This window comes from Marinoscillum sp. (assembly GCF_040222955.1).
In the GTDB taxonomy this organism is placed as follows: Bacteria; Bacteroidota; Bacteroidia; order Cytophagales; family Cyclobacteriaceae; genus Marinoscillum.
The window spans coordinates 57,672-173,014 of sequence record NZ_JAVKCA010000021.1 but is presented as its reverse complement, the minus strand read 5'-3'; the positions used below and the strand labels follow the sequence as shown (position 1 = coordinate 173,014).

The 115,343-nt window shown below is 46.7% G+C and carries 82 protein-coding genes and 1 riboswitch (1 of these 83 only partly in view); of the genes, 48 read left to right on the top strand and 34 right to left on the bottom strand.

Annotated features, from left to right (window positions below; genetic code table 11):
* Positions 1-40: 40 nt before the first annotated feature.
* The 3 genes from RIH33_RS18450 (at position 41) to RIH33_RS18440 (ending at position 3,600) form a co-directional block, all read left to right on the top strand.
* Complete coding sequence (locus tag RIH33_RS18450) at positions 41-1,681, top strand: amidase (protein WP_406652776.1); 1,641 nt, start codon at positions 41-43, stop codon at positions 1,679-1,681.
* On the top strand, positions 1,678-2,766 hold the full coding sequence (locus RIH33_RS18445) for an AI-2E family transporter (protein WP_406652774.1): 1,089 nt from the start codon (positions 1,678-1,680) through the stop codon (positions 2,764-2,766). Before RIH33_RS18450 ends, RIH33_RS18445 begins: the two co-directional genes overlap by 4 nt.
* Positions 2,767-2,844: 78 nt before the next feature.
* Positions 2,845-3,600, top strand: coding sequence for a hypothetical protein (locus RIH33_RS18440; RefSeq protein WP_406652773.1), 756 nt, complete (start codon positions 2,845-2,847; stop codon positions 3,598-3,600).
* A gap of 64 nt (positions 3,601-3,664) precedes the next feature.
* On the opposite strand, the gene trxA is transcribed toward RIH33_RS18440, so the two are convergent.
* From trxA to RIH33_RS18420, 4 genes are all read right to left on the bottom strand, one after another.
* Entirely contained in the window at positions 3,665-3,988 is a 324-nt protein-coding gene (trxA, locus tag RIH33_RS18435) for a thioredoxin (protein WP_159581329.1), read from the bottom strand.
* Between the two features lie 115 nt (positions 3,989-4,103).
* Positions 4,104-8,333, bottom strand: coding sequence for a DNA polymerase III subunit alpha (gene dnaE, locus RIH33_RS18430; RefSeq protein ID WP_406652772.1), 4,230 nt, complete (start codon positions 8,331-8,333; stop codon positions 4,104-4,106).
* A gap of 184 nt (positions 8,334-8,517) precedes the next feature.
* Entirely contained in the window at positions 8,518-9,210 is a 693-nt protein-coding gene (locus RIH33_RS18425) for a hypothetical protein (RefSeq protein ID WP_406652771.1), read from the bottom strand.
* Positions 9,211-10,440: a M20/M25/M40 family metallo-hydrolase gene (locus RIH33_RS18420; RefSeq protein WP_406652769.1), complete on the bottom strand. Its 1,230-nt coding sequence runs from the start codon at positions 10,438-10,440 to the stop codon at positions 9,211-9,213.
* Between the two features lie 46 nt (positions 10,441-10,486).
* Between RIH33_RS18420 and RIH33_RS18415 the strand changes: the two genes are divergently transcribed.
* Positions 10,487-11,578, top strand: coding sequence for a TolB family protein (locus RIH33_RS18415; RefSeq protein WP_406652767.1), 1,092 nt, complete (start codon positions 10,487-10,489; stop codon positions 11,576-11,578).
* Between the two features lie 94 nt (positions 11,579-11,672).
* Here the strand turns inward: RIH33_RS18415 and RIH33_RS18410 are convergent, their stop codons facing one another.
* Together RIH33_RS18410 and RIH33_RS18405 are read right to left on the bottom strand one after the other, a co-directional pair.
* A complete protein-coding gene (locus RIH33_RS18410; protein ID WP_406652765.1) occupies positions 11,673-12,461 on the bottom strand; it encodes a phosphopeptide-binding protein in 789 nt (262 codons plus the stop codon).
* A gap of 66 nt (positions 12,462-12,527) precedes the next feature.
* Positions 12,528-13,595, bottom strand: coding sequence for an AI-2E family transporter (locus RIH33_RS18405; RefSeq protein ID WP_406652764.1), 1,068 nt, complete (start codon positions 13,593-13,595; stop codon positions 12,528-12,530).
* A 303-nt stretch (positions 13,596-13,898) separates the two neighbouring features.
* On the opposite strand from RIH33_RS18405, the gene RIH33_RS18400 reads away from it, so the two are divergent.
* Genes RIH33_RS18400 through RIH33_RS18390 form a run of 3 tightly spaced genes read left to right on the top strand, consistent with a single transcriptional unit; the run spans position 13,899 to position 23,454 of the window.
* Positions 13,899-14,573 carry a hypothetical protein gene (locus RIH33_RS18400; protein WP_406652763.1) on the top strand — a complete coding sequence of 225 codons (675 nt, stop codon included), beginning with the start codon at positions 13,899-13,901 and terminating at the stop codon, positions 14,571-14,573.
* Positions 14,574-14,590: 17 nt separating this feature from the next.
* Positions 14,591-23,041: a T9SS type A sorting domain-containing protein gene (locus RIH33_RS18395; protein ID WP_406652762.1), complete on the top strand. Its 8,451-nt coding sequence runs from the start codon at positions 14,591-14,593 to the stop codon at positions 23,039-23,041.
* 5 nt (positions 23,042-23,046) lie between these two features.
* Positions 23,047-23,454 (top strand): hypothetical protein, encoded by a 408-nt coding sequence (locus RIH33_RS18390; protein WP_406652761.1) that lies wholly within the window; start codon positions 23,047-23,049, stop codon positions 23,452-23,454.
* Between the two features lie 115 nt (positions 23,455-23,569).
* Here RIH33_RS18390 and acnA read toward each other — a convergent pair whose 3' ends face one another.
* Positions 23,570-26,305, bottom strand: coding sequence for an aconitate hydratase AcnA (gene acnA / locus RIH33_RS18385; protein ID WP_406652759.1), 2,736 nt, complete (start codon positions 26,303-26,305; stop codon positions 23,570-23,572).
* Positions 26,306-26,523: 218 nt separating this feature from the next.
* On the opposite strand from acnA, the gene RIH33_RS18380 reads away from it, so the two are divergent.
* The gene (locus RIH33_RS18380; protein WP_406652757.1) at positions 26,524-28,791 is read left to right on the top strand and encodes an aconitate hydratase; all 2,268 of its coding nucleotides are present in this window, start codon (positions 26,524-26,526) and stop codon (positions 28,789-28,791) included.
* A gap of 164 nt (positions 28,792-28,955) precedes the next feature.
* Positions 28,956-29,756 carry a pseudouridylate synthase gene (locus RIH33_RS18375; RefSeq protein WP_406652756.1) on the top strand — a complete coding sequence of 267 codons (801 nt, stop codon included), beginning with the start codon at positions 28,956-28,958 and terminating at the stop codon, positions 29,754-29,756.
* Between the two features lie 8 nt (positions 29,757-29,764).
* Here the strand turns inward: RIH33_RS18375 and RIH33_RS18370 are convergent, their stop codons facing one another.
* Positions 29,765-30,763 carry an acyl-CoA reductase gene (locus RIH33_RS18370; RefSeq protein WP_406652754.1) on the bottom strand — a complete coding sequence of 333 codons (999 nt, stop codon included), beginning with the start codon at positions 30,761-30,763 and terminating at the stop codon, positions 29,765-29,767.
* Between the two features lie 82 nt (positions 30,764-30,845).
* Between RIH33_RS18370 and RIH33_RS18365 the strand changes: the two genes are divergently transcribed.
* A complete protein-coding gene (locus tag RIH33_RS18365) occupies positions 30,846-31,190 on the top strand; it encodes a 4Fe-4S dicluster domain-containing protein (RefSeq protein ID WP_159581301.1) in 345 nt (114 codons plus the stop codon).
* Positions 31,191-31,362: 172 nt separating this feature from the next.
* Here the strand turns inward: RIH33_RS18365 and RIH33_RS18360 are convergent, their stop codons facing one another.
* Complete coding sequence (locus RIH33_RS18360) at positions 31,363-32,307, bottom strand: LysR family transcriptional regulator (RefSeq protein WP_406652753.1); 945 nt, start codon at positions 32,305-32,307, stop codon at positions 31,363-31,365.
* A gap of 129 nt (positions 32,308-32,436) precedes the next feature.
* Here RIH33_RS18360 and RIH33_RS18355 point away from each other — a divergent pair, with 129 nt between their 5' ends.
* Positions 32,437-33,045, top strand: a complete 609-nt coding sequence (locus RIH33_RS18355; RefSeq protein WP_406652751.1) for an HPP family protein — start codon at positions 32,437-32,439, stop codon at positions 33,043-33,045.
* Between the two features lie 18 nt (positions 33,046-33,063).
* Here the strand turns inward: RIH33_RS18355 and RIH33_RS18350 are convergent, their stop codons facing one another.
* Positions 33,064-33,966 carry a DUF58 domain-containing protein gene (locus tag RIH33_RS18350; protein WP_406652750.1) on the bottom strand — a complete coding sequence of 301 codons (903 nt, stop codon included), beginning with the start codon at positions 33,964-33,966 and terminating at the stop codon, positions 33,064-33,066.
* A gap of 173 nt (positions 33,967-34,139) precedes the next feature.
* On the opposite strand from RIH33_RS18350, the gene RIH33_RS18345 reads away from it, so the two are divergent.
* From RIH33_RS18345 to cas6, 4 genes are all read left to right on the top strand, one after another.
* Positions 34,140-34,493 carry a DUF3276 family protein gene (locus tag RIH33_RS18345; RefSeq protein ID WP_406652748.1) on the top strand — a complete coding sequence of 118 codons (354 nt, stop codon included), beginning with the start codon at positions 34,140-34,142 and terminating at the stop codon, positions 34,491-34,493.
* Positions 34,494-34,554: 61 nt separating this feature from the next.
* Positions 34,555-35,646, top strand: a complete 1,092-nt coding sequence (locus tag RIH33_RS18340; RefSeq protein ID WP_406652746.1) for an AI-2E family transporter — start codon at positions 34,555-34,557, stop codon at positions 35,644-35,646.
* Between the two features lie 3 nt (positions 35,647-35,649).
* The gene (gene ychF, locus RIH33_RS18335; RefSeq protein ID WP_406652745.1) at positions 35,650-36,747 is read left to right on the top strand and encodes a redox-regulated ATPase YchF; all 1,098 of its coding nucleotides are present in this window, start codon (positions 35,650-35,652) and stop codon (positions 36,745-36,747) included.
* A gap of 82 nt (positions 36,748-36,829) precedes the next feature.
* Positions 36,830-37,636, top strand: coding sequence for a CRISPR-associated endoribonuclease Cas6 (gene cas6 / locus RIH33_RS18330; RefSeq protein WP_406652743.1), 807 nt, complete (start codon positions 36,830-36,832; stop codon positions 37,634-37,636).
* On the opposite strand, the gene RIH33_RS18325 is transcribed toward cas6, so the two are convergent.
* Positions 37,622-38,902 (bottom strand): DUF5103 domain-containing protein, encoded by a 1,281-nt coding sequence (locus RIH33_RS18325; protein ID WP_406652741.1) that lies wholly within the window; start codon positions 38,900-38,902, stop codon positions 37,622-37,624. The genes cas6 and RIH33_RS18325 overlap by 15 nt on opposite strands.
* 66 nt (positions 38,903-38,968) lie before the next feature.
* Between RIH33_RS18325 and RIH33_RS18320 the strand changes: the two genes are divergently transcribed.
* The 3 genes from RIH33_RS18320 (at position 38,969) to RIH33_RS18310 (ending at position 43,815) form a co-directional block, all read left to right on the top strand.
* Entirely contained in the window at positions 38,969-39,529 is a 561-nt protein-coding gene (locus RIH33_RS18320; protein ID WP_406652740.1) for an RNA polymerase sigma factor, read from the top strand.
* Complete coding sequence (locus RIH33_RS18315) at positions 39,507-40,856, top strand: hypothetical protein (protein ID WP_406652738.1); 1,350 nt, start codon at positions 39,507-39,509, stop codon at positions 40,854-40,856. The genes RIH33_RS18320 and RIH33_RS18315 overlap by 23 nt, the downstream gene beginning before the upstream one ends.
* A gap of 325 nt (positions 40,857-41,181) precedes the next feature.
* Positions 41,182-43,815, top strand: coding sequence for a DUF5916 domain-containing protein (locus RIH33_RS18310; RefSeq protein ID WP_406652737.1), 2,634 nt, complete (start codon positions 41,182-41,184; stop codon positions 43,813-43,815).
* Position 43,816: 1 nt separating this feature from the next.
* Here the strand turns inward: RIH33_RS18310 and RIH33_RS18305 are convergent, their stop codons facing one another.
* Positions 43,817-44,965: a glycoside hydrolase family 88 protein gene (locus RIH33_RS18305; RefSeq protein ID WP_406652735.1), complete on the bottom strand. Its 1,149-nt coding sequence runs from the start codon at positions 44,963-44,965 to the stop codon at positions 43,817-43,819.
* 292 nt (positions 44,966-45,257) lie between these two features.
* Here RIH33_RS18305 and RIH33_RS18300 point away from each other — a divergent pair, with 292 nt between their 5' ends.
* Entirely contained in the window at positions 45,258-47,423 is a 2,166-nt protein-coding gene (locus RIH33_RS18300; RefSeq protein WP_406652734.1) for a glycoside hydrolase family 3 C-terminal domain-containing protein, read from the top strand.
* A gap of 208 nt (positions 47,424-47,631) precedes the next feature.
* Complete coding sequence (locus RIH33_RS18295) at positions 47,632-48,606, top strand: deoxyhypusine synthase family protein (RefSeq protein WP_406652733.1); 975 nt, start codon at positions 47,632-47,634, stop codon at positions 48,604-48,606.
* On the opposite strand, the gene RIH33_RS18290 is transcribed toward RIH33_RS18295, so the two are convergent.
* Positions 48,607-49,185 (bottom strand): hypothetical protein, encoded by a 579-nt coding sequence (locus RIH33_RS18290; RefSeq protein ID WP_406652731.1) that lies wholly within the window; start codon positions 49,183-49,185, stop codon positions 48,607-48,609. It abuts the gene before it with no gap.
* A gap of 134 nt (positions 49,186-49,319) precedes the next feature.
* On the opposite strand from RIH33_RS18290, the gene hppD reads away from it, so the two are divergent.
* The 4 genes from hppD to RIH33_RS18270 are packed head-to-tail and all read left to right on the top strand — an operon-like array spanning position 49,320 to position 51,805.
* Complete coding sequence (gene hppD / locus RIH33_RS18285; protein WP_406652729.1) at positions 49,320-50,450, top strand: 4-hydroxyphenylpyruvate dioxygenase; 1,131 nt, start codon at positions 49,320-49,322, stop codon at positions 50,448-50,450.
* Positions 50,451-50,499: 49 nt separating this feature from the next.
* Positions 50,500-50,868 (top strand): hypothetical protein, encoded by a 369-nt coding sequence (locus RIH33_RS18280; RefSeq protein ID WP_406652727.1) that lies wholly within the window; start codon positions 50,500-50,502, stop codon positions 50,866-50,868.
* 12 nt (positions 50,869-50,880) lie between these two features.
* Positions 50,881-51,531: a deoxyribose-phosphate aldolase gene (gene deoC, locus RIH33_RS18275; RefSeq protein ID WP_406652725.1), complete on the top strand. Its 651-nt coding sequence runs from the start codon at positions 50,881-50,883 to the stop codon at positions 51,529-51,531.
* A gap of 4 nt (positions 51,532-51,535) precedes the next feature.
* Positions 51,536-51,805 carry an acylphosphatase gene (locus tag RIH33_RS18270; RefSeq protein WP_406652724.1) on the top strand — a complete coding sequence of 90 codons (270 nt, stop codon included), beginning with the start codon at positions 51,536-51,538 and terminating at the stop codon, positions 51,803-51,805.
* A gap of 2 nt (positions 51,806-51,807) precedes the next feature.
* Here the strand turns inward: RIH33_RS18270 and RIH33_RS18265 are convergent, their stop codons facing one another.
* The 7 genes from RIH33_RS18265 to RIH33_RS18235 form a co-directional block, all read right to left on the bottom strand.
* Complete coding sequence (locus RIH33_RS18265) at positions 51,808-52,305, bottom strand: hypothetical protein (protein WP_406652723.1); 498 nt, start codon at positions 52,303-52,305, stop codon at positions 51,808-51,810.
* A gap of 54 nt (positions 52,306-52,359) precedes the next feature.
* Complete coding sequence (locus RIH33_RS18260) at positions 52,360-52,845, bottom strand: hypothetical protein (protein WP_406652722.1); 486 nt, start codon at positions 52,843-52,845, stop codon at positions 52,360-52,362.
* 152 nt (positions 52,846-52,997) lie between these two features.
* Entirely contained in the window at positions 52,998-53,594 is a 597-nt protein-coding gene (locus RIH33_RS18255; RefSeq protein WP_406652720.1) for an ATP-binding cassette domain-containing protein, read from the bottom strand.
* Between the two features lie 3 nt (positions 53,595-53,597).
* Positions 53,598-54,380, bottom strand: coding sequence for an acyl-ACP--UDP-N-acetylglucosamine O-acyltransferase (gene lpxA / locus RIH33_RS18250; protein WP_406652718.1), 783 nt, complete (start codon positions 54,378-54,380; stop codon positions 53,598-53,600).
* Positions 54,377-55,771, bottom strand: a complete 1,395-nt coding sequence (locus RIH33_RS18245; RefSeq protein ID WP_406652717.1) for a bifunctional UDP-3-O-[3-hydroxymyristoyl] N-acetylglucosamine deacetylase/3-hydroxyacyl-ACP dehydratase — start codon at positions 55,769-55,771, stop codon at positions 54,377-54,379. Before RIH33_RS18245 ends, lpxA begins: the two co-directional genes overlap by 4 nt.
* Positions 55,768-56,814, bottom strand: a complete 1,047-nt coding sequence (lpxD, locus tag RIH33_RS18240; protein ID WP_406652715.1) for a UDP-3-O-(3-hydroxymyristoyl)glucosamine N-acyltransferase — start codon at positions 56,812-56,814, stop codon at positions 55,768-55,770. Before lpxD ends, RIH33_RS18245 begins: the two co-directional genes overlap by 4 nt.
* A gap of 23 nt (positions 56,815-56,837) precedes the next feature.
* Positions 56,838-58,070, bottom strand: coding sequence for an HD domain-containing protein (locus RIH33_RS18235; protein ID WP_406652714.1), 1,233 nt, complete (start codon positions 58,068-58,070; stop codon positions 56,838-56,840).
* 48 nt (positions 58,071-58,118) lie between these two features.
* Between RIH33_RS18235 and RIH33_RS18230 the strand changes: the two genes are divergently transcribed.
* Genes RIH33_RS18230 through RIH33_RS18220 form a run of 3 tightly spaced genes read left to right on the top strand, consistent with a single transcriptional unit; the run spans position 58,119 to position 61,313 of the window.
* Entirely contained in the window at positions 58,119-59,672 is a 1,554-nt protein-coding gene (locus tag RIH33_RS18230) for a PglZ domain-containing protein (RefSeq protein ID WP_406652713.1), read from the top strand.
* A complete protein-coding gene (gene tsaE, locus RIH33_RS18225; protein ID WP_406652712.1) occupies positions 59,669-60,097 on the top strand; it encodes a tRNA (adenosine(37)-N6)-threonylcarbamoyltransferase complex ATPase subunit type 1 TsaE in 429 nt (142 codons plus the stop codon). Before RIH33_RS18230 ends, tsaE begins: the two co-directional genes overlap by 4 nt.
* The gene (locus RIH33_RS18220; protein WP_406652710.1) at positions 60,087-61,313 is read left to right on the top strand and encodes an alanine dehydrogenase; all 1,227 of its coding nucleotides are present in this window, start codon (positions 60,087-60,089) and stop codon (positions 61,311-61,313) included. The genes tsaE and RIH33_RS18220 overlap by 11 nt, the downstream gene beginning before the upstream one ends.
* 1 nt (position 61,314) lies before the next feature.
* Here RIH33_RS18220 and RIH33_RS18215 read toward each other — a convergent pair whose 3' ends face one another.
* The 3 genes from RIH33_RS18215 to RIH33_RS18205 form a co-directional block, all read right to left on the bottom strand.
* On the bottom strand, positions 61,315-66,060 hold the full coding sequence (locus RIH33_RS18215; RefSeq protein ID WP_406652708.1) for a T9SS type A sorting domain-containing protein: 4,746 nt from the start codon (positions 66,058-66,060) through the stop codon (positions 61,315-61,317).
* A 116-nt stretch (positions 66,061-66,176) separates the two neighbouring features.
* Positions 66,177-68,336 carry an ATP-binding protein gene (locus RIH33_RS18210; RefSeq protein WP_406652706.1) on the bottom strand — a complete coding sequence of 720 codons (2,160 nt, stop codon included), beginning with the start codon at positions 68,334-68,336 and terminating at the stop codon, positions 66,177-66,179.
* A gap of 132 nt (positions 68,337-68,468) precedes the next feature.
* Positions 68,469-71,150 (bottom strand): valine--tRNA ligase, encoded by a 2,682-nt coding sequence (locus tag RIH33_RS18205; RefSeq protein ID WP_406652705.1) that lies wholly within the window; start codon positions 71,148-71,150, stop codon positions 68,469-68,471.
* Positions 71,151-71,347: 197 nt separating this feature from the next.
* On the opposite strand from RIH33_RS18205, the gene RIH33_RS18200 reads away from it, so the two are divergent.
* The 5 genes from RIH33_RS18200 to RIH33_RS18180 all read left to right on the top strand — a co-directional run bounded on the left by RIH33_RS18200 (position 71,348) and on the right by RIH33_RS18180 (position 81,986).
* The gene (locus RIH33_RS18200) at positions 71,348-72,484 is read left to right on the top strand and encodes an MFS transporter (protein WP_406652703.1); all 1,137 of its coding nucleotides are present in this window, start codon (positions 71,348-71,350) and stop codon (positions 72,482-72,484) included.
* Between the two features lie 72 nt (positions 72,485-72,556).
* On the top strand, positions 72,557-73,828 hold the full coding sequence (fahA, locus tag RIH33_RS18195) for a fumarylacetoacetase (RefSeq protein ID WP_406652701.1): 1,272 nt from the start codon (positions 72,557-72,559) through the stop codon (positions 73,826-73,828).
* A 4-nt stretch (positions 73,829-73,832) separates the two neighbouring features.
* On the top strand, positions 73,833-74,723 hold the full coding sequence (locus tag RIH33_RS18190) for a flavin reductase family protein (RefSeq protein WP_406652700.1): 891 nt from the start codon (positions 73,833-73,835) through the stop codon (positions 74,721-74,723).
* A gap of 236 nt (positions 74,724-74,959) precedes the next feature.
* Complete coding sequence (locus RIH33_RS18185) at positions 74,960-75,973, top strand: PorP/SprF family type IX secretion system membrane protein (RefSeq protein WP_406652698.1); 1,014 nt, start codon at positions 74,960-74,962, stop codon at positions 75,971-75,973.
* A 10-nt stretch (positions 75,974-75,983) separates the two neighbouring features.
* Positions 75,984-81,986, top strand: a complete 6,003-nt coding sequence (locus RIH33_RS18180) for a gliding motility-associated C-terminal domain-containing protein (protein ID WP_406652696.1) — start codon at positions 75,984-75,986, stop codon at positions 81,984-81,986.
* Between the two features lie 183 nt (positions 81,987-82,169).
* Here RIH33_RS18180 and RIH33_RS18175 read toward each other — a convergent pair whose 3' ends face one another.
* The 3 genes from RIH33_RS18175 to RIH33_RS18165 all read right to left on the bottom strand — a co-directional run bounded on the left by RIH33_RS18175 (position 82,170) and on the right by RIH33_RS18165 (position 85,372).
* Positions 82,170-82,415: a hypothetical protein gene (locus RIH33_RS18175; RefSeq protein ID WP_406652695.1), complete on the bottom strand. Its 246-nt coding sequence runs from the start codon at positions 82,413-82,415 to the stop codon at positions 82,170-82,172.
* 87 nt (positions 82,416-82,502) lie between these two features.
* The gene (locus RIH33_RS18170; protein WP_406652693.1) at positions 82,503-82,964 is read right to left on the bottom strand and encodes a hypothetical protein; all 462 of its coding nucleotides are present in this window, start codon (positions 82,962-82,964) and stop codon (positions 82,503-82,505) included.
* Between the two features lie 281 nt (positions 82,965-83,245).
* Positions 83,246-85,372, bottom strand: coding sequence for a prolyl oligopeptidase family serine peptidase (locus RIH33_RS18165; RefSeq protein ID WP_406652691.1), 2,127 nt, complete (start codon positions 85,370-85,372; stop codon positions 83,246-83,248).
* Between the two features lie 222 nt (positions 85,373-85,594).
* On the opposite strand from RIH33_RS18165, the gene RIH33_RS18160 reads away from it, so the two are divergent.
* The 3 genes from RIH33_RS18160 to RIH33_RS18150 all read left to right on the top strand — a co-directional run bounded on the left by RIH33_RS18160 (position 85,595) and on the right by RIH33_RS18150 (position 86,495).
* The gene (locus tag RIH33_RS18160) at positions 85,595-85,792 is read left to right on the top strand and encodes a hypothetical protein (RefSeq protein WP_406652690.1); all 198 of its coding nucleotides are present in this window, start codon (positions 85,595-85,597) and stop codon (positions 85,790-85,792) included.
* Entirely contained in the window at positions 85,792-86,058 is a 267-nt protein-coding gene (locus tag RIH33_RS18155; protein WP_406652689.1) for a type II toxin-antitoxin system RelE family toxin, read from the top strand. Before RIH33_RS18160 ends, RIH33_RS18155 begins: the two co-directional genes overlap by 1 nt.
* Before the next feature lie 200 nt (positions 86,059-86,258).
* Entirely contained in the window at positions 86,259-86,495 is a 237-nt protein-coding gene (locus RIH33_RS18150; protein WP_406652688.1) for a hypothetical protein, read from the top strand.
* Positions 86,496-86,526: 31 nt separating this feature from the next.
* Here RIH33_RS18150 and RIH33_RS18145 read toward each other — a convergent pair whose 3' ends face one another.
* The 3 genes from RIH33_RS18145 to RIH33_RS18135 all read right to left on the bottom strand — a co-directional run bounded on the left by RIH33_RS18145 (position 86,527) and on the right by RIH33_RS18135 (position 92,426).
* The gene (locus tag RIH33_RS18145) at positions 86,527-87,324 is read right to left on the bottom strand and encodes a GIY-YIG nuclease family protein (protein WP_406652687.1); all 798 of its coding nucleotides are present in this window, start codon (positions 87,322-87,324) and stop codon (positions 86,527-86,529) included.
* 211 nt (positions 87,325-87,535) lie between these two features.
* Complete coding sequence (locus tag RIH33_RS18140) at positions 87,536-90,400, bottom strand: M16 family metallopeptidase (RefSeq protein WP_406652685.1); 2,865 nt, start codon at positions 90,398-90,400, stop codon at positions 87,536-87,538.
* A gap of 172 nt (positions 90,401-90,572) precedes the next feature.
* Complete coding sequence (locus tag RIH33_RS18135) at positions 90,573-92,426, bottom strand: M14 family metallopeptidase (protein WP_406652683.1); 1,854 nt, start codon at positions 92,424-92,426, stop codon at positions 90,573-90,575.
* A gap of 278 nt (positions 92,427-92,704) precedes the next feature.
* On the opposite strand from RIH33_RS18135, the gene RIH33_RS18130 reads away from it, so the two are divergent.
* The 9 genes from RIH33_RS18130 to RIH33_RS18090 all read left to right on the top strand — a co-directional run bounded on the left by RIH33_RS18130 (position 92,705) and on the right by RIH33_RS18090 (position 107,034).
* A complete protein-coding gene (locus RIH33_RS18130) occupies positions 92,705-93,121 on the top strand; it encodes a hypothetical protein (RefSeq protein ID WP_406652682.1) in 417 nt (138 codons plus the stop codon).
* 148 nt (positions 93,122-93,269) lie between these two features.
* Positions 93,270-94,352 (top strand): efflux RND transporter periplasmic adaptor subunit, encoded by a 1,083-nt coding sequence (locus RIH33_RS18125; RefSeq protein ID WP_406652680.1) that lies wholly within the window; start codon positions 93,270-93,272, stop codon positions 94,350-94,352.
* A gap of 23 nt (positions 94,353-94,375) precedes the next feature.
* Entirely contained in the window at positions 94,376-97,561 is a 3,186-nt protein-coding gene (locus RIH33_RS18120; protein WP_406652678.1) for an efflux RND transporter permease subunit, read from the top strand.
* Positions 97,545-98,990 carry a TolC family protein gene (locus RIH33_RS18115; RefSeq protein WP_406652676.1) on the top strand — a complete coding sequence of 482 codons (1,446 nt, stop codon included), beginning with the start codon at positions 97,545-97,547 and terminating at the stop codon, positions 98,988-98,990. Before RIH33_RS18120 ends, RIH33_RS18115 begins: the two co-directional genes overlap by 17 nt.
* A 226-nt stretch (positions 98,991-99,216) precedes the next feature.
* Positions 99,217-102,666, top strand: a complete 3,450-nt coding sequence (locus RIH33_RS18110) for a pyruvate carboxylase (protein ID WP_406652675.1) — start codon at positions 99,217-99,219, stop codon at positions 102,664-102,666.
* A 215-nt stretch (positions 102,667-102,881) separates the two neighbouring features.
* Positions 102,882-103,802, top strand: a complete 921-nt coding sequence (locus RIH33_RS18105) for a glutaminase (RefSeq protein ID WP_406652673.1) — start codon at positions 102,882-102,884, stop codon at positions 103,800-103,802.
* Between the two features lie 158 nt (positions 103,803-103,960).
* The gene (locus RIH33_RS18100) at positions 103,961-105,910 is read left to right on the top strand and encodes a formylglycine-generating enzyme family protein (protein ID WP_406652671.1); all 1,950 of its coding nucleotides are present in this window, start codon (positions 103,961-103,963) and stop codon (positions 105,908-105,910) included.
* Positions 105,852-106,505, top strand: coding sequence for an RNA polymerase sigma factor (locus tag RIH33_RS18095; protein WP_406652670.1), 654 nt, complete (start codon positions 105,852-105,854; stop codon positions 106,503-106,505). Before RIH33_RS18100 ends, RIH33_RS18095 begins: the two co-directional genes overlap by 59 nt.
* Positions 106,486-107,034, top strand: coding sequence for a hypothetical protein (locus RIH33_RS18090; protein ID WP_406652668.1), 549 nt, complete (start codon positions 106,486-106,488; stop codon positions 107,032-107,034). Before RIH33_RS18095 ends, RIH33_RS18090 begins: the two co-directional genes overlap by 20 nt.
* Before the next feature lie 70 nt (positions 107,035-107,104).
* Here RIH33_RS18090 and RIH33_RS18085 read toward each other — a convergent pair whose 3' ends face one another.
* A complete protein-coding gene (locus RIH33_RS18085) occupies positions 107,105-107,500 on the bottom strand; it encodes an FG-GAP repeat domain-containing protein (RefSeq protein ID WP_406652667.1) in 396 nt (131 codons plus the stop codon).
* Positions 107,501-107,842: 342 nt separating this feature from the next.
* Here RIH33_RS18085 and katG point away from each other — a divergent pair, with 342 nt between their 5' ends.
* On the top strand, positions 107,843-110,062 hold the full coding sequence (katG, locus tag RIH33_RS18080) for a catalase/peroxidase HPI (RefSeq protein ID WP_406652665.1): 2,220 nt from the start codon (positions 107,843-107,845) through the stop codon (positions 110,060-110,062).
* A gap of 118 nt (positions 110,063-110,180) precedes the next feature.
* Here the strand turns inward: katG and RIH33_RS18075 are convergent, their stop codons facing one another.
* The 4 genes from RIH33_RS18075 to RIH33_RS18060 form a co-directional block, all read right to left on the bottom strand.
* A complete protein-coding gene (locus tag RIH33_RS18075) occupies positions 110,181-110,597 on the bottom strand; it encodes a hypothetical protein (protein WP_406652664.1) in 417 nt (138 codons plus the stop codon).
* Between the two features lie 124 nt (positions 110,598-110,721).
* Positions 110,722-111,462, bottom strand: a complete 741-nt coding sequence (locus RIH33_RS18070; protein WP_406652663.1) for an NYN domain-containing protein — start codon at positions 111,460-111,462, stop codon at positions 110,722-110,724.
* Between the two features lie 17 nt (positions 111,463-111,479).
* Entirely contained in the window at positions 111,480-111,722 is a 243-nt protein-coding gene (locus RIH33_RS18065; RefSeq protein ID WP_159578603.1) for a hypothetical protein, read from the bottom strand.
* Positions 111,723-111,763: 41 nt separating this feature from the next.
* Positions 111,764-112,669 (bottom strand): Ppx/GppA phosphatase family protein, encoded by a 906-nt coding sequence (locus RIH33_RS18060; RefSeq protein ID WP_406652662.1) that lies wholly within the window; start codon positions 112,667-112,669, stop codon positions 111,764-111,766.
* Between the two features lie 85 nt (positions 112,670-112,754).
* Positions 112,755-112,874, top strand: a riboswitch (SAM riboswitch).
* A gap of 49 nt (positions 112,875-112,923) precedes the next feature.
* On the opposite strand from RIH33_RS18060, the gene RIH33_RS18055 reads away from it, so the two are divergent.
* From RIH33_RS18055 to metH, 3 genes are all read left to right on the top strand, one after another.
* Positions 112,924-113,937, top strand: coding sequence for a homocysteine S-methyltransferase family protein (locus tag RIH33_RS18055; protein ID WP_406652660.1), 1,014 nt, complete (start codon positions 112,924-112,926; stop codon positions 113,935-113,937).
* A gap of 73 nt (positions 113,938-114,010) precedes the next feature.
* Entirely contained in the window at positions 114,011-114,364 is a 354-nt protein-coding gene (locus RIH33_RS18050; RefSeq protein WP_406652659.1) for a four helix bundle protein, read from the top strand.
* Between the two features lie 2 nt (positions 114,365-114,366).
* Positions 114,367-115,343: the start of a methionine synthase gene (metH, locus tag RIH33_RS18045; protein ID WP_406652657.1), read on the top strand. 1,735 nt of this gene lie beyond the right edge of the window; only the first 977 of its 2,712 coding nucleotides appear in the window; it begins with the start codon at positions 114,367-114,369; its stop codon lies off the right edge, out of view.

Sequence of the window (115,343 nt, the reverse complement as noted above, 5' to 3'; positions counted from 1 at the left end):
TTTGGAGGATGTCTGCCTGAAATCCTTCAATGACGCAATCATGAAAAAACTCATTTTCACAGCTGTAATCTGCCTGAGTGCACTGGTCGTTCACGGCCAGCAGGACTCCGTTTTTCAGACCATGAAGCTTTTTGGACTGGATTTTACTCAGGAAGAAGTGGACTCCCTGCGCGGAGGGCTGGAGGAGAATCTTTCGGATTTCCGAAAAATCCGTACGCAATCTCTGCCCAACGAACTCCCATACTCGCTGGTGTTTGTACCCCCGGTAAATTCTGACCATATTCCCTCTGAGCAACTGGAGGTGGATTTTCAACTCCCCGGCCAGGTAGAGATGCCAGCCAAAATGGAAGAGTTGGCGTTTTACTCAGTAGCCGAACTCTCGGTTCTCCTCCGAACACGAAAAGTGACTTCACTGGAACTGACCCTGATGTATCTGAACAGACTGAAGAGGTTCGGAGATACCCTGCAGTGCGTGGTTACGCTGACGGAGCAACTGGCCTTGGATCAAGCGAGCCGGGCGGATAAAGAAATAGCGGCTGGTATTTATAGAGGCCCATTGCATGGTATTCCCTATGGAGTGAAGGATTTGCTGGCGGTGAAAGGCTATAAAACCACATGGGGAGCGATGCCCTACAAAGACCAGGAAATCAACTATACCGCTACGGTAGTGGAGAAATTGGAGGCCGCAGGCGCTGTGCTGGTGGCTAAGCTGACATTGGGTGCCCTCGCCTGGGGCGATGTATGGTATGGAGGTGTCACCAAGAACCCATGGAACCTTGAGCAGGGCAGTAGTGGCTCGTCAGCGGGTCCGGCCTCAGCGGTAGCGGCGGGTTTGGTGCCTTTTGCTATCGGTAGTGAAACGTGGGGGTCTATCGTATCTCCATCCAACAGATGCGGGATCATGGGGTTGCGGCCTACCTTTGGTCGGGTGAGCAAATATGGAGCCATGGCCCTGAGCTGGAGTATGGATAAGTTGGGGCCAATGTGCAGAGATGCAACAGATCTGGCGTTGGTATTTGAGGCCATCAGAGGATCCGATGGCAAAGACCTGGAAGTATTGAAGGACTATCCCTTCAATTATGAGTATGATGTGTACAAGTTGAAAAACCTGAGAGTGGGCTATTTGAAGGGGCTTTTTGAATCTTCTGAGTACAACAGATCCAACGACAGCATTGCTTTGGCATTGCTACAGGATCAAGGTGTGAAATTGATCGAAAAGGAGTTGCCTTCTGAGATTCCGACTAGTGCGCTTGGGTTTATTCTTTCTGCAGAGGCTGCGGCGGCGTTTGATGAGCTCACCCGAAGCAATCAGGATGATGAACTGACCCGGCAGATTGTCAATGCCTGGCCGAACGTCTTCAGAACCGCCAGATTTATCCCTGCCGTGGAGTACATACAGGCGAATAGGCTGCGGTATTTACTTGTGCAGCAGTTCAATGAAATGATGGCCGATATCGATGTGCTGATAGCTCCGAGTTTTGGTGGGGATCAGCTGCTGATGACTAACCTCACGGGGCATCCATGTGTGGTATTGCCCAACGGATCTTACAAGGCTGGAACCCCTGGAACAATTACTTTGATAGGAAATCACTTTGATGAGGCTACTATCCTTTCTTTTGCCAGATATTTGCAGGCACTTACACCTTTCGAAGACGAACACCCACAAATGTTTACTCCATGAACGAACAATCTGATGATATGGCCCGATCACTGCGTGTGATCAAGAATATTTTAGTGGTTTTTTTGGCCATTGTGATCCTTTATTTACTCAAAATGCTGAGTAATTTGTTTGTGCCGCTGGCTTTTGCTTTGTTTTTTGCCATCCTGCAGCAGCCATTGGTGAGTCTTTTCAGGAGGAAGTTCTCTTTGAATGTAAGCGTGGTGCTGACCACCATATTTTCAGTCATTGCTTTTTTACTTATTGGATTTCTGTTTTATAATGCGGTGAGTGCATTCATTAGTAACAGGGATGATATCCTTGCAGGAGTCACCGCCGAACTTAAACCTATGATCGATCGGGTAACCTCGCTTGTGGGGAGCGAGCTCCAGGAAGATGAACTGAAGGAGTATATATCACGTGTGGTACCTACGGATCAGGTGTTATCACTTTCTGGGTCTTTTCTGAATACCCTCAGTGGATTTGCAACAGAACTCCTAATGACGATTTTGTATTTTGCCGGCTTGCTGGGAGCCATCGCACAATACGAAAAGGTGATCAACTACATTATGGGTAAAAATGGAGCAGGGGAGGATTCATCAGCGTCAGAGACCTTCCGCAGGGTGAAGGATTCCATTAGTATTTACATCAAAGTGAAAACCATCGTGAGTCTGATGACCGGACTGGGTATCGGGCTCATTAGCTGGGCGTTTGGGATACAGTATGCCTTACTCTGGGGCATTTTAGGCTTTGTGCTGAACTATATTCCCTATGTAGGCTCGCTCATTGCCATAGTGCCGCCTCTGATCATCGGGGGGCTGACGGCCAGCAGTGTTTCGGAGGTGGTTTTTCTGTTTTTGGCACTGGAGGGTGTGCAACTCACCATGGGTAGTATTGTAGAGCCCAAAATGACCGGGGACTCCCTCTCCATTAATACAGTAACCATTTTATTCAGCCTGGTCTTTTGGGCTTTTATGTGGGGTACTGCGGGTATGTTACTATCTGTGCCGCTGACATTCCTGATCAAAGTAATGCTGGAGCATGTGGCGGATGCAGGTTTTTTGGTGAGGTTAATGGAAAAGAAAACCGGAGCGCAACTTGGGAATTAACGTTTTTTAGCAATAGGGGTAACGGTCTGGTATATTCTTTGCAGGGTTTGGTTTTTCACCTCTAAAAAAACCTGACATATGAGCTCCTCACAAGCCAAAAAGACTGTTGCTGCTTTTGTTCTTACTTTTTCATGCATCCTCACTTACTCTCAAAGCTCCCTTGAAATGGGGAATCGGATTTTGGGAGGGGGTATATCCATCACCCTATCAGAAACAGAAACAGAAATGGATGATGATTGGGTGATGAATAGTGCATACTGGGGAAATGAATTTTCAAACCAGACCAACCATTTCTCTGTTTCACCCTATTATGGTCGTTTTTTTAAGGATTATGTCATGATAGGTATTGACATGGAACTGCGAACCGCAAACCATGATCAGCAAATACAATATAGATCCGGAAATGGTGAAGTTAATAACCGTAGCGTGAGTTTTGGTTTTGGGACTTTTCTGAAATATTATTTTCCGATTCATGGTGATTTTGGTGCTTATGTGCAGCCGGGTATGGGCTATTTGAGGACGCTTGAGAGAAATTCCCATCACAGCTTTGATACCCTGAGTGAGGAATCTTATGACCGCTGGGAGCATGAGGTCCGTACCAATGCCATTCACATGGATATGAAGATGGGCTTGTATTATTTCATCTTTGATCAGCTCACTATTGAAACCAATCTGGCTCAGGTGGTCATGAGTGCCAGCCAGGGGAAAAGGAGGGAAGAGGATCAGGAAAATGGAGAAGTATCAAAAGGGGAACAACGAAGCAGCGCACTCAATCTGAGGTGGGCCAACAAAATATCCTTTGACCAGCTTTTTACCCTTAATTACTACTTTTAAAGGGGGAAAGGGCACAAAAAAACCGGCCTGGGCCGGTTTTTTTATACTTTCTAACGAGGTAGGATTAAGCCAGTTGCTTATCCAACTTTTCGCTCAATGCAGTCTTCGGAACTGCTCCGATTTGTTTGTCTACAATCTCACCGTTTTTGAATACCAAAAGGGTAGGGATGGAGCGAATGCCAAATTTTGCAGAAATCTCAGGGTTTGAGTCTACATCTACTTTGCCAATCACGGCTTTGCCTTCATAGTCAGCAGCCAACTCTTCCACTACAGGGGCGATCATTTTACAGGGTCCGCACCATTCCGCCCAGAAATCCACAAGTACGGGTTTATCGGTATTGATTATTTCTTCGAAATTTTGATCAGTTAATTCTAATGGATGTGCCATTTTTATATCAGTTAATAAATTATAATTCAAGTTGATAACGGCAAAGATATGCTTTTTGTTGATCCACTTTTTATTTAAGTATTCATTTGTTGTCTCTCTGACAATAGGGAAAAGATCAGCTAGTCAGCACCCGGTAACTGATGTCCTCCAGTCGGTCGAGTTCCTTGATAAGATCGTCATTGATGTCCACGGATATTTTCCGGCTCATCATCTCCAGATTGATCATCCGCTCCTCAAAAGCACCCATGATATTGAGCTTGAATACGTTATTTCCCGGGTACTTTTGACCGTAGCGCTCCAGCTCTCCAATGAGCGCCGGGCTCACATCGGATAAACGCATTTGCAGTTCTATGCCTTTAGCCATGCGCTCCCTGATATCACTCAGTGGCTCCATACTGGTGATTTTGAATTCCAGGTCTGTGCCGCTCCATCTGTTTTGTACGATTCCCGTCATGTAGATGAACCAGCCTTTCTCCAGATAGGCCTTGAAGTCCAGGTAGCTGGGTGAGAACAGAAAAAACTCGTGACTGTCCGAATATCCCGTGATTTTGAAACGTCCATATGGCTTACCTTTTTTGGTGGTAAGGTGTGCCACTTCGGTGATCATTCCACCTAATTTGATCTCTTTGCCCTGGAGCTTTTCCAGGTCCACCAGGTCACTCAGTTTGGTGTTGGTGAAGTACTTCATCTCAAACTTGTACTGATCCAGTGGGTGTCCGGAGATGTAGAGGCCCACCATTTCCTGCTCTATGTTGAGCTTTTCTATTTCACCATAGGGCTCTATTTTTCCGATCCGTGGCCTCATCACCACATTGGACTCACTGCCGCCACCAAACAGAGAGGCCTGCGCACTATCTTCTTCCTGCTGAAGCTTGTTGGCGTAGCGGATGGCCTTTTCGATCAGGCTGGCACCCTCTTCATCAGGCTCCACATACTGTCTTCTGTGAAACTCATCGAAGCAGTCAAAACCACCGGCTTTGGCCAGGCTTTCAAATGATTTTTTATTGACCGCTCTGAGGTTCACCCGGGAAGCAAAATCAAAAAGATCGTTGAACGGTCCATTTTCATCTCGTTCTTCAATAATCGCCAGTACCGCAGACTCACCAGTGCCTTTGATGGCTCCAAGTCCAAAACGGATCTCGCCAGCCGCGTTTACTTCAAAGTTGAGACCTGATTCATTCACGTGTGGACCCAACACTTTGATCCCCTGATTGCGGCATTCTTCCATGAAAAAGCTCACTTTTTCAATGTTGCTCTGGTTATGCGTGAGCACTGAGGCCATGTATTCGGCCGGATAGTTGGCTTTCAGGTAGCCGGTTTGATAAGCTACCACCGAGTAGCACGTACTGTGCGATTTGTTGAAGGCGTAGGCTGCAAAAGCTTCCCAGTCTTTCCAGATCTTCTCCAACTTGTCTTCCGGGTGTCCTTTTTCTTTGGCTTGCCCGATGAACTGAGGCTTCATTTTGTCCAGTACCTGCTTTTGCTTCTTACCCATCGCTTTACGCAAAACGTCCGCCTCGCCTTTGGTGAAGCCGGCCAGTTTTTGCGAGAGTAGCATCACTTGCTCCTGATAGACCGTGATGCCGTAGGTTTCGGCCAGGTATTCCTCCATGTCCGGCACGTCATACTGAATTTTGGACCGACCATGCTTACGGTCGATGAACTCCGGAATGTACTCCATTGGTCCTGGTCGGTACAGGGCATTCATGGCGATGAGGTCTTCCAGTTTATCTGGTTTGAGTGCCCGGAGGTGCTTCTGCATTCCCGGAGACTCAAACTGGAAGGTTCCATTGGTTTCGCCCTTCTGATAGAGTTCGTAGGTTTTAGGGTCGTCCAGCGGAATTTCATCTATGTCGATGACAATGCCGTGTCGTTTTTTCACATTTTCTATTGCGGTTTTAATGATAGAAAGTGTCTTCAGACCCAAAAAGTCCATTTTCAGCATTCCGGCAGATTCTACCACGCTGTTGTCAAACTGTGTGACCAGCAGGCTGGAGTCCTTGGACTTGGCGAGTGGCACAAAGTTCGTCATATCATCAGGAGTGATGATAATACCACAGGCATGGACACCGGTGTTTCTAAGTGATCCTTCCAGAATCACCGCCTGGTTCAGTACCTGAGAGGGGAGGTCTTTGCCTCGGCGCATCCGCTCCAGCTCGGGCACCTCGCCCCATATTTTGGAGAATTTGGCCCCTGGTTTTTCAGGCACCAGCTTGGCAATGGAGTCTGTTTCAGGCAACGGAAGTTCCATAACCCTTCCGGCATCCCGGATGGCCGACTTAGGGGCCATGGTACCATAAGTAATGATCTGAGCCACCTGGGTGAAGCCATATTTTTTCACCACATAGTCGATGACTTTTTCCCGTCCTTCATTGTCAAAGTCAATATCAATATCGGGAAGTGATACCCTGTCAGGATTCAGGAAACGCTCAAACAGGAGATCGTAAGCAATGGGGTCTACATTAGTGATCCCGATGCAATAGGCCACTGCAGATCCCGCGGCAGAACCCCTGCCGGGACCCACTGCCACTCCCATTTCACGGGCTTTGCTGGTGAAATCCTGAACAATCAGAAAGTAACCGGGATAGCCGGTGTTTTCGATGGTGGCCAGCTCAAAATCCAACCTTTCCTTAATCTCCTCGGTGATTTCCTTGTAGCGTTTTTTTGCGCCAATGTAAGTAAGATGTCTCAGGTAGGCATTTTCCCCACGCTTGCCACCATCAAGGTCGTCTTCAGGGTTTTTAAATTCCTCAGGGATATCAAAGGCGGGCAGGAGCACGTCACGTTCCAGCTTGAACTCCTCCACCTTGTCGATGAGCTCCGCGATGTTTTCAATGGCCTCTGGCAGATCTGTAAATGCCGCCTTCATTTCGTCCTGACCTTTGAAGTAGTACTTTGAATTTTTCAGACCGGGACGAAACCCTCTTCCACGCCCAATGGGCGTGCTCTGCTTTTCGTTTTCTTTAATACAAATAAGTACATCGTGGGCTTTAGAGTCCTCTTCGTCCAGGTAGAAGAGCTCGTTGGCAGCGATCATCTTTACGTTGTACTTCCTGGCAAAACCTATCAGTACATCATTGAGGTGATTTTCCTCGTCCAGTCCGTGGCGGTTGATTTCCAGATAGAAATCCTCACCAAAGAGGTCCAGCCACCACTGCAACGCTTCTTCTGCCTGGTGCTCACCTACATTCAGGATCAGATGTGGGATTTCTCCGTAGAGCCCGCCACTTGTGGCGATTACCCCCTCACGATACTTTTTGATCAGTTCCTTGTCTATTCTTGGATAGAGTCCATAAAGCCCTTCTATGTAGGCATAGGAACTCAACTTCACCAGGTTCTCGTAACCTTTTTTGTTTTTGGCCATCAGAACCTGCTGAAACCGTCGGTCCGGATTGTCTTTGGTGAATTGAAGCTTTAATCGCTCTTCGGCCACAAAAAACTCACAACCCACAATGGGTTTAATGCCTGCGTTGAGTGCCGATCTCACAAATTTGAAAGCCCCGAACATGTTCCCAAGATCAGTAATGGCTACTGCTGGCATGTCAAAAGCTTTGGCTTTAGCCACAATGGACTCCACGTTGGGGGTGGCCTGAAGCACAGAAAACTGAGAGTGAACATGAAGGTGACAGAAGGGGCCTTTGATGTCTTCTACAGCTACTTCCTCATTGCTGGCCCGTCCGGTACGTTTTTCACGCGCCCAGGAAAAATTGGCTGCCTCCAGGTCTGGAGCTTCATAGGTAATTTTGGAAGGATCAGTATCATCAAATGTTTTGATGATTTTTCTTCTGAGACATTCAAAAAATGCCCTGGCTGTGGCATCCACATCGTAAGCCGCATCGTGTGCATCATCGAAAGGCTTCCCAAAAAGTTTGGTGTAAAGCTCTATAAGCTTTGGCTGCTTGAGCCTGCCACCGATACCACCCTGAAGCTGACAAAACTCCACCGTGTCTGTGGAGGTATCAATGTTCGGGTAGTCCTCCAGAAGGTTCTCCTGATCCGTCCGGAGGTATTCTGCGCCAATGATTTTATTGTCAAATTCAATGTTGTGTCCCACCAGCACTTTAGCACGCTTGACGTCTGCGGAGAATTTGTCCAGCACATCCCCAAGGTCTTCGCCCACTTCAAGTGCGCGCTCAGTGGAGATGCCGTGTACTTTTTGAGCATTGAAGGGAATGGTAAAACCTTCGGGTTTTACCACGTGGTTACCTTGAGAAACTAATTTTCCCTCTGCGTCGTGTAGCTGCCAGGCTAGTTGTACCAGTCTGGGCCAGTTGTCAAAGTCGGTAAGGGGTGCCGTTTTGTTTCTGGGAAGACCGGTGGTTTCCGTATCAAAAATTAAGTACATGAAGTGTGGTGGTTTGCTTATTGCAACAAAAAACAAAATAAGAAAATCCCACGGCCAATTGGGTCATGTACCTCGGGTATTTCTTAGCTGTGGAAAACTTGTGGATATGTTTATAGTTTTTCAGGAGCGTATTCATCCCACCCAGTTGGAGGTGCCAGGAAGGGTCATGATACAGGGATCAGACTCAGGGTTTTTCGAAGGTTATTTTTTCGATTTCCTCAGTTGAGAAATCTACATATTCATACTCAAAAGAGTAGGTTTCGGATCCCTGAAGGATGGTAAGTTGCTCGAAGATCACCGGGGTATTTTTCTTGTTCCACTTTTCGAAATGCACCTGAATAATTTCTCCCTTTTTATAGGGATTGACCTGTGAGATCCCCGCCATCAGCCGTGATTTTTTATCAAAATACAGCCGAACAGGAAGTCCCAAATGGTCACTTGCAATGAGTTGATGGCACTTTTGATCAAAGAAAGTAGTGTCTTCCAATAGACGCATTCTGAAGTATCGGCGCTCCGGTTGAAGCATGACCTCATGAAACTCATGGGCTTTCAAAACAGCGATAACGGGTTTGGAAAGTGGTCCCTGCACCACTAAGTTTTCATCGAGTCCATAACCCTCTTCTTTATCCAAAATCAGCGCATAGAAGGGGTTTGGTTTGTAGTCGTAATCCTGCTGAAAAAGCACATAGTCATCTGTGAAAGAAGAAGATGTATAGGTGGTGTAGTTGCCTTCCGGGCCCACACAATTGGATAAAGTGGACAGCGACCTGATCTCGGAGGTGTTACCCACAGTTTCCCGGTGACGGTCCAGAATCATCTGTGCGGGTTCGGAGGTCTGGCAAGCGCAGAGCAGGAGTAAGGGAATGAGTTTTTTCATTTAAAACTGAATATCATACACCTGCTTCTCGCCATTTCTATCCACAGTCACCTCGGTGGTGTCTCCGGCTTTGAAGGAAGACAATGCGCGCATATAGCTCATCATATCAGTGACAGTACTATCTCCCAGCTGGATCACCACATCGCCCTTTTCTAATCCGGCCTTTTGAGCTGGTTTATCCTCACTGATGCCGTCAATGCGCATGCCTTTTCCATCATAAAGATAATCAGGCACCACGCCTAGTGACACCGTGAAGCGGGGGCCCTGTCTGGATTCGTCTTTGGTTTTCTGAAAAGAGAGCTTTGGCTGGGTATCGAGATGAGTAATGATGTTGGTAATGTGGTTAGCAATGCGCACGATCCCTTCATAATTGATGAGTTCAGCATCATCGGTAGGTTTATGATAGTCCGCATGCTGACCGGTGAAGAAATGAAGCACGGGGATATCCTGGAGATAAAAGGAAGTATGGTCTGAGGGGCCTACGCCAGATTCCTTTTTGATTACTTTCAAGTTGACCGTATTGGTGGTGTCGATGACCTGTGACCACTCAGGAGCGGTACCAGTACCATGTATGGCCATTCCTTTTGCAGAATCTAGTCTGCCCACCATATCCATATTGATCATAAAATCAACCTTCTTTAAATCAACCGTAGGATTTTTCACAAAGAAATTGGAGCCCCAGAGTCCTTTTTCCTCTCCCGAAAAAGCAATGAAAAGGACATCTCTTTGTAGTTTCTTTTGTTGCAGCATTTCGGCGATCAAAAACATGGCAGTGATGCCGCTGGCATTGTCATCGGCACCATTGTGGACGGCAGAGTCTCCCCTGTGGAGGGATGAGAAACCGCCATAACCCAGATGATCAAAATGAGCACCTACCACGACCACTTCCTCTCCGGGATTGTCCATCAAAGCGAGGACATTTTTACCTGAGGTTCCTGCGAGGGAATCTTCAGCAGAGAACACTGCTTTTTCGTGTGGGTTTTGAGATTCTTTCACAAAAAAAGGTTGATACCACCCCTCTGTTCCTGCCGGGCTTAGGCCCAATGCTCCAAATCTTCTTGAAATGTAGGCTGCAGCCAGTGTTTCTCCTTTGGTGCCTACCTCACGACCCTCCAGAGAATCACTCGCCAGGATGGATATATCTCGTTGGGCCTGACTGAGGTAGTCGGGGGATGGCTGAGTACAGCTGTAGAGTATGAGAGGAATGAAAATGAAAAGAGGTGCCCGCATGATCATCAAGATATGTGTTAGTTTCGCGTGGACTAAGATAAACCTGATGAAACACTTATTTTACATACTTGGAATTGTTTTCGTAGCCTCCTGTCAAACCACCCCAAAAGAGGCTTCTTCTGATGGGGAAGATTATGCGGATACTTTGAGATATGCACAAGAGGTTCACCTTAAAAATGTGAGACAGCTCACGTGGGGTGGCAATAATGCCGAAGCGTACTGGTCTTTTGGCGGAGATCAATTGATCTTTCAATCTGATTTTGATGAATGGGATGTAGCCTGCGATCAGATCTTCAGGCTGGATATTGCCGATGCAAGGCCTGGGTATCAGCCTCCGATGCTGAGTACAGGACTCGGGAGGACAACCTGTGCTTATTTTCTTCCCGGAGACAGCTCTATTGTGTATGGCTCCACCCATTTGGGAGATTCCCTTTGCCCGGAAAGTCCGGTCAGGTCTGCCAGAGGCAAATATGTGTGGCCAATTTATGCTGACTATGATATTTTCACGGCAGATCTCAATGGGAATATTCTGAATCAGCTTACTCAGACAGCTGGTTACGACGCTGAGGCCACGGTATCACCAAAAGGTGATAGAATGGTGTTCACCTCCATGCGTTCGGGAGATTTGGAACTCTATACGATGGATATGGATGGGGGTAATGTAATTCAGATCACGGATGAGCTGGGCTATGATGGGGGTGCGTTTTTCTCGCCTGATGGAGAAAAGTTGATTTTCAGGGCCTCCAGACCAAAGACCGAAGAAGAAATGGCGACGTATAAAGCGCTTTTGGCGGAAGGGCTGGTACAGCCTACTGAAATGGAGCTGTTTGTATGCAATACGGATGGAAGTGACCTTAGGCAAATTACCAGCCTGGGCAATGCCAACTGGGCACCATTTTTTCACCCCTCTGGCGAGAAGGTGATTTTTTCATCTAACCACGAAGCAGAACGCGGATTTCCATTCAACTTGTACATGATTAATCTGGATGGTACAGGCCTGGAGCGTGTAACCTTTGATTCAGTTTTTGACTCATTCGCCATGTTTAGTCCGGATGGTAAGTACCTCGTGTGGGCTTCTAATCGATTCAATGGCGGGAACAGAGACACCAACCTTTTTATGGCTGAGTGGGTGGATTAAACCAGCCTTGTCAGCTTGATAATAGATGGCATAAAAAAATCCCAATGAGCTAAATAAACGCATTGGGATTTTTTTTGGTAGATCATCTGAAGGCTTACTCCAGAATGACTTTTCTTTCCACGCTGTTAAATGGACCCGGGATCAGGTTTCCATCTTTGTCTAAAAGCTCCAGCTTTACATTAACCTCTCCTTTTTCCAATCCTTCTATATAATAGGGAGCCCATTCTGTGAGGTAGTTTTCCTCCCCGTTGATGGTGGCTCTTACTTTGTTGCCCTCAGGAGAAATCTCCGTATTGAACAGGAAGAAATCCAGCATCAATTTTTCGGTATCAGCACCGCTATAGGTTCCCTTGGGACGGCTATAGAATAGATGCTGTGCAGTTTCATCAAAATTTCCCGTTGCTTCAGGTTCGCCAACGGTGATTTCTTTCAGCACATAAGCCATCCCATTTTTTACGGACTCATGATATGATCTTGATAAGAAAGCGAGGACAACGTGATTCCCTTCAGAAAGATTTTTAGTGAAAGAAGACTCATAGTGAGCAGAGTAGGGATCATTATTCAGAATAAAGTGAATGTGTTGCCCCTTTCCTGAGTTGGCGATTCCTCGGGTCTCCGCATCAGGAGTCTGAACGGCCAGCTCATAGTTGGTCACCGCAAATTCGAAGGTAACATCCCCCGTATCCAGATCGTCTGATGAAGAAATCAACTCTAAACCAGCTTCAGGATAGTCGTATGAAGGTGGGGCCTTGGTCAGTGTGTATTTCTTTGAGGGAGTGGATTCCGTGCTTTCAGCCGTTTCTGATTTTTTGGATGGTCCACATGAATACATTACAACTAAGGATAAGAAAACCGTGGTGGTTTGCAGATTCAATCTTTTCATGGTTGATTCGTTTTTTTATTTTTGGTAACATCAAAGGTACCGATAAGTTCGTGGAAACCTTGATTATTAGTCTTCTTCCAGTGCGTTCAGCTCGCCCTTTTCAGAGAGCATCACTGCAATAAACCTGAGACTCGGGATTTCTTCGAAGACCACTATCATCATCACTGTAATGGGCACACTTAGTATCATGCCCATCACACCCCAGATAGCACCCCAGATAGTCAGAGAGAGGATAACCACCAAAGAACTGATGTTGAGTGAGTTGCCCATGACCTTCGGTTCGATCACATTACCAACGATAATTTGAATGGCCCCTACAGAAATAAGGATGTAAACAAACGGAGCCAGCTCACCGAATTGCAATATGGCGAAGCATGCCGGAAACAAGGTGGCGATGAGTGAGCCAATAGTAGGAATATAGTTAAGTACAAAAATCAGGAGCGCCCAGAAAATCGGCGCATCTATGCCGAAAGCAATCAGCACAAAGTAGCTGAGTAGTCCGGTTAGCAAACTCACGAGGGTTTTCAGTGTCAGGTATCGGCTGATGTTATGATCCATTTTATTAAACAACCTGACGGTCTTGCGCTGCTGTTTGTCCGAAGGGTATAGTCGCTTAAGTTTTTCGGGAAAAATACTTTCCTCAATCAACAGAAAAAGGACATAGAGTAGGATGAGGAATGCATCACCCAATAAAGCGGTCACATAGTCAGCGAGGCTGGACGCCAGCTCCGTCAGGTCCACTTTTTCCAGATAACTATACAGATGAGAGGTTACATCCATTCCAGCCAGGGCGTTTACTTCCAGTAGGGTCTTGTCCAGGTTGGATTCGTATAACTCCAGAGAGCTCATCAGATTAGACATACTATACATTAGCAGCTCTATGATGATGAGTATGACAATGTTGATCACCATAAAAGCAATGGCACTTTGGAGCCACATCGGACAATTTCTTCTCATCCATGGAATTTGTTGGATATTCTCCCGGAGTTCATGAATAATGAACCAAACGATGAGCGCAATGATGAAAGGTACAATGTAGTCTTCCGAGTAAACAAGGATAATCACAGTGCTAACAAGCGCTAACAGGAAGTACGCGATTTTGGAGATGTCAAAGGTTTTGTGTTCGGCGGTCATGGATTTAATCGTAGATAAAAGATGATTGAAGGGTAAAAGTCAGGGTTTAGTCGAATACGCAGGTTTAACAAAGAGATAACATAGATCAAGTAAAATATATTGAAAATATTACATCTCAGGTGTATTGAGGTCGAGTATACATAAAGTAATCATAAAAAAAGAAGTCGTTTCTTTAATTTTTATTAATCGAAAAATCGGCAATTACCCGAAAATGGGTATAGATAAGTCCTTTTATTTTTCTTAAGTTTACTTCGGTTAATTAAAATAGCCGCTGTAAATATTATTCACCTAACCAATATGTTTATGAAAAAACTACTAATGGTTTTAACGGCAATTCTCATTTCCGGGAGTTTCCTCTATGCGCAGGATGATCTTGATGATGCATCGGCGGGAGGGACTTTCGATCCTGGGGATTTGCTAATCGAAATCACGGGGACGCCCTTTTCGGGTAGCTCTCTTTTGGATTTTGGATCTTTCCGGGCACGATATGCTGTGACAGATGTCATAGTTCCCCGGTTGGGATTCGGAATGACCCTCAACACAACTCAAACAACCCCCGACGTGGTGACTAACCTCAATGAATTTGAGGTACGACCAGGTTGTGAGTATCACCTGAGAGTAGACGGTTCATTCAGATCCTATGCAGCACTGGATGTGATTCTTGGAGGGCGGGTAGCCAGCCGTGAGTCTACAACCGGTTCAACTGTGAGTGGAAGCACTCAGATTCCATCAGGTACGAACTATTCCTTTAGTGATGCTTATAGAGGTCATTTCAGGTATGGTGTGTCTGTAGGCGCGGGTGCTGAGTATCATTTATCTTCTAAGTTCTATATCGGTGCTGAAATTGGCTTCCAGTTTTACAACGATAAGAAAAACGAAGTTTTAGTGGATGGCGAGGTATATCAGGAAACTGTTACCAATAGCCATGCAAGTGTGAATACACAAAACACGATCAGGATAGGATTTAAATTATTCTAATTAAAATCACCGTAAACATGAAAAAAACATTAACGAAATTATTTAGGCACAACCTAAAGGCATTGATGCTGGTCATGATGACGAGCTTTTTTGCGTTTAGTGCCACGGGGCAAGGAACGACGGTCAATTCAAGTACCGATGGCCCGTATTATCCCTATCAGGGATTTGGTGCGGATTATGAAGCCGCGGGTTTTCCTGCAGGTACAACTTATTATTTGTACGTGGATATCAACGGTAATAATATGGTAGACAATGAGGATGTAGTATTGGCGCAAAGCACCGATGCTATTGACTCAATAGGAGGTATGCTTCCTAATTCATTAACCGATGATTCATGGGATATAGAGATCGCAGGAACAAACGGTGAAGATTTACCTTCTCCAGATGCGCTGAGTTCAGATAATTTGGCACCTGGTGATTTTATCACTCAAAATGGAACAAGCGGTTCTTTGGTTTTCGATCAGGATGGCCCCAGAAATGCCATCACTGCAATGATTGATCTGGATTACGACTTTGTCTATTTTGGGGTTTATGTGGATGCAGATACTATTTCTGCCCCCAATGAAATCGTCTTTTCATATAGCATGGATGGTGGCGACAACTATGTAGATCTTGAGGACATCGGCGGACTCGCTTCTTTAGCAGATACCGCAGGTTACTTCTACTATCAGTTGCCTCAGGCTGCTCTTACAGATACTACTATTTTAAGAATTAGTCAAAATTCAAGCGGTACATTGGTAGGTGATCTGCAGGCGTTTCAAATCTCAGGGTTGGATGTATATATATCTGATACTGAGTCTATCCAATTTGGAAATGATAACGTGGACAATATATATGTAGATTCACCAACCTTCAGTTTTGACAACATAGTAGAAGCGGATACTGTAGGTGAGGATTTCGGTACAGATTATGAGGCGTTTGGCTTCACGACTGGCGCCACCTTCTATATGTACACCACTCAGAATTTGATTTTTATTGATGATGAAGATTACCCTATCCTTAATGGTAAGATCTATGACATGAGCACCGCAGCCAGCGGTACTTTTGAGGGAACATTTCCTTTGGAAGAAGCAGATAATTACCAGGTGCGCGTAGCTGGAGTTTATGGAAATCTGGAGACTCCATTCGTTGAGTTTGAGGATGATGAGGTCACTGTATTAGGATCAGGTGATGATGGGTTTGACTTTTATTTTGATCAGAATGGAGTAAGAAGTCTTCGTACCAACGCGGTAGACCTATCCGCAGAGACGGTGGGCGTTCTTTATATCGATTTTGATGAAGACGGCTCGAGCTACCTCGAAGAGGATGAAATGCTGAGAATTCAGTACAGCATCAATAACGGATCTACTTGGGTGAACATAGACTCTATATACGATGAGACCCCTGACGGTCTTTACAACTTTGACATCCCGGCAGCAGCATTCACTAGTGCAGTCCAGTTTAGAGTCAGACAGGTATCTATAGATAACGGTGAAGGTAATAACTGGGAGGTTGACGAAATATATATTCAGCAGTTTGAGGTGGCCGCCGATGAGGAGGTTGATTACTTTGAGCTTAATAACTGGGCATTGGTCCTCAATGATGTCCTTAATGATGAAGGTGGCTCTATTGGTAATTATGGCACTTTGAATCCGGGAGATTCCATTACACTCGAATTGCAGGCGTACGGATTCGATCCGGCAGATTCAGCATTTGTAGTTTATTTTGATGGAGATGAAACTGATGGTAAATACCTTCTGGATGGTCAGGAAGTGACCGTAGAGGATGATATGATTACCATTGCCGGATTTGTGCCTAAGGACATAGAGTACAATGATGATGACGGTTTGGAATTGATCGTTAGAATGTATGATGCGGGCGCCTCAGAAGTGTCTTTCGGAAGTGAATATGATTTGTATTACTATCTTGGTAACGATGATTTCGACGAAGAGGATTTCACACTTGTAGGTGGAGCATATGACGGAAGTGACATTGAGTTCGAAGCAGCGGGGGATCGATCATTCACTACCCCAGCTATTGCGGTGTCCTCTCTGGATGGACTTACTCTTGATTTTTATCTGGAGCGCTTGAATAATGTTAGAAGTTCTGCAGGTACAGAAGTGGTCTTCGAATACTCTACGGATGGCTCTACATATACCATCATTGAAACATACAGTTTGAATGAGTTTGGTACGGATGGTGAAACTTATGAGTTTTATGGAACGGATCTGCCTGCAGGTATAGTCAGTGCATCTACTTCATTTAGATGGAGACAGTTGAGCAATAGCGGCTCAGGATTGGATACCTGGTACTTGTACGAACCAACGATCGAATGGGACAACAATATTGTTGATCTGGATTATCTGGATTATCCGGATAATTATGATGAGGAAGTATATATGTATATCAACACGCCTTCACTGAGTATCGGGGAGGTAGTAGATGGCGGCGCTGACCTTTACCCTGGTACTGAATTTACTGTCGATTTTGAGATCGAAGGTGGTGAGTTCCCTGATGGAACAGAGGTTACTTTGTATCTGTATCGTGAAGGCTTCCCAATTATTCTTGACACTCAGGATGCAGCTGCTACGGGTACATTTACAGCGGAAGTACCATCTATTATTCCCGATGTTTATACCCTATGGGCCAGCACAAGCTACGGCGATGTGGACACAGGCGAAGGCGGTTCTTTACTGGCTGTGATCGGTGTACAGATCAATGAAGTTGACATCACCTCAGCTGATGCTGTGCAGGATGGTGAAGATGAAGTGATCTACCCTGGCGCTACGGTTGATATTTCCTACAATGTGGTAGGAGCTATCAGTAGTGAGGTGACTGCAACGCTGTTGGTCTGGGATAACGATGAGGAGGAGTATGTGGTGCTGATCAGTGGCGAAGATGCTGACGGTACCATCTCTGCTGAGTTGCCTTTGGGGATCAACTATGGCGGAGATAACAATGTGGAATTCCAGCTTCAGTTAGTCAATGGAAACCTTGAAAGTGTAGTTGAAGTATTCGCATCGGATGAGTGGGACGATTACTATGACGATTATGATGGAATCACTGATGATTATGGTTCCTATGCACGATTCAATGAATACTTAAATTACACCGAGTCATATTTCATAACCAATTCCTGGGACCTTTCTGAATTACATAGTGCCAGCATTCTATTTAATTTTGAAGTATCTGATTACCATAGTGGCGATGTCCCTGTATTAGTTCAATACACTCTTGATGAGGGTGAGACCTGGGTGACGATCGCTGAACAACTGTTGGATAGTGATGCTTATGAGAATGGTCTTCTTGATGAGTTTACTGAAATCCCTGAAGAGGCTATGACAGAGGAGACTCAGTTTCGTTGGATCTTCAATGAAGGTGGTGAATTCAATGAATATTATGCCGCAATTGATTTCTATGGATTCGAACTTCGGGCTATTGAACTTGAGCCTATTTCTGAGGCAGAGTTTGACCTGAACGACTTTGATATTTATATGATTCCTCTTACCATCAGCATGGCCAACCTCGAAGAGGCTGAGTACCAGTTGGGTGAGGAGTTCTCGGTTACCTACAATGCAGATGGTCCATTCGCTTCGAATGTTACTTACGCGGTGGTTTTGAGCCAGGAGACGTATACTTTGGTACCGAGTGAAGGAATTTCTGAATCGGATGAGTACGTTGTACTCGGTGAAGCAGATGCAAGCGGAATTCAAAACCTAACGGTTAATTTCCCTTCTTATATCTTCGGTGATCCGGAAGAGTCATATGAGATTAGCATTGAGCCTTACATTAAGGCCTTTGATGATGACGTCTTCAGACCGTTTGCTTTTGAGACCGATTTGGATCCTGCAGAGGATTTCGAATTCGAAGGTGGTTATATACTGGAGATCGACGATCAGTACATGGAATTCAAAGAAGTGGGGGAACGCTATGCCTTGACTAGGGCTCTTGATTTAACTGCAACGGATACCGCGACACTTGAATTTTCATTTGAGTATTTCGGTTCTGAGCCTTCCACCAATTTGAGCTTGCCAATATTGCAGGTGTCTATAGATGGTGGCGCGACATTTGAAACAATAGATGTTGAGGGATCTGATTTTGCTCCTTTAGGTTACCTTTATTGGTCAGATGATTATTATGTAGGTATTCCTTCCGAGTACTTGACTGAAGCTACTCATTTCAGATGGTATCAGGCCTTGAATAGAGGGTACGATCAAAATAAGTGGAAAGTAGGTTCTATCTCTATCACTGAGGGAACTGGCAATGCCCTTTCCAGCAGCCTTTACGATAGAGGACCCTTCAACCCACAGACTGTTTATGCTTTAATTCCTGATTTGGATGATTTCGTATGGGAGCAATCCGATCCGAATGATGCGGTATTTAATGGTGGAAACTTTGAGTACCTATGGACAATCGATTCTACTGTATTGGAGTCAACTACTTTTCCTGAAGGCACTGAGTTTATTTTCACCCTTTCTGGTGTAACTGATCCATCCACAGATGAAGATCTCGTTATTGCTACTACAAGTGAATACGGTGTGGGTGAGGCAACTATCCCTTACTATGTAGAGAATGACAACTACAGTGTAGAAGTGACTGCCTATGTGATGATTGATGATGAGCCATACTACTTCTTCGAAGAAGAGGGGGTAGGATCTCTTGACATCTTCAATAGAGCCATTCAGTTAACTTCCGATGCGGATCAGGGTACGATCCTCTATGCAGGAAGCACGGTAACCTTCGGTATTGAAGTGGAAAATGAGACTTCTGCGCTCGATACTGAAAACCTGTATGCCAACCTGATTTGGGATGGCTGGTTGCTTACTTCTCAGCAGGGTCTTGGTGATATCACCATTGATCTTCCATCCTTTATCTCAGGGGACAATGTCACTTTCGAAATTGAGGTTACAGAAGGTGGCCCACTTGGTGAAGATTTGACTGAGTTGGAGGATAATGAGCTGGACGATTTGGAAGAAGATGAAGATAACTTCATCAACAAGTCTTATGTTAGTTTTGGGCACGGGATTAGTTTCAATGATGTCAATGGTTTGAGGGTATTAACCACTAGAGACTTTGTTGAAGGTGAGTTGGAAAATACCACGTTATTGTCATTTGACCTTAACTTCAGTTTTGATGAGTTACTTGAAGTTCAGAACCTGATTTTTGAGTATTCTATTGATGGTGGAGCTACCTACACCACCTTGGAAACATTCGCTGACAACAGTGAGGATGAAGAGGGGCCTGGGTACAATGATACCTTTAACTATGTGGTTTCAGACGAGATGAAGGAAAATACAACTCGTTTCAGATGGAGACAAGATGAAAGCGAAGGAGATATCAATATTGATAATATCAGTTTGAACTATGCTGAAGCACTTCCTTTTGACTATGCGAGCGCTTCTCTTAAAATTAAGAAGCAGGCTTTGATCATCACATCGGTTGATCAGACTGAATCATGCTATGATGGTGATATCACTATCAATTATGAAATCAGAGGTCGTTTCGGTGCTGACAACATGGTGTATGTCGCTTGGAATGATGAAAGTGATACAGTTACCCTTGAGGGATTTGAGTTCGCGATCACCGAGGGCACTGGTAGTGTTGTAGTGCAGGTGGCAGGTGATTTGATTGATGACGATCAGTTTGATGCTTCGGCTAAAAACAACATGGACTTTGCTTTCTGGTTACAGGCAGGAGATTCTACCTATTATGATGACCTGGAGCAGGGCTTTGAGGTTTGGAGTGTGGTGTCAGAGGATGTTGAAGTTGTAGCTCCTATCACTAAGAATGGTGATCTTGGATTCTCGACCAGCGATGTGACTGAATGTGAAGCTACGAATGGGGCATTTGCCACTATTAGTAAGCCTCAGAATTACTTCTTGTATGAGATCATCAATACTGCTGATGGCACTGTGATGGGCTCATTGGAGTATGATCCTGATGAAGGAAATGCCGAAGTGGAGTTGGGTGTGCTTACAGCGGATGTTAATGTGCAGTTGAGAGTGACTTCTAGAACGTCTACCGGAACTACCTGTAATGTCTATACTTTCGATGGTGATAAAGATGTAAAGGTTCTGCCTAACTACTCACTCTTTAGGGATAGATACACTACAACTGGAACAATAGAGGTTGCCACTGGTGAGACTAAGACAATCTGTGAGGGTGACCTGAATACAATTGGTCTGAGTCTACGCAGAGGTGATGGAAGCTCATTGAATGCCAATGACGCCAGCGTAGAATGGTTTAGAGACAATTTTGACAATTCTGTAAAAGCGACTGGTACTTACTTCGGAGATACTGATGGAGAGATCACTGTATCCGGTTCATATTTTGCCAGAATCACCGACGGTGACTGTTCTTATCTTACCGAGTCTTTAGTAGTGACGGTTCTTGAGCAGGCTGAGCAGCCTGAAATCACGATCGTAAGTAATGACCTGAGTTGTGGAGAAGGTACCGCTGTACTGTCTGCACCTGAGGGATATGCTTATTATAAGTGGAGCAATGGTATGACTTCTCAAATGATTACTTTGGAAGAAGGTGGATCCTTCTCTGTTCAGGTATCTAATTACCCGTTTGGAACAGAAGGTTCTTGCGGGAGCCCGGCTTCTGAGACAGTAGTTATTGAAGTAGGACAGTTTGTGGAAATCATGTCAGACTATGAGCATGACATTGAAGTAACCGCCTGTGGTTCGTGGGAGTTCGAAGTGTATGCAGATGGCGATTTCGATGGTGTTCTTACCTTGTACAAGGATGGAGCTGAGTATGAGAAACTGGATAGTGATGATGATGATCATACTTTCGAGATCACTGAAAGTGGTGTGTACTATGCTACCTGGAGTTCTTGGGAGATAGATAACACCTGTACATCTATGACTTCCGAGATCACAGTGACCATTAACGAGGAAATCGAGGAAACTCCTGTAATCACCGCTTCTGGTGACATCAGCTTCTGCGAAGGTGGATCTGTTACTTTGTCTGCCCCGGCGGGTTATCCATTCTACAGATGGTTCAATGATGGTACAGTAGTAGGTAGTGGTGAGACACTTGAAGTTGCTGAGGATGGTGAATATGAAGTGAGGGTTTCAAATGTGGCATTCGGAAACGGATGTGGATCCCCCTATTCAGAAGTCGTTGAAGTGACTGTTTATGAAGAGCAGGATCTGATGATTGGTTATGTCAATAACAATAGCGCAAGCTATCAGTACGAAGAAGGTGACGAAATCGAAGTTTGTTCTTCTGATAACTTCACACTTTGGGTGAATAATGAGACTACTTCGGGTGCTACTTATACCTGGTACAGAGACGGGGTTGCCATTCCTAATGCCAACTCTACTTCCAGAAAGGTAACGGCCTCTGGTACTTTCTACGCGGAAGTGACTTATGGTGTGGACGACTTGGAGCTAGCGGCTCCTTGTGTATACACTACCCCTTCTGTAGTGGTGAACTTCAATCAGAAGCCGGCTGCTGTGAGAATTGCAGAGCCAGCGAATGTTGATTTCTGTGCAGGTGAGATTAATCTTACACTTACAGCAGATGCTGGTGCAGCCTTCTACAACTGGTATCATAACGGATCTCTTATGTTCGATGAGCCTAGTACTTCTAACACATTGATGATCAATGATGGTGGTACTTACTCTGTGACTGTTGAGAATGGTGATATCGGATGTGAGAGTGCCCGATCAAACATCATCACGATTGATGAGCGTGCCAAAGCCAATCCGAATATCACTGTTTACACTGATGGATCTGATTGCGCTACAGGAGATGTGACCGTAATCCTGAGCAGTACCAATTCATCTACTGTTTATCAACTGATCAACAGAGAGACGGGTGCCGATATCGGATCGCCGGTTGTAGGTAGTTCGGGTACCAATGTGTACACTACACTTTCAGGATTGACTGAACCTGTAGCACTGCTCGTTGAAGCGAGTTACTCAGATGGTTCTGGATGTTCGGATGTATCTTCTGCTGCCAGAGGAACAGCTACTCCTAATGGAGTAATCCTTGTCCTTGATGGTACGGAGATCACTGCAGAAGTGTCGGCAACAGGTAGTTACGAATTGTCATGGTATCGCAACGGCACCTTGATGAGAAATGCTACTGGCAATACCATCAATGTCGTGGATGCAGCTACTTATTCTGTAGAAGTGACATTTGACGATGGTTGTACGGTTACTTCCAGTACTGTGGATGTTGGTGCCGGTGCACCTGCTGCAGGACGTACTGCAAGCAATGGTCGAATTGTAGCTAATACCTTCCCTAACCCTTCTACTGACTTTGTGAATGTGGAAGTACCAGGCGAGCACTTTGGAGTATATCAGGTTCAGATAATGACCCTTTCTGGTCAGGTAGTGATCTCAGGTGAGTTCACTAAGGAGCAGGAGAGTTATGTAGAGCGAATCGATATTTCCAATCTCGAAAAGGGTATTTACAACATGATGGTTGTGAAAGGAAAACAAGTTGAAAACATTCGAATCGTTAAACAATAAGAATCATGAATAGACTATTAAATTATATAATCATTGCAGGAATGGCCATATTGGCCATCTCCTGCGCTGATCCAGAGGATCCAACCCCGACTCAAATGTCGTACGGAACCTGGACGGTTAGCGAAGTTTATGTGAATGATCAGACGAATCCAAGCAACATTATCAGCAGGTTCACTTTAGAGCGTGATGGTAGTTATGTCTTGGAGGATAACAACGGATTTGCGTCTGTTGGAACGTGGGTAGCTACAGATGTAGCGCTTACACTGACTGGCTCAGATGGTACTGTGACTGATTTTGCAATTGTTTTTCAGAATTACGTGAAAATGCAATTGTTGCAGACCATTGAAAGCCCTTCGGCTGGTACTATTGAAATCAGATATCTGATGAATAAGAGTAGCAGTACGACATATTAGTCCTAAGAATTATTATGTTTTTTTCAAAAAAGGCCGATGGAGCGATCCATCGGTCTTTTTTTATTTATGAGTCTAATAGAGATCAGAGATGCTATTCCTGCTTGACATTGAGAAATCAGGCTTTCAGGAAATTGCGCAGTACATAATTGAGGATGCCACCATGTTTGTAGTACTCCACATCCACACCAGAGTCCAACCTAAGTTTGGCTTTGAATTTTACCACATCGCCTTCCGGGTTTGATGCGGTGATGTCTACAACCTTTCCAGGGGTGAGATCTGTGGAAATCCCTACGATATCAAAGGTTTCATCTCCCTGAAGGCCCAGTGTATGTTGTGTTTCACCCTCCATGAACTGAAGTGGAAGAACGCCCATCCCAACCAGATTGGATCGGTGGATGCGCTCATAGCTTTCGGTAATGACCGCCTTTACCCCCAGTAGGGTAGTCCCTTTTGCTGCCCAGTCCCTGGATGATCCTGAACCATATTCCTTTCCTCCGATTACAATCAGCGGAGTGTTCGCTTCCTGATATTTCATGGCTGCATCAAATACGGTCATTTCCTCACCTGTGGGGTAATACATGGTCCAACCTCCTTCCTTGCTGGCGAGTTTGTTTTTGATACGCACATTGGCAAAGGTGCCACGCATCATGACCTCATGATTTCCTCTTCGTGAGCCGTATGAATTGAAGTCCTTCGGTAAGACGTCATGTTCCGTCAGGTAGATGCCAGCCGCGTGCTCTGGGAGGAATTTACCAGCGGGTGAGATGTGATCTGTGGTGACCATGTCGCCCAGTTGCAGTAAGACCCTTGCACCAGTGATGTTTTGTGGTGAGGGTGGCTCTTCTGAGATGTTCTTGAAGAAAGGAGCTTCCTGTATGTATGTGGATTTTTCGTCCCAATCGTATATATTGCCCTCTGGGGCTTTCAGTTTCATCCAGGCTTCATCGCCATCGAAGATGGTTTCGTACGTTTTTTTGTAGTCTTCGGGTGTCACCACCACATCCATGATTTCATTGATCTCTTGCTGAGAAGGCCAGATGTCTCGCAGATAGACATCCTCCCCGTTCGGATCTGTACCCAGGGGTTCATTGTTCATGTCAAAATCCATCCGTCCGGCAATGGCATAAGCCACCACCAGCATTGGTGATGCCAGGAAGTTCATTTTGATATTGGGGTGAATCCGTGCTTCGAAATTTCGATTTCCGGAAAGGGCTGAGCACACCACCAGATCATGCTCGATGACAGCCTGCTGCACCTGGGGAATCATATCTCCCGAGTTGCCAATACAGGTGGTGCATCCGTAACCCACCGTATGAAATTTTAACCCTTCCAGATATGGCAGGAGCTGTGCTTTGGTGAGGTAGTCGGTGACCACCCGTGATCCAGGTGCCAGGGATGTTTTTACCCAGGGTTTTACGTTTAAGCCTCGTTCAACGGCTTTTTTGGCCACTAAACCTGCACCTATCATCACACTGGGGTTGGAAGTGTTGGTACAAGACGTGATGGCCGCGATTACCACGGCTCCATCTGACAGGTTATAGCTGATGTCATCTTTTTTCATAGGGATGCTACGAATCCCGGATGACAGGGTGACTGGTTCGGCGGTAGTGCCTCCTTCATTGGCCCAGTTGCCAGAGCGCTCCATCACGGGGATATAGGTACGACTATGTGATTCTTTGAGCAGATCAATGATCTGCGTTTTCGCATTTTTTAATAAGATTTTGTCCTGAGGCCTTTTCGGACCCGATATGGTGGGTTCCACAGTACCAAGATCCAGTTCGATCTGATCGGTGTATTGGATGGTGTCCTCAGGTTTTCTCCAGAGCATGTTTTCCTGGGCGTAGGCTTTTACCATATGCACATGTGCCTGGGAGCGGTTGGTCTTCAGCATGTAGGCCAGTGTCTGGTCATCAATGGGCCAGTGTGTATCAGTACAGCCAAACTCGGGGGACATGTTGCTGATAGTGCCTCGGTCAGGTACGGTCAGCTGTTCCAGCCCAGGACCGAAAACCTCTACGATTTTGCCAACGACACCATAATCTCTTAGCAACCGGGTGACGGTGAGTACCAGGTCTGTGGAGGTCGCACCTTCACGCATTTTACCCGTCAGTTTCAGTCCGATCACCTGAGGTAAAATCATATAGATAGGCTGACCGAGCATGGCAGCTTCTGCTTCGATACCGCCAACTCCCCATCCCAGTACACCGATACCGTTGACCATCGGAGTATGGGAGTCGGTGCCCACCAGGGTGTCAGGAAAGAGGTATCCATCCCGCTCGATGACTCCTTTGGCCAGGTATTCCAGATTGACCTGATGGCAAATGCCCATCCCCGGAGGAACCACCCCAAAGTTGGCGAATGCTTTTTGCGCCCATTTCAGAAGCTTGTATCGCTCATCGTTGCGCTCGTATTCCAGGTCTACATTCTTTCTGTAAGAGTTTTGGGTCCCAAAGTACTCCACCATCACCGAGTGATCAATGACCATATCTGCCGGCACTACCGGATTGGTTTTTTGCGTGTCTTTTCCTTTTCGTGCCACTTCTGAGCGAATGGATGCTATATCTACCACGGCCGGGACTCCCGTAAAGTCCTGCATCAGTACCCTGGCAGGTGTGTAGGGAATATCATCCTTACCTGCAGTTTTTTGCCACCCCAGCAGAGATTCCAGGTGTGATTCCGTAATGGCAAAGTTGTCGTAGTTTCTAATGGCATTTTCCAGCAAAATCCGAATGGCATATGGAAGTGATTTTACCTCACTTCTTTTCTGTGAGAGGGCTTTCAGAGAATAGTATTTATGCTTACCAAGGGGTGTGGAGAGCTCTCGTTCAATTCCAAAAAAATCTTGAGACATGGTAGTAGAATTTTAAAGTTGGTTCAAGTCAAATCTTCATAAAAGTGCACGGAGCGTGGAAGCCCCTGCATGATATTAACACTGTTCAAATCAATCTGTTACACGAAATGCAAAATATGTCTACAATGGATGAAATAGATTAAACGAATTGAGCCAAACATTTTAAAAGTTAAATAACTTTGGCTCTATAAAAATTTAAGCAATAAAATCATCATCCTATGGCATTTGATATAGAAATGATCAAAAAGGTCTATGCAAGTATAGGCGAGCGTGTAAATAAGGCAAAAGAAGTAACCGGTAAGCCACTCACACTGGCTGAGAAGATTCTGTATAGCCACTTGTACGAGGGTAATCCTTCTGAATCTTTTAAGCGGGGAGAATCTTACGTCGACTTTGCACCAGATCGAATCGCTTGCCAGGATGCGACCGCTCAGATGGCCTTGCTTCAGTTTATGCAGGCCGGAAAGAGTAAAGTGGCGGTTCCTACTACCGTACATTGTGATCACCTGATACAGGCGAAGATTGGTGCGGCTTCTGATCTTCAGAGTGCACTCAACAGCAGTAACGAGGTGTTTAACTTTCTGGAATCTGTATCAAATAAATACGGAATTGGTTTCTGGAAGCCGGGTGCTGGTATCATCCATCAGGTGGTGTTAGAAAACTATGCGTTTCCGGGGGGAATGATGATCGGTACCGATTCACACACGGTGAATGCAGGAGGCCTGGGTATGGTCGCTGTTGGTGTAGGCGGAGCTGATGCTGTAGATGTGATGGCCGGAATGGCCTGGGAGTTGAAGTTCCCAAAATTGATTGGGGTGAAGTTGACAGGAAAGCTCAATGGATGGGCTTCTCCTAAAGATGTGATTTTGAAGGTGGCAGGTATCCTGACCGTAAAAGGCGGTACTGGTGCTATAGTAGAATATTTTGGTGATGGAGCTAAAAGTATGTCGTGTACTGGCAAGGGCACCATTTGCAACATGGGTGCGGAGATTGGAGCGACGACTTCCACTTTTGGATATGATGAGTCCATGGAGCGCTACCTCAGAGCTACTGGCAGAAGCGAAGTAGCTGATCTGGCCAATGGGGTGAAGGAGCATTTGACGGGGGATGATGAAGTATATGCTCATCCTGAAAAATATTTTGATCAGGTGATCGAGATCAACCTGTCTGAATTGGAGCCACATGTAAATGGTCCATTTACGCCTGATTTGGCGACTCCTATTTCAGAAATGGCCGCCAAGGCTGCGAAAAATGACTGGCCTACGAAAGTAGAATGGGGACTGATCGGCTCATGTACCAATTCTTCTTACGAAGACATTTCCCGGGCTGCATCTATTGCTGAGCAGGCTTTGGCCAAGGGACTGAAGCCGGCTGCCGAGTTTGGAATCAATCCTGGTTCGGAGCAAGTGAGGTTTACCGTGGAGCGGGATGGCTTCCTCAATACATTTGAAAAACTGGGCACAAAGATATTCACCAATGCCTGTGGACCTTGTATCGGCCAGTGGGATCGTGCCGGAGCGGACAAGAAAGAGAAAAACACAATCGTCCATTCGTTCAACAGAAACTTTTCCAAAAGAGCGGACGGTAACCCCAATACGCATGCTTTTGTGACCTCACCAGAGATGGTGGCAGCTATTGCCATTTCGGGTAATCTGGGTTTTAACCCAATAACAGATACCCTGACTAACGACAAAGGAGAGCAGGTGAAGCTTGACCCGCCTACGGGTTGGGAATTGCCAGAAAAAGGATTTGATGTAGAAGATCCGGGTTACCTGGCACCTGCGGAGGATGGTTCGGGTGTTGAAATAAAGGTGAGCCCTGATTCCAAGCGACTGCAATTATTGGAGCCATTTGCTCCCTGGGATGGCAAGAACATCACAGGAGCAAAACTTTTGATCAAAGCAAAAGGAAAATGTACAACTGATCACATTTCTATGGCCGGTCCATGGTTGAGGTTCAGAGGACACCTGGATAACATCGCCAACAATACCCTGACGGGTGCAGTGAATGCATTCAATGATGAGACAGATAAAGTGAAGAGTCAGTTGGATGGTACGTACGCAGGTGTGCCGGACACACAGAGAGCCTATAAGGCAGCGGGTGTACCAACCATCGTGGTGGGTGATCATAACTACGGAGAGGGCTCGTCCAGAGAGCATGCGGCTATGCAGCCAAGGCACCTGGGTGTGAAAGCAGTACTAGTGAAGTCTTTTGCCCGTATTCATGAGACCAACCTGAAAAAACAGGGAATGCTGGCGTTGACCTTCGCCAACGAGGCTGATTATGATAAGATTCAGGAGGCTGATACTTTTGATTTTGTGGACCTGACTGAGTTTGCTCCTGGCAAGCCATTGACCATCGTAGCGAAGCACGAGGATGGATCTTCGGATTCCATCAAGGTCAATCATACTTACAATGCTGGCCAAATAGGTTGGTTCAAAGCAGGGTCGGCACTAAACCTGATCAAGTTGCAAAACAACGCCTGAGTTTATCTTGGGGTTAACTATACAAAAGAGGCTGTTTCGAAAGGGGCAGCCTTTTTGCTTTAGGTGGATCGAGTTTAGATTATCAGATAAATGACTTGTAAGGATTGTTGATTGGTTTTTGATTGATCTACTTTTGCCCCACTTAAGAAATACACTTCTCTTGCGTGACACGACTTACTCCCATTAAAGACCATTTCTTTATTGCTTTCCCAGAAACAGTCGGGCAAGATGAATTACCAAAGCAATTTGCTGATCCCTTTTCTAATGAACCACACCCGCTTTGTGTTTTAGCTTCGAATGAGCTTCAGCAACACCTGATGGAGCAGGATTGGGAGCACAATTTTGGCCTGGAAAGTGAAAGAACTGAAAACGTGATAGGGAAGATGTTTGGTGTGCTGGTTGTTCGCACCCAGGATGGTGATATTGGATATCTGTCAGCTTTTTCAGGAAAAATGGGAGGGAGGAATCACTACCCGGGCTTTGTGCCGCCAGTGTATGACGGCCTCAAGGAGGGTAGTTTTTTGAACCTGGGTATGCAGGAGCTCACCCGCATCAATCGGGAGATTGAGCAGCTGATGGCATCTAAGCCAACTGGTCATACGGAAGAGGTTGATCGGTTGATGAAGTTGAGGCGGAGCAACTCCATGGCCCTTCAGGACAAGGTATTTGATCATTACCATTTTTTCAACAAGGACGGTGAAGAAAAGAGTCTGAGGGATCTTTTTCCAAATAACCCTCCCGGCGGTGCCGGGGAATGTGCCGGTCCGAAGTTGCTACAATATGCCTTTCTTCATGATATGCAGCCGCTGGCCATGGCAGAATTTTGGTGGGGTCAGTCACCCAAGTCCGGGTTCTGGAAGCATCGTCAGTTTTATCCGGCCTGCCGTCAGAAGTGCGAGCCCATCCTGGTACATATGCTTGAGGGAACGAAAATAGTGGGTAAGGGTAGTCAAATCTCCTCTTGAGTACAGGACTAAAGGCCCTTTAAAAAAGCGACCGTATCTACACCATCAGCGTAATCCCAGACTTCAGGGGTTTGGGCCTGCCCAAAAGGTGTATGCCCATTTCCTACAATACATTGTAGCTTGTCTGCATTTGCTTCTAGTTTGGCCTTCAGGGCTTCGTTGCCCTCATACTCCTCTACATAAAGAACGGAAATAGGGGAAACCAGTTCTTCGGAGGGTTGCCACAGCAGAAAGCCATTGTCGAGGTGCTTCACGCCATTGACCAGCAAGATGGACTTATGATAGTCATAATTGTTGCGGTATTTATTGTGGTCAGCCAGGTAGTTCAGTTCTTCATTGGCTTCAAAAAACGCTTTGGGATCATAATTTTTCGGAACAAATACTTTTGAAACGTTTCGGCAGCCAAGGCCAAAATACCAGAAAATGTCTTTGCCGAGGGCTTTGAGCTGAGTTTCTGTTTCACTACCGTCCAGGATGGCAACCGAGGTTCTGTTTTTTCTAATGACCCTGGGGTGATTGCGAAAGTAATACTCAAAATAGCGGGCTGTGTTGTCGCTGCCTGTCGCAATCAGGGCATCTATTGCGGTCAGTCGATCCCGCACCTCCAGATTCTTTTTAAATCGAGGCTCTATCTCCAGTAACCAATCAATCAGCAATTGTACCAGGTAAGTGTCCTGGCTACTCGTTTTGATTGCCGCGAAATGGCCAGTGATAAGGACCGAGAGAAGATCGTGAAAACCAACCATGGGGATATTACCAGCCATGATGATCCCGGTGATTTTCGGCACCTCAGGAGAGAGTGGTTCATAGGGCTCCAGCCACTGCTGTAGTTTGTCCTTTTCCAGCATAAATGCAATGCCTTCAAAGGCCCTCGAAAGATTTTCTTCGGTAAACCACTGGTTATGCAACTGAGCCCTTCGGGCATATTCTTCCATAGAATCGTTGGAAATCGCCCGAATTTTGTCCCCTAATATTGAAAATGCTTCAATTCTTTCCGATAACGTCATTTAATTGTCAGTTACTTTTGTGCGCAAACTTATTGTAGATAATTTTGTTGACTGTTGTTGTACAACATAAATAGTAGATAGAATGGCAATTATGATCACAGACGAATGCATCAATTGTGGTGCATGCGAACCAGAATGCCCTAACACGGCCATCTATGAAGGTGGTGTTGAATGGAAATGGTCTGACGGTACTGATCTGAAAGAGGTAGAAATGGAGGATGGATCTGTCATTGACGGATCTGAGACTCAGGAACCTGTTTCAGACGAGTTTTATTACATCGTTTCAGGAAAGTGTACGGAGTGTACGGGCTTTCATGAAGAACCGCAGTGTGCCGCTGTCTGTCCCGTGGATTGTTGTGTTCCCGATCCTGATTACGAAGAAACAGAAGAAGAGCTGACCGCTAAAAAAGAGTGGTTACACGTTTAAAATACATTCACATTAAGCGGCTCTTCCAGAGCCGCTTTTTTTTTGACATACCTGGTCAGAAGCTGTGATGAGTTCAAGTGGAAATTTGAAATTTGGTTAGCTTTTGGCCGCTGTGCCAGGTCGATCAGGGTATTAGCTGAGTAGGTTGGGCGCTTTTGAACCTCGAGCCTCTTTATTGGTTAAAGCTCATTTCGCGGACGGGCTTTTGCAGCACCTTGTTATCAGGGAATTCCTGACCAATGACCTCTTCAAAATTATTGATGAAGTCTCTGAAATGTTTTTTGGCACAATCTTCATTTCTGGTGACAAGAAAGAGTGATCGTTCCAATCCATTTTTTCCGATAGGTTTGAAAATCAAATCTCTTTGAGGGCTGATGTGTTTTTGTGTCCACTTTGGGATGCAGGTGATTCCCATGTTGGCATTAATCATTTCCAGGCAGACTTCCGTCAGAGGAATAGCGCTGATTTTCCTTGGCAAAACGCCATTGGGTTTGAGGTAGGTTTTATACACAGAGACGGTTTCCAGAGGGAAAGAGTGGATGAACAAATGCTGGTCATGAAAGTCTCTGGCTTCAAGGTGTTGCTGCTGACTTAGCGGATTTTCTCTGTGCATGACTGCAAATAGCTCATCTTGCAAAACTTCAATGCTCGATAGTGATTCCAGTGTTGGCTGGGAGGTCACAATGGCCATATCCACTTCATAAGAATGTAGTTTGGATAGAGGTCTGTGGGTAGCGTCCAATATAAGATCAATTGATACCTGGGGATAAAGTGCTGACATTCTTTGGAGGAAAGTGGGGAAGAGGAGGTAAAATGAATAGCATTCACAGCTCACCCTGATCTTGCCGCCTGCATTTTTGTTTAAGTGTTTGATCTGCCTGAGTTTTTCATCCACTGAATTCAAGACGGATGTGGCCAGGTGATACAGCTCCAGTCCTTCCTCTGTGAGCTCCCATTCTTTCCGGCTTCTGATGAAGATTTTAGCGCCCAGGTTTTCCTCAAGTGCTCGCAATTGATGACTCAAGGCTGATTGTGTGAGAAAAAGTCTCTCTGCTGAATTGGCAATATTACCCTCATCGGCAATCGTCTTTATGAGTCTGAAGTGCTTGAGTTCCATCACCCAAAAGTATGGAATTTGAGGAGGTTTTTGGTTGATTAAATTTCAACTCTGAGTCAAATTTTGTTCAATGATACCTAGGAAGCCCGGAGCAGGAGTCGGATAATTTTGCCGACTCAAGGATGGATCATGGTTAAAAAACGAATTCAACGAAATATCAGAGTGGTTAGGTACGTGATCTACAAAGAGACCCTTGTAGACTGGCACGAGCATGCATGGTCGTTTATAGGTTCGTTTATGGGCATAGGCCTGGTGGCCTGGATTCAGGCCGCACACTTCGAGGGGGTAGACGGGGTATTCCTGATCGGTTCATTCGGAGCTTCCGGCGTGCTCATCTACGGTGCTATCCAGAGTCCCCTGGCACAGCCTAGAAATTTGATCGGAGGACATGTTTTGTCGGCTTGCATAGGGGTAGCTGTGAGTCAGGTTTGTGGCGACTATGTTTCACTAGGAGCACCTTTGGCCGTGGCTTTGTCAATTATCCTTATGCAGATTACCAAAACGATGCATCCTCCTGGAGGAGCCACGGCCTTAATTGCTGTTATCGGGTCTGAGGACATTTTAAATCTGGGTTGGCGTTATATACTCTTCCCTGTTTTGAGTGGCGCACTTATCCTTCTCATTGTAGCGTTTGTTTTTAATAATATTACTTCTAAAAGGCGCTATCCGACCAATTCTCGGTTTACCAGGGTATTCAAGAAAACCATACTGATGCCATTCAAATCCAATTCACTTTAAGCATACCCCAAAAACGGATCATCGCATCCGTTTTCTTTTGATCAGGTATGCACCCAGTATCTTTTCGAAGGGTTCGGAAATATCAGCTTCCACCAGGTCTATTTTGTAGCTTCCGCATCTGATTTTCAGATCCTGGTACAGCTGGCTCATTTGCTGTTTATAGCGATCTTTGATTTCTCTCGGGTTGAGTTTAATCGTCTCGTTGGTTTCCAGATCGATAAACCGGTGTGGTCTGTCATCAAATTCGAATTCCAGCTCGGTCTTATGATCTGAGACGTGGAAGATCAGTACTTCGTGCTTGTTGTGTTTAAGGTGCTGGAGGGCTCCAAATATTTCATCCAGGTCGTTCGATTTTTGGAACATATCACTGAAAAGGATCACCAGAGATCTCTTGTGGATCTTGTCTGCGATTTGATGCAGTACATTAGCCACATTGGTTGTTGCTTTTCCCGGTGTGCCGAGGAGGTCACTAAGCTGCGTGAGAAGCTGATTCAGATGTGTTTTGGTCGATTTAAGAGCTGACTGGTAGAGGATTTCATCTGAGAATGTGGTGAGCCCTACGGCATCACGCTGCGAGGTGAGGAGGTGTGCCAGAGATGCAGCACAAAGTACCGAAAACCTGATTTTATCCAGTCCTGGCTTGGGGTAGTACATGGAATTGGATACATCCAGCAGAATCTGCGCACGCAGATTCGTTTCCTCTTCGAATTGTTTGGTGTACAACCTGTCTGTACGTGCGTAGACTTTCCAGTCTACGTGGCGTGTGCTCTCGCCAAAGTTGTAAAGTTTATGTTCGGCAAATTCTACAGAGAATCCATGATAGGGTGACTTATGGAGGCCGGTGATAAATCCCTCCACGAGTTGTCTGGCCAGAAGGTCCAGGCTTTCGAACTGCTTAATGTCTGCCAGGCGTATGCTCATTAATTTGATTATTAACGGACTTTGATTGTATTTCTCGCATCAAAGAAAGCTTCTTTTTTATTCAAAGAGTAAAATATGCCGTTTGCATTTGTCATTTTTTAAATGCTATATTTAAATGCTATTTCGAGATACTTTGTAGCTAGAACTTAAAAAAACAACAAACTTTAAGAATTGTGGAAGAGAATAAGGAAAAAGGGAGAGACGAAATTTATTCTGAGAGAGTAAGAGCGGGTAAGAGGACTTACTTTTTTGATGTGAAGTCTACTCGATCAAATGACTACTACCTGACCATCACAGAGAGCAAAAGGAGGTTTAAGGACGATGGTTTTTTCTATGAAAAGCACAAGATTTTCCTTTACAAAGAGGATTTCAACAAATTTGTCGCTGCCCTGAACGAGACTGTGGACCATGTGAAAAATGAGTTGCTTCCGGATGTGGATTTCAGTGAGTTTGACAAAGTACATGAAGATGACGAGGAGACCATTGATGTTTCTTCCGAGGATGATTCTGAACTGAAGTGGGATTAATTCCCAAGGACCTTAATATGATGAGCTCTCAATCTATGGGGGCTTTTTTTATGTTTTTGCGATGAACCGTACATTAGTAGCCATTGGAGTATTTGTGGTATTACTGGGTGTAGCCATCTGGTATTTCTCCAATATTTTCATTTATCTCACCATTTCCCTGGTTCTGGCTACGGTCCTGCGGCCCATGACCAGCCAGATTGTCCGGTTTGAGGTGTTTGGGGGTAAGGTGCCACGTTATATTGCCATTTTCGGATCTTACGCCGTGGTTTTGGGGGTACTCGCTTTGTTCCTTGTGTTGTTTATTCCGCTTATTTCAAATCAGCTGGAGGTACTGGCTTCTTTGGATTTCAGTGTGGTTTTTGATTCACTGGTGCAGCCGGTGCGGTGGGTAGAGACTTTTCTGATCAACAACAGACTTTCTGATGGACCAACAGGGTTTATGGTAGACTCGGTACGCAAAGGCGTGGTGGATTTTATTCACACCATGGATTTTACAGAGATTCTGAATCAACTCATTTCCTTTACCGGAAACTTTTTCATTGGAGTACTGGCGGTCGGATTTATCACTTTTTTTCTTCTTTATGAAAACGGCATTCTCAGGCGACAGGTCATTGCAGTGATCCCCAATAAATATTTTGAGGTGTTCATTTCCGCTTTGTACAAGATTGAGCGCCTGCTTTCCAATTTCCTTTTGGGCATTCTCTTTCAGATGATCTCCATCTTTTCAATCGCCTCTGTGGGTCTTTCCATTGTAGGGGTCAATTACGCCCTCACCATTGCTGTATTTGCAGCCATAGCCAATCTGATTCCCTATCTGGGACCATTGCTCGGTGGGATTTTCGGCATTGCGGTGGCGGTGAGTACCTCAGGTGACTTTACTTTCAATAATGACACACTGATTCTTATAGCCAAGGTTTTCTCGGTATTTGCCGTGGTGCAGGCCATTGATAACCTGGTACTACAGCCACTTATTTTCTCTAAAAGTGTAAAAGCACACCCATTAGAAATTTTTGTCATTATTTTTGTGGGCGCAACCATCGCAGGGATTCCGGGCATGATTGGGGCGATACCGGTCTATACCGTTTTAAGGGTCTCATCTACAGAGATTTATGCCGGATTTAATCAATATAGAGTTTTTAAAATCAAGAGTTAGATTATGGGGTTAAGGTGTGGAATTGTTGGGCTTCCGAATGTTGGAAAATCCACTTTATTTAATGCGCTTTCGAATGCAAAGGCCGAAGCGGCCAATTTCCCTTTTTGTACCATCGAGCCCAATGTGGGGGTGATCACCGTGCCGGATGAGCGATTGGATATATTGAAAGGGCTGGTGAGCCCTGAACGTGTGGTGCCTACCGTCATAGAGTTTGTAGACATAGCCGGGTTGGTAAAAGGAGCCAGCAAGGGAGAGGGATTGGGCAATCAGTTTCTGGCCAATATCCGGGAAGTGGATGCCATCATTCATGTGGTGCGCTGCTTTGAAAACGACAATATTATCCATGTGGAAGGCCGTGTAGACCCTGTGGATGACAAAGAAGTAATAGATACTGAGCTGCAGCTCCGTGACCTGGACTCAGTGGATAAGCGTATTGCCAGAGTGGAGAAGATCGCCAAAGGTGGTGATGCCAAGGCTAAGAAGGAGTACGAGGTATTGGTTCAGTTCAAAAAGCACCTGGAATCTGGTCGGAATGCCCGTTCCCTGGAGATGGAAAAGGAGGACCGAGTGTTGGTTAAAGAACTTCAGCTCCTGACAGATAAGCCCATCATTTATGTGGCCAATGTGGAAGAAGAAAACGTGAATTCGGGTAATCAATACAGCCAAAAGCTGGAGGAAAATGTGGCCAATGAAAATGCTGAAGTGGTGAGAGTGTCTGCTGCGCTGGAAGCACAGATCGCTGAGTTTGAGGATGAAGATGATAAGCTGATGTTTTTGGAGGAGTATGGTCTGAAGGAATCAGGGCTTAATCGCCTGATCAAGGCGGCTTATTCATTACTGGACCTGATCACCTACTTTACTGCTGGTGTGCAGGAGGTCAGGGCCTGGACAATCAAGAGAGGGTGGAAGGCACCTCAGGCTGCGGGTGTGATTCACACAGATTTTGAGCGGGGATTCATTAAAGCTGAAGTCATCAAATTGGAGAATTATCAGCAATATGGCTCCGAACAAGCTTGTAAAGAGGCTGGGAAACTCTCTATAGAAGGTAAAGAATATGTGGTGCTGGACGGAGATGTTATGCACTTCCGTTTCAATGTTTAATTTTTTATACCACATTCTAAACAAAAACCACTTTCTGCCTGTTTTCTGATCAGTTAATATAATTTTTTTTAATTGCGATCAGATGCGGGTCAGAATTACGTTTAAGGTCAACAACCGTGGTGGGTTGGTGCCTTTTCATCACCAATATTTAATATCAGAGGTTTTTAGGGATATTCTTCAGCGTGAATCCAGGGAAGAGCTGAAAAACTATCCCTTCTTTAGCTTTTCGGGGATCAAAGGCCAAACGAGGCTGAGTAAAGCAGGCCTTCATTATAACTCACGGAGGGTGACCATTGTCGTTTCTTCACCCAGTGCTGATTTTATAGAACAGCTGGTCGAAGCTGTCTTTAAGAACAATGAAATCCAGCTTGGTGCACTCAACCTCACACCGGAGATGGCCGAGGAGGAGCTGTCCGTTACACTCAATAGAGAAACGAAATTCATCTGTATTTCACCTATTGTGACTAATGATGACTTTCAGGATCCAAACCATAAGGGGTTTATAGAACCTTCCGACAATGACTTTTCGGATCAGCTTTACGACTCTACCATCTCACGAATGACTGAGTTTGGTATAGATACAGATGCCATCTCTGAGGTGCACAAATTCCAGTTGGTGCCAGACGAAGACTACCTCAATAAACTCCGTGCTTCCAACAAGAAATTTTCCAGAATTTACCCGGTGTACCACCAGGGTGAGCAGATGGAAGCCAGGGGTTATACTTTTCCCTTCACACTTTTCGCTGCTCCCGAAATTCAGGATTTCATCTTCACTTGTGGGCTGGGAACCTGCTGTTCCATGGGGTTCGGCATGTTAGACCTGGTTAATTCTGACCCTACGGAGCGCACAGTACCCTACAAATCAGCGGATTCATTAATTTCCACTTGATACCCTGCGGTACCCAATGAGTTCGTCAAAGTTGTTAAATGGATCTCTGTAATAAAACAGAATTTCATAGTCATTGGCCGTTTGGTAATGGCTTCCCTCCAGTTTGTAATGCGGAAGATTGTCTGATTTTAGCCAGTAGAAGTAATCATAGTACCCCTGCTTTAGCCACAGCCATCCCCTGTAACTCTGCGTGGCCTCATCATAGCTCATCATATTTTGTGGTGTGAGGTTCCAGTTGTTGAATCCTCCGGCTATGTATACTTCACCCTCCAGTTTTTCAGACTGTAGTTCAAAATAGACCTGTGCATATTCACTTTGCAATGGCCCGTCATTGGGGTCTTTGTTTTCCAAAAAGAAGCCACCATTCAGGTCGTTGATGAGTTGTGAATAGGCCTGCCCATGTCTGCTTTTATCCAATCCCAGAAAGGCCTGGATCTGATCAGTCTCTTTCCTCACGTTTACCACGTTCATCCCCCGATAGTCAATTGACCTGAGGTCAAAAAACCTGAATTCATTGAGCGCAGGAAAGTTATTTTCACCATTGAAATGCCTGTATTCAAGGTAGTTTTGATCGGCCCGCATGAGGGTGGGCTGCAGCCCGGTGATGGGTGTATGCCAGTTATGGTTTTGCAATAACACTACTTTGAATTCCCGCAGTGGGTTGGGGTTGTCAATCTGCTGATACCTGATCCCAAAGGATAATTGGTGATTGGTATTGCGCTGGGAAACAGTGGCACTGGGTGTAAATTCTATATCAATCTGTGCTCGTTGGTCAAATACAAGAAACCTTCTGGTAAAAAGTACGTTTTTCCGATCATTCTCACGGTATATCACCAGAAGATAATTGCCGGATTTGTCAGGGACTGGTAGGTCAGCCTGGTAATTGACATAGGGTATTCTCGTGTTGGACGAGTAGTTGTATTGGTTGATCGGAAACTCATTGTAGGTGCTTAGAAACTGCAGATCTGTCAACCGCGATGGTGTCCAGTCAGCGTTGCAATGGACGTAGCGGGCATTGAGATAGGAAGTATTCTGTTCGAGCAAGTCGAACACCAAACTGAGGCCGTCTGAACCGAGCGCTATCACCGGATAGTCCAGGCTGGCTTGTTCATCAGTGGAGCGGGGATAGAGCTGTACCATGCCGATGTTGTCTTCATATTCAGCATTGTCATAGAGAATGGTTTTCTGATTGGCGGTGTCTGTATAAGAAACTGGCACACAATTGGCTAGCAGGAGACCAATCGCAAGTAGTGATAGATATTTCATAAATTTGTTAACTGCGGTTACAACGTTTTGTAAGTTATCAGAGTCTATAATCAAAAGTTAAACTGAATGGCATTCAGTGATGAAGAGTTAATTAAGGCCTGTTGCAAGGGAGAACGGACTGCTCAGCAGAATCTGTATAAAAAATACAGCGGACAGATGTATGCTGTCGCTTTGCGCTATTCCAAAATGCAGCAAGAGGCGGAAGATATCCTTCAGGAGGCTTTTCTGAAAGTTTTTCAGAATATAAATAACTTCAGACAAGACTCTTCACTGGTTTACTGGATTAAGCGAATAGTGGTGAATACGGCACTCAATCATCAGCGGAGCAAACTCTATCTCTATCCCATGGTGGATGTTGGCGATCTTAAGAATCGTTTTACCGAAAACCTTACCATTACCGGAATCAATCACAAGGAATTATTAGAAATGATCAAAAAATTACCCTCTGGGTGTCAGGTGATTTTTAACCTGTATGCCATTGAGGGGTATAAGCATCATGAGATTGCAGACCTCCTGGGAATCAGTGAGGGTACAAGTAAGTCTCAGTATGCAAGAGCCAAGAGCTTATTGAAAGAGTGGATATTGAAGAGTGACGTGATACATTATGATAGGGCAGGAGAACTCTGACGGTCAATTTGAGCAAGAATGGAAGGAGGTATTTGGTGATGCAAGCCAGACACCCCCTGATGCCGTGTGGAATGAAATCGACCGTAAACTGGCTTATGCCGAGCTTTCGGTTTACAAAGCAAAAGCGTCCATCTACAGGTGGGCAGTGGCGGCTGTCTTGCTGTTGGCAGCCTCTCTTGGCACTTTACAGTATTGGTACTTTCAGCAAAGGCAGGATTATCAGTTGGCAATTAATGTAGACAAACCCGATCCGCGGAAAGAGGTCTATTCGATACGTATTCCCGAATCATTTGGGGAAAGAGCGACAGTTTCAGCTGTTTCAGCTGTGGATCATGAAGGAAGTCACCAATCTGACTCCAGGGCATCATTGCTCATAGCCAATGAACAAGAGGATGAGGGATCAGACCAGAGTTACCTCCGCGAGGTTTTTGAGGAGCTGCCTTTGACCAAACTGAAACCAGAAGTGTCTATCGCCGCTAATTATTCCGGGAGGCGATTGTATTTGCTGCCGGTTTACCATTTCGAGCAAAAGCGAAAATCCGATAAGGACAATAAGTACTGGGCTGGACTTAGCCTGGGGTCTGGTGGTTTCGATCCTAATTTCCAATCAACGGGGGGGAGTCTGCTGGCCAGCAATCTGGATGTGGCCAGTGCGGGATTCAGTCTTTCAAGTGAGGAAGCCATTGATAGCCAGTCCCCATCAGTTCGCGAGGGTATGCTGCCAGGCGAGTCGGTTTCACTTGGCGTGAATTTCGGATTGAAATTGAGCGACAGGTGGACGTTGGAGAGTGGGGTGCAGTACGCACGTGCAGATGCCACCACTCAGACCAATGTGGTGATTCAAACTTCAACTTTTCAGGAAGTGATTCCTGCTACCAGTCAGGTAAGAAGTGTTCAGCAATTTGAGCAAGCGATTGAGCGCCAGGAAGTGGTGGAATATGATTACAGAGATGTTAATTTGAAGAATGAATTTCAGTTCACCTCGGTCCCGGTGAAGGCGGGTTACCTCGTGTTAAATAGTAAATTCAAGCTGGAACTGAACGCAGGTGTGATTGCCAATTTTTACATGGGCAATAAACTCTCAGGTTCTGATTCTGAAATTGCCGGGCTGACGATTGGTCCCGGTTCCGAATCACCTTATCGGGAGGTGAGCTTTAGCGGCTTGGCAGGTGTTGAGTTTGGATATCAGTTGTTGAAGAATTTTGACCTGGTGATAGAGCCGAATTATAGAAGATCGATCAACTCACTCACTAAAGAGAACACCTCGTTTAGCACCAATCCTTCCGGATTTGGGCTACTTACCGGAGTTCGATACAATTTTAACTGAGTATAATACAACCTTTTGTATATTTGCAGTGTCCTAAAAGTCAAAACGTCTTAGTCCGTCATGAAAACTACACAAGTTCAAACTCCCAAAGGAGAGGAAACAGCAAAACAAGATTTGTTTAAGCTCTCCACACTCACACTTATTATTATGATCATTTTGTCCCTGCTCTATATGGGTTGATCATGGTAAATTTCATCGGCATATCCTGATGGATGTGCCGTAAATCCCTGAAATTAACCGAATACTCATTTTAATGTAACCTCAGGGTTGGGGATAAGTATTTCATAGGGCCAACGTTCTCTATGAAGACCCAACTCAACCCAAGATGAAATCAGTCCGTCTAATTTGCATTCTGGCATTGCTATGCGGTGAGCTTTACGCTCAGTCGGATGCTCAACTCAGATCTTATGAAACCACCATGGTTCAGTCTCCGCCGGTCATTGATGGGAGACTGGATGATGCAGCATGGGATTTGGTGGATTGGGCTGGTGACTTTATACAACGACAGCCGGAAGATGGTGCTGCACCCTCTCAGGATACCAAATTCAAGATTTTGTACGATGCCAAGTACTTGTATGTTGGGATTCGTGCATTTGACCTGGAGCCTGATAAGGTGGTCCGCAGGATGTCTCGAAGGGATGGCTTTGAGGGTGATTTTGTCGAAATCAACATTGACAGTTACAGTGACAAGCGGACTGCATTTAGCTTTACAGCATCAGCCTCCGGTGTGAAAGGGGAGGAATATGTTTCCAACAATGGAGATGACTGGGATTCTACCTGGGATCCCATTTGGTACCTGAAGACCAGCCTGGATGATCAGGGTTGGATTGCTGAATTTAAAATCCCTCTTTCTCAGTTGCGTTTTGCGGATAAGGAAGAGCATGTTTGGGGCATTCAGGTGATGCGAATGCTCTTTAGAAAACAGGAGCGATCTTACTGGCAGCCGATTGCTCAGGATGCACCGGGCTGGGTCCACCTGTTTGGGGAACTACGGGGAATCCGGGGCATTAAACCTCAGAAGCAGCTCGAAATCCAGCCCTACCTGCTGGGTAAAATGGAGAAGTCTCCAGCTGAGGAAGGCAATCCATACGCTACGGGATCACAGTCTGATTTGGACGTGGGAGTAGATGCTAAAATTGGGCTGACAAGTGACATTACTTTGGACCTCACCATCAATCCCGATTTTGGTCAGGTAGAGGCCGACCCCTCCCGGGTGAATCTTTCGGCATTTCAATTATTTTTTCAGGAGCGCAGACCGTTCTTTTTAGAAGGGAAGAATACGCTCAACTTCGGCCTCACGGAATCTGTGGCCGGTGGTCAGTTCAATAATGACAATCTTTTCTATTCCAGAAGGATCGGGGGCTCCCCGTCATACTTTCCCTCCGATGAGGATATTGAGTATGTAGATCGCTTTGAGAAAACCAGGATTTTGGGAGCAGCCAAGGTCACGGGTAAGAATAAGAACGGTTTTTCATGGGGACTGCTGGAATCGGTGACCAACAAGGAAATGGTTGAGGTGCAGGATACCCTGGGAGGCAGGAGAGAAGTGGCCGTGGAGCCGATGACCAACTATGTGGTGGGGCGCGTGCAGCAGGACATCAACCAGGGAAATGCCTTGATAGGCGCCATGTTCACCGCTACCAACAGAAGGTTGGATGAAGATCATTTTAGCTATTTACACAAAAGTGCCTACTCGGGCGGGGTGGACTTTACACAAAACTTTGACGACCGAAACTATTACCTCTCACTGAATGCTGTGGTCAGTAATGTGAATGGAGATGAAGAAGCCATCTACAATACACAAACGTCCTCTGAGCGCTACTTTCAGCGACCGGATAATAGGAGAAAGGGCGTGGATTCTACCCGAACCTCGCTATCGGGTACGTCTGCAACGGCGGCAATTGGGAAACGCAATGGGAACCTTATTTTTCAGACGGGTGGTACCATGCGCTCACCTGGTGTAGAACTCAACGATGTGGGGTTTCTGGTACAGTCTGATTATATCTCTCAATGGACTTGGGCGCAGTACCGGATTCTTAAACCCTTCAGTATATTTCGGTGGGTAAGATTCAATGGCAATCAGTACCTCACCTGGGATTTTGGAGGAGTCAATCTCCAGAAGGCGATAAATTTCAATACCCACGCTCAGTTCAAAAACATGTGGTACATCGGGGGCGGCACTACCTTGTCTGGTGAGAGTAGATCAAACGCGGACCTGAGGGGCGGGCCTGCCCTGCGCTACCCGGGCACCAGGGAATACTGGGGGTATATGGGAACAAACGATCAGAAGAAGCTTTACTTTGAAATGAACCCCTGGATTTCTTCCGGGCAGGAAAACTACTACAAAGGTGGAGGTATTTTTACTAGCCTCAGGTATCAGCCGACTGATGCCCTGCGCCTGTCTGTTTCTCCTTCAGTAGACTGGAATGACAATAGTCTCCAATATGTAGATAGCTATGAAACCACTGAGGAAAATTACATACTGGCCAGAATCAAACAGGTAACCTATAGTGCTTCAGTGCGGGCCAACTATATCATCACGCCCAATTTGTCTGTAGAGTACTGGGGACAGCCGTTTATTTCCAGCGGTGAGTACAGTGATTTTAAGAAAGTACTTAGCCCCAATTCGGCCTACTTTGAGGAGCGACATGTGTCCCTTCGCGCAGATCAGATTTATTACTCTAACGAGTCTGAAAGTTACTTCATAGATGAAAACAGAGATGGAACCACAGAAGCAGAGTTGAGTGACCCCAACTTTAACTTTATGCAGTTTCGATCCAATTTTGTGGTGAGGTGGGAGTACATCCCGGGCTCCACACTTTTTGTGGTGTGGACCTCCAGCGCTTTCGATTCGCACAATTCACGGGAAAACAGGTTTAGTCACCTGGCCACCGACCTGAAACAGGCCGATGGGACCAATATTTTCCTCATTAAGTATACCTACAGATTTGTCCTCTAGGCTAAAGACCGTATTCCAGCCGCATCAGGGCTTCTATGAAGTAGTAATCGGCATAAGTCAGTGGTACATCTACCTCACTGTTGGCAGGTAAATGCCCTACACAGTGCGTGATGATAAACTGACCATTCTTACCAGCTTCAGTGGTGTAGTTGGAAGTGAGGTTGGTCAGGATTTCTTCAGCGAGCTTTAGATAGCCGTTATTGGGCGCATAGTTATCCAACTCAATCAATGCCGAGGCCATTATAGCTGCGGCTGAGGCATCTCGTTTGGCATCTTTTTCCCCATCGAAATCCCAGAGTGGAATTTTGTCTTCGGGTAGGTTTGGATGTGAGCGTATGAAGTCTGCTATTTTCACGGCCTGCTCAAGGTATTTTTCATCTTTGGTTTCCCGATAGGTGGCCGTGTATCCATAAAGCCCCCAGGCCTGGCCTCTGGCCCAGGCAGACTCATCATGCAGACCCTGAGCGGTTCTCTTTTGTTTTACTGCTCCGGTAGAGTCATAGTTGAGTACGTGATAGGAGCTGTTGTCGGCTCTGAAGTGATTTTTGAGCGTGGTGTTGGCGTGAGTGACAGCAATGTTATAAAAGGAGCTGTCACCCGTTTCTTTGGTGGCCCAGAAGAGTAATTCCAGGTTCATCATGTTGTCAATGATGACTATGAAATCCTCAGGTTTGGAGTCCCATGACCGAATGCACCCCGTGGCAGGAGAAAAGCGGGTGGATAGAGACTTGGCGCTGTTGATCAGTATGTCCCTGTAGGTGGCCTGAGGGTTGAGTCTGTTGGCATTCCCAAAGCTACAGTACATCATAAACCCCAGGTCATGAGTACTGGTATTGTACTGCTCTTTTTCCAGCAGCGTCAGCATCCGATTGGCCTCTTTCAGTAGCGAGGAGTCTTCCGTGACTTCATAAAGATAAAGGAGTGTGCCGGGGTAGAAGCCACTGCACCACCACTCCGAATTGCTGGTGGTGAATGAACCGTTTTCATACGATCTTGGAAATTCACCTTCTCCAAGTTGTTTTTGCATTCCTTTATATTGAGTTACCGCAAGCCTGATGTTTTGATCTAGGAGAGAACCCTCTTGAGTGGCAGGTGGGTTGCATTGTGCGGCCAGTAGCCCCAGAAGTGTTAAAGTCAGTAATTGTTTCATTAGCTGGATTGAGTTGTTGGGTTTGATTTCGGTGGTAGGAATATCTCTGTGGGTTGTCTACCCAATTGGATTTCCAAAATGAAAAGATGATAGATTTCATCCGGATTGCAAAGAGTTGGATGGCAGAAATGACGATTTTCTCACAGGGTTCCCAAATCCGCATGTCCCGAGGTGCTTGATTCATTGATGATTTAGGTCATATAAAGACATTTAGTGCCGTCATAGACGCATTTTGTATCCCTTGGCCTATAGCGTAACCATCTATTTTTGTTCGAAATAACAGATGGTTAAAATGAGAAGCTTTTTACTGGCCACAATAATGGGATTTATGTTTTCATGTACACCGGCACAGACCGACGAAAATTTCGACAAGTCGAATGTAGATGAATTAATCAGGCAAATGACCCTGGAAGAAAAGGTTCACATGCTCCATGGTAAAGGTAAATTTACCTCTGCTGGCGTGGAGCGACTGGGTGTGCCGGATTTGAAATCCGCAGATGGTCCACTGGGCGTACGTGAGGAGATTCAGAATGACAGTTGGGCTCCGGCAGGCTGGAACAACGACTTTGCTACCTTCTTTCCAGCGGGTGGTGGGCTTTCTTCTACCTGGAACCTCGATTTGGTGCGACGCTATAGTGTGGCCATGGGGGAGGAAGCCAGAGCCAGAGAAAAGGATGTGCTTTTGGCTCCTGCCGTTAACCTTATTCGTTCACCTCTGGGTGGAAGAAACTTTGAATACTTTACTGAAGATCCATTTCTAAACAAAAAGCTGGTGGTACCCTTTGTGCAAGGGCTTCAGGCCAACGACGTGGCCTCGTGTGTGAAACATTATGCTATCAACAATCAGGAGACCCTCAGAGGTACCATAGATGTGCAGGCCGACGAGCGTACCATCCGGGAGATGTATTTACCCGTATTCGAGGCGGCAGTGAAGGAGGGCAATGCGTACTCTGTAATGAGTGCCTATAATCGTTTCAGAGGGGCCTATTTGTCTGAGAATGATTATATGCTCAATACCATCCTTCGTGACGAATGGGGCTTCAAGGGCTTTGTGATGTCTGACTGGGGTGCGGTGCATTCTACCAAAGAGTCTGCCCTGTATGGATTGGATATAGAGATGGGAACCGAAATCGATAATTATGATGACTGGTTTTTCTCTAAAGCCCTGATAGCTGCCGTGCAGAATGGCGAGGTACCCGAATCCGTAATAGATGATAAAGTGAGAAATATCCTTTATGTGATGGAGGAGATTCACGCGATCGGTTCTGCACCCCGGGCCAAGGGTGCACTGAATACCCCTGACCACCTTCAGGTGGCTTACGAAGTGGCTTCAGAGTCGGTGGTGTTGCTGAAAAATGCGAACAATGCTTTGCCGTTGAAGTCTTCCGGGATTAAGAGCATTGCTGTTATAGGCGATAACGCAAAAAGGAAACACGCCAATCAGGGATTTGGTGCTGGAGTAAAAACCAAAACGGAAGTGACTCCATACGACGCGTTGGTGTCGAGCTATCCTGACATCAAGATCAATTATGCACAGGGATACAAGGAACAATACCTCAAAAACGATCTCAATCGCTCATGGGGGCTTCCTGTGGACTATGAAGCTAATGAGCAGCTGGTAGCAGAGGCCGTGGCAGCGGCTCAGGCCTCAGATGTGGCGATTGTGTTTGCGGGCTCCAACCGTTTGGTAGAGACCGAAGCGGAGGACAGAAAAGGACTCAGGTTACCATTTGGTCAGGAGGCATTGATCAAAGCTGTGAAAGCAGCTAATCCAAATACCATTGTGGTGATCATTGCGGGTTCGCCTCATGATTTATCTGAGATTGACGCTACAGTGGATGGTCTGGTATGGTCATGGTTTAACGGATCCAGGGCCGGAGACGCCATTGTTGATGTGCTTTTTGGAGAAGTGAACCCAAGTGGGAAATTACCTGTGACCTTCCCCAAAAGGCTAGAGGACTCTCCGGCACACGCCACCAATAGCTTCCCTGGCGGGCCGGACGTAGTAACATATGATGAGGGCATCCTGATAGGCTATCGATGGTTTGATACCCATGACGTTGAGCCCTTTTATCCATTTGGTTATGGATTGTCCTACACCAGTTTTGAATATTCGGATTTAAAAACAGACAAATCTTCATACGCTCTCGATGAGATCATCCAAGTATCTCTGAAAGTAAAAAATACCGGGGCTGTGGATGGTAAGGAAACCATTCAGCTGTATACCAGTAAGCCTGAATCAGCCATTCAGCGTGCCGCCAGAGAGCTCAAAGGGTTTGGTAAAATTGCCCTGAAAGCAGGTGAAGAAAAGGTCATATCCATAGAAATCCCGGTCAGGGAGCTGGCTTTCTATGACGTGAAAGCAAAAGATTGGTCTGTGGAGCCAGGTAGCTATTACGTGGCATCCGGCACTTCTTCAAGAGATTTGAGAGGGACGGTGTCTTTCTCAGTAGAGTAATTTTTTTGGTTTAGTAGTTTTAGGTTAGAATAAATCCGGGGTGGTTCCCGGATTTTTTTTACTGTTTATGTCAAAGCTGGTCAACATGCTGAATACGGTTTTGTGGCGTTCTTTTTATTTTTGGTCCGCAAAGGGCAAAAGTCGATATAAAATTTATCGTTTGAGCTGCCCGCACTATTTTTGCACCCAATCAAAAAAGAACCCAAGTATGTCTGATAAACCAATTACCTCATTTATTGAAAAGCATTTTCTTCATTTTAATTCGGCAGCCCTGCACGATGCAGCCAAAGGTTATAAACAACACCTGGAAAGTGGAAAGAAAATGCTGATCTCCCTGGCCGGAGCCATGAGTACTGGTGAGCTGGGGATTTCCCTTTCGGAAATGATCAGACAGGATAAGGTTCAAATCATCTCCTGTACAGGTGCTAACCTGGAGGAGGATATTATGAACCTGGTGGCTCACAGCCATTATAAAAGAATTCCTAATTATAGAGACCTCACTCCGGAGCAGGAGCGTGAGTTGCTGGATCAGGGCCTCAACCGGGTGACTGACACCTGTATTCCTGAGGAAGAGGCTTTCAGGAGGATTCAACAACATATTGTGAAGATATGGAAGGATGCCGAGGCGAAGGGAGAGCGATACTTCCCGCATGAGTTTATGTACAAACTGCTGGATTCGGGCATGCTGGATGAATACCATGAAATCGATCCTAAGAACAGCTGGATGATCGCTGCCAAGGATAGAAACCTTCCTATGGTAGTTCCGGGCTGGGAAGACTCCACTATGGGGAATATTTTCGCTTCTTACTGTGTGAAGGGTGAGTTGAACCCGCGCACCATGAAATCCGGAATAGAGTACATGACCTACCTGGCAGACTGGTACCTGGAGAATGCAGGCACAGAAGGCATTGGATTCTTTCAGATCGGTGGTGGCATAGCCGGCGATTTTCCGATTTGTGTGGTGCCGATGCTTTATCAGGATTTGGAGAAAACTGATGTGCCTTTCTGGAGCTATTTCTGTCAGATTTCAGACTCTACCACGAGCTACGGTTCGTACAGTGGGGCGGTTCCCAATGAGAAAATTACCTGGGGAAAACTGGATATTGATACCCCAAAGTTCATTGTGGAGTCAGATGCGACCATTGTCGCTCCACTCATTTTTGGATATGTCCTGGGTTGGTAATTAATTACTGTCTTTCGGCTCCAGCTGACCCTTCATAAAGAGATTGTACTCCTCGCAGGTGAGATAAGGCTCACCTGCCGAGTAGGGGCAGGTTTTGTAGATCAGGTCAAAAGGACCTTGCTTGATCACTACACCCTGACCTCTGCAAACCGGACAGATCATCTTTTCTAACCCCCCACAGTCATAGTCCTCACCGCTCAGGTCAGACTTCAGCTCAGCAGTATTTTGTTGGGCTATTTTCAGGTATTCCTCTTCTGATAACTGGAGGTATTTCACAGCTTCATCATAAAACCGACCCTGTGTGCCCTTGAGCTGGATATATTTATTGAGCCAGTTGATGCTTTGTTTGTATTTATCCAGATGGAAGCTGTTTTTCCCAAAATAAAATGCCAGGTCTGATGGGAGGGCCGTCATATGTTTGAGTACGTACAGGTATACCTCATTGGCCTCTTCATATTTACCTTGCTCCATCAGTTCGGCGGCCTGATCCATTTTGGCGTACATCTGACTTTCTACAGGAGATTGCGCGAGCAGTGGAGTGGAAATGGTTAGTAAAATGAGAATTGAGAATAGCTTCATGGGTAGTCTTTCTGAAACGTAAATATGCCCAATTTAATTGCCCTTTAGAAGTTTTGATGTCACAAAACCTAACCTCCATTCGTTTGAATTAGCGCCCTAATCCAGCTAACTTCGTAAGAAAAAGACGCAATGTGATGGAAAGAACATTAACCCAAAACAAAATGACCCCAAACGAAACAGATTTTTTACCAATCAATGGCACGGACTATCTTGAAATCTATGTCGGTAATTGTAAGCAGGCAGCTCATTACTATAAGACCGCCTTTGGCTTTCAGGACCTTGCCTATGCAGGCCTGCAAACAGGGCTGAAGGACCGGGAATCCTATGTGCTGGTGCAGGATAAAATCCGATTGGTGCTTACCTCACCTCTGAAATCAGGCACTGATATCGGTCGGCATATTGATCAGCATGGTGATGGTGTGAAAATTGTAGCCCTGTGGGTAGATGATGCCCGCAAATCTTACGAGGAAACCACTGCCAGAGGTGCCAAGTCCTACATGGAACCAGTGGTGGAAAAGGATGAGCACGGTGAGGTGGTGAAAGCCGGAATATATACCTATGGCGAAACCGTTCACATGTTTGTGGAAAGAAAGAATTATAAGGGAGTTTTTCTTCCTGGTTATGTGGAGTGGAAGACAGCGTACGAACCATCCGCTATTGGCCTGAAATATGTAGACCATATGGTAGGCAATGTGGGCTGGGGAGAGATGAACACCTGGGTGAAATTTTATGCGGATGTGATGGGGTTTTCTCAGCTGGTATCGTTCGACGATAAGGACATCTCCACAGAATATACCGCCCTCATGAGTAAGGTGATGAGCAATGGAAATGGCCGGATTAAGTTCCCGATCAATGAGCCTGCAGAGGGTAAGAAGAAGTCTCAGATTGAAGAATACCTTGATTTTTATGAAGGGTCTGGTATTCAGCACATCGCGGTGGCTACTGACAATATCATTGAGACAGTGACGGCACTAAGAGACAGGGGCGTGGAGTTCTTGAGAGTTCCTGCAATGTATTACGATGACTTGCTGGATAGAGTGGGGGAAATAGACGAGGACCTGAGCCCGCTACGCGATCTGGGAATACTCGTGGACAGGGACGATGAAGGCTACCTGCTCCAGATTTTCACCAAGCCAATTGAGCCCAGGCCAACCATGTTTTTCGAAATCATTCAGAGAAAAGGGGCCAAGTCTTTTGGCAAAGGAAACTTCAAAGCCTTGTTCGAAGCGATAGAGCGTGAGCAGGAAATCAGAGGAACATTATAATAATATAGTGGGGTTTTTTCGTTTTGAGCGGAAAGACCCCAATTGGTGTATGATTTATAAAGTAGTAATTTTTTCGTTTTTCGTTTTTGGTTTGGTGGTATGCGGCTCTGGCCAGTCCACCCGGGATGTGAGTGCTCCCAGGCCTCCTTCTGCCAGGTATCAGTCTACTAAGAAGGAGAAAAAGGCGTTTTTTCTTTTCAAGGTATTTAAAAAGAAAGATCGTCAGCTCACAGGAGAGGAGGAGATCGCAGAATTCAGAAAGCGCATAGCCAACACCACACGAAAAAAGGCGAAGATGGAGAAGAAAGCGTCCAAGCCGCAGTATGCTGATCCACTCTATTTTGGACACAAGAAACCTCCGAAAAAACGCCCGAATGGCAAGAAGAAATTCTGTAAGGAATGCGGATTGACACACTAAGCTGATCACAACATGAACCCACTGGCCCGATTTATAGAATCCACCAATCTCAATCCGCAAATGACTGGGAAGGATGTGGATTTTTTGGTGAGTGAGGCTAAAGATTTACAGGTTTTGGGAGTGTGTGTACCGCCCTTCTGGGTGAAGCGGGCATCCCGCGAAATTGCCACTGCCGATCTGCAACTGGTGACCGTCATAGGGTTCCCCCTGGGCTATCAGATGACCGAAACCAAAGTGGAAGAGGCACGCCTGGCACTGAGAGATGGCGCTAATGAGCTTGATCTGGTCATGAATATTTCAGCATTCAAAGATGGAATGCCCTGGCCCAAAGTGGAGTTTGCCAGGATGTCCAAATTAGCGCATGAACACGAGGCATTACTCAAGGTGATCATCGAGGTGGCTTACCTGAGTGATGAGGAAATCTGTAAGGCCGCAAGACTTTGTGCCGATGCAGGAGTGGATTTTGTGAAGACCTCTACCGGCTTTGCCCGCGGCGGTGAGGCTACTGTGGAGCACATCAGCCTTTTGAGGGCTACGCTCCCCTCCAGCGTGGGTATTAAGGCTTCAGCAGGCATCAAGACAAAGGCTCAGGTTGAGGACCTTTTAGAAGCAGGAGCAGATAGAATTGGCACCTCCAGTGCCAGGAATATTTTAATGACGTAATCTCATGGCTTTAGAAATCAGGTGTTATGGAAAGGTGCAGGGAGTGTTTTTCAGAGCTTCTACCAAGAATCATGCAGACGATCTGAGATTGAAAGGCTGGGTGCAGAACGAGGTGGAAGGTTCCGTCTTGATTCATGCAGAGGGGGATGCCGGAAAACTGGCAGAACTAATCGAATGGTGTAAAGAGGGTCCGCAGTTTGCAGTAGTTAACCGGGTGGAGTCATGGGAAGCTCCTGATGAGGATTATCCTTCATTCGAGATCAGACAACGCTGATATCAGGCAGTTTTGAGGGTTTTATTTCTGGTGATGCGCAGGTTGAAGTGTCCCAATATAATTTTTCGCATCCCATAGTAGAGAAATTTGGTGTTGGTGCCTTGCTGCAGGATGCATGCCTTCAGAATGGCCCGATAGATCTCAGGTTGTGTACAGAAATGCTGAACCCATTTTTCAAAGTTTTCAGACCAGTTTTCCGCATAAACTTCGTAGTGGCTACGGCCATCCCAGATGATTTCCAGCTGATTATTTCCCTTTTCGTAGCGATAAATCGCCGCCAGGATTTCGTAGAGTTCTTCAAGTAGGGAGGTATCGTATTTTTCTATGCTTTTGAGCCGTAGAATAAAGTCATCCACAAGCCCCATAGGATTTTCCAGGGCCATATAACTATCAAAGGCGATTTCCACCCAACGCTGCAGGAGCTGAGGTTCCACGAATCCCTGGGCCGCCCTGAGTATTGAATTTTTGTCCTGATCGAAGTATTTATCCTGGTAAAGCATAAAAAAAGGGAATGGTCAAAAACCACTCCCCAAAGATATTGAATATGTTTTTAATTAGTTTGCCGCTAGGGTAAAGATCCACGCACCGTTAAATCCTGCCGCTCTTGCACTGGCGTCAGTAATGGTGAATGAAAGCGTTAACGTAGTAGGCGCGTCCGGATTGTCCAGAGTAGCTTGTACTGTGATGCCATCACTTCTCAGGATGGTACCAGTGTCAGCGGACTCATCTTCTCCATCAAATGTCCAGCTCAAACCAGAACCCCAAACATCGCTGGCACCTTCGTTAGAAGGAACTCCGTTTACAGAGTAGCCGCCAATGTCAGATTCTGAATTGTAGGTGAATCCAATGGTGAAACCATCCCACTCGGTACGATTTTCGGTATCCTTGGTCACAGAAGTAGGAGACCACGTTTTAGAAAGTGCCATTCCCACAGCATCTCTTGGATCGTCTTTTTCAGACTTCTTCTTCTTTTTACAAGAAACGAAAACAATTAAAGAACAAAATACTAAGGCAGTTAGTAGTTGAGTGATTCTTTTCATAGAGTGATTTTTGTCAAATTTAGTTAAGACAGTTGCAAATTATTGAAAAATAAGAATTTTATATCACTTTACCCAGAAGAATATTGGAGAATTATCTTAACGGATAGGTTGGATATCTAAAGTCAAACGCAGGGAGGTAACATATATTGTTGCTACTTGAAATTTTCAATAGAGATGATGTGATTTGCTCCGGCATATTCCTGTGGCTGGTTGGAAGCGATGATCATGGTCTGTTCACTGGATATTTTCTGAAGCATGGAGAGGTACCAGTCCGTGCCATCCTGATCCAGATTGGAAGTGGGTTCGTCTAGCAGGAGTAGGGAGGATTCGTAAAAAAAAGCCAGCACCAGTCTTAGACGCTGTTTCATTCCTGAAGAGAAATCCCTGACCAACTTACCCTCAGCACCTGTGAGGTGACTAAGTGAGAGCATCTCTTCATGTGAACACAGCGCTTTTTTGAATTTGCTATGAAAAGCCAGGTGTTCCTTTAGGGTGAATTCTTCCAGAAGGTTAAGGTAGGGCGCCGCAAAACCAAATTGCGTTTGTATATCCCCTCGGTTGTCTCCATAGGTCACCTTGCCCTGAGAGGGGGTAAGATAACCACCCAAAACCTTTAGCAGGGTAGATTTGCCCGATCCATTGTGACCGGTGATGGCGATGGTATCTCCAGGATTAATCTCAAAATCGAGGTGTCGGAAAACCCATTCGCGGTTGTATTTTTTACCAAGGTCAGTGAGCGTGATTTTCATCTGCTAATCTTTATTTCCCCGCATCATTCCCCGGTTAGACGCTTCAATAAATTTGATGATGTCATCTCGCTCGGCAGAAGGGTTCAACTCCATTTTTATTTTATCAAGCGCCTCTGTATTGTTGAGGCCGCTAAGGTAGAAGATTCGATAGATATCCTGTATTTCCCTGATTTTATCATTGGAAAAAGCCCTCCTTCTGAGACCGATTGAATTCACTCCGGCATAGGAGAGGGGGTCGCGGGCGGCCGTTACGTAAGGCGGCACGTCTTTTCTTACCAGCGAACCACCGGATATCATCGAGTGGGCACCAATTTTCACAAACTGATGGATGGCCGTGGTGCCGCCAATGAATGCATATTCCCCAATATGTACGTGCCCGGCCATTTGCACGGCATTGGCCAGAATAACGTGGTCCCTGATGACACAGTCATGAGCCACGTGTGTGTAGGCCATGAGTACACAGCTTCTGCCTATGTTGGTGTCATTTCTATCCAGTCTGGTTCCTTTATTGATGGTAACACACTCCCTGATGATGGTGTTGTCACCAATGGTGGCGGTGGATGGTTCGCCCTGGTATTTAAGGTCCTGGGGTTCGGCAGAGATTACGGCACCGGGAAATATCCGGCAGTTTTTTCCTATCCGGGCGCCATCCATGATGGTGGAGTTGGGGCCAATCCAGGTGCCTTCTCCTATCACCACATCGGCAGCTATGGAGCAAAAGGCTTCAATGGTTACGTTTTCGGCTATTTTTGCCTCGGGATGGATGTGCGAAAGCGTATTCGTCATACATCTTTTCTTACTATGCTGGCAGTCATAATTCCTTCACAGACCAGGTTGTTCCCCACATAAGCCACACCCTTCATTTTCGCAAAACCCCGTCTGATGGGCTGCATGAGTTCCAGTTTCATAACCAGTGTATCTCCGGGTACCACCATTTTCCTGAATTTGAAGTTTTCGATCCCCAAAAAGTAAGTCCAGTAGTTTTCAGGGTCGGGTACAGTATTGAGTACCAGTATACCACCGATCTGCGCCATGGCCTCCACCTGAAGTACACCGGGCATTACCGGATTTCCTGGAAAGTGACCAGCGAAGAATGGCTCATTCATGGTCACATTTTTGATGCCGGCTACCTGCTCATCATCCAGATGAAAGATCTTATCTATCAACAGGAAAGGATACCGATGGGGTAATATTTTGGAGATTTTATTGATGTCCAGAACAGCCGGTACTTTGGGGTCATACTGAGGAATGTGGATATGGCTGGCCTCACTCATGATCTTTTTCAGCTTCCGGGCAAAGGCCACGTTGGTGGTGTGGCCAGGCCTGGCTGCCAATATCTGTGCTTTGATGGGCCTCCCTACCAGGGCCAGGTCCCCAAGTACATCCAGTAGTTTATGCCTGGCCGGTTCGTTTGGAAAGAGGAGCTTCTCATCATTGAGAATACCCTCGCCATAAAACTCAATCTTTGGTTTATTCAGGAGTTTGCTCAGTTTCTCTACCTCTTCAGGTTTCACTTTTCTGTCCACTACCACCACCGCATTGCTGAGGTCACCACCTTTGATCAGGTCATTCTTATAGAGTTCTTCTATTTCATGAAGGAAACAAAAGGTACGGCTCCTGGCAATGTCATTTTGAAAATCTTCAAGCTTATTGAGGGAGGCATGCTGGCTCCCCAGCACTTTGGAGCTGTAGTCCACCATCACGGTCACGCGGTAATCGTCCAGTGGAAGTGCGGCTATTTCCACACCCAGACTTTTGTCCTGATAGAAGATACTCTCAGGGATTTCATAAAAGTTACGTTGGGCGTTTTGCTCTTCGATCCCCACTTTGAGGAAAGCGTCTACAAAAGGGCCGGCGCTTCCGTCCATGATAGGCGTCTCCTGACTGTCCAGCTGAATCAGAATATTGTCTATTTCCATTCCCACCAAAGCTGCCAGTACGTGTTCTATGGTTTGAACCCTTGCTCCATCTTTTTCCAGTGTGGTTCCCCGGTTTACATCGATTACATAGTCGACATCCGCTTCTATGAGGGGTTGGTCTTTGAGGTCGGTGCGCTGGAACTTGATGCCGTGGTTGGGGCGCGCAGGTTTGAAGGTGATGTTTGCCGCCACACCTGTGTGTAACCCCACGCCTGAGAGGGTTATTGGTTTTCTGATGGTCTGCTGGTAAACTTTCATTTTGGGCTGTTGGGGGTCAAATTTAGGATTTTTTGCTCAAGTTCCTGAATACGCACCATTACCTCAGGAAGCTTTTTGTAAATGGCGTAAGATTTCAGGTATCCCTGACGATCCATTGCGGGTACGCCAAACAGGATTTGATCAGATTTGGTGCTTTTAGTAACCCCGGATCGGGCGCCTACTTTGGTGTGATCGGCGATGTGAATGTGTCCTACAGTACCTACCTGCCCACCGATCATCACGTGTTTGCCCACTTTGGCCGAACCTGAAATGCCCGTTTGGGCCGCGATCACCGTGTCCTTGCCGATTTCCACATTGTGGGCAATCTGCACCAGGTTATCGATTTTCACTCCATCCTCAATGTAGGTGGTGCCCAGTGTGGCACAGTCGATGGTGGTATTGGCGCCGATATCCACGTGATCACCCAGCTTTACATTCCCCATTTGCGGGATGTTCTGATAAGAGCCATCGGGTCTGGGGGCAAAGCCAAAACCGTGAGAGCCGATGACTGCACCCGCCTGAATGTTGCAGTAAGCTCCAATGACCGTTCGTTCATAAATTTTAGCTCCTGGATAGATGATCGTGTGATCGCCAATCTTACAATGATCCCCAATGTGTACCTGAGGGTAGATTTTTACATTTTTTCCGATGGTGACATGGTCGCCTATGTAGGCAAAGGCACCCAGATAAAACCCGTCTGAGTAGGTGACACCAGCGCCCATATGTGCAGGTGATTCTATTCCGGTCTTTTTCAGAATGGAGAGTCGCTGATACTCGGCTTGCAGCGCTGTGAAACTCAGATAAGGGTCATTCACCCTGATGAGCGAGGTGTTGAGGGCGTGTTTAGGAATGAAGGTATCGCTTACGATGGCCGCTGCTGCCCGTGTACGGTAAAGGTGTTGCTGGTATTTTGGATTGGCCAAAAAAGAAACGGAATCTGGCTGAGCGTCTTCCAGACTCGAAATATTGGTGACGAGGGTATTCGGATCACCGGTTACTTCTCCATTCAATATCTCCGCAATTTGACCTACCGTTAAGTTCATGAGTGTGGTTTTACACCTGGCGTTCAGACGGGTAAAGATAGGTTTTTGGGAAAGCAGAGATAGTATTTCTTAACGATTTTACTCATGGCTTTAATGTTGGGCAGATCGGTGGCCTGCGCCACATCCACGACCTCTCCGCTCTTCATTAAAATATTGATGCTGCCACCCTTGGCGATATAAGCCGCATTGCTGATGGAGCCCTTTTGGATGAAATATTTGGCCTCCTGAGCGGAGTAGCCCTGGGAGATGAGTTGCTGCATGACATGATCAATTTGCTCCGTGCTGAATTTGTCATTGGATAAGCGAATACCGAACAGTCTGCGGTTGAGCAGGTCATTGCTCAGTTTACTCAGCACCACATCCCCGTGTGATTGCCACATCTTGATGGAACCCCATACATCCATATCATCCAGCATAGCAAAGACATCCAAAAGGTCCTTGTCGTCAAAGAACTCCTGCTGTGTGATGTTGCGCTCGAGGAATATCCTGAAGGCTGGCGTTGCGGGAATTTCTTTCCCACTTTGAGTGAGTTTTTTGGCACGCTTAATCAAGGAGATGAGCATCGCCTCGGCAGCAACAGCCGTTTTGTGGAGGTATACCTGCCAGTACATCAGCCGGCGGGCACTGAGAAAATTTTCGATACTGTAAATGCCCTTTTCTTCGACCACCAACTGATCATTTTCCACATTGAGCATCTTGATGATCCGCTCCGCACCAATGGTGCCTTCGTACACCCCCGTGAAAAAGCTGTCACGCTTCAGGTAGTCCAGCCGGTCCACGTCCAACTGGCTGGAGACCAGCTGATGAAGAAATTTCCGATGGTACTTTCCAGTGAAAATTTGTTTGGCCAACTCCAAACGACCTCCGAATTCTTTGTTGAGCTTATCAAAAATCCAAAGAGAAATTTGCTCATGCTGCACATCCTTAAACAAACTAAACTCCAGGGTATGAGAGAAAGGCCCGTGCCCAACATCGTGCAAAAGAATGGCCACAAGGGCAGCTTCATACTCGGCATCAAAGATCATGACCCCTTTGCTGCGGAGGGTGTCAAGGGTTTTCTGCATCAGATAAGTGGCCCCTATGGCATGATGAAACCTCGTGTGTAAGGCACCCGGGTAAACAAAGTCAGTGAGACCGAGTTGTTTGATCCTACGTAATCTTTGAAAATATGTGTGTTCAATAATATCAAAGACCAGTTCGTTAGGTATATTGATAAAGCCGTAAACGGGATCGTTTAAAATTTTCTTTTTGTTCAAATTGAAAAAGCGGTTTGATATTTGTTCACTTACGTCAAAAATAGATGAATGCAGAAATATAGAATTTTATGGGCTGATGATGAAATAGATCTCCTCAAGCCACACATCCTTTTTTTAAGTAATAAAGGCTTTGAGATCACCCCGGTCAACAGCGGATCGGATGCATTGGAGGAAATTGATCATCACACCTTTGATTTGGTTTTTTTAGATGAAAATATGCCTGGGATGTCCGGTCTGGAAACCCTGAACTATATTAAATCCACACACCCCAACCTGCCAGTGGTCATGATCACCAAAAGTGAAGAAGAACACATCATGGAGGAGGCCATAGGTGCGAAAATAGCCGATTACCTGATCAAACCACTGAACCCGAATCAAATACTCCTGTCTGTCAAGAAGATTCTGGACAATAAGCGAATCGTTTCTGAGCATACCAACCAAAGTTATCAGCAGGAATTTCAGAAGTTAAGTATGACTGTGCAGGACCTGGATGACTTTGAGGGGTGGGCTGACCTTTATAGAAAACTCGTTTACTGGGATCTGGAGATAGATAGCACTGACGATAAGAGCATGCTGGAAGTGCTGAATACCCAACGCTCGGAAGCTAATCAGCGGTTTTCTGACTTCATAGTGGATAACTACCGGGATTGGATTACCGATCCGGATGTGGACAGGCCGCTGCTCTCTCATCAGGTGCTCAAAAAGAAGGTATTTCCTTTACTGAAAAGTGAAAAGCCGGTTTTCCTCATAGTGATCGATAATCTCAGGTTTGATCAGTGGGAGATCCTGGAGCCGGAGATTTCCGAAATGTTTAACATCGCCCGAAAGGAGTACTACTATTCCATACTGCCTACCACCACAGCATATGCCAGAAATGCGCTCTTTGCCGGGCTGATGCCACTGGATATCGCCAGAAATCACCCGGACCTGTGGGTGGGTGAAGATGATGAAGATGGCAAAAACCTCTACGAGGAGCAGTTACTGATGAAGAATCTGGAGAAAGAACGACTCAATGTCAAGGCCAGTTATAACAAGATCATCAAGGCCAGTGATGGTAAGAACCTGACGGACAATGTCAAAAACCTGATGAAAAATGACTTCAATGCCATTGTATTCAATTTTGTAGACATGCTGTCGCATGCCCGCACAGATATGCAGATGATTCGTGAGTTGGCTCCTGATGAGTCGGCCTATCGCTCCATTACCAAGTCTTGGTTCTCCCATTCATCACTCTATGATCTCCTGCGTTACTTATCTGGTAAAGATGTGAAGGTGGTCATCACCACGGATCACGGCACCATCAGGGTAAAAAAACCCTACAAAATAGTAGGAGACAGAAATACCAATACCAACCTGCGGTACAAAGCAGGGCGTAATCTGGCCTTTGAAGAGAAAGGGGTACTGTTTACCAGAGATCCGGATGAATTCAGATTGCCTAAAGTAAACGTGAGCACAGCCTTTGCATTTGCCCGTGAAGATTTTTTCTTTGCCTATCCAAACAATTACAATTACTACGTAAACTTCTACAAAGACACCTTCCAGCATGGTGGGGTGAGCATGGAGGAGATGATCGTACCTTTGGTAGAGCTGGAGCCTAAATGAAAACAATTCTAATTCAGGATGAAGGAGCGCTGAATACAGTGGCCGATGCGCTGCTCCCGCTATTGGCGGAGCAGCGCATCGTGTGTTTCAATGGAGATATGGGGGCAGGAAAAACCACCCTGATCAAGGTAATCTGTGAGCGCCTTGGTGTTCAGGATTCCATGAGTTCTCCCACCTTTTCCATTGTGAATGAATACCGGGATACCGAGGATGCGCCAATTTATCACTTCGATTTTTACAGGATAGAAAAGCTACAGGAAGCCCTGGATATTGGGGTGGATGAATACTTTTACTCAGGAGATATTTGTCTGATCGAATGGCCGGAGATGATAAAAGAATTGATACCTGAAAATCACCTTGAAATAAGTATTAAATTAGTGGAAGACAATGGACGTGAAATAACCATAGCTTCACATGGCGGATAAAATGAAATCGGGTTTTGCGGAATTAGCCCGTGAGCGGAGCATGTACCCACAGGAGGCACCTGCAAAGATTAAGAAGGGATCAAAATCACTGTTTATTGGGGTACCCAAGGAGATTTCGTTGCAGGAAAGCAGGGTGACTTTAAAACCCGAGTCGGTAGAAGTGCTGGCTGCCAATGGGCACGAAATCTGGGTGGAGGCCGGGGCCGGGAAGTCCGCACATTATTCAGACAGGGAGTATAGCGAGGCTGGCGCCAAAATAGTCAGCTCAGCCAAGGAGGTTTTCAAGGCCAATATTATTTTGAAAGTGGAGCCTCCAACCATGGAGGAGATCGAATACCTCAACGATGGCGCTACGATTATTTCCGCTTTTCAGTCCGGTCGTCAATCAGTGGAATATATTCATGCCCTCAACGCAAAAAAGATCACTGCCATTGCCTACGAATTTATAGAAGACAAAGTAGGGGGGCTTCCGCTGGTACGGGCCATGAGTGAAATAGCCGGCAGTGCGGTGATGCTTATCGCGGCTGAACTACTGAGCAATACCAATGGCGGACAAGGGGTGATCCTTGGTGGTATCACAGGTGTACCGCCAACTCAGGTGGTGATCCTCGGTGCGGGCACTGTGGCAGAATATGCAGCCAGAGCTTCTATCGGGCTGGGTGTGGATATTCAGATTTTTGACAATCATATCTATAAGCTGAGGCGAATCAAGCATGCGCTGGGGCAGCAGATTCATACCTCTACCATTGACAATGCCACACTGGAGAGTGCCATCAGTAAGGCCGATGTATTGATAGGAGCTATCCGTGCCGAAAAGGGGCGGAATAAGTGTGTGATTACCGAAGAGATGGTCGCTAAGATGAAGCCCGGTTCGGTAATCATAGATGTGAGCATCGATCAGGGTGGGTGCATTGAGACCAGCGAGATGACCAGCCACAAGAAACCAACTTTTAAGAAACACGACGTGATCCACTACTGTGTGCCCAACATAGCTTCCAGGGTATCACGAACGGCTTCCATTGCCATCTCCAATATTTTCACACCCATACTCCTGCATGTGGCAGATGCAGGCGGGGTGGATGAGATGATCTTCAACCACCCCTGGTTTATGCGCGGGGTTTATACCTATCGCGGGAGCATCTGCAATATTCACCTGGCCCGCAAGTTTAATCTCGGCTATAAAGACCTGAATCTGTTGATGGCGGCCAGGTTCTGACTTACTGCTTGATGAACCTGGTGAGTTGAGAGATGCTGCCTTGAATAGAGATAAAGTATACTCCCGGCTCCAGTTCGGAAATGTCAAGTTCCATCTTTTCCTTGCTGATTTGGAAATCAGCCAGTGACTTTCCTGATACATCTGAAAGCCTCAACAAATGGCCAATATGGTCTTTTCGTAGAGATACTTTCAGGATCCGATCCACCGGATTGGGCCATATGTTCATTTCCAAATCATCATCAGTATGCAGCGGGTCACAGTTTCCCGCAACTACTACATTCACTACTTCAGAGGTCTCATTCCCCGAAACATCAGTCAGGGTAACCGTGATCTGATGGGTGCCAATGTCCTCACATCCGAAAGTTTCTTTAGAGAGTTTTATCTGATCCAAACCGCAATTGTCTGAACTTCCATTATCTACCGCTTCAGCGGTGAGATTTGCTGTACCCAGAGGATCGAGCTGGATAGTGAGACCCTGAAGAATGGCCGTGGGGGCAGTGCGATCTACAATGGTAACAGAGGCACTGCTCACTGTACTGTGGCCACTCTTATCTGTGAGGGTAACGACCACTTCGTTATTTCCTAAATCATCACAGGTAAATGTTTCCTTACTCAGGACAAAGGTTTCAATGTTGCAATTGTCGGTGCTGCCGTCATCAATATCTTCCCTGGAGATGTTGACAGTCCCCTGATCATCTAAGTTGAGAGTAAGGTTCTTCAGGTGAACTGTCGGAGCCACCGGGTCTGCCACTGTTACCTGTGTGGTGGCTGTGGTCGCATTCCCATTGGCGTCTTTCAGGGTTACTGTGATTTCATTTTCTCCCAAATCATCACAGGTGAATGTTTCCTTACTCAGGTCAAAGCTTTCAATGCTACAATTGTCGGTGCTGCCGTCATCAATGTCTTCCCTGGAGATGTTGATAGTGCCCTGATCGCCCAGGCTAAGAGTGATGTTCTTCAGGTGAGCTGCCGGAGCTATCTCGTCCGTTACTGTTACTTGTGTGGTAGCTGTGGTCGCATTCCCGCTGGCGTCTTTCAGGGTTACGGTGATTTCATTTTCTCCCAAATCATCACAGGTGAATGTTTCCTTACTCAGGACAAAGCTTTCAATGCTGCAATTGTCAGTGCTGCCGTCATCAATGTCTCCCATTGAAATACTTGCAGTTCCTTGCTCATCCAGACTTAGGGTAACGTCCGTAAGATGAGCTACCGGAGCAATCAGGTCAGTCACGGTTACCAGTGTGGTGACTGTGGTCGCATTCCCGGTGGGGTCTTGCAGTGTTACCTGAATTTCGTTTTCACCCAGGTCATCACAGGTGAATACCGCCTTGCTCATTGCGATGGTCTCTATTGAGCAGTTGTCTGAGCTGCCGTTATCTATCCCCGAAAAGCTTATTTCCCCTGTTCCGTTTGTTGCCAGCTCAACTGTAGCGGTTTTGAGTAAAGCAATAGGTGCTATGGAGTCCACGAGAATGACTTGAAGCTGGGCTTCCGTGGTGTTGCCGTTAAGATCTTCCGCGTTTAGGGTGATCATTTGTGAGCCCACATTTTCACAATCGAAGGTTGTTTTACTGAAGTTGGTAGTCATATGGCCACAGTTGTCCGATACCAGTGACATCTGCTGGTCAGGCGTCAAAGCAGCATTGCCCGTCGGATCAAGGTAGAGTGTGAGTGTAATATCCTCCACCATCGGGCTGAGTGTGTCCGCAATGGTAATGCTCACCGTTTGATTAGTTATATTTTGATTGGCATCTGTAGCTGTGAGCAGGAGGTCGTTTATACCAACATCTTCACAATCAAAATTGGTTTGATTTAGAACTATGGAAATGGAACCCGAATATGGATCATAACTCGATCCGGCAATGGCCTCAGCCGGGACTGTGACACTTCCCGTGTGATCCAGGTAAAAAAGGGCGCCTGCTGGAACAATGATTGGGGGAACATCGTCTATTACCGCCACTATAAAGGTACTTTCGAATGTCCCCCCGCCGCTATCACTAACCTGAATGCGGATAAAGTATTCACCAGCCGCCAGATGAGCATTCAGGATGATCAGGGCATTTTCTTGAATTTTGAAAAGCGCATTATGAGTACTGCCTTCACCCGACACGAGTGCATAAGTATGTAGGTCGTCCGCATCCGCGTCTGCTGTACTTAGCAGGCCCACCTGTGCATTTTCTCCGGCACTTTGGGTAATGCTAGGGTGAGAAAGGCTCAACGACACTGGACTGCGGTTAGGGTTGAGCGTATTGATCCAGTATTGCGTGAGCGCAAAATCTGAACTGATCTCATTCACACCGGAGACTAGCACGTCCAGATCGCTGTCCCCATCCACATCCGCCCATTTGATCACCCCAAAGGTTATTTGAGGGAAATAGGCCTGCGTATCAAAGAAGGCGTTGCCATCATTTCTCAGCACTGTGGACAGGTAATCGGAGTGGCCGGTTTCTCCTGTCAGCAGAATGTCCAGGTCTCCATCATGGTCATAGTCTCCCCATTCGGCGTGTCCGAAGCCTACTCCTGGTAAGTTTACTTCAGCCTCCTGGAAGGTGTTGTTTTCGTTTTTGAAGATGATCGTTCGGGGAGTGAGGTCAATGTTTCTGCCGACTGCCAGCAGGTCAGCATCTCCATCGTTATCATAATCACCCCAGTTTAAGGCAGACTCGGAAAGGCCCTCCAGACTTGCAGTTTCGGTGAAAGTATTGTCGATATTGGTGTAAATGATGGTGTAAAGAATAAACTGTCCATCACCAGATAGCGCCAGGTCCAGATCTCCGTCATTGTCATAATCGCCCCAGGCCAGGTCTCCATAGGTTACTCCCCTCAGGTCACTTTCTGTATCCACAAAATGGCCATGATCATTTCGGTAGATTTTGCTTATTTTGACACTGGACACTGTGATGCCAGATAGTGCCAGGTCAAGGTCTCCGTCCCCATCATAATCGCCCCATGCCATGGCACCGGATGAAACTTCAACTATGTCGGCTTCTATGTCTATGAAGGTGCCTTCATCATTTCGGTATACTTTACTTGCACCGCCTAATGCCAGGTCAAGGTCCCCATCTCCATCATAATCACCCCATTTAGCAGGGCCATCACCGGCCAAAGCCAGGCCAGCCTCTATATCAATGAAAACCCCCTGTTCATTCTTATAAATCCGGGTGATTTCGGGGCCTCCCGTGATGACCAGGTCCATGTCTCCATCCCCGTCATAGTCGCCCCAGTCTGCCTCGCTAAAGTAAAGATCGGGGAGATGGGCAGAATTGAGACTGTCTATAATGAACTCCTGATTAGGAGCCATGTCATTGATTATCCGAATGTGAAAAGTGTCTGACTGGGTAAGTTCTCCATCGCTTACCTGCACGATGACGGGGAAGGTTCCCGGCCACATTTGGAATGTTTTGCGGGCATAGAGTTTGTCTTCTGAAATGTAAAAGGCGTTGTAGAAGGTACCAGACACGGCAGGTCCATCAATGATGCTGAAGGTCAGTTCATCAGAGGAGTTGGCGTCACGAGCTGATAATTCACCGATCAGGGCATTTTCGCCTGCTGAAAGACTGACCTCAAGGTTGCTGAGATGAAGGGAATCAGGGGCAAAGTTCGGATCAGTATTGTTGATCCAAAACTCAGAGAATGGTGCCGAGGATTCATAGCTCATGCCTGAAACGAGGACATCAAGGTCGAAATCATGGTCATAGTCTATCCACTTCACTTCGCCGTAGTACGTGAGCGGAAACTCCTGATTCAATACATTAAAAACTCCCTCATCGTTTTGGTAAATCCGTGCAATGGACGTTCCCTGTCCGGTAGTGTCACCGGCGATGAGGATGTCCAAGTCACCGTCACCTTCAAAATCACCCCACTGGACTGAGCCAAACAGGGTGCCTGTAATGGGTGCTTCTATCAGGATAAAGTCACTGATGTCATTTCTATAAATCAGGCAGACTACCTCTAAATCTGCAGTTTGCCCGGAAAGGAGAAGGTCAGCATCCCCGTCTCCGTCATAGTCGCCCCAGTCCTGATAGGCATTCGTAAGGCCGGTGAAAGCTATCCCGGTGTCCGTGAAGGCTCCATCCTCATATTGATAGAGTCGGGCCTCCATTTCAAAATAGCCATCTCCACTGATGAACAAATCGAGATCACCATCCAGGTCATAATCGACCCACTGTACAGTTCCGGCTATTTGTTCCAGGTTTGTTTCTGTGTCTACAAATACACCATTGTCATTTCTATAGATTCGTGCATCGTTTTCAAAGTCAGCGTTACTCCCGCTCATGGCTATATCCAGATCTCCATCTGCGTCATAGTCTCCCCATCTGGCATCACTGTATCCGGTTTGTCCCAGGGGTAGGAGATTGGCACCCAGGTCCTGAAAAACTCCGTCAGTGTTGCGGTAAACCGAAGATACAGGTCCATTGTCGCTCATTCCGGTAAGGAGGAGGTCAAGGTCACCGTCTCCGTCAAAGTCTCCCCAGTCCAGGGCGCCTCCATAGAATGGGGTTATTTCTGTCTCAACAGGGAGCAGTGTCCCGCCATCATTTTGATATATTTCACATACGTTTCCCGCAGGAGAGATTCCGTTGATTACAAGGTCCTGGTCTCCATCCTGGTCGTAGTCTCCCCAGGCGATGTTGCTGAACCCCACGTCGGTGAGTGCCACCGATATGCTTTCTGATTTTGTGAAGGTTTGTGCTGTGGCAAAATTGAGAACGGTGAAAATACCGCCTATAAGTACTAAGAATTTCATGATCTGGCTTATTTGGTTTGGTATGACAAACCTCTGAAGATCATGGTGCCGTGGGTGTCAGTTTTGTCGCAAAGGCTTGCGTTTTTGTTGCAAAAGAGACATTTATCAGGATTTTTCTAAGAATCAACCGGTTTTTTGGTCACCTCACCAGGGGAAATGCCAAACTCCTCCCGGAAGGAGGCGGCAAAGTAGCCCGGGCTGGAGAAGCCGGTCATATAAGCGATTTCGGATACATTTCCGGCTTGTTTTTTCAGCAACTCAAAAGCCCTTTGCAGTCGCATGGTTCTGATCATTTTTTTAGGAGACTGCCCAATAATGGCGGTGAGCTTGCGATGAAGCTGGCTTCTGCTCATGCCAATAAGTTCACCGAGCTTCTCAACGGTGAAGGTTTCCTGAGCCAGGTGTTCCTCCATAAGGCTGAGTACTTTGTTCAGAAACTGCTTATCGAGTGATGGCACATCCAGATCATCGGCTTTTGTAATAAACGTACCGGAAAATTTATTTCTGATTTTCCTGCGGTTGATCAGGAGGGTGGAAATTCTGGCCATCAGTTCTTTCCGGTCAAAGGGCTTCACCACGTAATCATCGGCCGCCGCTTCCAGCCCCTGTACTTTGCTGGATGGATCACCCTTCGCAGTAAGTAGTATGACAGGGATATGGTTGGTGAGCTCATGGGTTTTGAGTGTCCGGGTGACTTCTATGCCGTCTTTTTCGGGCATCATCACGTCGCAAAGGATCAGGTCCGGTAGTTCCTGCAGAGCTAAATCAATCCCTTGCTTGCCTGTTTCGGCTGTGAAGACATGATAGGTGTCCTCCAGAAGATCGGTCAAGTAACTCCGAATTTCCTGATTATCATCGATGATGAGTAAGCGCTCAGCTTCGGTCGGTTGGTTCTCTTCAGGCTTTTTCCGGTCAATCAAGACAGTGTCCGGAATGGCTGTTAAGGACTGTTTTTCAGGTTGTTGGGGGTCTTCCGCTTCTGAAAACCGGGCATCACCTGCTGGTAAGGTAATCACAAACGTAGTCCCAAATCCGGGTTTGCTCTCCACTTCTATGTTACCGTTCAGTCGGTCTACCAGAGCTTTCACAATGCTCAGCCCTATCCCTGAGCTGCCCTGCAGATCGCTCTCAGTGTGATAGAAGCGCTCAAAAATATGTGTGAGCTGATCTGGGGAAATCCCGCGACCTGTATCCCGCACGGTCAGAAGGATCTCAGAATGGTTGCTTTCCAGTCGGATCAGGATTTGTCCACCTTCGTGTGAGAACTTGAAAGCATTCCCAATGAGGTTGATCAGTATTTTCTCTATGCTGTCCTTATCAAACCAAAGGGAAATCGGCTCCCCAGGAACCTCCACGATCAGGTCAATTTTCTTTACCTCACTCAGGGACTCAAATGACCCGGCAATCCCTTTCACGAAAGCACTCAGGTCTCCCTGAATCATCTGCAGAGGTAAGACACCGGCTTCCAGTTTGGAAATGTCCATGATCTGATCGACAAGGTTCATGAGGCGCTTTCCGTTCTGGTCCGCGAGTTTCAATTGTTTCAGTTGCTCAGGGGTGAGGTTGCTTCCATAGTCTATTAACTGTTGCACGGGGCCGGAAATTAGCGTGAGCGGGGTCCTGATTTCGTGAGAAATGTTAGTGAAAAAACGTGTCTGCAGGGCATTTACTTCCTTGATCTTCTCGGATTGTGTTGTGATCAGTTCTTTGTCGTGCTCCAGTTGCTGGTTTTTCTTGTTGATCACACTCAGATAGTATTGGTTGGTGGCGTAGAAAACCTGAAAAATGGGCAGGAGCATCAGGAACAGGAAAATAGGGTTGTAGTTAAATTCAGCATCCATTTGCTGGTTGATCAGTTTGGGCAAATGAAAAGACACCAGACCCACTACGAAAAACAGATAGATTTTGAGTTTGCTGGTGAAAAGCATGACTGCTGAAACAGACCAGATCAGAAAATAATATTCGTAGGAGAAAAGGGGGTTGACAAAAGTGGCCAGCACAAATATGATGCTCCATGTGATCAGGTGAAAATTGAACCGACAAAGCCGGAAGCTCCATTTGAGAAGGAAAAGGTTTCCTATCATGAGCCCGATCAGTCCCAGGTCAATGAAAAAAGGCTGCGGATCAAACGGGCTGATGTTTACGATCATCCCCAATACGCCTGTGAGTACGGTGACCATATGGCCATATATGAGGTATTTGGCTTTGCTGGACACCACCCAATCGGACGTATCGAGGCGATCGGGCAGGAAGTATTTCAGGAGCTGGTTGACCATGGATGCATGTAAATTTCAGGCGAAACAGTATGTGCAAGGTCAAATATCATGATAAATCCTTAAATGGATTGATAAAAACAAGAGGGGCCCACTTTTGGTGGGCCCCTCCTGGATAAGGTCTGGTCGCAGGTCTTAGCTACCCAATGAGGCGATGCTTGCCTCCAATGAAGCAATTTTAGCCTCGGCATCTGCCAGTTTTTTCTTTTCCATAGCCACCACCTGCTCGGGTGCTCCACTCACGAAGCGCTCGTTGCTGAGTTTTTTCTCCACAGAATTTTTGAATCCAATGGTGTATCCCAGCTCTTCTGTGAGCTTTTTGCGTTCAGCTTCCACATCTATCTGCTCACTTACGGGCACGAACAGCTCATGGGACTGTACCACAAAGCTGAAGCAATTGTCTGGCTTTTCCTCTGTGAAGTCCAGTGATGATACATTGGCCATTTTCTGAACCGACGCAGAGATCTGCTCGAAAAGGGCTTTGTCGGACGTGTTGACCATCAGTGCAAGTTCTTCTTTTGGGGATAGCCCCTTGCTGTTGCGGAGATTCCTGATGTTGGTGGTAATTTCAAACAACAAGTCCCCTGAAGTCAGTACACCCTTATCGAATGACTTACTTTCAGGCCATGCAGCTTTGATCAGGCAATCGTTTTCGTCACGTTCCTGAATCGTGTGCCAGATTTCTTCAGTGATAAAAGGCATGAAAGGATGCAGCGTCTTCACCACCAGCTCGAAAAAGGCGATGGTTTGGTCATAAGTCTGCTGATCGATCGGTTGCTCAAACCCAGGCTTGATCCACTCCAGGTACCAGCTGCAGAAGTCATTCCACACCAGCTTGTAGGCAGTCATGAGTGCATCAGAAAGACGGTACCTGGAGAAGTGATCTTCCAGCTCGTCCTTAGCAGCGTAGAAGCGGTTTTCAAACCATTTGGCGGCCAAAGCATTTTCTTCACTTTGAGGCTGATCCACCGTTTTCCATCCCTTGACCAGGCGGAAGGCATTCCAAAGTTTGTTGGAGAAATTACGCCCTTGCTCCACCAGTTTTTCATCAAAAAGCAGATCGTTTCCGGCAGGAGAGGAGAAAAGCATGCCTGTGCGAACGCCATCCGCTCCATATTGCTTGATCAGATCCAGTGGATCCGGGGAGTTACCCAACGACTTGGACATCTTTCTGCGCTGCTTGTCACGGACGATTCCGGTCAGATACACATTTTTAAATGGTTTTTCACCCTTGTACTCATAACCGGCTATGATCATCCTGGCCACCCAGAAAAAGAGGATTTCGGGCGCTGTTACCAGCGTGTCAGTAGGGTAGAAATAATCCAGTTCGGCGTTTTTGCCATTGACCACTTTCCCGGTTTCCGTGTCAAAAGAATCCTCATTGAAGCCATCAAAAACGGCCAAAGGAAACAACCAGGAGGAAGCCCAGGTATCCAATACGTCTTCGTCTTGTTTTAGGTCTGCGGCGGTGAGTGTCTTACCCGATTTCTCACAAGCCAAAATCACCGCTTCCTCCAAAGACTCAGCCACTACATAGTCTTCTTCCCCCTCGCCATAGTAGTAGGCAGGAATTCGCTGACCCCACCATAGCTGACGCGAAATACACCAGTCACGCACATTTTCCATCCAGTGGTTGTAGGTGTTCTTGAACTTAGGTGGGTGGAGGAGTATTTCGTCTTCCATCACCACCTTGTGGGCTGTGCGGGAGATTTCCTTCATTTTGATAAACCACTGCAGGGAAAGCTTGGGCTCCACCACGGTATTGGTGCGCTCGGAGCGACCTATCCGGGTAACGAAATCTTCTTCCTTGAGCAGGAACTCAGCGGCCTTCAGGTCTTTGACAATTTGCTTTCTGACCACAAACCGATCCACACCCACAAATTTATCGATGCCACAGTTTGCATTGAGGGTACCATCCAGGTTGATGGTGTCTATCACTTCCAAACCATGGCGCTGACCGATCTCATAGTCATTGGGGTCGTGCGCCGGAGTTACTTTGAGGCATCCGGTACCGAAATCCAGCTCCACATAGTCGTCACCAATGATCGGAATCTCACGATTCACGAAGGGCACAATGGCTTTTTGGCCAATGAGGTGAGCATGACGCTCGTCCTTCGGATTCACCGCAATGGCCGCATCGCCCAGGATGGTTTCCGGTCGCACCGTGGCAATGGTGACAAAGTCTTCAGAGCCAGCAATCCTGTATTTCACATAGTAAAGGGTGACCTGTTCACCACCTTCTTTATAGATCACTTCTTCGTTGGAAAGGGCTGTCTTGGCCTCACAGTCCCAGTTGATCATTCGGAGGCCTCTGTAGATAAATCCTTTTTTGTGGAGGTCATTGAATACCGTAATCACAGCCTTGTAATAGCCTTCATCCATGGTGAAGGACGTGCGGTCCCAGTCGCAGGAAGCACCGAGTTTTTTCAGTTGCTCCAGGATGATGCCCCCGTATTTTTCTTTCCATTCCCAGGCGTACTTAAGAAACTCATCTCTTGAGAGGTCACTCTTTTTGATGCCTTTTTCGCGAAGCATAGCCACCACTTTGGCTTCTGTGGCAATGGATGCATGGTCTGTACCGGGTACCCAGCAGGCTTCTTTGCCTTCCATTCTTGCCTTTCTGATAAGCACATCCTGGATGGTGTTATTGAGCATGTGACCCATGTGCAATACGCCGGTGACATTCGGTGGGGGAATCACGATTGAGTAGGGTTCCTTTTCAGGGTTCACCTTGGCTTTGAAAAAGCCTTTTTCCATCCAATGGCTATACCATTTGTCTTCGGTTTGTGCCGGGTCGTATTTAGTAGAAATCTCCATCGAGAAGCGTCGAATATTTTTGAAATGAATTTAAGAGCGCAAAGTTAATTCTTTAATTGGAAGGAGAATGGTGGGTGGACGTCAGGTAAATAATTTTAAACATTCTAAATCCGATAATTCTTTATGTTACGTACGTTAGCTAGATTCTGCAAAAGGAATCTTTTAGAAACTGAATCAATCAACCTATTTTAAAAGATATGATAACTAACCCTGCCATTGCCCATCAATCAAATTCACTGGCCAGACATGAAGAAGAACGTGATGTAATGTGGAAGCAGCTTTTGAGTCTGACTTTGCTTTATGCCTCCGTAATTATAGGCTGGATCGCCTACTACAACTATCAGCCCAAGCTTCTGGAAGCATACAATTTCACCAACCTGACCCTGTTCTTATTTGTTACGCAGGGAATCATTATGGTCATTACACCGATGATTGCAGGGCGTTTGGGAGATAGATTTCGTGGTAAGGCCGGTAAACGTCTGCCGATCATCTCCGCAGGCGTGAGTTTTGCAGCGATGATCTTTATGGCTACGGCTTTTACCTTATACACCGAGCCGGGGCCTGTTTTTAAGTGGATATTGCCGGGATTGATTACGTTATGGTTGTTTTCCATGGCGCTTTTCACCAGTCCGGCCATTTCTACCATTGAGCTTTTTGTCCCGGTGAAAAAGTTGCCAACTGCCATGGCGCTGCTGACTATTGTCTATGGCTTGTTGTATTCTATTGAGCCGGTTATCGTGGATATCATTGATTTCCTGGGTGCCCCATTGACCTTTGTGGCGGGCGGTGTTGCAGTGTTTTTTAGTGGACTCTTAATGAGGAAAAATACTAAAATAATGGTGGATGTCCCCAAAAAGACGGAACTGGCCAAATCTGACTATACCTATGCTTTTGTACTGGGCATTGCTTTGGGACTTTCTACTACTCTACTCTTCAATATGTTTCCGGATTGGTTTGAGCAAAAGAACTTCCATTTCTTTGGGATATCCGGAAATGGAGCTGTCTCTGTGATCCTGGCCATGGTAGCCATCTTATCTCTTCCTTTGAGCAAGTTCACGGAGAGCCGGTCTATTTACTTTACCATTCTCCTGAGCATACTGGCATCCTTTGCTGTGGTGGCGGGTATTTATTTCACTGACAATTACGCATTGCTCGTGGTACTTATTGTGCTCTTTGCGCTGTTTTACAGCATGATGTCCGTAAGCTTTTTGCCTTTGGCCCTTACTGTCATCAGGGATCAGCACAAAGTCTTCGGTGTAGGAGTATTCTTCGCTGGATTTGAGCTTCCCAATGGGATTTTGGAGGCCATTCTGGTTGCGCAGGGTAATTTCTAAAAAGCCTTTTTTGATAAGGCATTGTAACCTTATATCATTGCATCTGTTAATTCAAACAAACAACAGGATAGCATGATAAAAGCTAACAACCCCCAATTGAAATCATGGATACCAACAAAGGCAGACTCTGACTTCCCCATTCAGAATCTGCCTTTTGGCATTTTTAAAAATGGAGATGATCACACTGGTGCGGCCTCAGCCATTGGAGATTTCGTCATTGACTTAAAAACCCTCTACGATTTGGGTTACTTCGATGGGCTTTCACTGCCCAAAGATGTATTCTCTAAAAATACGCTCAATAAATTCATTGGACTGGGAAAAGAAACGACCCGCAAAGTAAGGGATAGACTTTCCGACCTGCTGGAAGTTTCCAATAGGGAACTTCAGCAGAATGAAGCGGTCAGGTCATCAGTCCTTATCCCCATGGATCAGGTGCAAATGCAGCTGCCAGTACAAATTGGAGACTACACTGATTTCTACTCCAGTGAGCAACATGCCTACAACGTGGGCTGCATGTTTCGTGACCCGGACAACGCCCTCATGCCCAACTGGAAACACATTCCGGTAGGCTATCACGGTCGGGCCAGTAGCATTGCCGTATCGGGTACCAACTTTCATCGACCTAAGGGACAGACCATAGCTCCGGAGGCCAAAACTCCGACATTCGGCCCTACGAAACGACTCGATTTTGAACTGGAGATGGGCTTTATCACCGGGAAGAACAGCCCGCTGGGAGCCTCTATCCCAGTGGCAGAAGCGGAGGAGTATATTTTTGGATTTGTGCTTTTCAATGACTGGTCGGCCAGAGATGTGCAAAAATGGGAGTATGTTCCCTTAGGCCCCTTTTTGGCGAAGAATTTCTTTTCATCCGTTTCGCCGTGGATCGTCACCCTGGATGCCCTGGAGCCGTTTCAGGTACCTGGTCCGGTGCAGGATCCCGAAGTGCTCCCATATCTGGAGCTGGCCAATCGTAAGAATTTTGATGTGAACCTGAAGGTGTTCATCCAACCAGAGGGAGCCGGGGAAACGCAGGTTTCACATTCCAATTTCAAACATATGTACTGGAATGTAAGCCAGCAACTTGCTCACCACACGGCCAATGGCTGCAACATCAACGTAGGAGACCTTTATGCCAGTGGCACCATTAGTGGCCCTACTCCTGAAGCCTACGGGAGCATGCTGGAACTTGCCTGGATGGGCACCAAACCGATTCCCATGCCGGACGGTACCGAGCGTAAGTTTATCCATGATGGCGACACGGTAATCATGCGCGGGTATGCCGAGAAAGACGGTGTGCGGATTGGGTTCGGTGAAGTGAGAAACAAAGTGTTACCTACCCTTTAGGATCATGGCAAAGATCAAACCTTCCGACGTATCCGTTCCTGAGTTTCATCAGCTCTTGTTGGGGACCATAGCTCCCAGGCCCATCGCTTTTGCCAGTACAGTGGACATAGAAGGCCGGGTGAACCTGAGTCCTTTTTCTTTTTTCAACGTATTCAGCGCCAATCCACCGATACTCGTGTTTTCACCCGCCCGCAGGGCGAGGGACAACTCCACCAAGCATACCCTGGAGAACGTGCTGGAGGTGCCGGAAGTGACCATCAGCATTGTGAATTACAGTATGGTGGAGCAGATGTCGCTGGCCAGCTCAGAGTATGACCGTGGCGTGGATGAGTTTGTGAAATCGGGGCTGACAGCCGTGGCCTCAGAAACGGTGCGGCCGCCACGGGTAGGGGAAGCACCGGCAGCCTACGAGTGCAGGGTGGTGGAGGTGAAAGCCCTGGGTGAAAATGGCGGCGCGGGTAATCTGGTGATCTGTGAGGTGCAGCTTGCCCACATTTCAGACGATATTTTCTTGAATAGTAAAATTGATCCTTTTAAATTGGACGCTGTCTCACGAATGGGGGGTGATTGGTATTGCAGAGCGCAGGGAGACGCACTTTTCGAAGTAGAAAAACCAATTAAAACCAAAGGAATGGGAGTTGATAACATACCAAAGAGCATTAGAAACAGCAAAGTACTTACAGGTAACCACCTGGGCAAGCTGGGCAATGTGGAAAGCATGCCCTCCGAGGAGGAGGTGAACAATTTTGCCAATGAACCTGAAGTGAGCGCGATTCTCCAGTATGTAGACCATGAACCTGACCGGATACAGGTGGAGCTGCACAAGCTTGCCGCCCAACACCTGGATGCAGGAGATCCACTGTCCGCGTGGAAGGTCCTTTTGCAGGATTACTGAGTCTGTAAGAACATTTCAAAAGTTTTTTCGAGGGCCATTGTATGGCATACGCTGACCTCCCGCTATTTACCCCTTATTAGGTAGTGTGATTAATAATAGAATTGCGGAAGTTTACAATGTATTTTCCCGGGTACCGGAAATGGGGATTATCTGGTTGTTTTTTAGCAACTGTGTCATTTCAGGGTTAATTTTAGGAAGATGCTCCTTAAGCGAAGCTCAGAGGTAAAATTGGCGAAATGAAAAAACTTCTACTAACAGCACTACTCGTTGGGGGTGCAATGACCTGCCTTCAGGCACAGGATGTCAGATTTACACAGTACTATCAGGCACCCGTCTATCTGAATCCCGCTTTCACGGGAGCCTCTGGCGCCGCCAGGGCCGGGATCAACTACCGCAAGCAGGGCAACTCTGAAGAGGCTGCCTACACCACCTTTTCGGCTTATGCCGATTACTACTTCAAGGATTTTTATGCCAGTGCCGGGCTGCTTTTCATCTCAGATGAAGACGCGTACAGCGGATATATCTCCCAGACTGTGGCTGTGCCACTGAGCTATGACTTTTCTATCAACAAAAAGGTGACGGTGAAGCCAGCGCTTCAGGCCTCTTATACCCGTCAGGGGATTGATTTTAGTAAATTCCTTTTTTCGGATCAGATAGACTCGGATGGCAATGTGAGTGGAGGAGGCACCTCAGAGCCGCTGGCGGTCAATGACCGGATCAGCTTTTTCGATGTGTCTGCCGGAGTACTCACCTATGGTGCCAACTGGTGGTTTGGGTACTCTATGCACAATATGCTGGAAAATAACATCTCTTTTGTAGAGGGTGGAAATGCCACACTGCCTGTCAGGTACTCTGTGCATGGGGGTGTGAGCGTGAGCCTGGCGGAAAAGGGGCGAAAGTCCAAATCGAAACTGAGGAGGTTTGTGATGCCTACCTTCAACTATGTGGCTCAGGGTGGCTTTAGTCAACTGGATGCAGGGGCCATTGTGCAGTATGAACCTATTCTCTTTGGGGCACTTTACCGGGGCATACCCAATCCATTTAGCGAGGGTGAATACTCCGCGGTATCCTGGATCCTAGGGGTGACCAAATTTGATTTCTCTATTGGCTACAGCTATGACATGCCACTCAATAACAGAATCAATCCGGGTGGAGTACATGAAATTTCGATCTCACTCCTTTTTGATCCCTCTGATCCAAATGCCACCCCACGCTCCGCGAAGCGTCTGAAGTGTCCAATTCCTTATTAATATCAACCAGATGATGAAGAATTTATTCATTGCAATCACCGTTTCTCTACTCTTCAGCTTTTCGGCTGTTGCTCAAAACTGGAACATTGGCCTTACAGCGGTAAATGAGACTTGTTTTGGTGCCAATGATGGGGAGATCGAACTAGTGCTCACAGGGAGTGGGGTTTCTGGGTACTCTTTTACCTGGGAGGTCTTTGAATCCGCTGACCTGGTCAATCCCTACGCCACTGGTACAGTTGATAACCCTTTTGGAACTAACCTCATTGATGGTCTTTTTCAGGACGACTGGACCGTGACCGTGACCCGAAGTACCGCCAATACACCTAAAACCAGAACGAGTACCATCACAGTGGGTGGATCGGCCTCATTGCTTTCAGTTACCAAAACAGTGCTGGACCAAAACCTGTGCAACGGAGATGCCTCAGGGTCTGTGCAGGTATCAGCTACCGGAGGTACTGCGCCGTATGAATATGGCCTTGGCATAGGGGCTGGTGCCACTTCACCGACTTATTCAGGGGGATATACCGATAATGGAGGCTTGTTTGAAAGCCTGGCTGCAGCTACCTATGTGGCTTTTGTGCGGGATGCCAATGGATGCGTTAAGGCAAATGCTTCCGGGGACTTTCAGATTACCCAACCCAGCTCCATTACCATCGATTTTGATACGGTCAATGCTGACTGTAATAATCAGGGTGGACAGATTATCATCAATTCCATTTCAGGAGGTACACCCTATTCGGCAGGGGCCGGATTCCCATTCAATTTTGAAATAGAATGGCAAAATGCGGAGGATGCTTCCGTCATTGCCACGAACGTAGGGGCAATCACCGGGTTGGACTCAGGCTCTTATCAGGTGATTGTGACAGATAAAAACGGATGTACCGGGAGTACCCAAATGGACATCTATAAGGGATTTAATTTTGTGGTAAACGACCAACAGGACGTGACGTGTACCAGTGATAATGATGGCACTATACAGGTGCGGCTGGACACGGATACGGAAGATGACGAGAGTCCTTTTGAGCTTCGAATCTATGATGGGGACATGGTAGAAATTACCTTAAAGCGTCAGACCGGGGTAGCTGTTGGAACAGCAGATTTTACAGGACTGGGGCCGGATACTTATACCATCCGTGCATTTGGCCAGACCGGGTGTACTTTGGATGTGGAGGCTACGCTTGCGGAGCCCGAAACCCCGCAGCTGGTGAGTGCCACGCAAACTCCAGTGATTTGTAAAACCGATGCCACCGGCGCCATTACTTTCGTGGTGACTGGCGGATCAGGCTCTTACTCTTATTCCGTGGATGGGGGCGCTAACTACTTTAACACCCCTACCATTGGCAACCTCACGGCTGGGCTATACGATCTTTGGATACAGGATTCAAATGGATGTCCGGTAGATGTAGCGGATAAAGAAGTGACAGAGCCCATCAAGCAATGGGGAATGTCTTTTGTCAGCACCAGCAATATTACCTGTGCCGGAGCTGGTAACGGGGCGTACACCTGGGAGTTTGATACGGGGTTGGACACTGACCCGGTGGTGGAAGCTGATAACATCGTTTGGGTGGATGTTAATTCAGGCGAAACGGTGGCCACTGGGCTCTTTTCTAAAACTGATCTGGAGGAAGGAGAGTACCGGATTGACGTAACAGCCAACTCAGGGTGTTACCGTTCACTTACTTTTAACATTAGTGAACCTGCAGTATTGGCAATCAATGGTGTAGCACCGGAGTTTCTATGCCCTGCAGACCTCAGCCCGGACCCCACAGAGATCAATGTAAGTGTGACAGGAGGTACTACGCCCTATACCTTTGAGTGGAAGCGGGATGGTGGAGCACTGGGAGCGGAGACCGTTACACATACATCTCCCACTTCCAAGATAGAAGATGTCACCAATGATCATGTGTATTCTTTTCATGTGACCGATGCGGAAGGATGCACCACCTCCAAATCATTTGATGTGACCATTCCGGATCCCATCACTATAGCGTTGGATGCTGAGACGGACATCGCCTGTAAGAATGAAACCACCGGTAGCATCGGTATCACTGTGACAGGAGGGACACCCACCAGCGGCGGGTCGTACTTTTTCAACTGGGCCAAAGACGGAGCTCCGGGGTATGCGAATACGGAAGATATCAGCAATCTGGGACCCGGCACCTACCAGGTCACCATCATAGATGACAATGGATGTGAGAAGGTAGACCCCAATACCTACACCATCACCGAACCAGCCACTACTTATGCACTCTCCGGTACCATCACCGATGTGGTGTGTAATGGCGCCAACGACGGGAAGATTGTGGCGGTTTATACGCCGGATTCTGGTCACCCTAACGTGGCCAGCGTGACCTGGACCAAAGATGGAGCCGCCTACCCGGCAGGTACCGGTTTGACGACCATTACAGGGCTGGCACCGGGTACTTATGTCATGACCACCATCGACAATACCTATGCCTGTTCCAAGTCCATATCGTTTGATGTGCTGGAATACCCAGTGCTGAGTGTGAATCCCACGGTCACTCAAAATGAATGCTTTGGGGATGCCAATGGAGTCATCGACATCAGCCCAAGTGGAGGACTGGAGTTGGGTACTTTCACAGTCAGGTGGACCCGAAATAATGTTGCCCAACCGGCCTATAATGACCTCTTGTCTATTTCCGGTTTGGATGATGCCACTTATCGTGTCACCGTCACAGACGATCTGGGTTGTGCCAAGTCCTCCACCATCGTGATGGCTTCACCTGATGAGCTGATTGCTACTGCGGAAATTGTGAATGTAGCCTGCAAAGGCGAGTCTACCGGATCTATCGACGTGACCATCACTGGCGGAGTATCTGCCGGGGGCACATACGATCTGGTGTGGACCAAAGATGGCGGCTCTTTTGCGCCAATTACAGAGGACCTGTCCAACCTGGCGGCCGGGGTATATCAGCTCACCATCACCGATGACAATGGCTGTGTGTCGGATCCTTTTGACTTTACGGTCACACAACCTTCAACGACTTATAGCATATCCGGTGTCTCCACTCCGGTCACGTGCAATGGCGCCAATGACGGCACCATCGACATTACCGTCAACCTGGGCTCACCCACGCACCCTAATCCCACAGACATCACCTGGACCAAAGACGGAGTGTTCTTTGTCTCCAATACGCTCGACTTAAAACAAGGGGACCTGGAGCCGGGCACTTATGAGCTGACCACCGTGGACACCTATGGCTGTTCACGTTCGCTTTCTTTTGACATAGTGGAATACCCGGAGCTGGTAATGAATCCCACCATCACCCAAAACGAGTGTTTTGGCGATGAAACCGGTTCTATAGAGATCGATCCTTCTGGTGGCTACCTGGGCAGCAACATCAGCTACTCCATCCGATGGTACAAGGATGGTACGGCTGTACCTTCCAAAAATAACCAGACCAGCTACACCTCGCTGGCTGATGGGGTGTATCGCGTAGTACTGAGCGATTATGCCGGGTGTACGATGGACTCCACCATCACGCTGGAGGCCCCGGAGCCCGTTTCTGCCACTGCCAATGTTCAGGAGATCAAATGCCGTGGAGACGAAACAGGCTACATAGCCCTCGACATTACCGGAGGTACTTCGCCGTACATCATCACCTGGAAGGAGAATGATGCCAGTGGCGCATCATTTAGCAGTGCAGATTCCATTTTTGATCTGGCACCTGGTAGTTACTTTGTCACCATCGAAGATCAGAATGATTGCGATCCATTCACGGCCACTTATGTGGTCACTCAGCCAGCCACAGATTTCAATATTTCCCTTGACCCTACAGAGATTAAATGTACTGGGGAGAAAAATGCTGCCATCTCGCTGGTGATTGATGCGGGTGCCGGACATCCCGATTCCTACAGCCTGACCTGGTATAAAAACGGAGACGTACTGAGCAGTCAGACGGGTGTGGGTGAGTCAGGCATTGTGCCCATTCAGAACCTCGGCCCGGCCACCTATTCGGTAGTGGTCACTGACGCCAACGGCTGTGAGCGAACCGATGAGTACATCATCACCAACCCCACAAAAATCTATTTCCGTCCTGAGATCTCCAGTGTGACCTGCAATGGCTACAGCGATGGATCCATCACCCTGGACCCTACCGGAGGCTATGGCAATTACACCGTCTCCTGGAAAAGTGAAGCGGCCGGCAACCTTTCCGATACTGATTTTGACCTTGGGGACATCCCTGCCGGTAAATACACCGCCACACTCACCGACAGTGAGGGCTGTCAGCTGGATACCGTAATCTTCATGGATGATCCGTTGCCCATCGTGGTGACCTCCACCATCAAAAATACGTCGTGTGTAGGGGGATCGGATGGCGCCGTGACCATCACCACCACCAACGGCACACCGCCTTACAGCTACCAGTGGCTGCTGGATGGGAAACTCATCAGCACCGGGCAAAACATAACCGACCTGGAAGCAGCTACCTACCAGCTGATTGTTACGGATCAGTTTCAGTGTCAGTACAATTCGTCAGATTTTACAGTGGCCGATCCGCCTTCTGAGTTTTTCATAGATGGCACCATTACCCGGGTGACCTGTCATGATGATTTCAATGGAGAGATCGATGTGGAAGTGCAGATCACCGGCGAGCCTGACCTGGATTACTCGGTATACTGGGAGAAAAACGGGGTACTTTTTTCTCAAAACACCGAGGACCTGAACGGAATAGGGGCCGGGACTTACGAGATTTTCATAGAGGATGAGTATGGATGTATCAAGAGCAAAACCTTTAGCCTGGAGAATCCTGATGAGCTGGCTTTTGTTTTTGACATTGTGGATGTTTCCTGCTTCGGCGGCAGTGATGGCAGTGTATCTGCTCAGGTAAGTGGTGGGTATGGTACCTATCAGTTTAGCTGGCTGAAGGACGGACTACCATTTACAGCAACCAGCTCTTTTGCGACCAACCTGGAAGCGGCTTTCTATCGGGTGACCGTGACCGACCTGGAAGGATGTGTGCTCACACGCACCGTGGAGGTGGCACAGCCCGACCCATTCAGGATAGCGGTTACTTCCGTGAGCAATACCTGCGCCACGCCTTACGATTCAGAAATTGACGCCACAGTGACCGGGGGGATTATGCCCTATAGTTTGCAATGGCTGAAAGATGGTCTTCCTTATTCCAAACAGGAGGACCTGGCGGGAATTCCGGCAGGGGTTTATCAGCTCCTGGCAGTGGACAGCAACTTCTGTGAGACGGCCTCAGTAGAGGTGACCATCACTTCACCGGAGCGACTGGGTGTGGATGTGATCACTCAAAAGAATAACCTTTGCCCCAATACAGAAAATGGAGCCATTACCTTTCAGGGTACCGGTGGTTCATTCCCGTATACCTATTCGTTTGACAGTGGGGACTATGCTTCTAAAAACAACTTCGTGAACCTGGCCGGTCGCAAGTACCTGGTGAGTGTGCTGGATGATGTGGGCTGTACGTTTGATACCCTGCTGACCATTGATACGGACTACGAACTGGAGGCTGAGTTTAGCCTGGAAACGGAGGAGTTTGCCATCGATTTTCCGATTACCCTCACTGACGAATCGCTCGGGCAGGGCATAGAGAAGTGGTTTTGGGATTTTGGTGATACCCGTGCCGATGAGAAGCAGAACACCACGGTGACCTATACCACACCGGGCGTGTATGTGCTCAAACTTACTGTAGAGAATGAGGTGGGCTGTACACTGTCCAAAACGGATACCCTGGAGATTGTACAAGGGTACAATTTTGCGGTGCCTACGGCCTTTACGCCTAATGGCGATGGCAGCAATGAGAACTTCCGTCCGGGCTTTCAGAATGTAAAAGCCATGACCATGCGTGTGCAGGACAGAAACGGACTGCTGGTTTTCGAAAGCGAAGAGCTCTCAGCTTCGTGGGATGGTAAGTTCAACGGCCATCCGGTGCCCCAGGGGCCTTACTATTACGAAATCACCTATACTGCCAAGTCCGGTGTGACCAGAAAGCATGCCGGAAAGATCTTTGTGCTGAGGTAGGGGCAGGCGTTCTTTTCCACGAATGCCGGAAGTGAAAATGTCTGATGCTTCGACGGAGCTCAGCATGACATTTTCACACGAGCTCGCCTTGAGTGCATTGACTCACTGGTTGTCTACTCGTTGATCCAGTTTTCCAGTTACCTTTAAAGAAGTAAATGCAGATATTAGTATCTAATAGATATTTCATTCAAACCCCTCAATTTCACGGTTTTGTGTTCGGGAACCTCTGATTTCAGAAATCATTTCCTCGGCAGTTTTGGTGTCTTCCCATGCTCCAAACAAATGGTCAATACCTTTTTTAGTTGTTTCCTTTGATTCAATTGAATCTGTTAATTGGATTATTAGCTTTTTCTTTGATTGTGTGTCCATATTTTTAAGAAAGCCAAAATATCGAGAGATTGATTTGTCGCTAATTTTTAAAGTTGCCATTACATAAAGTTACTTGATCTTATCCAGGACTGGCCTGCATCTTGCTTCGTTGAAAGTCCATTCAAACGAGGGCACCGAAAATGCCTGCTATTTCACCCGCAAATACTGTTCTATATTCAGCTGATTGATGCCAAGGGCCTCTACCTTTTCTGTACCAATGGTCGTAAGCGTGTCCCCAATAATCTTGTATTCAAACTCGAATGTATTGTTTTCCCACGCTCTGTAATTGCAAAAATCTAAGTGTTCGGTGTAACGCTGATCATCAATTTTACATCTACCACCTCCTGACACAAAAATGGTCGTACTGTCCTTCCCAAGATCATGTCGGAGGAAAGCAAAATGTGTATCAGTGATGATTTTTATCAGTTCCTGATTGATGGTATAGTTGGTTACAGTGGTGTCTTTTCCCTGGATGATCGTACCTGTCAGTAACCTCCAGGTGCCTGTAAGTGGAGAAACAAGAACTTTTTGTTGGTGCACCTCCTGACAACCAATTGTCAGGAGAAAAACAAGTGCGATAATGACTGCTGGGTAGTTACAATATTTCATGGATGAGGTTAATAGCGTGTCCCGACGGGAAGCGCTAAAATAAGTAAATCTACTACTCACCACAAGGGATGCTGGGGACAGCTCACGGGAAAGATCTTTGTGCTGAGGTAGGGGGCAGGCGTTCATTTCCACGCATGCCGGAAGTGAAAATGTCTGATGCTTCGACGGAGCTCAGCATGACATTTTCACACGAGTTTGCCTGGAAGGCATTGTCACTCTCAGTTCCGTCGAAGGGTTGGACAAAAGCAGATTTAACCGTCAATAAGGAAATCTTTATATTTTCAAAGGCCTAATTCCTTCAATAGAAAGGCATAAGTAATTGCAATATGGTTGTTATAATCATCTATAGTAAGAGCTCCGCCATGACCAGACCCTTTAACAAGGTTTAAAAATATGAGAGAAGTGGGGTCGGCGTTCTCCTGAAGAGTAGCCAGGAATTTGTAGGTATGCAAAGGCGGAACGCGATCATCTGTATCTCCGGTAATTAGCAGTATACTTGGATACTTTGTTCCCTTTTGGATTTGATGCAGAGGAGAATATCTATATAAATTAGTAAAACCTTCCTTTGTGTCAGTGGTTCCGAATTCATTTATGCTGGTGGCAGTAGAACCAATAGTGAATTTATGGAACCTTAACATGTCATACGGTCCAGCCTCTGCGACAACTGCTTTGAACAAATCCGGTTGTTGCATAGCTGCAGAGGCCACAAGTAAACCACCATGTGATTTACCCATTATGCCAATTTTCTCCGGGTTAGTATATCCTTCCTTTATCAAATATTTAGCAGCATAGATAAAATCCTGAATTGCATTCCCTTTATTTAAACCTCTGCCTGCATTAGCCCAATTAGATCCTTTGCCTCCTCCACCTCTGACATTGGGAACGGCGTAAATCCCGCCTTTTAAAATGAATCCTATTTTATTTCTGTCATATTTTGGGGATAGTGTGGTGCCATATCCTCCATATCCATAAATAAGTACGGAATGAGAACTGTCCAACTTGATACCTTTCTTGCAGGTGATATACATGGGGATTTTAGTGCCATCATATGATTCGTATTCAATAAGACGAGTTTCTAGACGATCAAATCGATACGGTACACTTATTTCGGCTACTGCCTTAATATCCAGAGTTTTTAAATCAATCTGATACCATAGGTTAGGGTGGTAGAATGACGAGATATAGAAGTTACTGTGGGTTACATTCAAATCATATTCGTACAGACCATGAAGAGCTTTTCCTTTCGGTATATTCATTGTCTTGAGTACTTCTCCTTGATGGTTGAGTATATCAAAATGATCCTTATAGACTATAGCGATCTTGTCTCTACCCAGAAGGTTCACAGATATAAGTGGTGAACTTTGTTCCTTCGTGAATTCAACGAGTTGATTCATAGAATGGACGCTCGTGAAATAAACTTTCCCATTTGGAGCATTCCAATCACTAGATAACCATACCGTGTCATTCGAGATTAACCGTGCAGTGAAGTTTATTTCACCACCTTCAGTTAAAATGAAATCCTTTGGAGTCATTGATGTTTTGTGGGTTAAGTCTATATATCCTATGGCAGAGTAGGTTTTTCCTCTGGAATACATTTGATGATTTAAAATAAGATGAGAGCTATCTAAATTGTAAAATGAGAACCTGTCTCTTCCGGTCTTGTCAAGATTGACGTAAATGACTTCATCTTCATTTTGCAGAGTACCAATACGATGGTACTTCAGTGTTTGGCCTATCGGGATATCAAGAAGTTCTCTACCTTTTGCCGGGGGAGAGTAATGATCATAGAGTACTCCGTAACCATTCCATATTACAGTACTTGAGGATCGTAAATTCTTTAATGTATCCTGAAGTTGGGTTTTGGTTGGCAAGTGGAAGAAGTACCCTTCTTGCCAGTCACTTCCGCTATGACTAATTCTAATCAATGCTATATTTCCATCCGGACTTACGTGATTATCCATGATCCAGACATTGTCGTCTTTATCCAATCGGAAGTCTTTCATTTTCATTAAGTATTGAAAATTGGCTTCCCCTTTCTTTCGGTAGAGCAAATCAGGTATTTTATTATCACTGTACCATTTTAATCTGAATTCAAAACGCGGTTCCTCTTCATTTTCCAAATCCACAAAATCTTCTGTGAGTTTTGTTTTTTCAAATAGTGAAATCCCATAATAATTGATGAGGTTGTGATTGTTGATTTTCCTGGAAAATTTGGCCTGGGCATCAAGCCAATCAGTTAGGCGTTGGTCGTCAGGGTTTTCCATCCATTGATAGGAATCATAAATTGTAGTATCAAAATATTGATCCACTATTGAATCCTTAGGTGCTGCTGGATAATTGTACGTTTTTTGAGCATGGGCAAAATGGAAATTAGTGAGAAGTATGAGCACTAGAAACCTATTGTTCATGGGATTGGAGGGGTTGGGAATTAAATATCGATGTTCCGTACCAAATTTATTCCTATTAAATGTGACTTATTTCCATCTATTCAAACTTTTTGCCTTTGTTTGGTAATTGACCTTTTTCACACGAGCTTACCTTGAGGGCATTGTCACTCTGAGCTCCGTCGAAGAGTTAGGCAATGCCCAGAGTTGTTAGTTTCGGTCTTTCCGAATGATTATCTTTGACTTATGAGTTCAATAGTTATCAATCCAAAAAGTTCGGAGGAGCTAAAGTTCATATCGGAACTTCTGAACAAGTTAGGGGTGAAGTCCAAAGTACTTTCCGATGAAGATACTGAAGACTTGGGGTTATCCCTACTCATGAAAGAAGTTGACCGTTCGGAAGTTGTATCCGAAGATGAGGTGATGGCCAAACTCAAAGGTTAATGGAGGTTGTTTTCCTTAAAAAATTCAGTAAGGATCTCGACAAAATCAAGAGGCCAAAGGATCTGAAAGCTGTAGCCAATATCATTGAGTCAGTTAAGTCGGCGGTGTCTTTTGAAGAGGTTACTGGTGTTAAGAAGTTGACAGGTTTTGAAGATGCCTTTCGCATTCGTTTTGGTGATTATAGAATAGGTGTTTTTGTTAATGAAAATACTGTCGAATTTGCGAGGATCGCTCACCGAAAAGAGATCTACGAAATATTCCCTTAATTGCAGCGCCTTGCAGGTGGTGAGATAAGCAGATGTACTGTGCCCGAAACTGGCAGAAGAAGCTGCCTGACTCAGGGCAGACCGTCATTTCCACGAATGCCGTTATTCCCGCGCATGCGTGTATCTCATCAACTGCTTCGAGAACGTTCCCTTGGGTGTAGAAGGAAGTGAAAATGTCTGATGCTTCGACGGAGCTCAGCATGACATTTTCACACGAGTTCGGCCCTGAAGGCATTGTCACTCTGAGCTCTGTCGAAGAGTTAGACAATGCCTTCAATCGTTTCGGCAGGCTGACCATTCTGCTGAAAGGGGTTTACATGGGGATGGTCGTGCTTGCCAGCTGCATCTTGCTCATTGGAGACAACTCCGCGAGGGCTGAGAAACGGTTCTTTCCAGAAGGCGAAGCACAGTGGTTGGATTCACTGAAATTGGCTTGAAGTACATTGGTATATGTAATTTTAGCTACTGTTAAAAACTTTTCTTGTGTTGACTCATTTCCTTCTTGATTATCGCTAAATCATTGAAATTTAATTTAAACCATTCGCCTCTGGTTCTTTTATGTGAGAATAATTTATGTAATCTCCTTTCTTCAGATACAGGGGCGATCCAAGTTGTGATGATATCCCAATCTGGATTAATTCCTTGTAATGTTTTTTCTCTTATCTTAGGATCGTAGCTTTCACCGATCTTTATTAGGTTATTATTCGAATCTAAGAGTAGATAAACCTTTTTAACTTTTGTTTCATCAATTGTGATTTCATTCGGAGTTTCGTTGAAATACCATCTATAGATATCTAGTTTGTTGAAAGTTGGGAAGGTCAAAAGACCTTTGGAATACGGCGGTGGAATGGCTACAGTTCCTTTAGGTAAGTTATTAACCTCATTACCAAATGTAATGAATCCCATTTTTTCAAATGCACTCCTGGATTGAGTTTGATAGGTGTTTATCATCTCAATAATGTCCAGCTCTGGAAATTGAGTCGAAATCAACTTGCAAAACTCGATGACCAATATCGTTCGGTCATGTATTTCTAAGTCAATAGATAATACTAGACCGTATCCAACTAGTTTCTTACTGCTATCTATATAGATAAGCATGAATTCAATTGGATCTTTGTCATCATAAATGAAAACCCCAAAACAGCTTTTTCGGAGACGTGAAATGACGTTGTTGATTGATCCATTATCTTGCTTATTCAGATCGTAAATGGCATCTTCACTGAAATTGTAATAATGTTCATTGAAGTATGAATTCCTATCAATCATTTAGTGAGCACTTTGAATTAATGATAGTAATAACCACCTTGGCTGCCATCGTCGATACAGGTGTTTTTGATTTATTCTATCTGACTCAGGGTCTGCGGGCTGAAGTAAGCGGTTACGATCAGGGCAGGCCTTTCAGTTTGATGCAACAAACTAACACTTCTTCCCATCATTTGCAATAGGCCCGCCAGACGTGATTGGCGCTTTGTCCGGCTTAGTCCACCAGTATGTCAGCGGGCTTGAGCTCGGTGATTTGGCCCAGGGCGGCCAGCTTCTTCATGTCCAGGTCCCGTTTGTTTCCATAGATGGTGATCACATAGGGCTGGCCTTTGAACTGTGAATCATAGAAATCGGCCAGGTCTGACATTTCAAGGCTTTGGTACACTTCATACGCCTGCGCATTCGGGTCTGCGGAGTAGCCCTTATGCTTCAGGTCGATCATGCGGGCGCCCAGGTCTCTTCTGGAGGGGTATTTGGTATTGATCTCCTGTATTTTGGTGGCGCTCAGGGGGCCGATCTGTTCTGCATGCACGGGGAGCGCCTGGAGCAGTGTCAGCATCACATCGATGGCCTCCTGTGTTTTGTCCGACTGGCAGCCAAATCCTGTAATGAGGTACCCATTGTCCAGTGGCTGATCGGGGGTGATGTACCGGGCAAAGGTGGAGTAGGCCAGCGACCGGTACTCCCTGATCTCCTGAAAAACCACCCCGGTGAGCGACTCCCCATAGTAGGTATTGAAGGCTTCCACGTAAGCATACTGATCGGGATGATAGGGCTCACCCTTCAGGTAAAAGTAAACCTGGCTCTGTCTGGAGTCTGGATCGTCTATGAGGTACACCTGATTGGCGGAGATGTCGCGAATGGGTGTAAATACGGGTGCGGGAATACCGGGTGCTGCTGACAGGGGCAGGTGGGTGTTTATGACGTCCCGAAAGTCTGCTTTCGATCGGGATCCCAGGTAGTTGAATTCTATTTTGTTGGTGGCCCAAAGGGTGATGATCCGTGCTTCCAAATCGGCTGGCGTCATCTCCCCCAGTGCCTGGGTGCTGGTTCGGGACAGGGATTTGGTGTGCTGGTCAAATACGGCATACCGAATGAGGTGATACCCCATGAGGAAGGAATTGGATTGCTCATCAGACCGCCTGAGGCGCCAGTCTGCAGCCAGCTGGTCTATGGCCGCTTGTGTGGCTTTGGGTGCGGAAAACAGCTCCCCGACCAGTTGCAAGCACGCGGGCAGCTGGTTCTCAAAGCCGTTCAGGCTGATAATGGTCTCATTGGGGTCCACCAAGACATCAAAAGCGCACCCCAGGGACTCAAATGCAAGGTTCAGGGCATCAGCCGTTTGGCTTTCAGTGCCTATTTTCTTTAGCAGCTCGCCTGTTTCCAGAAGTGTTGGGTCGGAGCGCCACCCCTTCTGAATCCTCAGCTCCAGGGAGAAGAGGTCGTTGGTCTCATTTTGAATGAGCAGGGCCTCATGAGCCCCCATGGTGAGGGTATCTGCCACGGAGAAGTCGATGAATGTGGGTGTTGAGGCGGTTTCGGCCAGTCGCTTCAGCATCGCCTGTGCATAGGCAGAGGAGGTGGCCTGTGTGGTGACTATCGGATCAAAACCAGGTTTTTTCAGCTGGTCCTTGTCGGGCTTCCCTTTCGTGGAGATGAGCAGTCCGTAATTTCCTGAAAAATACTGGTTAATGGCGCGGGCAATGTCTTGGGTACTTACCTGATCGATATCCTCTGAGTATGCCAGCATTTCAGGCCAGGAGCGCCCCAGATAGTCGGCCATCGCTATGGTGAGTGCCCGGTTTTCCAGGTTTTCCAGATTTATCCAAAAGGCCTTGATGATGTTCTGTTTGGCTACTTTGAGCAGGCTTTCAACCACCGCTGGTTGGGTGAGTTTCTGGATCTCCGCCTGCACCATCGCTTTGGTCTGCTCGATGTTTATTTCCTCACCGGGCACGATGTAGAGGTGATACGAAGAAGCCAGCGCATGGTCATCCACTTCCGTGTAAGCCCGTTTGATCTTCCCCTGTGCTTCCAGCTGGTCCAGCACCCCGGTTTTTTGCTCATTGCTGATCAGGTACTGACATACGTCTATGGCGGCTCTGTCCTGGCTGTATGGGGATGAAATGGGATACAAAAGTCCAAACAGAGGGAAAGGGGTCACGCTGATTTCCATTCTACGCTCACCCGCCACGGGCTGATAGTCGGGAAACGTCACCGGAGTGAAAGGCACTGCTTCAAGTCTGGAGAAGGTGTTTTCTATGTAGGAGCGGGCCTGGTCAGGGTCAAAATTGCCAGAGAGTATGAGCGCCATGTTGGAGGGCACGTAGTACCGGTTGTAGAATTCATGCATTTTGGAGAGCGAGGGGCTCTTCAGGTGCTCGGTTTTACCAATGGTAGGCCAAAGGCCGTACGTGAAGTTTTCATACAGCAATTCCTGAGAAGCCACATAGATGGCATTTTCAAAATCATCGTCCCACCTGTTTTTCTCTTCATAGACCACTTCCAGTTCGGATTGAAAGGTTCGAAACACCGGGTCAATGAAGCGATGAGCATTGATGTCGAGCCACAGCTGCATGTTTTGGGCAGGGAAATAGCTGTGATAAAAGGTCACATCATAATCTGCGAAGGCACCCACTTCCGTGGATCCTATACTTTTCATCAGGGTTGAAAACTCGTTGGGTAGGCCATATTTGGCTGCCTGGACGGATTCTTCATTGATCTGCTGCTGAATGTCGTTTCGTTTTCTCCCTTTGGCGTTTTCGAGTTCTTCATACAGCGCTATGATGCGCTCATAATGTGTTTTCTCACTGGAATAGTCCGTGGTGCCCAGGCTTTGGGTTCCCTTGAAAAGCAGGTGCTCCAGGTAGTGAGACATCCCCGTGGCATCCGGGGATTCATGGATAGAGCCGGCCTTGATCAGCACACCGCCAAACACGTTAACGGCAGAGGGGTCAGCGTTCAGGTAGACCTTGAGCCCATTGGGAAGTGTATACTGTTCCACATGGATAGAAGCCTTTTTTTGGGCAGTACCCACCAGGGATACCGAAAGGAGAAGATAGAAAATGCAATGTCTCATGGCCATAGGTGAAGTGATCCACCGAAGCTAACGGAATAACCATTTCGGGTCAAGTATTTTTTTGCCATCGGCGAAGTAACAAAAGCCGGAGTGATGGCCCCGATGCCTACCTACCTGGTCGGGTTTACTTAAATGAGTGATCACAGCCATTTATCGGCACTGTATGTTGATTTTACTTTTCTCTGCCAACAGGATAGAGTAAGTAGCGCTGGTCGTAGTATTGTGATTGGCGGTAAAACCATGCCCTGATGGCACCGGGATCATCGGCAAATTCCTTTTCCTTGAGCTTTTGCTCGAACTCAGCTTTTAGTTCGGGAGATTCAGCCAGCATTTTTCTGGCCAGCGGCTCTATCACATAGGCTTCTATGTACTCGGTTCTCTGGAAAATGGTCGAGAAAAATCCCCAGCTGAAAAAGGAATCCTCAGACCCGGGTTCCAGCAGGATCACGGCCAGGTCTCCCAGCGGCTGATCCGTGGAAATGTATACCGAACCGGCAGGATATGTTTCTTGCCGGACTTCCGGTTTGGAAGTGGCACTGACACGGAAATGGCCTTCATAGGGCATGTCGCCAAACTGAGCGTTTTTCATACGGTACATTTCCACCTCCACCTGGCGGGGTTCGGTTATTTCTTCCATTGCCATCCCGTGAACCTTCAGCCGGTTGATTACCTCAGTACAATAGGAGGGCACCCAATAGCCCTTTGGTCGGCTTACCCATTCTGTAGGCTGGGTGTATTCGTACTGTGGGATTTTCATGGTGATGGGCTGGCCGAGCCATTCCACATATTCGGAGTTGGTAATTTCCGATTGACGGATTTTGGAGGTAATACCTAAAAATTGGACAGAATCCGGTGGGTTTGCATTTTCGGAGGAGTCCAGCTCGCCTCCCAGCGATTCAAACGACACCCCATCCCCCAGCTGCGGTACTTTGTAAGCAGTGGCCAGTTGAGGGTCTCTTCTGGACTGGTCCGCCGTAGTGGCTTTTTGCAGGCTTTTACCTTCTGCGGCCAATAATTTTAAGGTGCTTTCCAGCAGCACGTAGGTGCCCAGCACCCGCTGCTTATAGGGTTTTAGGGAATGGTTTTCAACCAAAATGGAGCAGGTGTGCCGGAGCATTCCATACCCATCTGAAAACCTTGCGCCCCAGCCAAAAGAGAGATTGCCTTTGGAGAAATCCCGGCCATTTAAGGCAAATACCAATGGGCCCGGAATGTGGTCGAAGGACTCTAGCTGCGTATCGGAGTGCGGTTTGAAGGTGTTTTCTATCCAATTGGATATGGCAGGGGAGTTGTTGGCCAGTCCGGTGCCAGTGTAGGTGATGTCGTATTGATAGTCTGCGCCATCCGTGACATGCAGGTCCATATAGAGCAGCGGGTCATATTCGTTCATTACCGTCACGATGGACTGCAATTCTTTGGTGTCCAGCTTGCTGTAGTCACGGTTGAGGTTGAGGTTTTGTGCGTTGGTTCTCCAGCCCATGTTCATGGGTCCTCTCTGGTTTGGTCTGTTGTACGGAGAGGAGTTTTCGTGACCATCCACATTCAGAATGGGCACAAACAGGAAGTTTACCTGATCCAGCAGTGCTGCTTTTTTACCGAAGGCAATGTCCCTCAGGAGCATCATTCCGGCATCCTTCCCATCAATTTCGCCTGCATGAATTCCCGCCTGGGCGAGTAGCAGCGGCTTTTCTGAATCCTTAAGGGCCCTGGCGCTTTTGTCGGTATCGGCAGAAGCTATGACCATATAAATCGTGCGGCCCTCCGGGCTGGTGCCGATAGCCACCATCGAGAAAAGAGGACTCGCGGCAGTAAGCTTCTGAAACCAGCTTATGGTTTCGTCATAGGTAGGTGTCATCTGAAAGTCCGAGACTTCACAAGGCGTTATCCAGGGATTGTTTGGTTTCGCGATGAGCTGTTCACTTTTTCCATGCCACTCCATCACAGGTGGAAGAATGTCCTGACCCATTAATTTGATGGTGCAGAGGGTCAGTATGAAGAAGGTAGAGCGTTTGAGAATTTGAGTCATGGTCTTTTAAAGGTTGGCACTTAAAGTGAAAGGGTTGATCTCACCCATCGATCAATCAGGTGACCGAAGCTAACAGAATAACTCGTTGGAGTCAAGGTTTATTTCCATGGGGTGGATGAAAACATGACGAGCGGGCCATGAAGATACAGGAGGCATTAAAGAATAGCTTCTATTTACACTTTTTCGGCAACCAAAGCTGGCCTTTGCCTGTGTGATAACAATATTTTAATTTGCCGGGGCATCACGAATTGTTATCTTGGTGTACTTTTGCCGCTTCGATGATAAAGACATTGATCAAATATCTTCTGTCTCTGTGTATGCTCCTGCTGATCGGTCACGGTCAGGGGTCATCGTCTATCGATGGGTATACATTCAACGAAAGTTATGGTGAGTTTGACAGCCAAACCTTAGGCATTCCTTACCATGAGGAGGGTTTAGCTTTTTCACCTGCGTCCTCTGCTGCCAAAAAAGAGGTGGCTATTATAAGTGCTGCAGAGTATGAAGAAAAGGAGGATGAAAAGAATTCCTCCCGAAAACACCTGGTACCCAACAGCCACTACGCCAGCCATTTTTACACTCAGCTTCCCGGAGACTATTTCCGCTACCTCAGGAAAAATTTAGCACTCCGCAATTATTTCAATTATTTCTCATCCTATGAGTCGCTCAATATCCTGCTCTGCGTGATCAGGATATAATACCTGTTTGGGTGCTTTGACACCCGAAATCCCTCGGTAATTTCTTACAGTGCCCGGTCTTCTTTGGAAATCCTCCAAATGAATGTGCGCTTGTATATACCGTCCAAAGAAATCAAAAATACCTTCTTAAAAAAGTTAAAAAACGATCATGAATAGAATTTTCATTCTCATGAGCTTCTGTACAGTATTGCTTTACACGAGCTGTGAATCGCACAAAGAGCATCACCACGAAGAAACCAAATTTTTGGTGACCAGTCCCATCAGGTTGGACACCTCTATCACCAAGGATTACGTATGTCAGATCCGATCTATCCAGCACATTGAGCTCCGGGCCTTAGAAAAAGGCTACCTGCAAAATATCTATGTAGATGAGGGGCAGTTTGTCAAAAAGGGCCAGCTGATGTTTCAGATCATGCCCAGACTTTATGAGGCCGAACTGAGAAAAGCTCAGGCCGAGGCTAGTTTCATCGAAATAGAATACCAAAACACAAAGAGCCTGGCTGAGAGCAATGTGGTGGCTCCTAATGAGCTGGCCCTGGCTAAAGCGAAACTTGAAAAAGCCAAAGCGGAAGTGGCTTTGGCAGAAGTGCATCTGAGTTTCACCCAAATCAGGGCCCCGTTTGATGGCATTATGGATCGGTTTCATGTGCGGCTGGGGAGCCTTGTGGATGAAGGTGAGCTGCTGACTGAAATTTCGGACAACAGTGCCATGTGGGTATATTTCAATGTACCGGAGGCAGAGTACCTCGATTTTGAATCCAATGTGAAGGCTGCTGGAAAGACCGTAGTGAAGCTCCTGATGGCCAATAACAAATTGTTTGCTCATGAGGGGGTAGTAGAAACGATTGAAGCGGAGTTCAATAACGAAACCGGAAATATTGCCTTCAGGGCTACTTTCCCAAACCCCAAAAGACTGCTAAGACATGGGGAAACGGGCAATGTACTCATGACCACTCCACTTAAGGGCGCATTGGTGATCCCGCAGAAATCCACTTTTGAAATTCTGGATAAGCGATACGTTTTTGTGATTGACGAAGAAAACAGGATCCGATCAAGAGCAATCAGCATTACCGCTGAAATGCCGCACATCTATGTGGTACAGGAGGGTCTGGATGAAAATGACAAGATACTTCTGGAAGGTCTGCGCCTGGTCAGGGAGAAGGATGAAATCAGCTATGATTTCGTGGAGCCCCTGTCCGTCATATCGAATTTGGAGCTGTATTCTGAATAATTGGAGACCTAAAAACCAGAAAAATGTTTAGTCAAATAATACATAGGCCGGTTTTTGCCATTGTCATTTCGGTCATTATCGTTTTTGTAGGTTCACTGGCCATCAAGCAGTTACCTATTTCGCAGTTTCCCCAAATTGCCCCGACAACCGTAAGTATTTTCATTGCTTACCCCGGATCCAGTGCCGATGTGCTGGTGAAATCAACACTGATTACCCTGGAAAACTCTATCAATGGTGTGCAGGATATGAGGTATATGGCCACTGATGCCACCAGTGCAGGAGAAGCCACCATCAGTGTCATTTTTGAGCCGGGTACGGATCCCAATCAGGCAGTCATCCGGGTGAAGACCAGGGTGGATCAGGTGATGCCGCTGCTGCCGGAGCTGGTGCAGCGGGAGGGGGTCATCATCACACCCATTCAGCCCAGTATGCTGATGTATGTCAACCTCTATAGTGAGGGTGAAGACATGGATGAGAAGTTCCTGTACAATTACGCCAATGTGAAAATGATCCCGGAGATCAACCGGATCAGTGGGGTGGCCAGGACACAAATTTTGGGTAGCCGTACCTATGCCATGCGTATCTGGCTCAATCCTGATCGCATGCGTGCCTACAACATTTCCATAGATGAAGTGATGGAAGCGTTGGGTGAGCAAAGTATCATAGGTCGTCCGGGGAGGATCGGCCAGAGCTCCGGTATTGCTGCTCAGTCACTGGAATATGTGCTTACCTATAAAGGGAGATTTAATAAACCCGAAGAGTATGAAGGGATCATCATTCGTGCCAATGCCGAAGGAGAGAGCATACACCTGAAGGACATAGGCCGGGCTGAGTTGGGTAGTGAATTCTTCGATATCTATTCCAACCTTGATGGCCACCCTTCGGCAGCCATTGTGCTGAAGCAAAACTATGGGAGCAATGCCAGTGAGGTGATAGAAGATGTAAAAGCGAAGCTTGAAGAGATGCGCGCTGATTTTCCTCCCGGAATGGATTATAAGATCAGCTATGACGTGTCAGAATTCCTGGATGCTTCCATTGAGCAGGTGACGCATACCTTGCGCGATGCATTTGTGCTGGTGGCCCTGGTAGTATTTCTTTTCCTGGGTGATTGGCGATCCACATTGATTCCAATTCTGGCAGTACCAGTATCATTGATTGGTGCCTTCTTTGTCATACAGATGTTTGGTCTCTCCATCAATCTGGTGACACTCTTTGCCCTCGTCTTGGCCATTGGTGTTGTGGTGGATGATGCCATCGTGGTGGTGGAGGCTGTTCATGCCAAAATGGAAGAAGAAAACCTGTCACCTTACCATGCGGTGAGAAAAGTGATGGGAGAAATCAGCGGGGCGATTATCGCCATTACCATGGTGATGGTGTCGGTGTTCCTGCCTATTTCGTTTATGACTGGCCCTGTGGGTACCTTTTACCGGCAGTTTTCCATTACCATGGCAAGTTCCATCGTGATATCGGCCCTGGTAGCCCTTACGCTCACCCCGGTACTCTGCGCGATTTTGCTAAAAAACAATCATGGAAAGCCCCGAAAGAAAAACCTCCTCAACCGGGCCCTGGATGGGTTCAATAGCGGTTTTGATAAGCTGACAGGAAAGTATACCGGTTTATTGCGAGTGATCGTCAATAAAAGGGTGCTCACGTTCGTCATACTGTTTGTCTTTGGTCTTGGGATTCTCTTTGAAAATCAAATCCTTCCGGCGGGCTTTATTCCGAGTGAGGATCAGGGGACTATCTATGCCATCATCCAAACACCTCCGGGAGCTACGTTGGAAAGAACCAATCAGGTCTCTCAAAAACTGCAGAAAATATGTGAAGAGATAGATGGTGTGGAGTCGGTGTCTTCTCTGGCGGGCTATGAGATCATGACCGAGGGGCGAGGCTCCAATGCCGGCACCTGTTTGATTAACCTAAAGAATTGGTCCGAACGTGAGCATTCCGTCAAGGAAATCATGGAAGAACTGGAGGAGAAGTCGAAGGGACTTGGGGCCATTGTGGAGTTCTTCGAACCTCCGGCTATACCGGGATTTGGATCTTCCGGTGGATTCTCCATGCGTTTGTTGGATAAAACCACCGATACGGATTATCAGGAATTTGATAAAATCAACAAGAAGTTCATGGATGATCTGAGTAAGCGGCCGGAGCTTACTGGTTTGTTTACCTTCTTCGCTGCAAACTATCCTCAGTATGAATTGGTGATAGACAATGAGCTCGCCATGCAGAAGGGGGTTTCGATCGGCAGTGCCATGGAGAATCTCAACATCCTGATAGGGAGTACATATGAGCAGGGGTTTATTCGTTTTGGGCGTTTTTTCAAAGTCTACGTCCAATCCGCTCCCGAGTTCAGAAGGCTCCCTTCGGACATTCTCAAACTGTTTGTTAAGAATGATCATGGGGAGATGGTGCCTTATTCTTCGTTTATGAAGATTGAGAAGAAACAGGGCCCCAATGAGGTGACCCGATACAATATGTACAATTCAGCGGCTATCCGCGGACTTCCAGCCAAGGGGTATACAACTGCTGAAGGCATTCAGGCGATACGTGAAGTGGCCAGTGAAACCCTGCCCAAGGGGTATGACATTGCCTGGGAAGGACTTTCCTACGATGAAGCCAGAAGAGGGAATGAGTCCCTTTACATTTTCATCATTGTCCTGGCTTTTGTCTATCTGGTGCTGGCGGCGCAGTACGAAAGTTTCATTTTGCCCTTGGCCGTTATTTTTTCCCTTCCCGTGGGGGTCTTTGGCTCCTTTTTTATGCTTAAGGTGATGGGGTTGGATAACGATATTTATGCCCAGATCGGACTGATTATGCTGGTCGGTTTGTTGGGAAAAAATGCCGTGTTGATCGTGGAATTTGCCGTGCAGAAGCACCGGCACGGAGCCACCATTTTTGAAGCGGCCATTGAAGGTGCAAAGGTTCGTTTCAGGCCAATTTTGATGACTTCATTTGCCTTCATTGCCGGATTGATTCCATTGGTCATTGCTACCGGTGCCGGAGCCATTGGTAACCGTACCATCGGATCCTCTGCCCTTGGCGGAATGTTACTTGGAACCATTTTCGGGGTAATTATTATCCCTGGCCTTTATTACATTTTTGGAAGTCTGGCGGATGGTCGTCAAATGATCAGGGATGAATACGACAGGCCTTTGTCGGAAGTACCTCAACACAAAAAATCAAAAGAAAATGACCACAGCGCTTAACAGAAGAATTTTTAAATATTTAGGAATAGCCTCTTTTGTGGTGAGTGTTTCGGCCTGTACGCCAGATTTGGCGGTGACCAAGACCGCCAATCGGGTGCTTCCTGAGACCTATAAAAGCACTCAGGATACTGCCAACACTACTACCAAGATTAACTGGAGGGAGTATTTTACCGATCCAAACCTGATTGCACTGATTGATACCGCCCTGAACAATAATCAGGAGTTGAACATCACGCTACAGGAGATCGAGATTGCCAGAAATGAAGTGATGGCCAGGAAGGGTGAGTACCTGCCATTTGTGGATTTTGGTGCCGGTGCCGGTGCTGACAAGGTGGGCAGGTATACCCGAAACGGGGCATTGGAAGCCAACAATGAAATCAAGCCGGGAAAGGAATTTCCCGAGCCGCTGGGGGATTTCATGGTAGGGGCTTATGCCACCTGGGAGCTGGATATTTGGCGTAAGCTGCGTAATGCCAGGAAATCGGCCTATACGCACTACCTCTCCACCGTAGACGGAAAAAACTTCATGGTCACAAACCTCATTGCTGAGATTGCCAACTCTTATTATGAGCTGATGGCTCTTGACAATCAGCTGAGAATCGTACAGCAGAACATAGAAATCCAGAGCAATGCCCTGGAGATTGTGAAGTTGCAGAAACAGGCGACCCGGGTGACAGAGCTGGCGGTGCGGCGGTTCGAAGCTCAGGTGCTGGACACCAGAAGCCTCCAGTATGGCATTCAGCAGAGGATCATAGAAACGGAGAACCGGATCAATTTTCTGGTAGGTAGATATCCGCAGCCTATACCAAGGGATTCGGAGGTTTTCATAGGTCTGATGCCTGATAGCATTCAGTCAGGCATTCCGGCTCAGCTTCTGGAAAACCGTCCCGATGTACGGCAGGCAGAGCTCGAATTAGAGGCTGCCAGGCTGGATGTGAAAGTGGCAAAAGCCAGATTTTACCCGGTCATTGGCATTACGGCCGGCATTGGATACCAGGCGTTTAATCCTACCTACCTGGTGAAAACACCCGAGTCACTGATCTATTCACTCGCCGGAGATCTGGCGGCTCCATTGATCAATAGAAATGCGATTAAAGCCACTTATTACAATGCCAATGCGAAGCAGATTCAGGCCGTTTATAATTATGAGCAGACCATTTTGAATGCATACATCGAGGTGGCTAATCAGCTTTCCAATATCAATAACCTGAAAAGCAGCTATGACCTGAAGGAGCGGCAGGTACAGGCGCTTACTGAGTCTATTGAAATTTCCAACACACTCTTCAGGTCTGCCCGGGCAGACTATATGGAGGTATTGCTCACACAGCGAGATGCCCTGGAGTCCAGGTTTGACCTGATAGAGACTAAAATGCAGCAAATGCACTCCTGGATTGATATCTATCAGGCGCTGGGTGGTGGCTGGCGTTAATCCAAATTTTGTAATTGAATCAAAAAGCCACTTTTCAGGATTGAAAGGTGGCTTTTTTTATAACCCCGAAAAGATTGATTTGTAATGATCGTAATGGCCATGTATCAGGAAAATGATAGGCTAAATAAAATTGGTGTAGTGATTTAAACCTCGAAAATTTCCTCCTATGGCGAGTCGGGATTAAATTATGACATAATCTTGCAAGACAGCTTAAATGAATCATGATATGATCACACCAACCATTCGCAAAATCAACAAATTACTAGTGGCCAATCGCGGAGAAATAGCCATAAGGGTGCTTCGGGCAGCATCAGAAATGAAGATCCGTACTGTGGCCATGTACACCTATGAAGATCGATATTCCCTGCATCGATACAAAGCGGATGAAGCCTACCAGATAGGTGTGAATGAGGAACCCCTCAAGCCTTATCTGGATATCGAAGAAATTATTTCACTGGCAAAAAAACAAGATGTAGATGCCATCCATCCTGGTTATGGTTTTCTATCAGAGAATGTCCATTTTGTGCGCAGGTGTCAGGAGGAAGGGATCATCTTCATTGGCCCTAACCCTGAGGTTATGGATCAGTTGGGTGATAAGGTTCGGGCCAAGCAAGTGGCTTTGCGGGCCAAGGTTCCGATTATTCAGGATAGTGAACAAGATGTCACGACCACTGAGATTGCCAAAGAGGAAGCTGCCCGCATTGGATTTCCGGTCATGGTAAAAGCTGCAGCCGGTGGTGGCGGACGTGGAATGCGCGTGGTGCGAGAGCCAGAAGCGCTTGTTGGAGCATTCACAGAGGCCAGAAGTGAGGCCAAAAAGGCTTTCGGTGACGATACTATTTTCATAGAGAAGTTCATAGACAACCCCAAGCACATAGAAGTGCAGATCATGGGTGATAATTATGGCAACCTTGTGCATTTGTATGAAAGGGATTGCTCGGTGCAGCGGCGCTATCAAAAGGTAGTGGAAGTGGCCCCATCCACCGGACTGAAGGAGGAAACCAGGCATAAACTTTTTGAATATGCCCTTAGGATTACGCGCGAAGTGAATTACAACAACGTGGGGACTGTTGAATTTCTGGTGGATGCAGAGGAAAACATCTACTTCATTGAGGTGAACCCCAGAGTTCAGGTGGAGCACACCATTACGGAGCAGATTACCGGTATCGACATTGTGCGATCACAGATTGAGATTGCGCAGGGTTACACACTTGATGACCCCCGGATTTTCATCAAAAGTCAGGACGACATTAAGGTCAATGGTTTTGCCATCCAATGCCGCATCACTACAGAAGACCCTGAAAATAACTTCAAACCTGATTATGGCAGAGTGATAGCCTACCGCTCTCCGGGCGGTTTTGGCATTCGACTGGACGCCGGTAATTGCTATGCGGGGGTCACGATTTCACCTTTCTTTGATTCGATGCTGGTCAAAATCACCGCGACAGGCCGTACCCTGAAAGGCACTTCCACCAGACTGCAGCGGGCATTGTCAGAGTTTAGAATCCGTGGAGTGGTGACCAACAAGGGCTTTTTGGAGAATGTGCTGCAACACGAATTGTTTTATACAGGGAAGGTCACCACGAAGTTCATTGAGGAGCACCCCGAGTTGTTTCAAATGAAGCGCTACATGAACCGGGCCACCAAGTTGCTCAATTACCTTGGTGAGGTGGCCGTGAATGGTAACCCGAGCGTAAAGAAAATTGACCCTTCCGTAAAATTCAGAACGCCGAAAATTCCTGAATTTGATCGAAGGGGCGCGTATCCTTCAGGGACGAAGCAAATCCTTGAAGAAAAAGGGCCTGATGGACTGGTGCAATGGGTGAAGGATCAGAAGCAGATTTTGTTTACCGATACCACGCTCAGGGATGCCCATCAGTCGCTTCTGGCTACACGGATGCGATCGCTGGATATGCTTAACGTGGCGGAGGGTTTTGCCAAAAACAACCCGAATGTTTTCTCTCTTGAAATGTGGGGTGGGGCGACATTCGATGTAAGCATGCGCTTCCTTCATGAGAACCCGTGGGATCGGCTGAAAAATATCCGGAAAGCTGTTCCAAACATATTGCTGCAAATGCTTTTCAGAGGCTCCAATGGGGTGGGGTACAAAGCCTATCCTGATAACCTCATTCAAAAGTTCATCGAAGAAAGTGCGGAGCACGGAATGGATATTTTCAGGATTTTCGATTCCCTCAACTGGGTGGAGGCCATGAAGGTGAGTATCCGTACCGTTCGTGAACGAACAAACTCTGTCGCTGAGGCATGTATCTGCTACACAGGCGATGTGATGAATCCGGATTCGAAATACAACATGCAGTATTATGTGGACATGGCCAGGGCGCTGGAAGACGAAGGAGCACACATCCTGGCGATCAAGGACATGGCCGGACTGCTGAAGCCTTATGCTGCCACTGAGCTGATCGGGACGTTGAAAGGCGCTGTGCAAATTCCAATACACCTGCACACGCATGACACCTCTTCCATGCAGGCGACCACCTACCTCAAGGCCATAGAATCTGGTGTTGACATTGTGGATGTAGCCATCTCCTCTATGTCCGGGCTCACCTCACAACCCAATTTCAATTCCATTGCGACGGTTCTGAAAGGGCACGAAAGAGACCCCAAAATGAATGTGCCTTCACTCAACCAGTACTCAAACTATTGGGAGGACGTGCGTCAGTACTATTATCCTTTCGAGAGCGAACTAAAAGCGGGTACTGCGGAGGTTTACGATCATGAAATCCCCGGGGGACAGTATTCCAATTTACGTCCGCAGGCCGAAGCACTTGGTTTGGCTGGTCAGTTTGAGACAGTGAAGAAAAACTATGCAATTGTCAATAAAATGTTTGGGGATATTGTCAAAGTCACTCCATCCAGTAAGGTGGTGGGAGATATGGCTATTTTCATGACATCCAATAAACTCACCGAAGAGGAGATCATGAGCAGGGGAGATTCTATTTCTTTTCCTGATTCTGTCATTAGCTTCTTCAAAGGGGAATTGGGCCAAACACCAGGAGGCTTTCCAGAGCAGTTGTCAAAAGTGATTTTGAAAGGAGAAAAACCCTTCACTGACAAACCGAACGCCCATTTGCCGGCCGTGGAATTTGACAAGGAATTCAAGCAGTTTCAGGAAGAGTTTGATGAATACTGTGACGAGCTTGACTTTCTTTCCTACAAACTGTACCCGAAGGTATTCAAGGATTTCTATGAACATTGGATCAGGTATGGTGCGGTCTGGCAGCTTCCTACCAAGGCATTTTTCTTTGCGCTAAAGCCGGAAGAAGAGCTTTTTGTTGAAATTGGTCCGGGGAAAGCTATTATCATCAAACTCAACTATGTCTCCGAACCGAATGATGGTGGAATCCGCAAAGTCTATTTCGAGCTGAACGGCCAAACCAGAATCATCGATGTTCGTGACATGGATTATAAGGTGACTAAAGCGGTTCATCAAAAAGCCAAAACCGACAATGAGATCGGTTCTCCACTTCAGGGAAGACTCGCTGAAATAAAAGTGAAAGCGGGGGATCGGATCAAAGCCAAAGACCCATTGTTCATTATAGAAGCCATGAAAATGGAGTCGACAATAACTGCCCATCAGGATGGGGTGGTCAGCAGGGTTCACTTGCAAGCAGGGGATATGGTAGAACAGGACGATCTGGTGGTTGAACTGGAATGATGGCAAATGTCATTGATGCTTTAAGTTAGGATGGGATAATCAGGGACTGGCACTGCTGGCCCTGTTTTAGAATATTGATCAGTCAACACCTTGTGTGCCGATTGGCTATTATAAAGACGGATTAGGTTGACTTAGACTTTTCCCTTCTTCCATGCTTCAAAAGTCAACCAATTGTCTGTTCATTGGTTTCTGTTACAAGCTCAAATCATTAAGGAATGACTCCTGATTACGATCAACTCATCAACGAAATTTACACAGAGCTGAAAGATGCTCCGGATGAAGGCATGGTGGCTGACTATATTCCCGATTTGGCTTCCATTGACAGGTCTAAGTTTGGTATTTGTCTGACTACTCTGGATGGAGCGCAAAACAAAATTGGAGATGCTGATGAGAAATTTTCTATTCAGAGTGTTTCCAAGGTACTGTCCTTGGCTCTGGTGTTCAGCCAGTTGGGAAATAAGGTCTGGGAAAGAGTGGATGTAGAGCCTTCCGGGAATGGTTTTAATTCAATCATTCAGCTGGAATACGAGAATGGCTTTCCGCGAAATCCTTTCATCAATGCGGGAGCCATTGTCATAGCCGACATGCTGGTGAGTTTGCACGAAGATCCCAAAACAGTGTTTCTGGAATATATTCGGGGCTTGTGTGGAAATCCTGACATCCAGTACAATGAAAAGGTGGCCTTGTCCGAAAAAAGTGTTGGATATGGCAATTATTCCCTTGCCTATATGATCAAATCCAAGGGGAATTTGGTGAATGATGTGGAGGAGGTTCTGGACTTTTACTTCTGGCAATGTTCTGTTGAGATGACCTGTGCGGAACTTGCACAGACCTTCCTGAACTTCTGCGAAACCAACGTTCCATTTGGACACGGGAACTACATGCTCACGGCAAGTCAGTCCAGAAGAATGAATGCACTCATGCTTACTTGTGGATTCTATGATGAATCCGGTGAGTTTGCTTTTGAGGTTGGATTACCAGGAAAGAGTGGGGTAGGTGGCGCCATTGTGGCCCTCAATCCATTAAAGTATTGTGTAAGTGTCTGGAGCCCGCCATTGAATAAAAAAGGGAATTCTTATAAAGGAATGCAGGCTCTGGAAATGCTCACCACCAAATTAGGCAGATCCATTTTTTAGTAGGCCCGTACCTGCCGATGGCCAAGTATTCTCTTTGAGATCGGTGTTGGAATTTTAGTGGCTGGATTTTTTTGACTTTGAAAATGAACCCGGGTACATCTGCGGTGTATTACCCTTTGACTTCCGGAAGTTTCAACTCACTAAAACTAAAGTCAAAGATGAAAACAGTAGGAATAATTGTAATGTGTCTTTTGGTGCTACCGCTTTTCGGGGCGTACCGCCCGGAGGACATCCCTTCAAAAGTTGTGGAGGTGAAGGCCCGAAATTGGTATTTGGAGAAGTATCGATCGTGGCGTGACTACCTGGGGCAAAATGCTCAGGATAAGTCTGGTTGGGTAGAGTGTTTCGAAGCTGCACTTTACAGCGGCATGCCCTCTGACGGACTAAAGGAAATAGCCGACGAGGTGAATAAGCATTTCCCAAACAGTAGTGAAAGCCACTGGGTTACCGCCAGGTTGCTGGGATATACGGATGATGGAATTGTACACCTGGAAAAAGCCCTCGCTGACCTTGATCATCATGAATGGCTGGTGGATCGGATGATGCTCTCTGAAATCAAGGGAGTGAACCGAGCGGAATATTCCAGGGAGTTGTTTCACTCCAATGTGATGTACCCAAGTCTGCTGAACTATGCCTACAATGTGCTCATGTCGGTTGGTGAAAATGGAATATTAATCACCGAGGGAGAAACCACCACTATACCCATATGGGTCCTTCAGGATGAAATGGGGGTCAGGACGGATGTGAAGATTTTGAATCTTGAACTCATTGAGAATAATGCCTATCAGGAGAGGGTTTTTGGGGAAATGGGCATCAAAACCAGAGATGGCCGGATTGAGAATCTGTATGAAGCAAATCCGGATCAGTCGTTTTACTATGCGCTCACTCTACCGAGGCAGCATTTCGAACGGCTGAACGATAAACTATATGTAGTGGGCTTGGCATCACTTTTTAGTGAAACGGAGATTAACAACTATGAGGTTTTACGTGCCAATATTGAAGACCGGTTCCTGCTTGATTACCTCACGGTAGATTTTAATGGTGAGCCAAAAACGGCTACAGGCCGGACTTTTGAAGCCAACTATATTGTACCCTTTTATTTACTGAAACAATATTATGATCAGCAGGGGGATGATCAGAAATCGAAATTCCTGGAAGCGCAAATCAAAAGCATCGCAGACCGTTCACAAATCAGAGGGCGGGTGAATATGCTCCTTTCGCAAAAGCCTGGCCCGAGGACCTTCAAGGTGATCGCATTGGATATCAAAAGTCTGGATAAGGGGCTCACCAAAGTGAAAGACAATATCTATGCGGGAGTGCATGAAGTGACCAACGCAGAGTATCAATTTTTTCTGACATACCTGGGAAATCAAAAATATGACGAACTGCTGGAGATTGCCCGTTATCGATTCGAAGACTATGACCCGATCAACAAGGCCTTTAGCCAATCGTATCACTTTAATACAAAGGATGATAAGGTGATGAATTACGCTGACTACCCGACCATGGACATCTCCTTTGAGGCTGCCAAGCTGTACTGTGAATGGTTAACTGCGCAGTACAATGAGCAGGATGGCAGAGCATTTAAGAAGGTGAAATTCAGGCTACCCTCTAGGCAGGAATGGACCATGGCCGCGCTGGGTTATGTTGATTTTCAATCCTGGAATTTTGAAGATAATGTTGTCAGGGCACGACCTGATGGGGAGGGTAAGCCGCGGTACTTTGAGGAATATCGGATTGGAGATTACGACAGTGTGAGCTATCCCTGGTATCATGGTGACTGGTTCAAGTTGAGAAACAGTATTGTGAATGAAAAGGGATGCTTTCTTGCCAATATCAAGGCACCAGAGAATGTAACACCATGCGTGTCCGGACGTGAAGGGGATGGGTACAGGTTAACTTCACCCGTGCTTTCCTATTTCTCCAATGACATGGGCCTTTATGATGTGATTGGAAATGTGGCAGAAATGATCAATGAACCCGGCAAGGCGATGGGTGGCAGCTGGAATCATCCTGCCAATGAATCGACCATTACCAGCATCAATGAATATGATGAGCGTAGCAATGCTGTTGGTTTCAGGATATTTATGGAGGTTCTGGAAGAATAAAATGGGCCTTTTTACCACATATGGTAACAAGACAGATGAAGCGCTGATGGTCCTCATCCAGGGTGGGGATCATCGTGCTTTTCATAATCTGTATACCAGGTATTCAGCCAGACTCAATGGCTTTTTCTTCAAGATGCTTTGGGCAGATTCTGAGATGGCCGAAGATTATGTACAGGATTTGTTTACCAAAATCATTGATCGCCCGGAACTGTACAAAACGGAATATAAAGTAAAGCCATGGCTTTTTCAGATCGCCTTCAACATGTGCAAGAATGCCTACAGAAAACGGTCCTTCGAACAGGATTATCGGCAGCATCTGGAGTCAGAAGGTATACACCTGGCGCACATTGAGCAGAAACTTGACCACAAGTTGCAATTCGACTTACTGTCTCAGGCCCTTTCCGAGCTGAATGAGGATCAGAGAACGATTTTTTTACTGAGATACCAACAAGAAATGACCGTAGAAGAGATTAGCGAAATTTTTGAAATACCACCTGGTACGGTGAAGTCGCGCTTATTCTCCGTGCGGCAGCAATTGATCCTAAAAGTAAATGACGACCAAAAAATAACCAGACATGGAAAAGAACAAATTTGAAGAATTGGACCAGATCATTTGCAGTAAAAACTATACTGAGCTGAACAAGTCAGAGAAATCACTGGTGGATGAGGTATTTTCCAATGAACGGGCATTTGAACGCTATCGTGAACTCATCGGGCATGCAGTGTCAGTTCAAACCAGGCCTGTGTCAAAGCAATCCACGGTGAAGCTAATGAGTAGATTCAAAGCAAAGAACAGATCGGTGGTCTACTCCCTTTTGTCTATGAAAGTGCCCGCAATGGCCAATGTTGCCTTCCTGATCATCTTCTTTGCAGGCTTCTGGTGGTACACGGTTCAAAAAGAACCCATCATAGAGTCGCCTAAAGTAGTCTACCTGCCGGGCAAGGTAGACACTGTGTTTTCTCAGCTGCCGTCCGATACGGTGTACATCGAGCGCATTGTGAAACAACAAGTGCCTGTTTATGTGGCTAGTCAGAGACCAGAATCACCCGCTCATGAAGTTACCAGGGGCAGTACCCTGGCCGATCAGGAGGATTTAACGGATTTTTTGGTCAGTAGTCTTTGAAAGAGGAGGTAAAGGACAGTTCCTTGAGAAGGATAAAACCCGAAAGGGAGCACTCCTGTGGACTAGTGTTTCAATACCTTTTGCCTTCTGTGAATTGACCATCTCCATTACCCCAGAATATCTTGAAGCCACCATTCCAATAGGAGGAGATAACCAGATCGTCAAACCCGTCAGCATTGAGGTCGCCATGGTCAGGTACCCGGTAATTTTCATCCTTCACCATTGGTGGGGCAGCTTCAAACGTGCCATGACCCGTCCCCAAAAAGATCTGTGCTCTTGTGAAATCATCGCTGGAAAATACCACCATGTCCGGGTAGGTGTCATCATTTAATTGAGCCACCGTGATACTGTGAGCGCTTCCAGCCATCGGTATGGTCTGAGTGAACTCCATGATGAGGGGTTGCGTCCAGGCATCAAAGCTGATGCCCAGCAAGCCAATTAGAGCAATCGGTTTTATAAAGCCCATTGGGTCAAATAGTTATATCCTGCCAATGAACGACCTTTTAGTTTTAGTAGGTCATGAAATTTATAGGTATGGCCATTTTCTAAGTATTAATGGCTAAAACTATACGTTGAGCGAAAGAGAAAGTGGACGTAAATACTCATTCTGTGAACTGAGGCAGATCTGGCTTCTTAAAGTTTGTTTAATAAGTTCTGGACTTACCCGGATCACTTTGCGAAAGGTTTGGAATCCGGTAACTTGTTAGAGTACGGCGTGGGTCATAAGCTCAGCTAATGAGTGTATAATATATATAAATATTTGTAATCACATATTTGTCTTTCAGTAACAAATCTTAATCTCTCAAAAATGGAAAATAGTAAACATTCAGACATGAACGATGCCAGTAAATGTCCGTTTCATGGCGGTACATTAAAACAAGGTGCAGGTGGCGGTACTTCCAATCGCGACTGGTGGCCTAATCAATTGAAGTTGAACATACTCCGGCAGCACTCTTCCTTGTCCAACCCCATGGGTGAGGATTTTAACTATGCCGAGGAGTTCAAAAAACTGGACCTGAAGGCTGTAAAGAAAGATCTGTTTGAGCTGATGACCCGGTCTCAGGACTGGTGGCCGGCAGATTATGGTCACTATGGGCCTTTCTTTATCAGGATGGCGTGGCACAGTGCGGGTACTTACCGTATTCAGGATGGCAGAGGTGGAGCCGGATCTGGTACGCAGCGATTTGCTCCACTCAACAGCTGGCCTGACAATGCCAACCTGGATAAGGCACGCCTGCTCCTTTGGCCGATCAAGCAGAAGTATGGAAAGAAGATTTCCTGGGCCGATCTGATGATTCTGGCTGGAAATTGTGCACTTGAGTCTATGGACTTTAAAACCTTTGGTTTCGCAGGTGGACGTGAGGATGTCTGGGAGCCTGAGGAGGATGTGTATTGGGGTGCTGAATCCGAATGGCTTGGCGACAAGAGATACACTGGCGATCGGGAATTGGAGAATCCTCTTGGCGCGGTACAGATGGGACTGATCTATGTGAACCCGGAGGGCCCGAATGGAAAGCCTGATCCAATAGCTGCTGCTCGTGATATCAGGGAGACTTTTGGTCGTATGGCCATGAATGATGAAGAGACTGTGGCACTTATTGCAGGCGGGCATACATTTGGCAAAACTCACGGAGCTGGCGACCCTGGTAAGTATGTGGGTCCGGAGCCTGCTGCCGCGGGCATAGAGGAGCAAGGCCTTGGCTGGAAAAATACATTGGGAAGTGGGAGTGGAGTCAACACCATTACCAGTGGACTGGAGGGCGCATGGACCACCACTCCTACCAGGTGGAGTAATAACTTTTTTGAAAACCTCTTTGGCTTTGAGTGGGAGCTGACCAAGAGCCCGGCAGGCGCACACCAGTGGAAACCCAAAGGTGGAGCAGGAGCTGGCACGGTGCCCGATGCGCATGATCCGTCCAAAAGCCATGCGCCATTCATGCTGACCACTGACCTGGCCTTGAGAATGGATCCTATCTACGAACCCATCTCACGACGCTTTTATGAAAATCCTGATCAGTTTGCAGATGCTTTCGCGAAGGCCTGGTATAAACTCACGCATCGTGATATGGGGCCGCTGGCACGCTATCTGGGACCGGAGGTGCCTTCAGAGGAGCTTAGCTGGCAGGATCCTATCCCGGCAGTGACGTACAAACTCATAGACGATAAGGATGTGACTGCACTAAAAGGCAAAATCCTGGATTCTGGTCTCACAGTCTCACAGCTGGTGGCTACAGCCTGGGCATCAGCCTCCACTTTCCGTGGCTCGGATAAGCGTGGTGGCGCCAATGGCGCGCGCATCCGATTGTCACCACAAAAGGATTGGGCCGTGAACAACCCCGCACAGCTGAAAGCAGTACTCCAGAAGCTGGAAGGTATCCAAAAGGAGTTCAACAGCGCTCAGTCGGGCAAGCAGGTTTCTCTGGCCGATTTGATTGTACTGGGAGGGAGTGCCGGTATAGAGCAGGCGGCTAAGAATGCCGGTCACCCTGTGACGGTGCCATTTACTCCCGGTCGCACCGATGCCAGTCAGGAACAAACTGATGTGGAGTCTTTCGCTGCACTGGAGCCGGGCGCAGATGGCTTCCGCAATTATTTTGAACCGAAACATACTGCATCGGCAGAGGAAATGCTGGTGGACCGTGCCCAGCTACTCACGCTGACCGCTCCTGAGATGACTGCTCTGGTGGGAGGCATGCGTGTGTTGAACACGAACTTTGATCAGTCGAAGCATGGTGTATTTACCAAGCGACCTGAAACCCTTACGAACGACTACTTTGCCAATCTGCTGGACCTGAGCACTACATGGAAGGCTACTTCAGACGCTCAAACGGTTTTTGAGGGACGCGATCGTGCCATGGGAGCTGTGAAGTGGACAGGCACCCGGGTAGACCTGATCTTCGGTTCCAATTCCGAACTTAGGGCCATCGCCGAGGTGTATGGCTGTGCAGATTCTGAGGAGAAGTTTGTACGGGACTTTGTAAAAGCCTGGACTAAGGTGATGAATCTGGATCGCTTCGATCTGACGTAGATTAAGAAAGATTATAATACTTATGGTGCCCAAAAGGTGATCTGGAATCAGGTCACCTTTTTTATACTCTGGCGTATCAACCGGAGGTGATAATCACCTGAAGAGGTAAATGATATAATTATTTGGATTCATTCTTTTCCAACGCAAGTCTCAGGCAAAGTATGGCAAGCGTTGCCGTGACGAGACCAAAAAATTTCTCGAAAGTCGTTTCAGCGAGAATGTTTCCGACCGTATTGAATAGAAACAACACTGTCAAAATCCATAAGAAAATATTGGCAATTCCGACCAGATTAGGTAGTACCTTTTCGGTCTTTATGAGGACGATAAGGTAGCATAATACCATAACGCCCAGTGAAATAAACTCGAAATCCAATAGTGCTTCCCTGGTCTTCAAACGGCCACCCCATAGATAATCTATGGGAACAAAATCGAATAAGATAATACCTGCAATCACAGATAGGTGAAAGATGATAAATAGTCCGAAGATGAATTGGAGCAATCGACACGCAAGCTGATAGCTGATGATTTTTTTCATGAAATACTTGATGGTTTACTTACCGGCTAAAGGAAGAGCTGGCTAGAATGCTATTCCGGTTTCTGAAGTACTGCAGAAGCGGAATCTCCTGGTGATAAGAGCAAGGTGCTTTCAGGGTACATATTTAATCCTTATTCCTTACATAGACCAGCTTGTATTTGCCACCGCGCTGGTTTTCGCGCTGTTCTATTTCAAACTTATTGATGGATTTGATCATGGGGGTGAGCTTCTGAAAGCCAAAGTTTCGGGAGTCAAAATTCGGTTGCTTTTTCTGAAGCAGACCTCCCACATCGCCCAGAAATGCCCAGCCGTCTTCGTCTGCACAGTCGGAGATGGTGGCACTGATCAGGCTGATCACCTTAGGTGTGATTTTGTCGTCTTCATTCTTTTTGGCAGACTTTCCTTTGGGGTCTTGAGTGGTTTTTTCTGCTTTTTTGAGAATCTCAATGTAGATAAACCGGTCACAGGCCACTATGAATGGGTCTGGGGTCTTCTTTTCGCCGATCCCTATCACTGTCATGCCGGCCTCTCTCAGGCGGGTAGCCAGTCGGGTAAAGTCACTATCACTGGAGACCAGGCAAAACCCATTGACCTTGCTGGAGTACAGGATGTCCATAGCATCGATGATCATGGCCGAGTCGGTGGCATTTTTACCAGTGGTGTAGGCGTACTGTTGGATGGGTGTAATCGCATTTTCCAACAACATATTTTTCCACTTGGAAAGGTTGGGTTTGGTCCAGTCACCGTAAATCCGCTTGATGGTGGGGTTGCCGTACTTGGCGATTTCCTCCATCATTTCCTTCACATAAGCAGAGGGGATATTGTCCCCATCTATCAGTACTGCCAGGTTGTGGTCTTTGTCCATCCTATAAAGCTACGGCTTTATGATTTGCTAAAAGAGAGCTGGAAGAGTTTAATCCCTGAAAAAACTACCCAAAAGAGGTTGACTACCACGAAGGGATAGGCTCCGTTCATGTAGGCGTTGTAAAGGAGGAGTGCTGAGCCGCCCAGGTTGAGGAGTAAATAGGGGAAGGAACCTGCAGCGATCTTCTGAAAGATGTTGAGAACAAAACCTACCAGGAGTGAGCCGGCACCCAGCCAGCCTATAGCTTCGATGATTGTCATGTTGCTTGATTGTTAGATCGGCAAATGTAGGGATTTTCAGGTCATGAGTTTTTCACAAAAATCTTCCCACGACTCGGGTAGTACTTTTCGAAAAGGTAGTAGTTGATCCCGTCTTTCAATCCAATGTCGGGAACCAGCATGGATTTGGCTCCGGCAGCCTTCATGGCGTGTACGTAAATTTCTGAAGCCGGGATGATGACATCCGCCCGGTCAGGGTTGAGTTGCAGTCTGTTCAGGCGTTCATCCAACGTGAGGTTGCCCAGATAGTCCTGTACTTTCATGATGCTTTCCAGGGAAATCTTCCGTTTTCCGGCTACGGGTGAAAGCTCATATATTTTATTGATGTTGCCTCCCGTGCCTATGGCAGTGACCTTTTCTTTATGGTCTTTGAGTTCATCTTTCACCCAGCGCTCTATCTCCTTCCAGGCCCTCGGTGAGTCATGATGCTCCAGCCGTCTTACAGAACCTATTTTGAAGGACTTGGAAGCCACTTTCTTTTGCTTGTAATAGAAGTTGAGTTCGGTGCTGCCGCCGCCCACATCCACGTGGAGGTAGGTTTTGTTATCCAAATCCAGGCTAATCACTTCATTGATCATCTCGGCTTCTTTCACCCCGCTGATGATATTGATTTTCAAGCCGACCTCATTTAGCACCCTTTCGGTGAGGGCTTTTCCGTTAGTAGACTCGCGCATGGCAGAGGTAGCACAGCCGAAATAGTGATCCACTCCGTAGAGGTCAATCAGGTTTTTGAAGGCGGTCATTAGCTTGACGAACTTGTCCTGATTCACCGGGCTAATCATTTTGTTGGTAAACACATCATGACCAAGTCTAAGGGGGAACCTAACGTATTGAAGTTTTTTGAAGGTAATGAGCTGTTCGTATTCTATTACTTTGGTGACCTGTAAGCGGATGGCATTGGAGCCTATGTCTATTGCAGCAAATTTCATTGGGAGTAAAAATACTCCTTTGAGCGGAGGAGAACCTAATTGCAAATGTTTTTATTGTGTTAATCTCCCCCTATATTTGCCACCACATTTATCGAGAAAGGCAGAGGGATTGGGCCCTATGAAGCCTTGGCAACCTTTTCTGATCATCTGATCAGGATTTCGGTGCCAACTCCCATCCAGGCATGGTGTCTGGAAGAGATAAAGTAATCCACTCCGGTACCTTTCTCCTGAATAAATGCTTTTAATCTTTGGATATGAACAAGCTACAAGAAATAGCTCAGGAGAGAATATTGATTTTAGATGGCGCCATGGGTACCATGATCCAGCGGTATAAGCTGGAGGAGGAGGATTTCAGGAATGAGGCGCTCAAGGATCATCCTTCCTCCCTGAAGGGAAACAATGACCTGCTTTCCATCACAAGACCGGATGTGATCAAGGAAATACACGCGGCCTACTTTGCAGCTGGTGCGGATATTGCCGAGACCAATACTTTTAGCAGCACCACCATCGCCCAGGCTGATTACCAACTGGAGCATCTGGCTTACGAGCTCAACTACCAGAGTGCGAAGATTGCACGGGCGGTCGCGGACGAATTCACAGCTAAGGAGCCCCACAAGCCAAGATTTGTGGCCGGGTCCATCGGACCAACGAACCGGACCGCCTCCCTCTCGCCGGATGTAAATGACCCGGGTTTTCGAGCAGTGACTTTTGAGGGGTTGAAAGAAGCTTATATAGAGCAGGTCAAAGGACTTCTGGATGGTGGCGCAGATACGCTGTTGGTGGAGACTGTTTTTGATACGCTCAATGCCAAAGCGGCCCTGATGGCCATCGATGAGGTAGTGCGTGAGCGAGGCATCCAGGTCCCCATTATGGTCTCGGGCACCATCACAGATGCTTCGGGCAGGACGCTCTCTGGTCAAACAACAGAAGCCTTTTTGATTTCAGTCTCCCACATGCCCTTGCTTAGCATTGGGTTGAACTGTGCGCTGGGAGCCAAACAACTACGTCCTTATCTACAGACCCTTGCCGAGAAATCTGATTTTCTGGTCAGTGCCCACCCCAATGCCGGCCTGCCTAATGAGTTTGGAGAATATGATGAGACAGCCGAGGAAATGGCGTCACAGGTGGAAGAATACTTGCAGGAAGGGCTGGTGAATATTTTGGGTGGCTGCTGTGGTACTACTCCTGATCACATCAGGGCCATCGCTGCAGTGGCGGGGAGGTATGAGCCCAGGGGGCAAATGTCTTCGGACGTCAGTGTTCAGTAATCGGTCAATAGATAAAAAGAGTCAATAGTCAATAGCTAAGAGACAATAGACCAGGGCGCGTTAAATAATTCATGTGGCATTCAAATTTGAAAATTTAAAGGTTTGGCAAAGAGCAGTGGATCTGACAGGAGAGATAGATCAATTGATTAGGTCATTTCCTGTCGAGGAGAAATATGTATTGACATCACAGATCAAGAGAGCGGGAGATTCCATTGCGCTGAATATAGCTGAGGGATCTACCGGTCAATCAAATAAGGAATTCGCTCGGTTTTTAGGAATGGCCCTTAGGTCAGCCATTGAGGTAGTGTCATGTTTGCATCTTGGCAAGCGGCGCTCAATAATAAATGAAAGTGATTTTAATCGATTGTACAACGAATTGGAGGAAGTGATCAAAATGATCCAGGCACTTAGAAATAGTCTGAAATGAATATGAGAGAAGAACTATCGACTAATGACAGTGGACAATTCTATATTAAACCACTAAAACTCTCAGGCCTTGAGCCTTTGATCATCACCGCTGAGACCAACTTTGTGAATGTGGGTGAACGTACCAATATCACGGGTTCGGCTCGCTTCAAGCGGTTGATCCTGGAGGATAAATATGACGAAGCGCTGGATGTAGCATTGGATCAGGTGCGCAGTGGTGCGCAAATCCTGGATGTGAACATGGATGAAGGGATGCTGGATGGCAAGGCCGCCATGGTGAAATTCCTCAATCTGATTGCTTCTGAGCCAGAGATTTCACGGATTCCCATCATGATTGACTCTTCCAAATGGGAGATCATAGAGGCTGGGCTTCAGTGTATTCAGGGCAAGGGTGTGGTCAACTCCATTAGTTTGAAAGAAGGGGAGGAGCCCTTTTTGCGACAAGCCAATAAAATAAGACAATACGGCGCTGCAGTAGTGGTCATGGCCTTCGATGAAGCAGGTCAGGCCGATACCTACGAGCGGAGAATCAGCATTTGCAAGCGCTGTTATGACCTACTGGTAGACACTGTAGGCTTTGCCAGGGAAGACATCATCTTTGATCCGAATATTTTCCCGGTCGCTACTGGTATTGATGAACACAATAATTATGCGGTTGATTTTTTCAATGCTACGAAATGGATCAAGGAAAACCTGCCGGGAGCGAAGGTAAGCGGAGGAGTGAGCAATGTTTCCTTTTCATTCAGAGGCAACAACGTAGTACGGGAAGCCATGCATTCGGCCTTCCTATATCATGGCATCAGGCATGGTATGGACATGGGCATTGTCAATGCGGGATTGATAGAGGTTTACGATGAAATCCCTAAGGAACTGCTGGAGCATGTAGAGGACGTACTGCTCAATCGCCGACCGGATGCTACCGAGCGTTTGCTCACCTTAGCAGAAAACGTGAAAGGCCAGGGGAAAGTAAAAGTGGAAGA

Excerpts from the sequence above, each read along its gene's own strand:
- RIH33_RS18450 (WP_406652776.1), top strand. The coding sequence starts at position 41 with ATGAAAAAACTCATTTTCACAGCTGTAATCTGCCTGAGTGCACTGGTC.
- RIH33_RS18445 (WP_406652774.1), top strand. The coding sequence starts at position 1,678 with ATGAACGAACAATCTGATGATATGGCCCGATCACTGCGTGTGATCAAG.
- RIH33_RS18440 (WP_406652773.1), top strand. The coding sequence starts at position 2,845 with ATGAGCTCCTCACAAGCCAAAAAGACTGTTGCTGCTTTTGTTCTTACT.
- trxA (WP_159581329.1), bottom strand. The coding sequence starts at position 3,988 with ATGGCACATCCATTAGAATTAACTGATCAAAATTTCGAAGAAATAATC.
- dnaE (WP_406652772.1), bottom strand. The coding sequence starts at position 8,333 with ATGTACTTAATTTTTGATACGGAAACCACCGGTCTTCCCAGAAACAAA.
- RIH33_RS18425 (WP_406652771.1), bottom strand. The coding sequence starts at position 9,210 with ATGAAAAAACTCATTCCCTTACTCCTGCTCTGCGCTTGCCAGACCTCC.
- RIH33_RS18420 (WP_406652769.1), bottom strand. The coding sequence starts at position 10,440 with ATGCGGGCACCTCTTTTCATTTTCATTCCTCTCATACTCTACAGCTGT.
- RIH33_RS18415 (WP_406652767.1), top strand. The coding sequence starts at position 10,487 with ATGAAACACTTATTTTACATACTTGGAATTGTTTTCGTAGCCTCCTGT.
- RIH33_RS18410 (WP_406652765.1), bottom strand. The coding sequence starts at position 12,461 with ATGAAAAGATTGAATCTGCAAACCACCACGGTTTTCTTATCCTTAGTT.
- RIH33_RS18405 (WP_406652764.1), bottom strand. The coding sequence starts at position 13,595 with ATGACCGCCGAACACAAAACCTTTGACATCTCCAAAATCGCGTACTTC.
- RIH33_RS18400 (WP_406652763.1), top strand. The coding sequence starts at position 13,899 with ATGAAAAAACTACTAATGGTTTTAACGGCAATTCTCATTTCCGGGAGT.
- RIH33_RS18395 (WP_406652762.1), top strand. The coding sequence starts at position 14,591 with ATGAAAAAAACATTAACGAAATTATTTAGGCACAACCTAAAGGCATTG.
- RIH33_RS18390 (WP_406652761.1), top strand. The coding sequence starts at position 23,047 with ATGAATAGACTATTAAATTATATAATCATTGCAGGAATGGCCATATTG.
- acnA (WP_406652759.1), bottom strand. The coding sequence starts at position 26,305 with ATGTCTCAAGATTTTTTTGGAATTGAACGAGAGCTCTCCACACCCCTT.
- RIH33_RS18380 (WP_406652757.1), top strand. The coding sequence starts at position 26,524 with ATGGCATTTGATATAGAAATGATCAAAAAGGTCTATGCAAGTATAGGC.
- RIH33_RS18370 (WP_406652754.1), bottom strand. The coding sequence starts at position 30,763 with ATGACGTTATCGGAAAGAATTGAAGCATTTTCAATATTAGGGGACAAA.
- RIH33_RS18365 (WP_159581301.1), top strand. The coding sequence starts at position 30,846 with ATGGCAATTATGATCACAGACGAATGCATCAATTGTGGTGCATGCGAA.
- RIH33_RS18360 (WP_406652753.1), bottom strand. The coding sequence starts at position 32,307 with ATGGAACTCAAGCACTTCAGACTCATAAAGACGATTGCCGATGAGGGT.
- RIH33_RS18355 (WP_406652751.1), top strand. The coding sequence starts at position 32,437 with ATGGTTAAAAAACGAATTCAACGAAATATCAGAGTGGTTAGGTACGTG.
- RIH33_RS18350 (WP_406652750.1), bottom strand. The coding sequence starts at position 33,966 with ATGAGCATACGCCTGGCAGACATTAAGCAGTTCGAAAGCCTGGACCTT.
- RIH33_RS18340 (WP_406652746.1), top strand. The coding sequence starts at position 34,555 with ATGAACCGTACATTAGTAGCCATTGGAGTATTTGTGGTATTACTGGGT.
- ychF (WP_406652745.1), top strand. The coding sequence starts at position 35,650 with ATGGGGTTAAGGTGTGGAATTGTTGGGCTTCCGAATGTTGGAAAATCC.
- cas6 (WP_406652743.1), top strand. The coding sequence starts at position 36,830 with ATGCGGGTCAGAATTACGTTTAAGGTCAACAACCGTGGTGGGTTGGTG.
- RIH33_RS18325 (WP_406652741.1), bottom strand. The coding sequence starts at position 38,902 with ATGAAATATCTATCACTACTTGCGATTGGTCTCCTGCTAGCCAATTGT.
- RIH33_RS18320 (WP_406652740.1), top strand. The coding sequence starts at position 38,969 with ATGGCATTCAGTGATGAAGAGTTAATTAAGGCCTGTTGCAAGGGAGAA.
- RIH33_RS18315 (WP_406652738.1), top strand. The coding sequence starts at position 39,507 with ATGATAGGGCAGGAGAACTCTGACGGTCAATTTGAGCAAGAATGGAAG.
- RIH33_RS18310 (WP_406652737.1), top strand. The coding sequence starts at position 41,182 with ATGAAATCAGTCCGTCTAATTTGCATTCTGGCATTGCTATGCGGTGAG.
- RIH33_RS18305 (WP_406652735.1), bottom strand. The coding sequence starts at position 44,965 with ATGAAACAATTACTGACTTTAACACTTCTGGGGCTACTGGCCGCACAA.
- RIH33_RS18300 (WP_406652734.1), top strand. The coding sequence starts at position 45,258 with ATGAGAAGCTTTTTACTGGCCACAATAATGGGATTTATGTTTTCATGT.
- RIH33_RS18295 (WP_406652733.1), top strand. The coding sequence starts at position 47,632 with ATGTCTGATAAACCAATTACCTCATTTATTGAAAAGCATTTTCTTCAT.
- RIH33_RS18290 (WP_406652731.1), bottom strand. The coding sequence starts at position 49,185 with ATGAAGCTATTCTCAATTCTCATTTTACTAACCATTTCCACTCCACTG.
- hppD (WP_406652729.1), top strand. The coding sequence starts at position 49,320 with ATGGAAAGAACATTAACCCAAAACAAAATGACCCCAAACGAAACAGAT.
- RIH33_RS18280 (WP_406652727.1), top strand. The coding sequence starts at position 50,500 with ATGATTTATAAAGTAGTAATTTTTTCGTTTTTCGTTTTTGGTTTGGTG.
- deoC (WP_406652725.1), top strand. The coding sequence starts at position 50,881 with ATGAACCCACTGGCCCGATTTATAGAATCCACCAATCTCAATCCGCAA.
- RIH33_RS18270 (WP_406652724.1), top strand. The coding sequence starts at position 51,536 with ATGGCTTTAGAAATCAGGTGTTATGGAAAGGTGCAGGGAGTGTTTTTC.
- RIH33_RS18265 (WP_406652723.1), bottom strand. The coding sequence starts at position 52,305 with ATGCTTTACCAGGATAAATACTTCGATCAGGACAAAAATTCAATACTC.
- RIH33_RS18260 (WP_406652722.1), bottom strand. The coding sequence starts at position 52,845 with ATGAAAAGAATCACTCAACTACTAACTGCCTTAGTATTTTGTTCTTTA.
- RIH33_RS18255 (WP_406652720.1), bottom strand. The coding sequence starts at position 53,594 with ATGAAAATCACGCTCACTGACCTTGGTAAAAAATACAACCGCGAATGG.
- lpxA (WP_406652718.1), bottom strand. The coding sequence starts at position 54,380 with ATGACGAATACGCTTTCGCACATCCATCCCGAGGCAAAAATAGCCGAA.
- RIH33_RS18245 (WP_406652717.1), bottom strand. The coding sequence starts at position 55,771 with ATGAAAGTTTACCAGCAGACCATCAGAAAACCAATAACCCTCTCAGGC.
- lpxD (WP_406652715.1), bottom strand. The coding sequence starts at position 56,814 with ATGAACTTAACGGTAGGTCAAATTGCGGAGATATTGAATGGAGAAGTA.
- RIH33_RS18230 (WP_406652713.1), top strand. The coding sequence starts at position 58,119 with ATGCAGAAATATAGAATTTTATGGGCTGATGATGAAATAGATCTCCTC.
- tsaE (WP_406652712.1), top strand. The coding sequence starts at position 59,669 with ATGAAAACAATTCTAATTCAGGATGAAGGAGCGCTGAATACAGTGGCC.
- RIH33_RS18220 (WP_406652710.1), top strand. The coding sequence starts at position 60,087 with ATGGCGGATAAAATGAAATCGGGTTTTGCGGAATTAGCCCGTGAGCGG.
- RIH33_RS18215 (WP_406652708.1), bottom strand. The coding sequence starts at position 66,060 with ATGAAATTCTTAGTACTTATAGGCGGTATTTTCACCGTTCTCAATTTT.
- RIH33_RS18210 (WP_406652706.1), bottom strand. The coding sequence starts at position 68,336 with ATGGTCAACCAGCTCCTGAAATACTTCCTGCCCGATCGCCTCGATACG.
- RIH33_RS18205 (WP_406652705.1), bottom strand. The coding sequence starts at position 71,150 with ATGGAGATTTCTACTAAATACGACCCGGCACAAACCGAAGACAAATGG.
- RIH33_RS18200 (WP_406652703.1), top strand. The coding sequence starts at position 71,348 with ATGATAACTAACCCTGCCATTGCCCATCAATCAAATTCACTGGCCAGA.
- fahA (WP_406652701.1), top strand. The coding sequence starts at position 72,557 with ATGATAAAAGCTAACAACCCCCAATTGAAATCATGGATACCAACAAAG.
- RIH33_RS18190 (WP_406652700.1), top strand. The coding sequence starts at position 73,833 with ATGGCAAAGATCAAACCTTCCGACGTATCCGTTCCTGAGTTTCATCAG.
- RIH33_RS18185 (WP_406652698.1), top strand. The coding sequence starts at position 74,960 with ATGAAAAAACTTCTACTAACAGCACTACTCGTTGGGGGTGCAATGACC.
- RIH33_RS18180 (WP_406652696.1), top strand. The coding sequence starts at position 75,984 with ATGATGAAGAATTTATTCATTGCAATCACCGTTTCTCTACTCTTCAGC.
- RIH33_RS18175 (WP_406652695.1), bottom strand. The coding sequence starts at position 82,415 with ATGGCAACTTTAAAAATTAGCGACAAATCAATCTCTCGATATTTTGGC.
- RIH33_RS18170 (WP_406652693.1), bottom strand. The coding sequence starts at position 82,964 with ATGAAATATTGTAACTACCCAGCAGTCATTATCGCACTTGTTTTTCTC.
- RIH33_RS18165 (WP_406652691.1), bottom strand. The coding sequence starts at position 85,372 with ATGAACAATAGGTTTCTAGTGCTCATACTTCTCACTAATTTCCATTTT.
- RIH33_RS18160 (WP_406652690.1), top strand. The coding sequence starts at position 85,595 with ATGAGTTCAATAGTTATCAATCCAAAAAGTTCGGAGGAGCTAAAGTTC.
- RIH33_RS18155 (WP_406652689.1), top strand. The coding sequence starts at position 85,792 with ATGGAGGTTGTTTTCCTTAAAAAATTCAGTAAGGATCTCGACAAAATC.
- RIH33_RS18150 (WP_406652688.1), top strand. The coding sequence starts at position 86,259 with ATGACATTTTCACACGAGTTCGGCCCTGAAGGCATTGTCACTCTGAGC.
- RIH33_RS18145 (WP_406652687.1), bottom strand. The coding sequence starts at position 87,324 with ATGATTGATAGGAATTCATACTTCAATGAACATTATTACAATTTCAGT.
- RIH33_RS18140 (WP_406652685.1), bottom strand. The coding sequence starts at position 90,400 with ATGAGACATTGCATTTTCTATCTTCTCCTTTCGGTATCCCTGGTGGGT.
- RIH33_RS18135 (WP_406652683.1), bottom strand. The coding sequence starts at position 92,426 with ATGACTCAAATTCTCAAACGCTCTACCTTCTTCATACTGACCCTCTGC.
- RIH33_RS18130 (WP_406652682.1), top strand. The coding sequence starts at position 92,705 with ATGATAAAGACATTGATCAAATATCTTCTGTCTCTGTGTATGCTCCTG.
- RIH33_RS18125 (WP_406652680.1), top strand. The coding sequence starts at position 93,270 with ATGAATAGAATTTTCATTCTCATGAGCTTCTGTACAGTATTGCTTTAC.
- RIH33_RS18120 (WP_406652678.1), top strand. The coding sequence starts at position 94,376 with ATGTTTAGTCAAATAATACATAGGCCGGTTTTTGCCATTGTCATTTCG.
- RIH33_RS18115 (WP_406652676.1), top strand. The coding sequence starts at position 97,545 with ATGACCACAGCGCTTAACAGAAGAATTTTTAAATATTTAGGAATAGCC.
- RIH33_RS18110 (WP_406652675.1), top strand. The coding sequence starts at position 99,217 with ATGATCACACCAACCATTCGCAAAATCAACAAATTACTAGTGGCCAAT.
- RIH33_RS18105 (WP_406652673.1), top strand. The coding sequence starts at position 102,882 with ATGACTCCTGATTACGATCAACTCATCAACGAAATTTACACAGAGCTG.
- RIH33_RS18100 (WP_406652671.1), top strand. The coding sequence starts at position 103,961 with ATGAAAACAGTAGGAATAATTGTAATGTGTCTTTTGGTGCTACCGCTT.
- RIH33_RS18095 (WP_406652670.1), top strand. The coding sequence starts at position 105,852 with ATGATGAGCGTAGCAATGCTGTTGGTTTCAGGATATTTATGGAGGTTC.
- RIH33_RS18090 (WP_406652668.1), top strand. The coding sequence starts at position 106,486 with ATGGAAAAGAACAAATTTGAAGAATTGGACCAGATCATTTGCAGTAAA.
- RIH33_RS18085 (WP_406652667.1), bottom strand. The coding sequence starts at position 107,500 with ATGGGCTTTATAAAACCGATTGCTCTAATTGGCTTGCTGGGCATCAGC.
- katG (WP_406652665.1), top strand. The coding sequence starts at position 107,843 with ATGGAAAATAGTAAACATTCAGACATGAACGATGCCAGTAAATGTCCG.
- RIH33_RS18075 (WP_406652664.1), bottom strand. The coding sequence starts at position 110,597 with ATGAAAAAAATCATCAGCTATCAGCTTGCGTGTCGATTGCTCCAATTC.
- RIH33_RS18070 (WP_406652663.1), bottom strand. The coding sequence starts at position 111,462 with ATGGACAAAGACCACAACCTGGCAGTACTGATAGATGGGGACAATATC.
- RIH33_RS18065 (WP_159578603.1), bottom strand. The coding sequence starts at position 111,722 with ATGACAATCATCGAAGCTATAGGCTGGCTGGGTGCCGGCTCACTCCTG.
- RIH33_RS18060 (WP_406652662.1), bottom strand. The coding sequence starts at position 112,669 with ATGAAATTTGCTGCAATAGACATAGGCTCCAATGCCATCCGCTTACAG.
- RIH33_RS18055 (WP_406652660.1), top strand. The coding sequence starts at position 112,924 with ATGAACAAGCTACAAGAAATAGCTCAGGAGAGAATATTGATTTTAGAT.